The organism is Streptomyces sp. NPDC051041 (assembly GCF_044456065.1).
GTDB classification, from domain to species: domain Bacteria; phylum Actinomycetota; class Actinomycetes; order Streptomycetales; family Streptomycetaceae; genus Streptomyces; species Streptomyces glaucus.
Map to the genome: position 1 here is coordinate 122698 of NZ_JBITFM010000010.1, position 89599 is coordinate 212296.

82 protein-coding genes, 3 tRNA genes and 3 pseudogenes are annotated in these 89599 nt (G+C 74.3%); 53 read left to right on the plus strand and 35 right to left on the minus strand.

The genetic code is table 11. From position 1 onward, the window contains the following. Positions 1 to 609: 609 nt before the first annotated feature. The 11 genes from ACIBAI_RS18010 to ACIBAI_RS18060 all read left to right on the plus strand — a co-directional run bounded on the left by ACIBAI_RS18010 (position 610) and on the right by ACIBAI_RS18060 (position 9582). Complete coding sequence (locus ACIBAI_RS18010; RefSeq protein WP_399035302.1) at positions 610 to 2583, plus strand: ATP-binding protein; 1974 nt, start codon at positions 610 to 612, stop codon at positions 2581 to 2583. A gap of 7 nt (positions 2584 to 2590) precedes the next feature. Next, the gene (locus ACIBAI_RS18015; protein WP_399035304.1) at positions 2591 to 3025 is read left to right on the plus strand and encodes a roadblock/LC7 domain-containing protein; all 435 of its coding nucleotides are present in this window, start codon (positions 2591 to 2593) and stop codon (positions 3023 to 3025) included. A 2-nt stretch (positions 3026 to 3027) separates the two neighbouring features. Further along, a complete protein-coding gene (locus ACIBAI_RS18020; RefSeq protein WP_399035454.1) occupies positions 3028 to 3399 on the plus strand; it encodes a DUF742 domain-containing protein in 372 nt (123 codons plus the stop codon). Continuing rightward, entirely contained in the window at positions 3377 to 3994 is a 618-nt protein-coding gene (locus ACIBAI_RS18025; protein WP_399035306.1) for a GTP-binding protein, read from the plus strand. The genes ACIBAI_RS18020 and ACIBAI_RS18025 overlap by 23 nt, the downstream gene beginning before the upstream one ends. A gap of 66 nt (positions 3995 to 4060) precedes the next feature. Further along, entirely contained in the window at positions 4061 to 4645 is a 585-nt protein-coding gene (locus ACIBAI_RS18030; protein WP_399035308.1) for a GAF domain-containing protein, read from the plus strand. Positions 4646 to 4828: 183 nt separating this feature from the next. Then, entirely contained in the window at positions 4829 to 5857 is a 1029-nt protein-coding gene (tdh, locus tag ACIBAI_RS18035) for an L-threonine 3-dehydrogenase (RefSeq protein ID WP_399035310.1), read from the plus strand. A 25-nt stretch (positions 5858 to 5882) separates the two neighbouring features. Next, positions 5883 to 7076: a glycine C-acetyltransferase gene (locus tag ACIBAI_RS18040; protein WP_399035312.1), complete on the plus strand. Its 1194-nt coding sequence runs from the start codon at positions 5883 to 5885 to the stop codon at positions 7074 to 7076. A gap of 49 nt (positions 7077 to 7125) precedes the next feature. Beyond that, positions 7126 to 8028 carry a LysR family transcriptional regulator gene (locus ACIBAI_RS18045; protein WP_399035314.1) on the plus strand — a complete coding sequence of 301 codons (903 nt, stop codon included), beginning with the start codon at positions 7126 to 7128 and terminating at the stop codon, positions 8026 to 8028. Between the two features lie 46 nt (positions 8029 to 8074). Further along, complete coding sequence (locus tag ACIBAI_RS18050) at positions 8075 to 8662, plus strand: helix-turn-helix domain-containing protein (protein ID WP_399035316.1); 588 nt, start codon at positions 8075 to 8077, stop codon at positions 8660 to 8662. Then, positions 8659 to 9192: a GNAT family N-acetyltransferase gene (locus ACIBAI_RS18055; RefSeq protein ID WP_399035319.1), complete on the plus strand. Its 534-nt coding sequence runs from the start codon at positions 8659 to 8661 to the stop codon at positions 9190 to 9192. Before ACIBAI_RS18050 ends, ACIBAI_RS18055 begins: the two co-directional genes overlap by 4 nt. Before the next feature lie 30 nt (positions 9193 to 9222). Beyond that, entirely contained in the window at positions 9223 to 9582 is a 360-nt protein-coding gene (locus ACIBAI_RS18060) for an MmcQ/YjbR family DNA-binding protein (protein WP_344609384.1), read from the plus strand. 86 nt (positions 9583 to 9668) lie between these two features. On the opposite strand, the gene ACIBAI_RS18065 is transcribed toward ACIBAI_RS18060, so the two are convergent. Both ACIBAI_RS18065 and ACIBAI_RS18070 read right to left on the minus strand, forming a co-directional pair. Continuing rightward, positions 9669 to 10586, minus strand: coding sequence for a transketolase family protein (locus tag ACIBAI_RS18065; RefSeq protein WP_399035321.1), 918 nt, complete (start codon positions 10584 to 10586; stop codon positions 9669 to 9671). Positions 10587 to 10621: 35 nt separating this feature from the next. Then, positions 10622 to 11332, minus strand: coding sequence for a transketolase (locus ACIBAI_RS18070; protein ID WP_399035322.1), 711 nt, complete (start codon positions 11330 to 11332; stop codon positions 10622 to 10624). Between the two features lie 159 nt (positions 11333 to 11491). On the opposite strand from ACIBAI_RS18070, the gene ACIBAI_RS18075 reads away from it, so the two are divergent. Beyond that, positions 11492 to 11565 (plus strand) — tRNA-Pro (locus ACIBAI_RS18075). 115 nt (positions 11566 to 11680) lie between these two features. On the opposite strand, the gene ACIBAI_RS18080 is transcribed toward ACIBAI_RS18075, so the two are convergent. From ACIBAI_RS18080 to ACIBAI_RS18100, 5 genes are all read right to left on the minus strand, one after another. Next, positions 11681 to 12208 carry an NUDIX hydrolase family protein gene (locus ACIBAI_RS18080; RefSeq protein WP_344609414.1) on the minus strand — a complete coding sequence of 176 codons (528 nt, stop codon included), beginning with the start codon at positions 12206 to 12208 and terminating at the stop codon, positions 11681 to 11683. 294 nt (positions 12209 to 12502) lie between these two features. Then, entirely contained in the window at positions 12503 to 13315 is an 813-nt protein-coding gene (locus ACIBAI_RS18085) for an SAM-dependent methyltransferase (protein ID WP_399035324.1), read from the minus strand. Between the two features lie 139 nt (positions 13316 to 13454). Further along, positions 13455 to 13799 (minus strand): DUF3140 domain-containing protein, encoded by a 345-nt coding sequence (locus tag ACIBAI_RS18090; RefSeq protein ID WP_399035326.1) that lies wholly within the window; start codon positions 13797 to 13799, stop codon positions 13455 to 13457. Positions 13800 to 13899: 100 nt separating this feature from the next. Continuing rightward, positions 13900 to 14379 carry a Dps family protein gene (locus ACIBAI_RS18095; protein WP_399035327.1) on the minus strand — a complete coding sequence of 160 codons (480 nt, stop codon included), beginning with the start codon at positions 14377 to 14379 and terminating at the stop codon, positions 13900 to 13902. Next, complete coding sequence (locus ACIBAI_RS18100; protein WP_399035329.1) at positions 14376 to 14633, minus strand: WhiB family transcriptional regulator; 258 nt, start codon at positions 14631 to 14633, stop codon at positions 14376 to 14378. Before ACIBAI_RS18100 ends, ACIBAI_RS18095 begins: the two co-directional genes overlap by 4 nt. 405 nt (positions 14634 to 15038) lie before the next feature. On the opposite strand from ACIBAI_RS18100, the gene ACIBAI_RS18105 reads away from it, so the two are divergent. The 4 genes from ACIBAI_RS18105 to ACIBAI_RS18120 all read left to right on the plus strand — a co-directional run bounded on the left by ACIBAI_RS18105 (position 15039) and on the right by ACIBAI_RS18120 (position 19615). Continuing rightward, positions 15039 to 16226 (plus strand): thiolase family protein, encoded by a 1188-nt coding sequence (locus tag ACIBAI_RS18105; protein WP_399035331.1) that lies wholly within the window; start codon positions 15039 to 15041, stop codon positions 16224 to 16226. A 192-nt stretch (positions 16227 to 16418) separates the two neighbouring features. After that, the gene (locus ACIBAI_RS18110; RefSeq protein WP_399035333.1) at positions 16419 to 17930 is read left to right on the plus strand and encodes a long-chain fatty acid--CoA ligase; all 1512 of its coding nucleotides are present in this window, start codon (positions 16419 to 16421) and stop codon (positions 17928 to 17930) included. A 60-nt stretch (positions 17931 to 17990) separates the two neighbouring features. Then, entirely contained in the window at positions 17991 to 18764 is a 774-nt protein-coding gene (locus tag ACIBAI_RS18115; RefSeq protein ID WP_399035335.1) for a sulfite exporter TauE/SafE family protein, read from the plus strand. A 104-nt stretch (positions 18765 to 18868) separates the two neighbouring features. Then, positions 18869 to 19615 carry a cobalt-precorrin-6A reductase gene (locus tag ACIBAI_RS18120; RefSeq protein ID WP_399035337.1) on the plus strand — a complete coding sequence of 249 codons (747 nt, stop codon included), beginning with the start codon at positions 18869 to 18871 and terminating at the stop codon, positions 19613 to 19615. A gap of 135 nt (positions 19616 to 19750) precedes the next feature. Here ACIBAI_RS18120 and cobF read toward each other — a convergent pair whose 3' ends face one another. Both cobF and ACIBAI_RS18130 read right to left on the minus strand, forming a co-directional pair. Further along, positions 19751 to 20521 carry a precorrin-6A synthase (deacetylating) gene (cobF, locus tag ACIBAI_RS18125; protein ID WP_399035338.1) on the minus strand — a complete coding sequence of 257 codons (771 nt, stop codon included), beginning with the start codon at positions 20519 to 20521 and terminating at the stop codon, positions 19751 to 19753. A gap of 121 nt (positions 20522 to 20642) precedes the next feature. Next, a complete protein-coding gene (locus tag ACIBAI_RS18130; RefSeq protein WP_399035340.1) occupies positions 20643 to 21167 on the minus strand; it encodes a DUF309 domain-containing protein in 525 nt (174 codons plus the stop codon). A gap of 102 nt (positions 21168 to 21269) precedes the next feature. On the opposite strand from ACIBAI_RS18130, the gene ACIBAI_RS18135 reads away from it, so the two are divergent. Both ACIBAI_RS18135 and ACIBAI_RS18140 read left to right on the plus strand, forming a co-directional pair. Beyond that, a tRNA-Pro gene (locus tag ACIBAI_RS18135) sits at positions 21270 to 21343 on the plus strand. Positions 21344 to 21726: 383 nt separating this feature from the next. After that, positions 21727 to 22392, plus strand: coding sequence for a lytic polysaccharide monooxygenase (locus tag ACIBAI_RS18140; RefSeq protein WP_399035342.1), 666 nt, complete (start codon positions 21727 to 21729; stop codon positions 22390 to 22392). A gap of 58 nt (positions 22393 to 22450) precedes the next feature. On the opposite strand, the gene ACIBAI_RS18145 is transcribed toward ACIBAI_RS18140, so the two are convergent. The 6 genes and pseudogenes from ACIBAI_RS18145 to iolC form a co-directional block, all read right to left on the minus strand. Beyond that, positions 22451 to 22918, minus strand: coding sequence for a MarR family winged helix-turn-helix transcriptional regulator (locus tag ACIBAI_RS18145; protein ID WP_399035343.1), 468 nt, complete (start codon positions 22916 to 22918; stop codon positions 22451 to 22453). Positions 22919 to 23081: 163 nt separating this feature from the next. Further along, positions 23082 to 23246, minus strand: a pseudogene (locus ACIBAI_RS18150) (UTRA domain-containing protein); the annotation flags it as partial. A gap of 66 nt (positions 23247 to 23312) precedes the next feature. Continuing rightward, complete coding sequence (gene iolD / locus ACIBAI_RS18155; RefSeq protein WP_399035345.1) at positions 23313 to 25184, minus strand: 3D-(3,5/4)-trihydroxycyclohexane-1,2-dione acylhydrolase (decyclizing); 1872 nt, start codon at positions 25182 to 25184, stop codon at positions 23313 to 23315. Then, positions 25181 to 26074, minus strand: coding sequence for a 5-deoxy-glucuronate isomerase (gene iolB / locus ACIBAI_RS18160; RefSeq protein ID WP_399035347.1), 894 nt, complete (start codon positions 26072 to 26074; stop codon positions 25181 to 25183). Before iolB ends, iolD begins: the two co-directional genes overlap by 4 nt. 140 nt (positions 26075 to 26214) lie before the next feature. Beyond that, positions 26215 to 27093: a deoxyribose-phosphate aldolase gene (locus ACIBAI_RS18165; RefSeq protein WP_399035348.1), complete on the minus strand. Its 879-nt coding sequence runs from the start codon at positions 27091 to 27093 to the stop codon at positions 26215 to 26217. A gap of 181 nt (positions 27094 to 27274) precedes the next feature. Beyond that, positions 27275 to 28231 (minus strand): 5-dehydro-2-deoxygluconokinase, encoded by a 957-nt coding sequence (gene iolC / locus ACIBAI_RS18170; RefSeq protein WP_399035350.1) that lies wholly within the window; start codon positions 28229 to 28231, stop codon positions 27275 to 27277. A gap of 308 nt (positions 28232 to 28539) precedes the next feature. On the opposite strand from iolC, the gene ACIBAI_RS18175 reads away from it, so the two are divergent. Genes ACIBAI_RS18175 through ACIBAI_RS18195 form a run of 5 tightly spaced genes read left to right on the plus strand, consistent with a single transcriptional unit; the run spans position 28540 to position 33489 of the window. After that, the gene (locus ACIBAI_RS18175; protein WP_399035352.1) at positions 28540 to 29553 is read left to right on the plus strand and encodes a sugar ABC transporter substrate-binding protein; all 1014 of its coding nucleotides are present in this window, start codon (positions 28540 to 28542) and stop codon (positions 29551 to 29553) included. After that, positions 29550 to 30629 (plus strand): ABC transporter permease, encoded by a 1080-nt coding sequence (locus ACIBAI_RS18180; protein WP_399035354.1) that lies wholly within the window; start codon positions 29550 to 29552, stop codon positions 30627 to 30629. Before ACIBAI_RS18175 ends, ACIBAI_RS18180 begins: the two co-directional genes overlap by 4 nt. Before the next feature lie 5 nt (positions 30630 to 30634). After that, positions 30635 to 31537, plus strand: coding sequence for an ATP-binding cassette domain-containing protein (locus tag ACIBAI_RS18185; RefSeq protein ID WP_399035357.1), 903 nt, complete (start codon positions 30635 to 30637; stop codon positions 31535 to 31537). Between the two features lies 1 nt (position 31538). Further along, a complete protein-coding gene (locus ACIBAI_RS18190) occupies positions 31539 to 32441 on the plus strand; it encodes a sugar phosphate isomerase/epimerase family protein (protein ID WP_399035359.1) in 903 nt (300 codons plus the stop codon). 19 nt (positions 32442 to 32460) lie between these two features. After that, positions 32461 to 33489, plus strand: coding sequence for a Gfo/Idh/MocA family protein (locus ACIBAI_RS18195; protein ID WP_399035362.1), 1029 nt, complete (start codon positions 32461 to 32463; stop codon positions 33487 to 33489). 106 nt (positions 33490 to 33595) lie between these two features. On the opposite strand, the gene ACIBAI_RS18200 is transcribed toward ACIBAI_RS18195, so the two are convergent. Further along, positions 33596 to 34759 (minus strand): Gfo/Idh/MocA family protein, encoded by a 1164-nt coding sequence (locus ACIBAI_RS18200; protein ID WP_399035364.1) that lies wholly within the window; start codon positions 34757 to 34759, stop codon positions 33596 to 33598. A 298-nt stretch (positions 34760 to 35057) separates the two neighbouring features. On the opposite strand from ACIBAI_RS18200, the gene ACIBAI_RS18205 reads away from it, so the two are divergent. The 9 genes from ACIBAI_RS18205 (at position 35058) to ACIBAI_RS18245 (ending at position 42802) form a co-directional block, all read left to right on the plus strand. Then, positions 35058 to 35708, plus strand: a complete 651-nt coding sequence (locus ACIBAI_RS18205) for a GntR family transcriptional regulator (RefSeq protein ID WP_399035366.1) — start codon at positions 35058 to 35060, stop codon at positions 35706 to 35708. Between the two features lie 169 nt (positions 35709 to 35877). Further along, positions 35878 to 36627: a PIG-L deacetylase family protein gene (locus tag ACIBAI_RS18210; RefSeq protein WP_399035369.1), complete on the plus strand. Its 750-nt coding sequence runs from the start codon at positions 35878 to 35880 to the stop codon at positions 36625 to 36627. Beyond that, positions 36624 to 37334: a 4-carboxy-4-hydroxy-2-oxoadipate aldolase/oxaloacetate decarboxylase gene (locus tag ACIBAI_RS18215; protein ID WP_399035371.1), complete on the plus strand. Its 711-nt coding sequence runs from the start codon at positions 36624 to 36626 to the stop codon at positions 37332 to 37334. The genes ACIBAI_RS18210 and ACIBAI_RS18215 overlap by 4 nt, the downstream gene beginning before the upstream one ends. Then, the gene (locus tag ACIBAI_RS18220) at positions 37331 to 38419 is read left to right on the plus strand and encodes a 4-oxalomesaconate tautomerase (protein ID WP_399035373.1); all 1089 of its coding nucleotides are present in this window, start codon (positions 37331 to 37333) and stop codon (positions 38417 to 38419) included. The genes ACIBAI_RS18215 and ACIBAI_RS18220 overlap by 4 nt, the downstream gene beginning before the upstream one ends. Positions 38420 to 38432: 13 nt before the next feature. Beyond that, positions 38433 to 39383 carry a catechol 2,3-dioxygenase gene (locus ACIBAI_RS18225; RefSeq protein WP_399035375.1) on the plus strand — a complete coding sequence of 317 codons (951 nt, stop codon included), beginning with the start codon at positions 38433 to 38435 and terminating at the stop codon, positions 39381 to 39383. A gap of 232 nt (positions 39384 to 39615) precedes the next feature. Next, positions 39616 to 40941 (plus strand): MFS transporter, encoded by a 1326-nt coding sequence (locus tag ACIBAI_RS18230; protein WP_399035376.1) that lies wholly within the window; start codon positions 39616 to 39618, stop codon positions 40939 to 40941. A 356-nt stretch (positions 40942 to 41297) separates the two neighbouring features. Next, positions 41298 to 41371 (plus strand) — tRNA-Pro (locus ACIBAI_RS18235). Between the two features lie 324 nt (positions 41372 to 41695). Next, positions 41696 to 41818, plus strand: a complete 123-nt coding sequence (locus tag ACIBAI_RS18240; RefSeq protein ID WP_399035377.1) for a putative leader peptide — start codon at positions 41696 to 41698, stop codon at positions 41816 to 41818. A gap of 120 nt (positions 41819 to 41938) precedes the next feature. Then, positions 41939 to 42802: a glutathione S-transferase C-terminal domain-containing protein gene (locus tag ACIBAI_RS18245; RefSeq protein ID WP_399035379.1), complete on the plus strand. Its 864-nt coding sequence runs from the start codon at positions 41939 to 41941 to the stop codon at positions 42800 to 42802. A gap of 357 nt (positions 42803 to 43159) precedes the next feature. Here the strand turns inward: ACIBAI_RS18245 and ACIBAI_RS18250 are convergent, their stop codons facing one another. After that, the gene (locus tag ACIBAI_RS18250; RefSeq protein ID WP_399035380.1) at positions 43160 to 44245 is read right to left on the minus strand and encodes a M12 family metallopeptidase; all 1086 of its coding nucleotides are present in this window, start codon (positions 44243 to 44245) and stop codon (positions 43160 to 43162) included. Positions 44246 to 44323: 78 nt separating this feature from the next. Between ACIBAI_RS18250 and ACIBAI_RS18255 the strand changes: the two genes are divergently transcribed. Further along, on the plus strand, positions 44324 to 46147 hold the full coding sequence (locus ACIBAI_RS18255) for a LuxR C-terminal-related transcriptional regulator (protein WP_399035383.1): 1824 nt from the start codon (positions 44324 to 44326) through the stop codon (positions 46145 to 46147). Positions 46148 to 46188: 41 nt separating this feature from the next. On the opposite strand, the gene ACIBAI_RS18260 is transcribed toward ACIBAI_RS18255, so the two are convergent. Beyond that, complete coding sequence (locus ACIBAI_RS18260) at positions 46189 to 48795, minus strand: CHAT domain-containing protein (RefSeq protein ID WP_399035385.1); 2607 nt, start codon at positions 48793 to 48795, stop codon at positions 46189 to 46191. A gap of 153 nt (positions 48796 to 48948) precedes the next feature. Between ACIBAI_RS18260 and ACIBAI_RS18265 the strand changes: the two genes are divergently transcribed. From ACIBAI_RS18265 to ACIBAI_RS18275, 3 genes are read left to right on the plus strand one after another with little or no spacing between them, the layout of a single operon-like run. After that, the gene (locus ACIBAI_RS18265; RefSeq protein ID WP_399035387.1) at positions 48949 to 50379 is read left to right on the plus strand and encodes a S8/S53 family peptidase; all 1431 of its coding nucleotides are present in this window, start codon (positions 48949 to 48951) and stop codon (positions 50377 to 50379) included. Between the two features lie 59 nt (positions 50380 to 50438). Next, on the plus strand, positions 50439 to 51014 hold the full coding sequence (locus ACIBAI_RS18270) for an RNA polymerase sigma factor (RefSeq protein WP_399035388.1): 576 nt from the start codon (positions 50439 to 50441) through the stop codon (positions 51012 to 51014). Further along, positions 51011 to 51535, plus strand: coding sequence for a hypothetical protein (locus ACIBAI_RS18275; protein ID WP_399035390.1), 525 nt, complete (start codon positions 51011 to 51013; stop codon positions 51533 to 51535). The genes ACIBAI_RS18270 and ACIBAI_RS18275 overlap by 4 nt, the downstream gene beginning before the upstream one ends. 213 nt (positions 51536 to 51748) lie before the next feature. On the opposite strand, the gene ACIBAI_RS18280 is transcribed toward ACIBAI_RS18275, so the two are convergent. The 7 genes from ACIBAI_RS18280 to ACIBAI_RS18310 all read right to left on the minus strand — a co-directional run bounded on the left by ACIBAI_RS18280 (position 51749) and on the right by ACIBAI_RS18310 (position 59744). Further along, a complete protein-coding gene (locus ACIBAI_RS18280; protein ID WP_399035392.1) occupies positions 51749 to 52558 on the minus strand; it encodes an N-formylglutamate amidohydrolase in 810 nt (269 codons plus the stop codon). A 70-nt stretch (positions 52559 to 52628) separates the two neighbouring features. Then, a complete protein-coding gene (locus ACIBAI_RS18285) occupies positions 52629 to 53219 on the minus strand; it encodes a hypothetical protein (RefSeq protein ID WP_399035394.1) in 591 nt (196 codons plus the stop codon). A gap of 113 nt (positions 53220 to 53332) precedes the next feature. Next, positions 53333 to 53563 carry a DUF397 domain-containing protein gene (locus ACIBAI_RS18290; RefSeq protein WP_344606917.1) on the minus strand — a complete coding sequence of 77 codons (231 nt, stop codon included), beginning with the start codon at positions 53561 to 53563 and terminating at the stop codon, positions 53333 to 53335. Continuing rightward, entirely contained in the window at positions 53560 to 54423 is an 864-nt protein-coding gene (locus ACIBAI_RS18295; RefSeq protein WP_344606915.1) for a helix-turn-helix transcriptional regulator, read from the minus strand. Before ACIBAI_RS18295 ends, ACIBAI_RS18290 begins: the two co-directional genes overlap by 4 nt. Before the next feature lie 245 nt (positions 54424 to 54668). Further along, on the minus strand, positions 54669 to 56888 hold the full coding sequence (locus tag ACIBAI_RS18300; RefSeq protein ID WP_399035395.1) for an NADP-dependent isocitrate dehydrogenase: 2220 nt from the start codon (positions 56886 to 56888) through the stop codon (positions 54669 to 54671). A gap of 274 nt (positions 56889 to 57162) precedes the next feature. Further along, positions 57163 to 58248, minus strand: a complete 1086-nt coding sequence (locus tag ACIBAI_RS18305) for a mechanosensitive ion channel family protein (RefSeq protein ID WP_399035397.1) — start codon at positions 58246 to 58248, stop codon at positions 57163 to 57165. A 596-nt stretch (positions 58249 to 58844) separates the two neighbouring features. Further along, positions 58845 to 59744: a YbhN family protein gene (locus ACIBAI_RS18310; protein ID WP_399035457.1), complete on the minus strand. Its 900-nt coding sequence runs from the start codon at positions 59742 to 59744 to the stop codon at positions 58845 to 58847. A 252-nt stretch (positions 59745 to 59996) separates the two neighbouring features. Here ACIBAI_RS18310 and ACIBAI_RS18315 point away from each other — a divergent pair, with 252 nt between their 5' ends. Next, on the plus strand, positions 59997 to 61889 hold the full coding sequence (locus ACIBAI_RS18315) for an ABC transporter ATP-binding protein (protein ID WP_399035399.1): 1893 nt from the start codon (positions 59997 to 59999) through the stop codon (positions 61887 to 61889). 91 nt (positions 61890 to 61980) lie between these two features. Next, positions 61981 to 62730: an SOS response-associated peptidase gene (locus ACIBAI_RS18320; protein ID WP_399035401.1), complete on the plus strand. Its 750-nt coding sequence runs from the start codon at positions 61981 to 61983 to the stop codon at positions 62728 to 62730. 255 nt (positions 62731 to 62985) lie between these two features. On the opposite strand, the gene ACIBAI_RS18325 is transcribed toward ACIBAI_RS18320, so the two are convergent. Then, positions 62986 to 63555 carry a DUF6328 family protein gene (locus ACIBAI_RS18325; RefSeq protein WP_399035403.1) on the minus strand — a complete coding sequence of 190 codons (570 nt, stop codon included), beginning with the start codon at positions 63553 to 63555 and terminating at the stop codon, positions 62986 to 62988. 289 nt (positions 63556 to 63844) lie between these two features. Between ACIBAI_RS18325 and ACIBAI_RS18330 the strand changes: the two genes are divergently transcribed. Further along, complete coding sequence (locus tag ACIBAI_RS18330) at positions 63845 to 64363, plus strand: DUF4396 domain-containing protein (RefSeq protein ID WP_399035405.1); 519 nt, start codon at positions 63845 to 63847, stop codon at positions 64361 to 64363. 298 nt (positions 64364 to 64661) lie between these two features. Here the strand turns inward: ACIBAI_RS18330 and ACIBAI_RS18335 are convergent, their stop codons facing one another. Next, on the minus strand, positions 64662 to 64994 hold the full coding sequence (locus ACIBAI_RS18335; RefSeq protein ID WP_399035406.1) for a plasmid stabilization protein: 333 nt from the start codon (positions 64992 to 64994) through the stop codon (positions 64662 to 64664). Between the two features lie 295 nt (positions 64995 to 65289). Between ACIBAI_RS18335 and ACIBAI_RS18340 the strand changes: the two genes are divergently transcribed. From ACIBAI_RS18340 to ACIBAI_RS18355, 4 genes are all read left to right on the plus strand, one after another. Further along, positions 65290 to 65517 (plus strand): DUF2945 domain-containing protein, encoded by a 228-nt coding sequence (locus tag ACIBAI_RS18340; protein WP_399035407.1) that lies wholly within the window; start codon positions 65290 to 65292, stop codon positions 65515 to 65517. Between the two features lie 6 nt (positions 65518 to 65523). Then, the gene (locus tag ACIBAI_RS18345) at positions 65524 to 65856 is read left to right on the plus strand and encodes a DUF3140 domain-containing protein (RefSeq protein ID WP_399035409.1); all 333 of its coding nucleotides are present in this window, start codon (positions 65524 to 65526) and stop codon (positions 65854 to 65856) included. 398 nt (positions 65857 to 66254) lie between these two features. Beyond that, a complete protein-coding gene (locus tag ACIBAI_RS18350) occupies positions 66255 to 68813 on the plus strand; it encodes a molybdopterin-dependent oxidoreductase (protein WP_399035411.1) in 2559 nt (852 codons plus the stop codon). A gap of 5 nt (positions 68814 to 68818) precedes the next feature. Then, entirely contained in the window at positions 68819 to 69286 is a 468-nt protein-coding gene (locus ACIBAI_RS18355) for a hypothetical protein (RefSeq protein ID WP_399035412.1), read from the plus strand. A 243-nt stretch (positions 69287 to 69529) separates the two neighbouring features. Here ACIBAI_RS18355 and ACIBAI_RS18360 read toward each other — a convergent pair whose 3' ends face one another. From ACIBAI_RS18360 to ACIBAI_RS18375, 4 genes and pseudogenes are all read right to left on the minus strand, one after another. After that, entirely contained in the window at positions 69530 to 70075 is a 546-nt protein-coding gene (locus ACIBAI_RS18360) for a DUF488 family protein (RefSeq protein WP_399035413.1), read from the minus strand. Between the two features lie 508 nt (positions 70076 to 70583). Then, a complete protein-coding gene (locus ACIBAI_RS18365) occupies positions 70584 to 72647 on the minus strand; it encodes a SpoIIE family protein phosphatase (protein ID WP_399035414.1) in 2064 nt (687 codons plus the stop codon). Positions 72648 to 73283: 636 nt separating this feature from the next. Further along, a complete protein-coding gene (locus ACIBAI_RS18370) occupies positions 73284 to 73514 on the minus strand; it encodes an acyl-CoA carboxylase subunit epsilon (RefSeq protein WP_399035416.1) in 231 nt (76 codons plus the stop codon). Positions 73515 to 73522: 8 nt separating this feature from the next. Next, a pseudogene (locus ACIBAI_RS18375) lies at positions 73523 to 74293 on the minus strand (acyl-CoA carboxylase subunit beta); the annotation flags it as partial. Here ACIBAI_RS18375 and ACIBAI_RS18380 point away from each other — a divergent pair. Then, a complete protein-coding gene (locus ACIBAI_RS18380) occupies positions 74289 to 74747 on the plus strand; it encodes a cation:proton antiporter (protein WP_399035417.1) in 459 nt (152 codons plus the stop codon). The pseudogene ACIBAI_RS18375 and the gene ACIBAI_RS18380 overlap by 5 nt on opposite strands. A 13-nt stretch (positions 74748 to 74760) precedes the next feature. Next, on the plus strand, positions 74761 to 75312 hold the full coding sequence (locus tag ACIBAI_RS18385; RefSeq protein WP_399035419.1) for a flavin reductase family protein: 552 nt from the start codon (positions 74761 to 74763) through the stop codon (positions 75310 to 75312). A 19-nt stretch (positions 75313 to 75331) separates the two neighbouring features. Here ACIBAI_RS18385 and ACIBAI_RS18390 read toward each other — a convergent pair whose 3' ends face one another. Then, complete coding sequence (locus ACIBAI_RS18390; RefSeq protein ID WP_399035421.1) at positions 75332 to 75754, minus strand: winged helix-turn-helix transcriptional regulator; 423 nt, start codon at positions 75752 to 75754, stop codon at positions 75332 to 75334. Positions 75755 to 75918: 164 nt separating this feature from the next. Between ACIBAI_RS18390 and ACIBAI_RS18395 the strand changes: the two genes are divergently transcribed. The 5 genes from ACIBAI_RS18395 to ACIBAI_RS18415 all read left to right on the plus strand — a co-directional run bounded on the left by ACIBAI_RS18395 (position 75919) and on the right by ACIBAI_RS18415 (position 83060). Further along, positions 75919 to 77409: an MFS transporter gene (locus tag ACIBAI_RS18395; protein ID WP_399035425.1), complete on the plus strand. Its 1491-nt coding sequence runs from the start codon at positions 75919 to 75921 to the stop codon at positions 77407 to 77409. A 16-nt stretch (positions 77410 to 77425) separates the two neighbouring features. Next, the gene (locus ACIBAI_RS18400) at positions 77426 to 77821 is read left to right on the plus strand and encodes a pyridoxamine 5'-phosphate oxidase family protein (protein ID WP_399035427.1); all 396 of its coding nucleotides are present in this window, start codon (positions 77426 to 77428) and stop codon (positions 77819 to 77821) included. A 190-nt stretch (positions 77822 to 78011) separates the two neighbouring features. After that, positions 78012 to 79484 carry an FAD-dependent monooxygenase gene (locus ACIBAI_RS18405; protein ID WP_399035428.1) on the plus strand — a complete coding sequence of 491 codons (1473 nt, stop codon included), beginning with the start codon at positions 78012 to 78014 and terminating at the stop codon, positions 79482 to 79484. A gap of 206 nt (positions 79485 to 79690) precedes the next feature. Continuing rightward, positions 79691 to 81418: an NAD(P)/FAD-dependent oxidoreductase gene (locus ACIBAI_RS18410; RefSeq protein ID WP_399035429.1), complete on the plus strand. Its 1728-nt coding sequence runs from the start codon at positions 79691 to 79693 to the stop codon at positions 81416 to 81418. 121 nt (positions 81419 to 81539) lie between these two features. Beyond that, positions 81540 to 83060: an FAD-binding oxidoreductase gene (locus ACIBAI_RS18415; protein WP_399035431.1), complete on the plus strand. Its 1521-nt coding sequence runs from the start codon at positions 81540 to 81542 to the stop codon at positions 83058 to 83060. Between the two features lie 136 nt (positions 83061 to 83196). Here ACIBAI_RS18415 and ACIBAI_RS18420 read toward each other — a convergent pair whose 3' ends face one another. Further along, positions 83197 to 83805, minus strand: coding sequence for a TIGR03086 family metal-binding protein (locus ACIBAI_RS18420; RefSeq protein ID WP_399035433.1), 609 nt, complete (start codon positions 83803 to 83805; stop codon positions 83197 to 83199). Positions 83806 to 83869: 64 nt separating this feature from the next. Here ACIBAI_RS18420 and ACIBAI_RS18425 point away from each other — a divergent pair, with 64 nt between their 5' ends. Both ACIBAI_RS18425 and ACIBAI_RS18430 read left to right on the plus strand, forming a co-directional pair. Then, entirely contained in the window at positions 83870 to 84835 is a 966-nt protein-coding gene (locus ACIBAI_RS18425; protein WP_399035435.1) for a helix-turn-helix transcriptional regulator, read from the plus strand. A 102-nt stretch (positions 84836 to 84937) separates the two neighbouring features. Beyond that, positions 84938 to 85783 (plus strand): NAD(P)H-binding protein, encoded by an 846-nt coding sequence (locus ACIBAI_RS18430; RefSeq protein ID WP_399035438.1) that lies wholly within the window; start codon positions 84938 to 84940, stop codon positions 85781 to 85783. Positions 85784 to 86603: 820 nt separating this feature from the next. On the opposite strand, the gene ACIBAI_RS18435 is transcribed toward ACIBAI_RS18430, so the two are convergent. Further along, positions 86604 to 87509, minus strand: a complete 906-nt coding sequence (locus ACIBAI_RS18435) for an oxidoreductase (protein WP_399035440.1) — start codon at positions 87507 to 87509, stop codon at positions 86604 to 86606. A 131-nt stretch (positions 87510 to 87640) separates the two neighbouring features. Here ACIBAI_RS18435 and ACIBAI_RS18440 point away from each other — a divergent pair, with 131 nt between their 5' ends. Continuing rightward, positions 87641 to 88540 (plus strand): helix-turn-helix transcriptional regulator, encoded by a 900-nt coding sequence (locus ACIBAI_RS18440; RefSeq protein ID WP_399035443.1) that lies wholly within the window; start codon positions 87641 to 87643, stop codon positions 88538 to 88540. 913 nt (positions 88541 to 89453) lie between these two features. Here ACIBAI_RS18440 and ACIBAI_RS18445 read toward each other — a convergent pair. Then, a pseudogene (locus ACIBAI_RS18445) lies at positions 89454 to 89599 on the minus strand (MBL fold metallo-hydrolase); the annotation flags it as partial.

Consider the following 89599-nt stretch of genomic DNA (forward strand, 5'->3'; position numbering starts at 1 on the left):
GGCCCCCGGGGGGGGGGGGGGGGGGGGGGGGGGGGGGGGCGGGGGGCGGCGGGGGGGGGGGGGGGGGGCGGGGGGCGCCCCCCCCAACCCCCCCCCCCCCCCCCCCGTCTACCGGGTCTGACCAGGGCAGATCGTTTTTGATCGGCTCCTGGACGGATATCTGAACGGCTTATCGGTCGGTCGTACGAATCCTCATACCAGAGCGGGACGCTCGCCGGGCGAGTTTGTCAACTGCCCCCCGCACATGATGCGCTGGTGACTACGGTGAGTGTCGGTCGGGCGACGCAGGGCCGAACACGCGTCCGCTCGACGGCACCGCGACGACCCGTGCCCGGCACGCCGAGCGCCGGGCCGGGGAACCGCCGTCGCGGATCGCAGCGGACCACAGGGGATCAGGGATCGGGGTCTGACCAGGTGCAGGTACAAGGCGGACGAGCGAGCGGACACGACGGGGCTCCCCGCTGCCCGGACCCGACGGCCGGGAGCCCGGGGGCGCCCGCGCCCGCCGGGCAGGCCGACGCGGACCCGCCCCGTTCCGGGCACGGCCGTGCGCCCCGGGCGACCCCGGTCGGGCCCGGCGCGTCCGGCCGGACCGGGCCGAGGACATCGGTGTCCCACCTGCGCGCTCCGGCCGTACGCGCGGACCGCCGTGCGGGCGGCCGGTACGGCGGGCCGCCCGCACGCACCGCCCCCGCGCCGCCCGAGACGCGCACCAGGGCCCGCCCGCTGCGCCTGGCCGTGCTGCCGCCCGTCGCGGTCGCCCTCAGCGGCTGCGCGGCCGTCCTGTTCACGGTCCGCTCCACCGGGGTCCGCCCGGGGCCGGCCCTGTGGGCGGTACTCGCCGGCGCGGTCGCGGTGACCCTCGCGAGCATCCTGGTCGCCGCCGTGGCCGCGCACCGCGCCGCGCGGTCCGTGCACGAACGCGTCGGCGCCCTGCGCCGCTCCACCGCCCGCCGCGAGGACGAACTGCGCGCCCTGGTCGAGTCGTTGCGCCGCGGCGACGGTCCGCCGCAGCGCCGGCCGCGCCCCGGCCCGGCGGGGAACGCCGACGAGGCCGGGGACACCGACGAGGCCGGGGACACCGACGAGGCCGGGGACACCGACGAGGCCGACGCCTTCGAACTGCTCGCCGCCGACCTGGCCCGCGCGCACGACGGCGCCGTCGCCGCCGTCGTCCAGGCCGCCCGGCTGTCCAGCCGGGCGGACAGCGAACAGAAGCTGGAGGTCTTCGTCAACCTCGCCCGGCGCCTGCAGTCGCTGGTGCACCGCGAGATCTCCCTCCTCGACGAGCTGGAGTACGAGATCGAGGACCCCGACCTGCTCAAGGGCCTCTTCCGCATCGACCACCTCGCCACCCGCACCCGCCGCCACGCCGAGAACCTCGCCGTGCTCGGCGGCGCCGTCTCCCGCCGCCAGTGGAGCAACCCGGTCCCCGTGACCGAGGTGCTGCGCTCGGCCATCGCCGAGGTCGAGCAGTACGCGCGGGTCAGACTGGTGCCGCCGGTCGAGGGCACCCTGCGCGGCCACGCCGTCGCCGACGTCATCCACCTGCTGGCCGAACTCGTGGAGAACGCCACGGTGTTCTCCGCCCCGCACACCCGGGTGCTGCTGCGCGCGAACCTCGTCGCCTCCGGACTCGCCGTCGAGGTCGAGGACCGCGGCCTGGGCATGCCGCCCGACGAGCAGAACCGGATGAACGCCCTGCTCGCCGACCCCGACCGGGTCGACGTCGGCCGCCTGCTGGCGGACGGCCGCATCGGGCTGTTCGTCGTCTCCCAGCTGGCCCGGCGGCACGGCATCGCCGTGCGGCTGCAGACCACCGTCCACGGCGGGGTGCAGGCGGTCCTGGTGGTGCCGCAGGCGCTGCTGGGCACGGACCCGGCGCAGCCGCGGGACACCGCCGGCGCCGGCCCGGCGCCCGCACCGCGGCCCCGGCCGCCGCAGCCCGCGGCCGGCCCGGACACACGGACGACGCCCACCGCCCCCGCCGTACCGGCCCGGCCGCCGCAGGAGCGCGCCGCGGCGCCGTACGACGGCGCGCCGCCCCCGCTGCCGGTGCGCGGCGCCCGCGAGGAACGGCCCGGCCCGGCCGAGGCCGCACCCGGCGTCCGGCCCGAGGACCGGCGGACCCTCGCCGCGCACGAGGGCGCGCCCCTCACCCCGCGCCACGCCGCCGCACGCGCCGTCGTGGACAAGCCCGGCCTGCCCCGCCGCCGGGCCCGGGAACACCTCGCCCCCCAGCTGCGCGCGGGCCCGCCGCCCCGCCCGGAACCGGCCGATCCCGTCGGCCACGACCCCGGCCTGATGGCGGCCTTCCGGCGCGGCATCGGCCTCGCCGAAGCCCGGCAGCACCCGGAGCCGGGCCACCGGGAGCCGACGCACCCCGAACCGGCCCCCGCGGACACCCCGCCCCCGGGCACGCCCCGGTCCCTGTCCGGCGAGGCGCCCCGCACCCGGGGCGGCGCGCCCGCGACCGCCCCGACCACACCCCCCGGTACGACGGGAGCGCACCGGCCGGATGACCGCCTCCGTCCCCGGCCCCGTCCCGAGCGCTCCCGCAGACCCCCGTATCCCAAGGAGTAGACCCACCATGGCGAGCGAAGCGCAGACCGCCCAGGTATCCGACCTCGACTGGCTGATGAGCGGCCTCGTGCAGCGCGTACCGCACACCACCGCCGCGGTGCTGCTGTCCTGCGACGGGCTGGTGAAGTCCGTGCACGGCCTCGACCCGGACAGCGCCGACCACATGGCCGCCCTGGCCTCCGGCCTGTACTCCCTCGGCCGCAGCGCCGGCGTCCGCTTCGGCGACGCCGGGGAGGTGCGGCAGGTCGTCGTCGAACTCGACTCGACCCTGCTGTTCGTGACCACCGCCGGCTCCGGCACCTGCCTCGCGGTGCTCGCCGGCCGCGAGGCGGACGCGGCCGTCCTCGGCTACGAGATGGCCATGCTGGTCAAGAGCGTCCGCCCGTACCTGGTGACCGCTCCCCGGCAGCACACCGCCGCACCCCCGGCGACGAGGCCTTGAGCGTGGCGGCGGCCGGCGACGGACCCTGGCTCGACGAAGCGGCCGGACGGCTGGTGCGCCCCTTCACGGCCAGCGACGGCCGCACCCGGCCGACCGTCGCACTGGACCTGATGTCGCAGGTGATGGCCACCGGAGCCACCCCTCTCGGCTACCTCGGCCCCGAACACGCGCAGGCACTCGACCGGTGCCGCGCGCCCGTCGCGGTCGCCGAGGTGGCCGCCCACCTCGAACTGCCGGTGGCGGTCACCAAGGTGCTGCTGTCGGACCTCGTCGACCGCGGGGCGCTCACCGCCAAGCCCCCCGCGGTCCACCACCACCCCACGGACCGGGCCCTTCTGGAGGCAGTGCTCGATGGACTACGACGCCAGCTCTGACCACGGCGACGGCGCCGACCCCTTCCCCACCGCCCTGAAGATCCTGGTGGCGGGCGGGTTCGGTGTGGGCAAGACCACCTTCGTCGGCGCGGTCAGCGAGATCGCGCCGCTGAGCACGGAGGAACTGCTCACCACGGTCGGCGCCGCGACCGACGACCTCGACGGCGTCGAGAACAAGCGGGAGACGACCGTGGCCATGGACTTCGGCCGCATCGCCCTCGACGCGCGGCACGTGCTGTACCTGTTCGGCACGCCCGGCCAGGAACGGTTCTGGTTCCTGTGGGACGAGCTGTGCGAGGGCGCGCTCGGCGCGGTCGTCCTCGCCGACACCCGCCGCCTGGCGGACTCCTTCGCCGCCGTCGACTTCTTCGAGCAGCGCGGACTCGCCTTCGTCGTCGCCGTCAACGAGTTCGACGGCGCCCACCGCTACGACCCGCAGGAGGTGCGCGCCGCCCTCGACCTGCCCCCGCAGGTCCCCGTCGTGCGCTGCGACGCCCGGCTCTCCAGCTCCGGCGTGCAGACCCTGCTGACCCTCGTCCGCCATCTCATCGCCCGCACGCCGGCCCCCGCGACGGGCCACGGCGTCCCCCGGTGACCCGCACACCGCCACGGAGCCGCACATGCGTCATGTCCGCCACGCCCCCGGCGACGGAATCCGCCCATGAGCTACGACCCGCCGCGCCCGGCCGGTCGCCTGCTGCTCACGCCCGCGGACGAGGAGGCCCCCGCCCGCGTCCGGCGACTGCGCCGGCTCGGCCTGGGCCGGCGCCCGGAGCCCGCCCTCGACGCCTTCGCGGGCCGCCTCGCCGAGCGGACCGAGGCGCCGTACGCCGTGGTCAACCTCCCCGACGAAACCGGGCAGTTCTTCGCGGGCCTGCACACGCCGGGCGGCGCGGGCCGCACCGCGAGCGCCCGGGACGCCCGGCACGCCAAGCCCGCGCCGGGCCGCCGGCTGCCGCGGGAGTACGGTTTCTGCCCCCATGTGATGGCCCGCCGCAAGGCGCTGGTCCTGGAGGACGTCCGCGACTACCCGCGGTTCGCGGGCAACCCGGTCGTCGACGAGTTCGGCGTCCGGTCCTATCTGGGCGCGCCCCTGATCGACGGCACGGGGACCGTGCTGGGCACGGTGTGCGTCGCCGACGCGGAGCCGCGGCCGTGGGGCCGGGCCGGCCTGGAGACCATCAAGGCGACGGCGTCGGACCTGGCGGTGCGGCTGGAGCAGCTGGCCGACGGGTTCCCGCTCTGACGGCACCCGCGGCCGTGCGCGGGCGCGGCGTGAAGGAAAGCTGCGGCGCCGGTTAAGAAAACCTCGATGGACCCGGGGCGGCGGCGTACGGCAGATTGCTGTCCGATTCCACCGCTCTCCCCGGTCGCGGGCCGCTTCGGTCCGCCCTGCCGCCGGGGTCTCACCCCGTCAGGAGCCGTAGCGTTGAAGGCGCTGGTCAAACAGAAGGCGGAGCCCGGGCTCCGGCTGACGGACGTCCCCGAGCCCGCCGTCGGACCCGGCGACGTACTGATCAAGGTGCTGCGGACCGGCATCTGCGGCACCGACCTGCACATCCGGGCCTGGGACGGCTGGGCGCGGCAGACGATCCGCACCCCGCTGGTGGTCGGGCACGAGTTCGTCGGGGAGGTCGTCGAGACCGGGCGGGACGTCACCGACGTCAAGGCGGGCGACCGGGTCAGCGGCGAGGGCCACCTGGTGTGCGGCAAGTGCCGCAACTGCCTGGCCGGACGCCGGCACCTGTGCCGGGCCACGGTCGGTCTCGGCGTGGGCCGGGACGGCGCCTTCGCCGAGTACGTCGCCCTGCCCGCCGCCAACGTGTGGGTGCACCGGGTGCCCGTCGACCTCGACATCGCCGCGATCTTCGACCCGTTCGGCAACGCCGTGCACACCGCCCTGTCCTTCCCGCTCGTCGGCGAGGACGTACTGATCACCGGCGCCGGGCCGATCGGGCTGATGGCCGCCGCCGTCGCCCGGCACGCCGGCGCGCGGAACGTGGTGATCACCGATGTGAGCGAGGAACGGCTGGAACTGGCCCGCAAGATCGGTGTGAGCCTGGCGCTGAACGTGTCGCGGGCGGCCATCGCCGACGGGCAGCGGGAACTCGGCCTGCGCGAGGGCTTCGACATCGGCCTGGAGATGTCCGGCCGCCCCGAGGCGCTGCGCGACATGATCGCCAACATGACCCACGGCGGGCGCATCGCGATGCTCGGCCTGCCGACGGAGGAGTTCCCCGTCGACTGGGCCCGGATCGTCACCTCGATGATCACCCTCAAGGGCATCTACGGCCGGGAGATGTTCGAGACCTGGTACGCGATGTCGGTGCTGCTGGAGGGCGGTCTCGACCTCGCCCCCGTGATCACCGGCCGGTACGGCTACCGCGACTTCGAGGCGGCCTTCGAGGACGCGGCGAGCGGACGCGGCGGCAAGGTCGTCCTCGACTGGACCGCGTGACCCCCTACAGCTCAGGAGCTTTGGAATGTTCGACTCCGTGCGCGACGACCTGCGCGCCACCCTCGACGAGATCCGCGCCGCCGGCCTGCACAAGCCCGAACGCGTGATCGACAGCCCGCAGTCCGCGACCGTCCGCGTCACCGCCGGCGGCCGCCCGGGCGAGGTGCTCAACTTCTGCGCCAACAACTACCTCGGCCTCGCCGACCACCCCGAGGTCCTCGCCGCCGCCCACCGGGCGCTGGACCGCTGGGGCTACGGCATGGCGTCCGTGCGCTTCATCTGCGGCACCCAGGAGGTGCACAAGGAGCTGGAGGCCCGGCTGTCGGCCTTCCTGGGCCAGGAGGACACCATCCTGTACTCCTCCTGCTTCGACGCCAACGGCGGCGTCTTCGAGACCCTGCTGGGCCCGGAGGACGCGGTGATCTCCGACGCGCTCAACCACGCCTCGATCATCGACGGCATCCGGCTGTCCAAGGCCCGCCGCCTCCGCTACGCCAACCGCGACCTGGCCGACCTGGAACGGCAGTTGAAGGACGCCTCCGGCGCGCGCCGCCGGCTGATCGTCACCGACGGCGTCTTCTCCATGGACGGCTACGTGGCGCCGCTGCGGGAGATCTGCGACCTCGCCGACCGCTACGACGCCATGGTCATGGTCGACGACTCGCACGCCGTCGGCTTCGTCGGACCCGGCGGCCGCGGCACGCCCGAACTGCACGGCGTGATGGACCGCGTCGACATCCTCACCGGCACCCTGGGCAAGGCCCTCGGCGGCGCCTCCGGCGGCTACGTCGCCGCCCGCGCCGAGATCGTCGCCCTGCTGCGCCAGCGCTCGCGGCCGTACCTGTTCTCCAACACCCTCGCCCCGGTGATCGCCGCCGCGTCCCTGAAGGTCCTCGACCTGCTGGAGTCGGCGGACGACCTGCGCGTCCGGCTCGCCGGGAACACCGCGCTGTTCCGCCGCCGGATGACCGAGGAGGGCTTCGACATCCTCCCCGGCGACCACCCCATCGCGCCGGTGATGATAGGCGACGCGGCGCGGGCCGGACGGATGGCGGAACTGCTCCTGGAACGCGGCGTGTACGTGATCGGCTTCTCCTACCCGGTCGTGCCGCAGGGCCAGGCCCGCATCCGCGTCCAGCTGTCGGCCGCGCACTCCACCGAGGACGTGAACCGCGCGGTGGACGCGTTCGTGGCGGCGCGGAAGGAGCTGGGCGACTGACACCGGCCGGGTGGCCGAAAAACGCCCGCGACCTGAGAGAATCGTCCGCATGATCGAAGCGCGGCGGCTGCACATCCTCCGTGCGGTGGCCGACCACCGCACGGTGACGGCGGCTGCCGCCGCGCTGTACCTGACCCCCTCGGCGGTGTCCCAGCAGCTCACGGCGCTGGAGCAGGAGACCGGCCACCGTCTGGTCGAGCGCGGCGCCAAAGGGGTGCGGCTGACCCCGGCCGGCGAGATCCTGCTCGGCCACACCCATGCCGTCCTCGCCCAGCTGGAGCGGGCCGAGGCGGAGCTCGCCGCCTACCGCTCGGGGCAGGCCGGCACGGTCACCGTGGCCTCCTTCGCGACCGGCATCGCGCTGGTCGTCGCGCCCGCGGTGGCCCGCCTCGCCGCGACCTCGCCCGGCATCCGCCTCCGCGTGCAGGACGCCGAGGGCGACGCCAGCCTGCCGATGGTGCTGGACCGGCAGGTCGACGTGGCGGTCGCCGTCGAGTACCGCGGGGCGCCGCCCGCCGACGATCCCCGGCTGACCCACGTCCCGCTGTACGCCGAGCCCTTCGACGCGGTCGTGCCCGTCACCCACCGCCTCGCCGACGCCGGCGAGGTGCCGCTCGCCGAGCTGGCCAAGGACCCGTGGATCGGCCCGTACCCCGGCAACCCCTGCCACGACGTGGTGGTGCTGGCCTGCGAGGCCGCGGGCTTCCAGCCCCGGCTGGAGCACTCCTCGGACGACTTCCGCGCGGTCGTGGCGCTGGCCTCGGCCGACGTGGGCGTGGCCCTCGTCCCGCGCTCCGCGCTGCGCGGCATGGACCTGACCGGCGTCGTGGTCCGCCCGGTCGACGGCGTGGCGCCCACCCGCCGGGTCTTCGCCGCCGTGCGCCGGGGGGCCGAGGGGCATCCGCTGATCCGCCCGGTGCTGGACGCGCTGGGCGAGGCGGCACCGGCGTGAGCGTTCCGTAACCCGGGCGTCTCATGTCCGGGATAGGTTCCCGGACATGAGAAACGCCTCGAAGGCTTCGGAGGCCCCGGACTCCGTCGACGCCCGGCTCGGCGCCCGGTTGGCCGAGCTGCGGGCCGAACGCGGCTGGTCGCTGGAGGAGTTGGCGCAGCGCAGCGGAGTGAGCCGGTCCACCCTGTCGCGGGCCGAGCGCGCGGAGACCAGCCCCACCGCCGCGCTGCTCAACCGCCTGTGCGCCGTCCACGGACGGACCATGTCCCAGCTGCTCGGCGAGGTCGAGGCACGGCCGGCCCCGCTGGTGCGGGCGGCCGAGCAACCGGTGTGGGAGGACCGGGACTCCGGCTTCGTGCGGCGCTCCGTGTCCCCGCCGCACGCCGGGTTGCGCGGCGAACTCGTCGAGGGACGGCTCGCCGCGGGCGCCGACATCGCCTACGACCGGCCGCCGGTGCCCGGCCTGGAGCAGCACATCTGGGTCCTGGAAGGCGCCCTGCGCGTGACGGCGCAGGACGTCGTGCACCGGCTCGGCGCCGGAGACTGCCTGCGGCTGCGGGTGTGGGGGCCGGTCCGGTTCCGGTGTCCCGGCCCCGCGGGGGCGCGGTACGTGCTGGCGGTGGTGCTGCCGTGACCGTGACCCGCCTGGACGAGGCCCGGTTCCTGGACTCCCTCGACGGCCTGGCCGGCCTGCTCACCGACACCGTGGACGGCGGCGCCTCGGTCGGCTTCCTGGCGCCGCTGGACGGCGCCGAGGCCGTCGCCTGGTGGAGGGGGCGGGCCGCAGCGGTCGCCGCCGGGCGGCTCGCCGTGTGGGTGGCGCGCGGGGGGGACCGGGTGACCGGCACCGTCGGCCTCGCCTTCGCCGACAAGCCCAACAGCCGCCACCGGGCCGAAATCGTGAAGCTGATGGTGCACCGGGAGGCCCGCGGCCGGGGCCTCGGCCGCGCGCTCCTGGCCACCGCGGAGGAGGCCGCCGCCGCGGCCGGTGTCACGCTGCTCCACCTGGACACCGAGACCGGCAGCCCGGCCGAGCACCTCTACCGCACCGCCGGGTGGACCCGGGCCGGGGTGATCCCCGACTACGCGGCGGACCCCCGGGGAGTGCTGCGGCCCACGACGCTCTACTACAAGCACGTGGGAACCGGCGCCCCCGGCGGGTGACTGTCGGTGGCGGCGGCTACGGTGCCTGCCATGCCGGATGCCGAAGACGTACGCCGTATCGCCCTGTCCCTGCCGGACACCACGGAGAAGATCGCCTGGAGCATGCCCACGTTCCGGGTCGCGGGGAAGATGTTCGCCACGCTGCCCGAGGACGAGACCTCCATGGCCGTGCGCTGCCCCAAGGAGGAGCGCGACGAACTGGTGCTGGCCGAGCCGGAGAAGTTCTGGATCGCCGGCCACGAGGCCCAGTTCGCCTGGATCAGGGTCCGTCTCGCCGCGCTCGACGGCGAGGACGAACTGCGCGACATCCTCGCCGACTCCTGGCGCCAGGCGGCCCCGTCCCGGCTGCTGGAGGCCCATCCCCGGCTGGGGGTGCCGGCCGCGGGCTGAGAAGCCCCGGGCGCCGTCCGTGCCCCGCGGCACGGTCCGGGGACAAGGGGGGGCCGGAAGCCGGGGGCGAACTCCGGCCGCCGGCCTCACCGGCGGCCCGCCGCCCCGCCCCCGACGAACCCCGCGATCCGCTCCCGCAGCGACCGGGCGTCCAGGCCGTGGGCGGCGACGTGCTCCTCGACGCGGCCGTACCGGCGCAGCTCGCGGCGGCCCACGCCCAGGCCCAGCACGCGGTGGGGCACGTCGGACAGGGCGTCGTTCGCGGCGGCCGTCGATGTGCCGGCCAGGTACGGCTCGACCAGGACGACGTCCGTCCCGGCGGCCCCGGTGGCCCGGCGCAGCGCGGCGGCGTCGAAGGGCCGGACGGTCGTCGCGTACAGCACGGTGACGTCGAGGCCCTCCGTGGCGGCGAGCACCGCGTCCAGCACCGGCCCGACGGCGACCACCACGCCGGAGCGCCCCTCGCGCACGGCGAGGAACCGCTGCCCGTCGACGGGCAGCCCCCGGCCGTTCGACTGCACGGACAGCCGCACGTACACCTTGTCGTCCCCGGCGGCCACCGCGTGCCGCAGCAGCGCCTCGGCCTCGTCCGGATGTCCCGGCACGTGCACGGTCCAGCCGTCCAGGGTGTCGAGCAGCGCCACGTCACCGGGCGCCATGTGCGTGTATCCGCCGGCCGGCCAGTCGAAGGACGCGGCGGCGCTCACCAGCACCGCGCCCACGTCCTGGTGCCCGAGGTCCAGCTTCACCTGCTCGAACGGCCGCTCGACCAGGAAGCTGGCGAAGGTGTGCACGACGGGCCTGAACCCGGTCAGCGCCAGCCCGGCAGCGGCCCCGACGAGGAGCTGCTCGCGGATGCCGACGTCGATGACCCGGTCGGGGTGGCGGCGGTGGGCCCCGGCGAAGGCGTCCCCGCCGATCACGGCGAGGACCACCGCCACGCGCGGATCCTCGTCGAGCAGCCGGGAGACGACAGGGGCGAAACGGTCACGCATGGTGTCCATCGGGGTACCTTCCTGGCGAGCGGGATGTGAAGGGGTCAGGCGGACTTCGGCTCCACCCGGGCCACGACCACGTGCGGCCGGCCCGGATGCGGCGCGGTGAAGGCCGCGTACAGCGCCTCGTGGTCGCGGCCGTCGGCGGTCACCGCCGACCAGCCCGCCGCCTCGAAGCGGGCCGCGATGCCGCCGGGCAGGGCGTGGCCGGCGGAGGCGTTGTCGACGACGACGGTGTGCAGCCGGTCGAGCCCGGCGGGCCCGGCGAAGGCGATGGCCTCGTGGTTGCTGCCCTCGTCCAGCTCGGCGTCCCCGATCAGCACCCACACCTGCGGCTCGTGCCGCCCCTGGGCGCGCAGCCCCAGCGCCGTCCCGACGGCGATCGGCAGGCCGTGCCCCAGCGAGCCGCTGCCGATCTCCACTCCCGGCACCAGTGTGCGGTCGGGGTGGTGGCCGAGCGGGGAGTCGTAGGAGCCGAAGCCGGGGAGCCAGTCGACGGGCAGGTACCCCTTGGCGGCCAGGACGGCGTAGTACGCCATCGGCCCGTGCCCCTTGGACAGCAGGAACCGGTCCCGCCCGGGATCGTCCGGCCGCTCGGGGCCGCCCCGCAGCACCCGGTCGTAGAGCACCCACAGCACGTCCAGCGTGGACGTCGCGGCCGGGCCGTGTTTCTCGTCGCCGGTCATCAGGCTCATCAGGCCGGGCAGATCGGCGTAGCCGTACGTACGTGCGTCGGGTTTCTCGGTGATCGTCATACGGACGATCGTGCAACCTCGATCAAACTTGAGGTCAAGGGGTGTGTCGCGGTGGCGCCCCGCGCCGGTGCGGCGGAAACGGGCGCGCGACCACCGCGTTGAGTGCGGTATTGTTTCCTTCAGCGTCGGGCCAGGGGAAAACCCAGGTCAGACGGGTAACGGGACGTGGCGCAGCTTGGTAGCGCACTTGACTGGGGGTCAAGGGGTCGCAGGTTCAAATCCTGTCGTCCCGACTGTCGAAGTCGCGGATCGGAGGCCGTCCCCCCGAGCGGGGGGACGGCCTCCGTCGTGTTCGTACGCGGGACCCGGCCGACCCGTCCGCCGCCCGCGGCGGCGGACCGGCGCGGGTCAGATCACGCAGCCCACATGGGCCAGTGCCTGCTTGAGCAGCACCCCGTGGCCGCCCGGCATCTCGCTCTGCACCGCCGGCGACAGGGCCTCCTGCGGGCTGAACCAGACCAGGTCGAGCGCGTCCTGCCGGGGCCGGCAGTCGCCGGTGACCGGGACGACGTAGGCGAGGGACACGGCGTGCTGGCGGGGGTCGTGGTACGGCGTGACGCCCTGCGTCGGGAAGTACTCCGCGACCGTGAAGGGCTGCAGCGAGGCCGGGACGCGGGGCAGCGCCACGGGGCCGAGGTCCTTCTCCAGGTGGCGCAGCAGGGCGTCGCGGACGCGTTCGTGGTGCAGTACCCGGCCGGAGACCAGGGTCCGGCTGACCGTTCCGTCGGGTCCGATGCGCAGCAGCAGGCCGACGCTGGTGACTTCGCCGCTGTCGTCCACGCGCACGGGCACCGCCTCGACGTACAGGATCGGCATGCGGGCGCGCACCAGTTCCAGCTCGTCGGTGGTCAGCCAGCCCGGCGTGGTTTCGGTCATGTCAGACATTGCTTGATCATACTTTCAGGCCGTTCCGCTGCGGGGGAGCTGCTCGGCGCCGACTGTGACCTGCCCCACGTCGGTCGGCCGCCGTCGGTGACTGCCCGGGGCGCCGCCGGTCAGGCGGCGGGTCCGGCGGGTGCCGTCGGGCCCCGCCCGCACCGCGGCCGCCCGCCGCCGCGCCGTTCCCGCTCGTCGTCGGGGTGCCCGCCGGGCCGGCGCGGGCGGTCGTGCGTCCTGCGCACGGGGCTCGGCCGGCCCGCGCACCCGGGGCGGGGCGTCGGGGCCCCGGTGTCAGGGCTTCACGGCGACCGCGCCGAACTGGGGTACGGGAGCGGCGGCGGGGTCCTCGGCACGCCACCGCGAGCACGACACCAGGCCCGGTTCGAGCAGCTCCAGGCCGTCGAGGAAGGCGGCGACGTCGGCGCGGCCGCGGGCGGTGATCGGCGGGGTGGCGTTCTCGTTCCAGAACCGCATGGCGGGTATCTGGCCCTCGCCGCCGAGGTCGGGGTCGAAGGTCGGGTGGGTGAGGACCAGATGGCTGCCGGAGGGGACCGCCGCCATGACCCGGTGGGCGATGTCCCGCGCCTTGTCGGTGTCGAGGACGAAGTTGAGGATGCCCAGCATCATCACCGCGACGGGCCGGCCGAGGTCGAGGGTCCGCGCGGCGCGTTCGAGGAAGGCGTCCGGGTCGTGCACGTCCGCGTCGATGTAGTCGGTGGCCCCCTCGGGGGTGCCGGTCAGCAGGACGCGGGCGTGCGCGAGCACGACGGGGTCGTTGTCGACGTACACGATCCGCGACTCGGGCGCGATGCGCTGGGCTATCTCGTGGGTGTTCTCCGCGGTCGGCAGTCCGGTGCCGATGTCGAGGAACTGCCGTATGCCGCGCTCCTCGGCGAGGAACCGCACCGCGCGGCCGAGGAACTCGCGGTCGGCGCGGGCGACGTCCCGGATGACCGGGAACATCCCGGCGACCTGCTCGCCGACCCGCTGGTCGACCTCGTAGTTGTCCTTGCCGCCGATCCAGTAGTTCCACACGCGCGCGTTGTGCGCCACACCGGTGTTCAGCCTCGCGGCCCCGCTCGTCGGGGTGTGGCTCTCGCTCACGTGCCTGCTCCTTCTGGTGCGCCTGCGGTCGTCACCGCCCATTGTGCCGTCCGGTGATCACGCTGTCCCGGAAACGGACGCGGGCGCCGCCCCGTCGGGTGGGGCGGCGCCGGAGCGGGGGAGTGCCGGGCGGGGGCCGCTACGCCTTGAGCGGGTCGTGGCCGAGCGTCATCAACCGGTGCCGGCGGCGGGTGTCCTCGGGGGTGCCCTCCGCCGCGGGCTCGCCCTCCGGGTCCGTCTGGGCGGTGACCGTGTCCACGACCTTCCGCATCACGCGGATGTCGTCCTCGGTGAGGTCGGTCCGCCGCTTCTGCAGGATCGACAGGACGTGCTGCCCGGTGGGCGTGCCCGCGTTCTCCGGCAGCGGTTCCGTCTCCTCGTCGGCGTCGCGCATCCGCAGCCAGGCCGCGAGCTCCGCCGAGGTCATGTTCACCACGCGGTGGAAGTCCTCCCACAGCGCGTCGAGTTCGAGGGCGTCGGTCATCGGGTGCCCCTTCCGTGCGGGTCGTCGGACGATCCCTCGCGCACGTGCGGCGGCGCGCACGTGCGGTCGTCGGTGCGTACCTGTGCTGCCCGGGTGCCGGTCAGTCGCGCGGCCAGTTCTCCGCGTCGAACATCCAGCGCTGCTTCTCCAGCTCGCCGGTGATGGCGATCAGCAGGTCCTGTGTGACCGGGTCCGGCTTCTCGGTCGCCTCGATGCGCTCGCGCAGCCGCCGGATCGCCTCCTCCAGCGCCTCGACCATCATCTGGACGACGTCCGCGTCGCGCACCCAGCCCTCCTTCGGGCCGGGCAGCTGGAAGCGGGCGGCGATGGTCTCCGGGCGGCCGTCCGGCGCGACGCCGAGCGCCGCGGCGCGCTCCGCCACCGTGTCGGCGAACCCGCGTGCGGTCGAGACCACCTCGTCGAGCTGGAGGTGGATGGAGCGGAACCTCGGCCCCACGATGTTCCAGTGCGCCTGCTTGCCGATCAGTGACAGGCCGAGCATGTCCACCAGGGTGTCCTGGAGCGCGTCGCCGGCGATCCGGCGGGCGTCGTCGGGCAGCGTGCTCTTCACAACCGTCATAGCGCACTTCTCCTTGTCGCGTCGTACATGGGGGCACGGAGCAGTGCGTCGCGCTCCTCCTCGCAGGTCCCGCCCCACACTCCGGAGGTCTGCCCGCTGCTCAGCGCGAACGTCAGACACTCGGTGATCACCGGGCAGCGGGAGCAGATCCGCTTGGCGGCCTCGGTGTCCCGCAGCGCCGGTCCCGCCGCGCCCACGGGGAAGAACAACTCGGGGTCCTCGCCCGCGCAGGCGGCGCTCCGCAACCACTCCATGGAGGCGCGGGTGCCCAGGGCGAACCTGCGCAAACGCGGCGCGCGGCGGCCCGGGAAGGGTGTCCGGGGCCGCGGAACAGGGGGCCGCCGGGGTGTTCCGGGGCGGTGGCGGCCGGCTGGAGCGGGACCCGGGCCGGCCCGTCGCGGCGGCCGGCGCGCGCCCCCGGCCCGCACGGCGCGGGCCCGGCGTGCCGGTCCCGGCCGGCGGTCCCGGCCCGGGCGTCGGCCACGGCTCCCCGGCCGCGCCGGTGGGGGTCCGGGGGCCTTCCCAGGCAGCCGCCGACGGGTCTATAGTCCAAAACTAGCAGTGCTAATTAATCTTGGTCGTGCCCGCCGCCGAGATCAGCCGCCGGCGTCGGCTGTACCGGCGCCGGCCGCCGAGCGACGTCGGTCAGGAGTCCCCTCGTGCGTCCCGTCCACTTCGCGGCCGCCCGCCGCACCCCCATCGGCAAACTGCGCGGCGCCCTGTCCACCGTGCGGCCCGACGACCTCGCCGCCGCCGTCGTCCGGGGCCTGGTCGCCGCCGTGCCCGCCCTCGACCCGGCCCGGATCGACGACGTCTACTGGGGCGCCGCCAACCAGGCCGGCGAGGACAACCGCAACGTCGCCCGCATGGCCGCCCTGCTCGCGGGCCTGCCCGAGACCGTGCCCGGCGCCACGGTGAACCGGCTGTGCGCCTCGGGCCTGGAGGCGGTCACCACCGCCGCCCGCACCATCGCCGCGGGCGAGGCCGACATCGTCGTCGCCGGCGGCTCCGAGTCGATGAGCCGCGCCCCCTTCGTCCTGCCCCGCCCCGACGAGGCCCTGCCGCACCGCGTCGAGACCCACGACACCCGGCTCGGCTGGCGCCTGGTCAACCCGGCGATGAAGGACCTGCACGGCCTGCTGTCGATGGGCGAGACGGCGGAGGAGGTCGCCGAGCGGTACGGCATCCCGCGCGAGCGCCAGGACGAGTTCGCGCTGCGCAGCCACCGCCTGGCGGCCGACGCCCGCAAGAACGGCCACTTCGACGACGAACTCCTGCCGGTCGAACGCCCGGACGGCGTGGTCGTCGACCGCGACGAGTGCGTCCGCGAGGACACCTCGTACGAGAAGCTGGCGAGGCTGAAGCCGGTCTTCCGCGCGGGCGGCACGGTCACCGCGGGCAACGCCTCACCGATGAACGACGGCGCCGCCGGGCTGCTCCTGGTCAGCGAGGAAGCCCTGGACGACCTCGGGCTGGAGTCGCTCGGCCGCTACGTCGCCGGGGCCTCGGCCGGCGTCCACCCGGACGTCATGGGCATCGGCCCGGTCCCCGCCACCCGCAAGGCGCTGGCGCGCGCCGGGTGGGACGTCGGCGACCTCCAGGAAGCCGAGTTCAACGAGGCGTTCGCGGCCCAGGCCCTCGCCTGCGTGGACCGGCTCAGCATCGACCCGGACCTGGTCAACCCGAGCGGCGGCGCCATCGCCCTCGGCCATCCGCTCGGCTGCTCCGGCGCCCGCATCCTCACCACCCTGCTCCACCGCATGCGCCGCACGGGGGCGGCGCGGGGCCTGGCGACGATGTGCGTCGGCGTGGGGCAGGGAAGCGCGGTACTGGTCGAACGGCCCTAGAACCGCGCGGAACGGCACCCGTACGGCGGTGACAGCGACGGGCCGGCCCGCCCCGGCCGGTCCGCGCTCGCGGACGAGGCCGTACCGGCCGGGGCGGGCGTCCGGGCGGCGGATCCCCGGCGCAGCCACCGCCCCGCCGCGCAACCACAGACCCCCACCGCACAGCCGCAGCAAGGAAACGGAGCACCACCCATGGCAACCCTCTCCGTCGCCGTCATCCTCGCCGAGAACGCCCGGCGCCGGCCCGACCGGACGGCCCTCGTCGAAGGCGACCTGCGCCTGACCTTCGCCGAGGTGTGGCGGCGCGCCCTCGCCCAGGCCGGGGCACTGGCCGAACTGGGCGTCCGGCCCGGGGACCGGGTCGCGCTGATGGCGCCCAACACCGCCGAGTTCCCGCAGGCGTACTACGCGATCGCCGCGGCGGGCGGCGTCGTCGTGCCCGTGCACCTGCTGCTGTCGCCGCCGGAGGTCGAGCACGTCCTGACGGACAGCGGGGCGACGCTGCTGCTGTGCCACCCGGGGCAGGCGGAGACCGGCACGGCCGCCGCACGGGCCGCCGGGGTGCGCGTCGTCACGCTGGGCGCCGAGTTCGAGCGGCTCGCCGCGGCCGCCGAACCGCTCCCGTCGTACGTCACCCGCGACGCCGACGACCCGGCCGTCGTCTTCTACACCAGCGGCACCACCGGCGTCCCCAAGGGCGCCGTGCTCAGCCACTTCAACCTGGTGATGAACGCGACGGTCAACGCCTTCGACGCCAACGACATCCGCCCCGACGACATCGCCCTCGGCGCGCTGCCGCTGTTCCACGCCTTCGGGCAGACGGTGTCGCTGAACTCCACCTGGCGCGCCGGCGCGACGCTGGTGCTGCTGCCGCGCTTCGACGCGGCGCGGGCGATCGAGCTGATGGTGCGGGAGAAGGTCGACACCTTCCACGGCGTGCCCACCATGTACGTCGCCCTCGTAGCCGCCGCGGCCGACGCGGAGGAGCTGCCCGACCTGCGGGTGTGCGTCTCCGGCGGCGCCTCCCTGCCCGTCGCCGTGCTGGAGCGGTTCGAGGAGGTGTTCGGGACGAGGATCTACGAGGGGTACGGGCTGTCGGAGACCTCCCCGACGGCGACCGTGAACCAGCCGGTGTTCGGCACCAGGCCCGGCACCATCGGCCACCCCCTGTGGGGCGTCGACGTGGAGATCGCCCGCGCCGGGACCGAGGACCGCGTCGAGCTCCTCCCGCCGGGCGAGCTGGGCGAGGTCGTCGTCCGCGGCCACAACGTCTTCTCCGGCTACCTCGGCCGCCCCGAGGCCACCGCCGAGGCGCTCGTCGACGGCTGGTTCCGCACCGGGGACCTCGGCACCAAGGACGACGAGGGCTTCCTGCGGATCGTCGACCGCAAGAAGGACGTCATCATCCGCGGCGGCTACAACGTCTATCCGCGCGAGGTCGAGGAGGTCCTGATGCGCCACCCCGGCGTCGCCCAGGCCGCCGTCATCGGCCTGCCCGACGACCTGCACGGCGAGGAGGTGTGCGCGGTGGTCGTGCCCGCCCCGGGCGCCGCCGTGGACGCCGCCGGGATCACCGAGTGGTCCCGGCGGCACCTGGGACGCCACAAGTACCCGCGGCGCGTGGAGTTCACCGACGCCCTGCCGCTGGGGCCGAGCATGAAGGTGCTCAAGCGGGAGCTGCGCGCCCGGTACGCCTCCCGCTAGGACCACCCGGCGGGACGGCCCGCGCGCCGCCGGCCGGGTGGGCATAGCATCGGTCCCCGCATGAACACGATGACGCTGTGGCACATCACCGGCTGGGAGTTCGCCGCGCTCGCCTTCGCGGCCCTGCTCGTCGGCTTCTCCAAGACCGCCGTGAGCGGGGCCAACACGGTCAGCCTCGCCGTCTTCGCGGCGGTCCTGCCCGCCCGGGCCTCCACCGGCGTGCTGCTGCCCATCCTGATCGCCGGGGACGTCCTGGCCGTCCTCGCCTACCGGCGGCACGCCCACTGGCCCACGCTGTGGCGGCTGTTCCCGGCGGTCGCGGCCGGGGTCGTGGCCGGCACCGTGTTCCTGATGTGGGCGGACGACGCGATCGTGCGCACCTCGATCGGCGCGATCCTGCTGCTGATGGCCGCGGTGACGCTGTGGCGCCGCCGGACGGCCGGGGCGGCGGACGAACCGGACGCGGTCACCACCCGCGCGGGCCGCGTCAAGGCCCGCGCCTACGGCGTCCTCGGCGGCTTCACCACCATGGTCGCCAACGCGGGCGGCCCGGTGATGTCGATGTACCTCCTCTCCGCGGGCTTCCGCAAACTCGGCTTCCTCGGCACGTCGGCCTTCTTCTTCCTGGTCGTCAACGTCTCCAAGCTGCCCTTCAGCGCCGGTCTCGGCCTGATCGACGGCCGTTCGCTGCTGCTGGACGCGGCGCTCGTGGCCTTCGTCGTGCCCGGGGCGCTGCTCGGCGCCTGGGCGGTGAACCGGATCGACCAGCGGCTGTTCGAGCGGCTGGTGATCGCGGCGACGGTCCTGGGCGGTCTGCAACTGCTGCTGCGCTGACGTCCCGGCGGCGCGGAAGGGCCGGCGCGACAGCCGACGACGTGGTCCGGCGGGCCGCTCACCCCCCTGCCGCCCCGGACCCGGTCACCCCGTACGCTCACCCCATGCCCCCGCACGTCCTGATCCTCGGCGGCACCACCGAGGCCCGCCGGCTGGCCGCCGAGCTGGCGGCGCGGCCCGGGGTGCGGGTCACCACCTCGCTCGCGGGGCGGGTGAGCCGGCCGGGGGCGCTCGACGGGGACGTCCGGACCGGCGGCTTCGGCGGGGCGGACGGTCTGGCCGCGTGGCTGCGGGAGCGGCACGTGGACGCCCTGGTCGACGCCACGCACCCCTTCGCCGAGTCGATCACGGCGAACGCGGCGCGGGCCGCGGCGGCGGCCGGCGTGCCCGCGGTGGTCCTGCGCCGCCCGGGCTGGCGGCCCGGCCCCGGGGACCGCTGGCACCCCGTCGCGTCCCTGGCCGCCGCCGCGGAGCTGCTGCCGCGGCTGGGCCGCCGGGTGCTGCTGACCACGGGCCGCCTGGGGCTGGCCGCCTTCGCGCACCTGACGGGACTCCACTTCGTCGCGCGGTCCGTGGAACCCCCCGGGCCGCCGATGCCGCCGGACACGCACGTGCTGCTGGCGCGCGGCCCGTTCACCGTGGCCGGCGAGACGGAGCTGCTGCGCGCACACCGCATCGACGTGCTGGTCACCAAGGACAGCGGGGGACGGGCCACGGCGGCCAAGCTGACGGCCGCCCGCGACCTCGGTCTGCCGGTGGTGGTGGTGCGCCGCCCGCCGCTGCCGGCGGGCGTCACCGCGGTGCCCGACGTGGCGGGCGTCCTGGAGCGGCTCGGCCTCACCCCGCCGTGACCGGGGCGCGGACGCGGCCGACGGCGCGCGGCACCCCGTCCCGGTCCTCGGCCCCCTCCACCCCCGCGGCACCGGGTACGGCTTCCCGGGCCCGGTGCCGCGGGGCTCGCGGAAGCGGGCGGGGGTCCGGCCGGGTCAGTCCCGCGGACGCCGGCGCAGCAGGTACGTGTCCATGATCCAGCCCTTGCGCTCCCGGGCCTCGGCGCGCAGCCGCTCGATGCGGGGCGCGGCCTCGGCGATCGGGCCGGAGACGAGGATCTCGTCGGGGGTGCCTATGTAGGCGCCCCAATAGATGTCGATGTCCTCGTCGGCGTACCGCCGGAAGGCCTGGTGGGCGTCGAGCATCACCACCACGTCGTCCACCCCCTCGGGCAGGCCCTCCGCGAGCCGCCGGCCCGTGGTGATCTGGACCGGCCGGGCCACCCGGTTCAGGCCCGTGCGGTGCCGGGCGACGAGCGCGGAGACACTGCTGATGCCGGGCACGACGTCGTACTCGAACGCCACCGTGCCGCGGGCCAGGACCTCCTCCAGGATCCCGAGCGTGCTGTCGTACAGCGCCGGGTCGCCCCACACCAGGAACGCGCCGCTGCCGTCCTCGTCCAGCTCCTCGGCGATCAGCCGCTCGTAGACGTCGGCGCGGGCGCTGCGCCAGTCCCCGACGGCCGGCGAGTACGCCGCGCCGCCCGCGCCGCGGTCCCGCTCCGGGTCGCGCGCCTCGACCACGCGGTACGTCCCCTCCGGCAGATGCGCGTCGAGCATGTCCCGGCGCAGCCGCACGAGGTCCGCCTTCACCTCGCCCTTGTCCAGGACGAAGAACACGTCCGTGCTCCGCAGCGCCTTGACCGCCTGCAGGGTCAGCTGGTCGGGGTCGCCCGCGCCGATACCGATGACATGAATCTTTCGCACCCCCCGAGTCTGCCGCACGCCGCCGGCGGCCGGCGCACCGCGCCCGGCCGAGCGGCGCCGGACGCCCCGCCGCAGGTGCCGCGCCCGCCGCCCGCGCCGGGACCCCGTCAGGACGGCCCCGTCACGGCGCTTTCCGCAACCGCGGCGCCCGCGCCCCCGCGTCCACGGCCCCGCCGCCCCGCTCGACCTCCTCCGCGAGCTCCCGCGCCCAGGCGACGACGCCCGCGAGATCCACCCCGTACGGCCGCGGCCGGCCCGAGGCCGACGCCCAGTCCTCGGCGGCACCGGCCCCGCGCCGCAGCAGCCGGGCGCCGCCCGTGGCGTTCCCCCGGGCGGCGTGCGTGAGCCCCACGGCGAGCTGGGCGAGGCCCCGCCACAGTTCGCGCTCCTCCTCGGGGCCCGACTTCCACGCGTCCTCGAACACCTCGTGCGCGTGGAACGGCCTGCCCCGGTCCAGCAGCCGCTGCGCCTCGGCGACCGTCTCCCCGGGGGCGCGCACGACGCCCTCGGGCTGCCGGGGCACGCCGTCCGCGCCGTACGGCAGGGGCCGCCCGAGCCCGTCCCGCGGCCGGGCGTTGCGCGCCCGCCCCTCGCCGTCGCGGTCCCGCGCGCCCACCGGCCGTCCTGAGGATGTGCTGCTGCCCATACCCCGATTGTCCCGCCTTCCCCGGCCCCTTTCTGCGCGGCCCGGGGTGTGCGGTAAAGTGCTGTCCGCGCGATCACGCGGTTTCACCGCGCGGAGGCGCATCGGGACGTGGCGCAGCTTGGTAGCGCACTTGACTGGGGGTCAAGGGGTCGCAGGTTCAAATCCTGTCGTCCCGACTCGTCGCAGGACGGTCGGAGGCCGTACCGGAGCATTCCGGTACGGCCTCCGACCGTTGCGGCGGCCCGGCCGCTCGCGGAGCACCGGCCCGGACGCGCGGCGCCTTCCCCCGTCCCGGCGTCCCCGGCCGTGCCGCTCCGCCGCCGTCCGGAAGGCACCGGGCGGATCGGCCCGGCCGCGCCTCCCCACCCTCGCGTCCCACGCCTCGCCGCAGGAAATGCGCCACCTCGATACGGAAGTGGCGCAATCGAATGTTGCCGTCCTGTTTCCCGGCGCGCAGCCTGGGCCGTGCGGGAGCGCTCCCACGTTCGCCCCCCACCACCCGCAGGGCGCTCCCGCACGCGTCCGGAGAGCGAATCCCCCACGTCCGGGAGAAGAGACCATGATCTGTCATGATCACATCAGAAACATCAGGCTGCGGCTCACCCTCGTCCTGGTCGCAGCGGCGCTCCTCGCACTGATCCCCGGGAGCGGCACCGCCGGCGCCCACGGTTCGGTCGTCGACCCGGCCTCCCGCAACTACGGCTGCTGGCTCCGCTGGGGCAGCGACTTCCAGAACCCGGCCATGGCCCAGCAGGACCCCATGTGCTGGCAGGCCTGGCAGGACAACACCAACGCCATGTGGAACTGGAACGGCCTGTACCGCAACGGTTCGGCCGGCAACTTCCAGGCCGTCGTCCCCGACGGGCAGCTGTGCAGCGGCGGCCGTACCGAGGGCGGGCGCTACAACTCGCTGGACGCGGTGGGCCCCTGGAAGACCACGGACGTCGGCAGCAACTTCACCGTGCAGCTGTACGACCAGGCCAGCCACGGCGCGGACTACTTCCTGGTCTACGTCTCGCGCCAGGGCTACGACCCCACCACCCAGCCGCTGAAGTGGAGCGACCTGCAACTGGTCGCCCGCACCGGCAAGTACGCCCCGAGCCAGAACTACTCGATCCCCGTGAGCACCTCGGGCTTCAGCGGCCGCCACGTCGTCTACACGATCTGGCAGGCGTCGCACATGGACCAGACCTACTTCATGTGCAGTGACGTGAACTTCCGCTGAGCTGCCCCACGGTCCGTCAGGTCCCCGCCGGAGCAGGCCGCCGGCGGGGGCACGGCGTTCAGACCTCCCCGTCCCGGCCCTCCGGGGGCGCCTCCACCAGGGGCGGTTTTCCGCGGGGCGCGGCCAGCGCGTGCCGCAGCGCGGCGGCGTTGTCCCGGCCGATGCGGTCGGCGAGGACGCCCTCGATGACGGTGAGGGCCGCCTGCGCGCGCCGGTGGACGCGGGCGCCCTCCGCGGTGGTGCGGATCAGGCGGTTGCGCGCCGAGGCGGGGTCCGGGACCTGCTCCAGCAGACCGAGGGTGAGCAGGCCGTGAACGGCCTGGTGGGCGGTCTGCCGGGTGACGCCGAGGCGGCGCGAGAGCTCGGCGACCGTCGTGCCCTCCGCGTCCAGGCGGGCGAAGATCTGGCCCTGGGCGATGGTCAGCGGCTGCTCGCCCGCCGCACGCATGCTCGCCGTGAGCGAGTCGTCGAACCAGCGCTTGGCGTCGGCCAGCAGCAGGGGCATGTTCGGTGCGGGTCGGGTCATGACTCCTCGGGTTGCTCGGGCCCTGAGCATACGAGCCGGGGCGCGCAAGGGACCGTCACGGCGACAGCGCCGGGCTCCCCGCCGACCCGGTCCGGGCTCCCCGCCGACCCGGTCCGGACTCCCCGCCGACCCGGGCCGGGCGCCCGCCGCCCCGCCGCGGGTCTCAGGGCCTGACCAGCAACTGGAAGTCGAAGGCGTACCGGGACGCGCGGTGGAGGTGCGTCCCGTGCTCCACCGGCCGGCCGGTGTCGTCGTACGCCGTGCGCCGCACGGTGAGCAGCGCGGCGCCCTCCCGCTCACCGAGGCGGGCGGCCTCCTCGGCGGTGGCCGGCGGGCACCGGGGCCGGCCGGGGCCGTCCGGCACGGGCTGCAGGGCCTTTCGGCGAGGGGGAGTTCACAGGTGGCGGCGGCGGCCGGCGGCCTGGCGGTCGTACTCCCGGCGCGCCCGCACGGCGGCCTCGCGGGAGGCGGTCCCGGCCACGGGCACGTCCCACCAGGCCTCGGCGGGGGGAGCGGTGGGGGACGGGTCGGTCTCGACGTACACGCAGGTCGGCCGGCCGGCGGCGCGGGCCGTCGCCAGCGCCTCGCGCAGCTCGCCCACCGTCCTGGCGCGCAGCACGTCCATGCCGAGGCTCGCGGCGTTCGCGGCGAGGTCCACGGGCAGCGGGGCGCCGGTGAAGGTGCCGTCGGCGGCCCGGTGGCGGTAGGCGGTGCCGAACCGCTCGGCGCCGACCGACTCGGACAGGCCGCCGATGGAGGCGTACCCGTGGTTCTGGACCAGGACCACCTTGACGGGCAGGCCCTCCTGCACGGCGGTCACGATCTCCGTCGGCATCATCAGATAGGTGCCGTCGCCGACCAGCGCCCACACCGGCGTGCCGGGCGCGGCCTGCTGGACGCCGATCGCGGCCGGGATCTCGTAGCCCATGCAGGAGTAGCCGTACTCCAGGTGGTACTGGCGCGGGGAGCGGGCCCGCCACAGCTTGTGCAGGTCGCCGGGGAGCGAACCGGCCGCGTTGATCACCACGTCGTCGTCGCCCACCACCGCGTCCAGCGCGCCGATCACCTGCGTCTGCGTCGGTACGGCGCCGTCGTCGTCGGCCCGGCAGGCGGCCTCGACGACCCGCTCCCAGCGCTCCTTGCCGGTGCGGTACTCCGCCTCGTACGCCGGGTCCACCCGGTGGCCCGGGAGGGCTTCGGCGAGCTGTTCGAGACCGGTGCGCGCGTCGCAGACCAGGGTCCGCGCGGCCAGCTTGTGGGCGTCGAACGCGGTGATGTTGAGGTTGAGGAAGCGGACGTCCGGGTTCTGGAAGAGGGTGCCGGAGGCCGTGGTGAAGTCCGTGTACCGGGTGCCGACGCCGATCACCAGGTCGGCGGTGCGGGCGAGACCGTCGGCGACCGCCGTGCCGGTGTGGCCGATGCCGCCGAGGTCGGCGGGGTGGTCGTGGCGCAGCGAGCCCTTGCCGGCCTGGGTGGAGGCGACCGGGATCCCGGTGGCGTCCGCGAACGCCCGCAGCGCCGCCTCGGCCTCGCTGTGGTGGACGCCGCCGCCCGCGACGACCAGCGGGCGGCGGGCGGCGCGGACCAGGCGGACCGCCTCCGCCAGCTCGGCCGGGTCCGGTGCCGGACGCCGTACGTGCCAGACGCGCTCGGCGAAGAACTCCTCCGGCCAGTCGAAGGCCTCCGCCTGCACGTCCTGCGGGAGGGCCAGCGTCACCGCGCCGGTCCCGGCCGGGTCGGCCAGCACCCGCACCGCGTTCAGCGCGGAGGGGATCAGCGCCTCGGGGCGGGTGATCCGGTCGAAGTAGCGCGAGACCGGGCGCAGCGTGTCGTTGACGGACACGTCCGCCTCCACCGGGTGCTCCAGCTGCTGGAGCAGCGGGTCGGCGGCGTGCGAGGCGAAGTAGTCGCCGGGCAGCAGCAGCACCGGCAGGCGGTTGACCGTCGCGAGGGCCGCCCCGGTCACCAGGTTGGTGGCGCCCGGGCCGATCGACGTCGTCACCGCCTGCGCGGACAGCCGGTTCAGCTGGCGGGCGTAGCCGACGGCCGCGTGCACCATGGACTGCTCGTTGCGGCCCTGGTGGAACGGCATGACGTCCGCGTGCTCGACGAGCGCCTGGCCGATCCCGGCGACGTTGCCGTGGCCGAAGACGCCCCAGATGCCGGCGATCAGCCGGCGGCGTACGCCGTCCCGCTCGGTGTGCTGGGCGGCCAGGAACCGAACCAGGGCCTGGGCGGTGGTCAGTCGGCGGGTGGCGGTGCTCATACGGAGGTCTCCGGGGCGGTGTAGAGGGGGAGGCGGGGGTCGACGGGCTGGTCCGGCCAGGTGTCGCGGATCCAGGCGTGGCCGGGGTGGTCGCGGATCAGCCAGGCGCGTTCGGCCCCGGGGCCGGCCATGACGTTGAGGTAGTACATGTGGTGGCCGGGCACGGCCATGGAGGGCCCGTGCCAGCCGTCCGGGATCAGGACGACGTCGCCGTCGCGCACCTCGGCCAGCACGTCCGTCTCCCGGCCCGGGCCGGACGGGGAGACCCGCTGGTAGCCGAGGCCCGGGGTGCCGTCGTGGGCGGCGAACTCGAAGTAGTAGATCTCCTCCAGCGCCGACTCCTCGCCCGGCCGGTGCTCGTCGTGCTTGTGCGGCGGGAACGACGACCAGTTGCCGCCCGGGGTGAGCACCTCGACGGCGATCAGCCTGTCGCACGCGAACACCCCGGCCGCGCCGAAGTTGTTGACCTGGCGGGAGCAGTTCCCGGCGCCGCGCAGCTCGACGGGGACGGACGCGGCCGGCCCGTAGCGGGCGGGCAGCCGGCGGGCGCAGCGCGCGCCGGTGAGCGCGAACCGCCCGCCGCCGGCCGACGTCACGGTCGTACGGGCGTCGCGCGGCACGTACGCGAAGTCGCTCACGGCGCTGAAGACGTCCGCGCGGCCGTGCAGCGCGAAGGTCTCCCGGCCCGCGTCGTCGGCGCTCGTCACCGTGCAGCCGCCGCGCAGCGGGAGGACGATCCACTCGCTGTCACCGGTGTCGAAGGTGTGGGTGCCGCCGGGCGGGAGCTGCAGGACGCGCAGGCTGGAGCAGCCCCAGCCGGCCCGCTCGGGCGTGATGTCGACGACGTAGGGTCCGCCGGGGGCCTGGCCCGCGGGAAGGTGGAACGTCATGGTGTGCCTCTCCGACTCGCAGCAGGGCTGATGGGCGTGGCAACGGGCCCGCGGGTCGCGACCGGCTCCGGCGGCGGGCGGCGGGCGGCGGGCGGCTCCGGCTCCGCGGCGGGCTGCGAGGGCCACGACGGCTTCGGCGGTCACAGCAGGCCGACCGCCGTGTCCACCGCCTGCTCCACGCTGCCCTCCGCCGGATAGAGCAGCGAACGGCCCACCACCAGCCCCTGCACGGTGGGCAGGCGCAGCGCCTTGCGCCAGCGCTCGTACGTGCCCTCCTGGTCGGCGCCGACCTCGCCGCCGAGCAGCACGGCCGGCAGCGTGGAGGTCCGCAGGACCTCGGCCATGTCGTCCGGGTCGTCGGTGACGGGCAGTTTCAGCCAGGTGTAGGCGGAGGTGCCGCCCAGACCCGAGGCGATGGCGATGGAGCGGGTGACGGCCTCGGCGGACAGGTCGTTGCGGACCCCGCCCCCGACCCGGCGGCAGAGGAACGGCTCGACGAACACGGGCAGCCGGCGCGCGGCCATCTCGTCGATGACGCGGGCGGCGGACTCCAGCGTGGCGAGCGACCCCGGGTCGTCGTAGTCGATGCGCAGCAGCAGCTTGCCGGCGTCGAAGCGGAGCCGGTCGAGGTCCTGGGCGCGGTGGCCGGTGAAGCGGTCGTCCATCTCGAAGGCGGCGCCCGCCAGTCCGCCCCGGTTCATGGAGCCCAGGACGACCTTGCCGTCCAGCGCCCCGAGCAGCAGCAGGTCCTCCAGGATGTCCGCGGTGGCGAGCACCCCGTCCACGCCGGGCCGGGACAGCGCGGTGCAGACACGTTCCAGCAGGTCCGCCCGGTCGGCCATGGCGAGTCGGTGGCCGCCGACGCCGAGGGCGCCGCGCGCCGGGTGGTCGGCGGCCACGATCATCAGCCGGCCGCTGTCGCCGATCAGCGGGCGGCGCGTCCGGCGGGCGGCGGCCTCGGCGATCGCCTCGGGACGCCGGGCCCTGACCGCGGTGAGGTCGGGGATGCTGAGGTTCAAGACGGGCTCCGTTCGGGGTGGCTGCGGTCGGCAGCCGCGGGAGGAGGGCGCCGGGCCGGGGTGCGGGTCGCCGGCGGGAGGGAGGCGCCGGCCGGGTCCGGCGGCGGTCGCCGGGCCGGGGCGTGGTGGCGGGGCCGCCGGCCCGGGCACCGGGCGTCCGCCACGGGCTCCGGTCCGGACGTCAGCCGCGCGCGAGCAGGGCCTCGATCTCGGATCCGGCCGGCATCGCGGCGGAGCAGGCGAGGCGGGCGGCGACCAGGGCACCGGCCGCGTTGGCGTACCGCATGGTCCTCGTCAGGTCCCAGCCGGCCAGCAGGCCGTGGCAGAGGGAGCCGCCGAACGCGTCGCCCGCGCCGAGGCCGTTGACGACCTCGACCGGCACCGGCGGCACCTCGGCCGTCGTCCCGTCGCGGTGCACGGCGAGCACGCCCTTCGGGCCCTGCTTGACGACGGCCAGCTCCACGCCCGCCGCCAGCAGGGCCTCGGCGCAGGCGCGGGGCTCGCGGACGCCGGTGGCGATCTCGCACTCGTCGAGGTTGCCGACCGCGACGGTGGCGTGGCGCAGGGCCTCGCGGTAGTGCGGGCGGGCCCGGCCGGGGTCCGCCCAGAACACGGGGCGCCAGTCGAGGTCGAAGACGGTGGTGCCCGCCCCGTCCCGGGCCGCGAGCGCGGCGAGGGTGGCCGAGCGGCTGGGCTCCTCGCTCAGCCCCGTGCCGGTGATCCAGAAGATCCGGGCCGCGCGGATCGCGGCCAGGTCCAGCTCGTCGGTACGGATCTCCAGGTCGGGGGCCTTGGGGCGGCGGTAGAAGTACAGCGGGAAGTCGTCCGGCGGGAAGATCTCGCAGAACGTGACCGGCGTCGGGTACGCCGCGACCGGCGTGACCCAGCGGTCGTCCACCCCGAACTCCTTCAGCGCCTCGTGCAGATAGGCGCCGAAGGGATCGTCGCCGGTGCGCGTGATCACCGCGGTGGAGCGGCCGAGGCGGGCGGCCGCGACCGCCACGTTGGCGGCCGAGCCGCCGAGGAACTTGCCGAACGTCTCCACCCGGGACAGGGGTACGCCCGTTTGCAGGGGGTAGAGGTCGACTCCGATGCGACCCATGGTCACGAGGTCGAAATACCGGGCTGACTCGGCCATGCGATGCTCCTCGCGCTGCTGGGGGTGCGGATCCCGGAGCCCCCTGCGACCGTGGGGGGCGCGGGCCCGGGGGCCCGCCGCCTCCCAGGTGTAGGACGCGGAGGGCGACGCTGTCAATAGTTTGTACTTACATTCGGACCTGCTTGTGAAATGATGTCTTGACAAAGTATTGACAGCGGGCGCGGCAAGGGCTTGGATCCCGTCCCAGCGCAACAGCCGTTCCGGCGGCACCCGACCCGGAGCCACCGGGTCCCGAGGATCCCCGCGATCCCCGCCCTTCCCTGGTCGCACAGTGAGGTGCAGGAAAGATGGACCGCTCTTCCCACTCGCGCAGATTCGCCCCCGCCGCGGCCCTCGCCGCGGCCGCGGCCCTGACCCTCGCGGGCTGTTCCAGCAGCTCCGGCGGGAAGAAGGCCGAGGAGGGAGAGCCGGGTGCCTCCGCGGGCAAGGCCGGCACCCCCCGCATGACGGTCGCCCTGGTCACCCACCAGGCGCCCGGCGACACCTTCTGGGACATCGTCCGCAAGGGCGCCGAGGCCGCCGCCGCCAAGGACAACGTCGAACTCGTCTACTCCGCCGACCCGAGCGCGGGCAACCAGGCCAACCTGGTGCAGAACGCGATCGACCAGAAGGTCGACGGCATCGCGGTGACCCTCGCCAAGCCGGACGCGCTCAAGGGCGTCATCGGCAGGGCCGAGCAGGCCGGCATACCCGTCGTCGGCCTCAACTCCGGCCTGGACGACTGGAAGGACCTCGGCCTGCTGGAGTTCTTCGGGCAGGACGAGAGCGTGGCGGGCGAGGCGTTCGGCAGGAAGCTGAACGAGGTCGGCGCGGAGAAGGCCGTCTGCGTGATCCACGAACAGGGCAACGTGGGCCTGACCCAGCGCTGCGACGGAGTGAGGAAGACCTTCGAGGGGTCGATCGAGAACCTCTACGTCAACGGCACCGACATGCCGTCCGTGCAGTCGACCGTCACCGCCAAGCTGAAGCAGGACGGCTCCATCGACCACGTCGTCACGCTCGGCGCCCCCTTCGCGCTGACCGCGGCGCAGTCGGTGGACGACGCCGGCAGCGAGGCGAGGATCGCCACCTTCGACCTCAACGAGGACCTGACGAGGGCGATCCAGGACGGCTCCGTCGAGTTCGCCGTCGACCAGCAGCCCTACCTGCAGGGCTACCTGGCCGTCGACTCCCTGTGGCTCTACGAGAACAACGGCAACTACAGCGGCGGCGGCGAGCAGCCGGTGCTGACCGGCCCGGCCTTCGTCGACGAGTCCAACGTCGAGCAGGTCGCCGAGTTCGCCGCGAAGGGCACCCGGTGACGGGCACGACCCGGCCGGCCGCGCCGACGGCGGGCGCACCGCCCGCCCCCGGCCCCGGGGAGACCGACGGGCGGACCAGGCCGCGCCCCCCGGCGCTCCGGATGCTCGCCCGCCCGGAGGTGGGCGTCTTCCTCGGGGCCGTCGCCGTGCTCGTGTTCTTCCTCGTCACCGCGGAGCCGGTGCGCGACGGCAGCTCGATGGCGAACATCCTGTACCAGTCGTCCACCATCGGGATCATGGCGCTGCCGGTGGCGCTGCTGATGATCGGCGGCGAGTTCGACCTGTCGTCCGGCGTCGCCGTGATCACCTCGGCGCTGACCGCGAGCATGCTCAGCTACCAGCTCACCCTGAACGTGTGGACGGGCGTGCTCGTCGCCCTGGCGCTGTCGCTGGCGGTCGGCGCGTTCAACGGCTGGCTGCTGGTGAGGACCGGCCTGCCCAGCTTCCTGGTCACCCTGGGCACCTTCCTGATCCTGCAGGGCGTGAACCTGGCGGTGACCAAGCTGGTCACCGACAACGTCGCCACCGACGACATCAGCGACATGGACGGCTTCTCCCAGGCCAAGGCGGTCTTCGCCTCGTCCTTCGAGGCCGGCGGCGTCCAGGTGAAGATCACCGTGGTGTGGTGGCTGGTCTTCGCCGCCCTGGCCACCTGGGTGCTGCTGCGCACCAAGTACGGCAACTGGGTCTTCGCCGTCGGCGGCGACCAGGACTCCGCGCGGGCCGTCGGCGTGCCGGTGACCTTCACCAAGATCTCGCTGTTCATGCTGGTCGGGTTCGGCGCCTGGTTCGTCGGCATGCACAACCTGTTCTCCTTCAACACCGTGCAGTCCGGCGAGGGCGTGGGCCAGGAACTGATCTACATCGCCGCCGCGGTGATCGGCGGCTGCCTGCTCACCGGCGGCCACGGCTCCGCCGTCGGACCGGTCTTCGGCGCGTTCATGTTCGGCATGGTGCAGCAGGGCATCGTCTACGCCGGCTGGAACCCCGACTGGTTCAAGGCCTTCCTCGGCGTCATGCTGCTCGGCGCCGTCCTGATCAATCTGTGGGTCCGGCGCACGGCGACCCGGAGGTGAACGCCATGACCAGCACCACCCGCGGGGCCGCCCTCCCCGGCCCCGCCCCCGGCGGGGACCGGCCCCTGGCCGAACTCCGCAAGGCGGGCAAGTCCTACGGCAACATCCGCGCCCTGCACGGCGTCGACCTCGCCGTCCACCCCGGCAGGGTCACCTGTGTGCTCGGCGACAACGGCGCCGGCAAGTCCACCCTCATCAAGATCATCTCCGGGCTGCACCAGCACACCGAGGGCGAGTTCCTCGTCGACGGCGAGCCCGTGCGCTTCACCACCCCGCGCGAGGCCCTGGACCGCGGCATCGCCGCCGTCTACCAGGACCTGGCCACCGTCCCGCTCATGCCGGTGTGGCGCAACTTCTTCCTCGGCTCGGAGCTGACCCGCGGCCCCTGGCCCCTGCGCCGCCTGGACATCGCCCGCATGAAGAGGACCGCGGACGAGGAACTGCGCGCCATGGGCGTCGTCCTGGACGACCTGGAACAGCCCGTCGGCACCCTGTCCGGCGGCCAGCGCCAGTGCGTGGCGATCGCCCGCGCGGTCCACTTCGGCGCCCGCGTCCTCATCCTGGACGAGCCCACCGCCGCCCTCGGCGTGAAGCAGTCCGGCGTGGTGCTGAAGTACATCGCCGCCGCCCGCGACCGCGGCCTCGGCGTCGTCTTCATCACCCACAACCCCCACCACGCCTACCTGGTCGGCGACCACTTCAGCGTGCTGCGCCTGGGCACCCTGGAGCTGTCCGCCGACCGCGGCGAGGTCGGCCTCGAGGAGCTGACCGACCACATGGCCGGCGGCGCCGAACTCACCGCCCTCGAGCACGAGCTGGCGCAGGTGCGCGGCGTCGGCGCGGCGGAGCCCTCCGAGGAGAGGGACCGCCAGGCCCCCGTAACGGCATCTCCGGAAGGGAACTCCTGACATGGCCCCCGCGCTCGACCGCATCCGGATCGGCTCCGCCCCCGACTCCTGGGGCGTGTGGTTCCCCGACGACCCCCGGCAGGTTCCCTGGGAACGCTTCCTCGACGAGGTCGCCGAGGCCGGCTACACGTGGATCGAACTCGGCCCGTACGGCTACCTCCCGACCGATCCGGCCCGGCTCACCGACGAGGTGACCAGGCGGAACCTGAAGGTCTCCGCGGGCACCGTCTTCACCGGCCTGCACCGCGGCCCGGCCGTGTGGGACGCCACCTGGGAACACGTCGGCCGGGTCGCCGCCCTCACCCGGGCCGTGGGCGCCGGGCACCTCGTCGTCATCCCCTCCTTCTGGCGCGACGACAGGACCGCCGAGATCCTGGAGCCGCCGGAGCTCACCGGCGAGCAGTGGGCGCACCTGACCAAGGGCATGGAACGGCTCGGCCACGAGGTGAAGGAGACGTACGGCCTGGACATCGTGGTCCACCCGCACGCCGACACCCACATCGACACCGAGGAGCACGTCGAGCGCTTCCTCGACTCCACCGACTCCGACCTGGTCAACCTCTGCCTGGACACCGGGCACTACGCCTACTGCGGCGGCGACAGCGTCAAGCTGATCGAGACCTACGGCGAACGCATCGGCTACCTGCACCTCAAGCAGGTCGACCCGGAGATCCTCGCCGAGGTCCGGGCGGGCCAGGTGCCGTTCGGGCCGGCCGTGCGGCGCGGCGTGATGTGCGAACCGCCGTCCGGCGTGCCGGAGCTGGAGCCGGTCCTGCGGGCCGCGCAGAACCTGGGCGTGGAGCTGTTCGCGATCGTCGAGCAGGACATGTACCCCTGCGAGCCGGACAGGCCGCTGCCCATCGCGGTCCGCACCCGCGACTTCCTGCGCTCCTGCGGCGCCTGACGACCCGGAAAGGACGACCATGGCCGAGCGTGCCCCGCACGCGCCCCTCGGTGTCGCGGTCATCGGCGCCGGCCGCATGGGCGCCGACCACGTACGCCGTATCGACCGGGTGATCAGCGGCGCGCGGGTGACCGCGGTCGTGGACGTCGACGCGGAGCGCGCCAAGGCCGTCGCGGCCCGCGTCGACGGCTGCACGGCGTACACCGACCCGGTCGCCGCGATGGCGGCGGCCGACGTCGACGCCGCGCTCGTCGCCTCCCCGGGCCCGGCCCACGAGGCCGCGCTGCTCGCCGCCTTCGAGCGCGACCTGCCCGTGCTGTGCGAGAAGCCGCTCACCCCCGACGCGGCCTCCGCGCTGCGCGTCCTCGAAGCCGAACAGGCACTCGGCCACCGCCGCGTCCAGGTCGGCTTCATGCGCCGCTACGACCCCGAGTACGCCAGGCTCGAGGCCCTGCTGCGGACCGGACAGCTGGGCCGTCCGCTGATGCTGCACAACCGGCACCGCAACGTGGCCAGCCCGCCCTTCTTCACCAGCGCCATGCTCATCAGCGACTCCGTGGCGCACGAGGCGGACGCCACCCGCTGGCTGCTCGGCCAGGAGATCACGGCGGTCACGGTGCTGCGCCCGGCCCCGTCCGCGAACGCGCCGGACGCCCTCCAGGACCCGCAGTTCGTGGTCTTCGAGACCGACGGCGGCGCGCTCAGCGACGTGGAGATCTTCGTCAACTGCGGCTTCGGCTACCAGGTGCAGGCCGAGGCGGTCTGCGAGCGCGGCACCGCCCGCATCGGCGACGGCCACGCCCTGGTCACGAACACGGCCGGCCACTGGGGCGGCACCATCGCCCAGGACTGGACCGAGCGCTTCGAGGAGGCGTACGACCGCGAGGTGCAGGCCTGGGTCGACGCCGCGCGCCGCGGCGGGACCACCGGCCCCAGCGCCTGGGACGGCTACGCGGCCGCCGCGGTCTGCGAGGCGGGCGTGACGGCGCTGCGGGAGGGCGGCCGGGTGGCGGTCGAGCTGGTGGAGAAGCCGGCCCTGTACCGCTGAACGGACCGGCCCGCCCAGCGGCACCGGACCGGCCGGGGCGTGCCCGGCGCCCCGTGACGCCGCGCGCGACGGCCCCCCGGCGCGGACCGATCCCGGCCGGCCGGCGTCACGCGTCCGCGTCCACCGCGACCCAGGCGCCGTCGCGCGCGGACCGGCTCATCGCGTCCAGGACGGCGGCGCTGTGCACGGCGTCCGGCAGCGTCGCGCCGTACGGGGCGCCCTCGGCGACGGAGCGCAGGAAGCGGTAGGCCTCGATGACCTTCAGGTCGTCGTAGCCCATGGCGTTGGCGGCGCCCGGCTGGAAGGCGGCGAACTCGCCGTGGCCCGGGCCGACGTACACCGTGCTGACCGGCTGGTCCTGGTAGGCCGTGCCGCGGCTGACCGCCAGCTCGTTCATGCGGCGGAAGTCCCAGAACACCGCGCCCGTGGTGCCGTGCACCTCGAAGCCGTAGTTGTTCTGCTCGCCGACCGAGACCCGGCAGGCCTCCAGGACGCCGCGCGCGCCGGAGGCGAAGCGCAGCAGGCAGGAGACGTAGTCCTCGTTCTCGACCGGGCCCGGCTCGCCGCCGGTGGCGCGGCCGTGCCCGGCCGTGGCGCCGGCCGGGCGGGCCCGCTCCGGCAGGAAGATCGCCGTGTCGGCGGTCAGGGACGCGATGTCGCCGAGCAGGAACCGGGCCAGGTCGGCGCCGTGCGAGGCCAGGTCGCCGAGCACCCCGCTGCCGCCGCGCTCCCGCTCGTACCGCCAGGTCAGGGCGGACTCGGGGTGGGCGGCGTAGTCGCTGAACAGACGGATGCGGACGTGGGTGACGGCGCCGATCTCGCCGGCGGCGATCAGGTCGCGGGCGGCCTCGACGGCGGGCGCGTTGCGGTAGTTGAAGCCGACCGCGCCCTGGACGCCGGCCCCGGCGACCGCGTCGGCCACCGCGCGGGCGTCCTCGGCGGTCAGGCCGACCGGCTTCTCGATCCAGATGTGCTTGCCGGCCTCGGCCATCGCCACGCCGATCTCGCGGTGCAGGAAGTTCGGGGCGGTGATGCTGACCGCCCGCACCCGCGGGTCGGCGGCCACCTCGCGCCAGTCCCGGGTCGTCGTGGCGAACCCGAACCGCGCGGCGGCCTCCTCGGCCCGGCCCGGCACCTCCTCGGCGACCGTGACGAGTTCCGGGCGCAGGGGCAGCCGCGGATAGTGGTGCGTCACGCGCGCGTACGCCTGGGTGTGCACCCGGCCCATCCAGCCGAAACCGACGACGGCGACGCCGAGCGTGTCCACCATGGGTGCCCTTCTTCCGGCCCGTTCCCGTACCTGTCCGGCTCACCCTGGGCGCCGGTGATCGAGGGTGTCAAGGCTGCGACGGCCGCCCTGGTGACGCGGCGTCCCGGGAGCGCGCCGCCTTGTGGACACGGCGCTCCGGGAGCGCGCCGTTCCCGGGACGCCGGCCGTCCCGGCGCGTACGGCCGGGACGGCGGGTCCCCTGCGGCCCATTCATGCAGCCAATACGGCAAACAAAATTGTTGACAATCTTGTCTGGCTAGATTTAGGTTCGACAGGCACTCATTCAGGGAGGGCAACGATGCCGACACAAGCCCGTCCGAGCACCGGGGAGCAGGCCAGGCAGCACGCGCTCGCGCAGCTGCGGCAGGCGATCCTGCGCGGCGAGATGGCGCCGGCACAACGGCTGGTGGAGAACGAGCTCGCCGAGCAGTTCGGTGTGACCCGGGCCAGCATCCGGGCGGCGCTGATCGATCTGGAGGCCCAGGGCCTGGTCGAGCGGATCCGCAACCGCGGTTCGCGGGTGCGGGTGGTGACCGTGGAGGAAGCGGTCGCCATCACGGAGTGCCGCATGGTCCTCGAAGGGCTGTGCGCGGCGAAGGCGGCCGTCGCGGCCAGCGACGAGCAGCTGGCCGAACTCACCGAGCTGGGCACGGCGATGGCCAAGGCCGTGGCCGACGGCGAGCCGCTGACCTACTCCGAGCTCAACCACGACCTGCACACCCGGATCCGGGAGTTCTCCGGCCAGCGGACGGCCCTGGAACTGCTGGAGCGGCTCAACGCCCAACTGGTGCGCCACCGCTTCCAGCTGGCGCTCCGGCCGGGACGCCCCCAGCAGTCCCTGAACGAGCACCTGGCCATGATCGAGGCGATCGAGGCCAGGGACCCGCAGGCGGCCGAGGCGGCCGTCCGCGCCCACCTCACCAGCGTGATCGAGGCGCTGCGCGACTGAGCCGCGCGAGGCGGGCGCACACCTGTCCACCACGGCGAGCGAGCCGACGGGGCGCGTCCCCGCCGGGAGCACGAGCGTGCGGGCCCCGCGGGGCCGGGCGCGCCCCGCGTTCCCGGCGCGGTGCGCGGCGCCCCGGAGGCGCACCGCCCCCGAAGGAGAGATTCGAGCAATGACGCACGGCAACGCGCCCGCCACCCCACGGTCCACACTCGTCGTCACCGCGCACGCGGGGGACTTCGTGTGGCGCGCGGGCGGCGCCATCGCCCTGGCCGCGTCCCGCGGGGAGAAGGTCACCATCGCGTGCCTGACCTTCGGCGAGCGCGGCGAGTCCGCCAAGGCCTGGCGCGAGGGGAGGAAGCTGGAGGAGATCAAGGCGCTCCGCCGGGAGGAGGCGGAGCGGGCCGCCGCCACGCTCGGCGCCGAGGTCCGCTTCTTCGACGCCGGCGACTACCCGCTGACCCCCACCCCCGAACTGACCGACCAGCTCGTCGCGGTCTACCGGGACACCCAGCCGGACGTCGTGCTCACCCACCCCGCCGAGGACCCGTACAACGGCGACCACCCGGCCGCCAACCGCATGGCGCTTCAGGCCCGCGTCCTCGCCCAGGCCATCGGCTACCCCGGTCCCGGCGAGATCATCGGCGCCCCGCCGGTGTTCTACTTCGAGCCGCACCAGCCCGAGATGAGCGGCTTCCGGCCCGAGGTCCTCCTCGACATCACCGAGGTGTGGGAGACCAAGCGCAAGGCGATGGAGTGCCTCGGCGCCCAGCAGCACCTGTGGGACTACTACACCGACCTGGCCGTGCGCCGCGGCGTCCAGCTCAAGCGGAACGCCGGCCCCAACCTGGGCCTGCCGCACAGGACCATGGCCGAGGCCTACATGCGTCCCTACCCGCAGGTCGCGAAGGAGCTGGCGTGAGCGGCGTGATCGTCACCAACCCCCCGAAGGCGGACCTGAAGGACGTCGACGCGCTCGCCGGACACGGCGTGGCCACCGTGCACGAGGCGATGGGCCGCACCGGCCTGCTCGGCCCCGGCATCCGCCCGATCCAGCAGGGCGTCCGGGTCGCCGGCACCGCGGTCACGGTGCTCAGCCGGCCCGGCGACAACCTGATGATCCACGCCGCCGTCGAGCAGTGCGGCGAGGGCGACGTCCTGGTCGTCACCACCACCTCGCCCTCCACCGACGGCATGTTCGGCGAGCTGTTCGCCACCGCCCTCAAGCGGCGGGGCGTGCGCGGACTGGTCATCAACGCCGGCGTCCGGGACACCGCCGAACTGCGCGGGATGGGCTTCCCGGCCTGGTCCGCGGCGGTGTCCGCGCAGGGCACGGTGAAGGCGACCGGCGGCTCGGTCAACGTGCGGGTCGCGATCGACGGCCAGGTGATCCACCCCGGCGACGTGATCCTGGCCGACGACGACGGCGTGGTCGTCGTCCCCCGCGAGCGCGCCCGGGAGGCCGTCGAGGCGTCCGAGGCCCGCGAGCGCAAGGAGGCCGCCTCCCGCGCCGCCTTCCTCGACGGCCAGCTCGGCCTGGACCGCTACGGGCTGCGCGAGAAGCTCGCCCGGCTCGGCGTGGTGTACCGGGCGTACGATGCCGGTGCGGGCGTGGGGGAGGGCTCGTGAGCGGGCCCGAGGGGGTGCGCTGCATGCTCCTGCGCGGCGGCACCTCCAAGGGCGCCTATTTCCTGGCCGAGGACCTGCCCGCCGACCCCGCCGCCCGCGACGAGCTGCTGCTGCGGATCATGGGCAGTCCCGACCCGCGCCAGATCGACGGCCTGGGCGGGGCGCACCCCCTGACCAGCAAGGTGGCCGTGGTCTCCGCCTCGGCCGACCCCGGGGCGGACGTCGACTACCTGTTCCTGCAGGTGGTCGTCGACCGACCCGAGGTGACGGACCGTCAGAACTGCGGGAACATCCTGGCCGGGGTCGGCCCGTTCGCCGTGGAGCGCGGTCTCGTCCCCGCCGGCGGCGACGAGACCGCGGTGCGGATCCGGATGCTCAACACCGGGGAGCCGGCCGTCGCCCGCTTCCCCACCCCCGGCGGGCGCGTGGCGTACACCGGCGACGCCGAGATCTCGGGGGTGCCGGGCGCCGCCGCGCCGGTCGTCATCGAGTTCCCGCAGGGCGGCGGCCCGCTGCTGCCCACCGGCAACGTCCGCGACACCGTCGCCGGCGCCGAGGTGACCTGCGTGGACAACGGGATGCCGACCGTGCTCGTCCCCGCCTGCGCGCTGAGGGTCACCGGCTACGAGTCCCCCCGGGACCTGGAGGAGGACGCCGCCCTCACCGACCGCCTGAGGGAGATCCGGCTGGCGGCCGGACGCCTGATGGGCCTCGGCGACGTCGAGAGCGCCACCGTCCCCAAGCTCACCCTGCTCGCGCCGCCCCGGCACGGCGGCGCGGTCACCACCCGCACCTTCATCCCGGTGCGCTGCCACACCTCCATCGGCGTCCTGGGCGCCGCGAGCGTGGCGGCGGGACTGCGCCTGCCGGGCGGGGTGGGGGAGGGCGTCGCGGAGCTTCCGGAGCGAGGCGACCGGATCCGCATCGAGCACCCCACCGGGTTCCTGGACATCGACACCGACGTCGACACCGGCGGCTTTGCCCCGGTGGTCCGCCGCACCGCCGTGGTCCGCACCGCACGCAAGATCTTCGACGGCACCGTCTTTCCCCGGTCCGCCGACACCACCCCCGCACAAGGCCGTTAAGGAGGACCCGAGGATGACTCCGCCCCTTGGGGACATCGCCCACCTCGGGCACGTCGAACTGCTCACCCCCGACCTGGACCGCAGCCTGGAGTTCTTCACCGACTACCTCGGCCTGACGGTCAACGGCGAGCGGGGCGACTCCGTCTACCTGCGCACCTGGGACGACTACGAGCACCACAGCCTGGTCCTCACCGTGCACGAGACCTCCGGCGTCCGCCGCACCGCCCTGCGCGCCTCCAGCGAGGAGGCCCTCCAGCGGCGCGTCGGGGAACTGGAGGCCGCCGGCCACGCGGGCCGCTGGGCGGAGGACGAGCCGGGCATCGGCAAGCTGTACGTCACGGCCGACCCGGACGGCCACGAGCACGCCCTGTACTGGGAGACCGAGTGGTACCGGGCGCCGGACGACCTCAGGCCCGGCCTGAAGAACCAGCCCCAGGCCAAACCCGGCCGCGGGGTCGGCGTACGGCGTCTCGACCACGTCAACTTCCTCGCCGCCGACGTCGCCGCCAACGCCGACTTCCAGCAGCACGTCCTCGGCGCCCGGCCCACCGAGCAGATCCGCATGGACGACGGCAGGATCTCCGCGAAGTGGCTGTCGTTCAACAACAAGTCCTACGACGTCGTCTACACCGAGGACTGGACCGGCTCGCGCGGGCGGCTGCACCACGTCGCGTTCGCCACCGACACCCGCGAGGACATCCTGCGCGCCGCCGACCTCGCCCTGGACACCGGCGTGTTCATCGAGACCGGTCCGCACAAGCACGCCATCCAGCAGACGTTCTTCCTCTACGTCTACGAGCCGGGCGGCAACCGCGTCGAACTGTGCAACCCGCTCACCCGCCTGGTGCTGGCGCCGGACTGGCCGCTGATCACCTGGACCGAGGCCGAGCGGGCCAGGGGCCAGGCCTGGGGGCTGAAGACCATCGAGTCCTTCCACACCCACGGCACGCCGCCGACCGCCTGACCGGCAACCACACCGGGGGTGGGCCGCGCATGTCCTGCGCGGCCCACCCCTTCGTCGTACGACCAGGCCAGCCCGGTGAAGTTGATTGTCGATGAGATTGTTGACAAAAGCGTTGACACTAGCTGGGCGGGTCCTTACCGTCTAGCGCACCACCGGGTCAGCCGCCGGAGCCGCGCACGACCCGCCTCACCGCCCCTTCGGGCAACGCCTCCTGGACGAGAGGAAAACAACGATGTCCTCCTCCCCCGCCCTGCCCGCCCGCGGCAGGGGACTGGCCGCGCTGGTCGTCGTGCTGTGCTGGCTGGCCGTGCTCTTCGACGGCCTCGACATGTTCATCTACGGCTCGGTGCTGCCGCACATGCTGGAGCAGAAGGCCCTCGGGATCACCTCGGCCCAGGCGGGCGACCTGGGCAGCTACGCCACCTTCGGCATGCTGGTCGGCGCGCTGGCCGCGGGGACGGTCGCGGACCGGATCGGCCGCAGGAAGCTGATGGTCGCCTGCGTCACGCTGTTCTCGCTGGCCTCCGGCCTGTGCGCGGTCTCCGGCGGCGTCGCCGTCTTCGGCCTCGGCCGGACCCTCGCCGGCATCGGCCTCGGCGGCCTGCTGCCCACCGCGATCAGCATGGTCTCCGACTACGCCCCGCGCGGCCGGGGCGCCCTCACCATCGGCATGCTGATGACCGCCCACCACGCCGGCGGCATCCTCTCCGCCTACGTGGCCCTGTGGGTCGTCGAGCCGCTCGGCTGGCGGGCCGCCTTCTGGATCTGCGCGGTCCCGCTGCTGTTCGTGCCGGTGCTGCTGAAGTTCCTGCCGGAGTCGCTGGGCTTCCTCCTCGCCAAGGGCCGCACCGAGGAGGCCCGCGCCCTCGCGAGCCGCTACGACGTCGAACTGCCCGCCCCCCGGAGCGACAGGCCGGCCGCCGCCGACCGCTGGACCAGCCTGCTCAGCCTCTTCCGCGGCGGCGAGTGGACCCGGACCCTGCTGTACTGGCCGGCCTCCTTCGGCGGACTGCTCCTCGTCTACGGCGTCGCCACCTGGCTGCCCACCCTGATGCGCAGCGAGGGCTACGAGCTGGGCTCCGCGCTGACCTTCGTCGTCCTGTTCAACCTCGGCGGCATCGTGGGCATGCTGGTCGCCGGCCGCGCCGCCGACCGCTTCGGCGCCCCGCGCATCTCCGCGATCTGGTTCGCGCTGACCGCCGGCGGTGTCTTCCTGCTCAGCGTCCGCATGCCGCTGGCGCTGACCTTCACGGTCGTCTTCCTCACCGGCGTGTTCCTCAACAGCGCCCAGACCATGATCTACGCGACGGTCTCCATCCGCTCCACCCCCGACAGCCGCGCCACCGCCGTCGGCTGGACCTCCGGCATGGGCCGCTTCGGCGCCGTCTTCGGCCCGTGGCTCGGCGGCCGGCTGCTCGCCGCGGACAAGGGGGACTGGGGCTTCACCGCCTTCGCGCTGGCCGGTGTGGCGTCCATGGTCCTCATCGGCGCCGCCTCCCTGCGCTCCGCGCCGAAGGAGCGCGACAGCGCCGGACGATCCCTGGTCGGCGCCCACTGAGCACTCGGCCCGCCCCGGAACACCGAGCCGGCCAGCCGCGGGACAGGCGGTTCCGAGGCGCCGGCCGCCTCGCCGAGCCGCGGGGCGTCCCGGCCGTCGAGGCCGGCTCGGCGGTGCGCGGCGGCCTCCCGCGCGCCCGCCCGCCGCGTACACCGGCCCACGGCAGGCCTGGAAGACCCCCGAGCCGTCGTCCGGCGCCTCGCGCACGGCCCGCTCGGCCACCGTGCGGCCCGCGAACCGGTCCGGCCGCGAGGCCGGCGCCTCCCCGGGCCCCTGGCCGGCGACCGCCCGGGCCGGTCCCGCACATGCGGTAGGGTTGACCTGCGTGATCACGCGGTTCGCCGCGCGACACGCATCGGGACGTGGCGCAGCTTGGTAGCGCACTTGACTGGGGGTCAAGGGGTCGCAGGTTCAAATCCTGTCGTCCCGACTTGTGGAAGCCACAGGTCAGGGCCGGTTCCGGAGACATCCGGAACCGGCCCTTGATCATTCTCGGGGGCCGGGTGGGACCGGCGGCCCGACCGGTGCCGGCGGGCCGTGCGGTCCGGCCCGCCGGAAGCCGGCGTGGGCGAGGGATGAGCCGGGGCGGCGCCGGGGATCCACAGAGGGGGCCAGGAGGTGAGGGACGAGGGCGACGGCCCCCCTGCCGCATCCGTCCTCCCCGGCCGCTCTCCCGCCCGTGGACACCCACTTGACGCCACGCGGGACCGGATCGACACTCCAAAGGGAATCCTAGTGAACGGGTAGGGAAAGCATGGGGCGCCTTGAGCCGGTCACCAGCCGAGCGAGCCGTACGGCTCGGCGCTCGCCGCTGCTGACCTCCCGTCGCCACATCGACCTGCTGCGCGTCTGCAGCGCGATCAGCCCCGCGGGCTGAGTCCGGCCCCGTTCCCGAGCCGACGTCCGCACCCGAGGGTGCCCTTCCGCCGGCGTGCCCGCCCCGGCCCGACGTCGCTTCCGCAGCGCGTGCGTCCACGCGCCCTCACCCGGGAGAACCATGTCCGTCACACCGCTCGCCCCCGTTCCCCCGCACCACGCCGCCCCCGCGTTCCGGGGGCGGATCGGCCGCGATCCGCGCAGCGGGCACTACGCCGTGCCGCGCCGCTACCGGCTCCACCTCACGCCCGCCTGCCCGGACGGGCTGCGCATCGCCGTGGTCCACGGCCTGCTCGGCCTCGGCGGGATCTGTCCGGTCACCGTCCTGGACCCCGTCCCCGACTGTCCCGACGGCGGCCACGCGGCGCTGCGCCCGCTGTACGAGGCGAGCGCGCACCGGTACGCCGGCCCGGCCGCCACGCCTGTCCTCAGCGACGACTGGTCCGGCCGGATCGTCAGCACCCACGCCCCCGACATCATGCGGGACCTCGCCCGGCGCTTCTCCACCGGCGGCCCCGCGCTGTACCCCTGCGGCGCCGAGGCGGAGACCGAGGCCGTGGAGCGACTGTGCGCCGAGGGGATCGACGCGGCGGCGCAGCGCGCCGGGCGGGCCGACGCCGACGCCGCGGAGCGGGCGGCGGCGCTGGAGGAACTGCTCGGCACGCTGCGGGCGCTGGACGAGCGGCTGACCGGCCACCGCTACGTCCTCGGCGACGAACTCACCGCCGCCGACGTCGAGTTGTGGGTCGCCCTGGTGCAGCTCGACACCGTGCACCGCGCCCACCTCGACGCCACCGCGGTGCACCGCGTCGCCGGCCACCCCGCCCTGTGGACCCACGCCCGCCGCCTGACCGGCCATCCCGCCTTCGCCGCGCACCTCGACCTCGACGCCATCGCGCGCCGCCACCGCGCCCGCTGCCGGGGCCTGGAAGCCGCGGGCGCGGCCGTCCAGATCCTCGACTGGACCGCGTACACCGGCCGTTAGGTGTATCGACCACGAGCGTTGTTGACACTGGTGGGTCTTGATCATGGCGAAGACCTCCGCTGTGGTGGAGCTGTCTAGGACTGCACCGCAGGGAGGTCTTCGTGTCCCACCGTAACGTCCGGCCGACCGTGCACGGCAAACTGCGTCCGGCCGGTGCGCCGTCGAGGGCGGCCGGCCGCTGCGGCGGGCCGCGGAACGCGTCCCGGCCGGCCGCACCGCCGCCGCCCGCTACCGGCGGCCGGACGAGGCGGACGTGGCGTGGCCGAGAACGTCACCCTCCCCCGAAGGTGACGTTCTCGGCCGTTCCCCCGGCGCCGGACTGTGGTCCATGCGCCCGTGCGGTGCGGCCTTGCGCTGTCACCAGCACATGACCGCCGTCTCGCCCGACCCCCATGAGGAGTACAGGCGCACACGGACGAAGTAGCGGCGGCCCTTGACGAACCGGGCCCTGATCGTGGCGTTGTCCGGTGTCCCCCCGTCGTCCCGCCCGGCGAGGTAGCGGGGCTCCCCGTCCCGCTCCTCGAAGACCACGACGACGGCGTCGCCGTCGCCGAAGGTGCCCACGGTGTACTCGCGGGTCTCCGGCGGCTCGATCGTGAAGTCGGCCTGCTCGCCCGGTCCGAGGCGCAGCGGCGCCGAGCGGAACGGCACCAGCGCGGGCGGGTGCGGCGAGCCGGTCGGCGGATACCAGCGGAGGACGAACTCCTTGTCGGCGGCGGACAGGGTGCCGGGCGGGCGAAGGCCCGCGCGGTACTGCTCCGGCTCCAGGATCAGCCCCGACGGGAACGGATACTCCATGATCGACTGCGGGTCCCAGACGGAGCCGTTGACCTCGTCCGGGGCGAGCTTGCGCAGGATGTTGAAGAACGTCCGGTCCCGGCTCCAGTGGTTCGGGGGGCCGGCCAGTTCGGCGTACACGGCCTCGTCGTCCCAGTGGATGCCGGCGAGCGGGCTCTGGTGCTCGTGGAGCATCCCCAGCGCGTGCCCGATCTCGTGCAGGGCCGTACCCCGCTCCCCGGGCGCGGTCAGGTCCCACCCGAAGTTCATGGTGCGGTCGTGCGAACCGACCCGGAGCGCGTCCTTGCCCACGGTCGACCAGGAGCCGTCGCCGGACTGGAACCCGATGCGCAGTTCGGCCTCCGAGCGGTCCTCCACCTCGACGAACGACAGACCGATCCCGAGGTCCTGCCACTCCGCGAAGCACTCGCGCACCACGTCCCGCTGTTCCTCGGCGCCGGCCCACGGCACCCAGCGGTTCTGCCCGGTGCCCGGTACGGCGATGACGGAGCCGTCGGTGCCGGCGTCGAAGAAGTAGTAGTGCAGCACGGTGCCGTTGACCCACATCCGCTGCCCGCTCACGAGCGCGCCGAGCCGCTCGGCGGCCAGCCCCGGCGCATGAGCGGGGGCCGACGCCTGCGCGAGCGAGCAGTAGCGTGCGGTCATGGGTCCAAGACTGCCGTCCGGCCCCCGCCGGGGACCTGAGTCGGGGGCTACTCAAATCGCCCTGTATCAGGGGTGAGTATGCGCGCTCCTGTTGTCGTGACGACTTTCGAACGGGACGCGAAGACACTGGAGCTGCCCTGGCCCTTCACCGGGCGGGAGGACGAACGGGAACTGGTCCGCCGGTCCTCGGCCGCCGGACGCCCCGGCCTGGTGGTGACGGGCCCGGCGGGCTGCGGCAAGACCCGCCTCGTCACCGAGGCCGTCCGCGGCGCCGACTGCGTCCGCGCGGCCGGCACCGCCGGGCTGGGGCAGGTCCCCTTCGCCGCGTTCGCGCACCTGCTGCCCGAACGGGTCACCCTGCACCGCGCCGTCCGCCTGCTGTCGGGTGCGCGGCTGCTGCTGGTCGACGACGCCCACCTGCTCGACGACGCCTCGGCCGCCCTGGTCCACCAGCTCGCCGTGCACGGACGCACCCGCCTGCTGGTCGTCGTCACCGACGGCGCCCCCGTACCGGACGCGATCTCCCGGCTGTGGACCGGGGACCTGCTGCCGCGCCTCGCCCTGGAGCCGCTGCCCCCGCAGGAGACGGCCCAGCTGCTCACCGGCCTGGAACCGCTCACCGCCCACCGGTTGCACCGCCTGTGCCGCGGGGACCTGCGGCTGCTGCGCGAACTGGCCGGCGCGGTGCGCGAGCGCGGCCTGCTCACCCCGGTGCCGGACGCGGACGGGCAGGCGTGGCGGGGCCCGCTGCCGCTGACCCCGGCCGTCCGCGACCGCGCCGCCCCCGTCCTCGACCGCGCCCGCCCCGAGGAGCGCGAGATCCTCGACCGCCTCGCCTTCGCCGACCCCCTCCCGCTGCGCCCGGACACCCTCGACCTCGCCGCCCTCGAACGGCTCGAGGCCGACGGCCTGGTCCGCGTCGACGACCTGCCCCGAGAGCCCGGCTCCGCTCGGCCGGGGGGCGCTCCCACCGCCGTCCGCCTCGCCCACCCCCTGTACGGCCCGGCGCTGCGGGCCGCGGCCGGCCGGCTGCGCGCGCGGCGGCTGGCCCGCACGCCGGACCGGTGCGGCCCCGCCCTGGAGGCGGAGGCGGCGGCCCTGGCACGGCGGATCGACCTGGCCGACGTACGGGAGCTGCCGACGCCCGTGGGGGAGTGGCTGGTGGCGGAAGGGGCGCCGGTGCCGGCCGGATACGCGGCCGTGCGCGCCCGGTTCGCACGCCTGCGCGGTGAGCTGCGGGAGGCCGCGGCATGGGCCCGGGAAGGCCTGCGAAGCCGCGCCGACGACGCCCCCTGCCGGGCCGAGCTCGCCCTCGCCGCCGCCCAGTCGGGCGATCCGGCGGCCGCGGGGGAGACCGGGGTGTGGCAGGCCGCCGCGCGCGGCGACATCGGCGGAGCCCTGGAGCGGGTCACCGATCCCTACGACGCCGTCCGCCTCGGCGCCCCCGAGCGGGCCGCCGGCCGGCTCACCGGCGTCTTCGCCGCCCACGCCGACGCCCTCGCCCGCGGTGACGGGCCGGCCCTGGACCGGGTGGCCGAAGAGCTGGAGTCACGCGGTCTGCTGCTGTTCGCCGCCGAGGCGCGCGCCCAGGCCGCCCGCGTCCACCGCGACCCGCGCGCCGCCCGCACCTCCCGCACCCGCGCCGTCGCGCTCGCCCGGCGCTGCCAGGGCGCCCGCACCCCGGCGCTGGCCGGTCCGGCCCTCGGCGAACTCACCGCCCGGCAGCGGCAGATCGTCACCCTCGCCGCCGCCGGCCTGAGCAACCGGCAGATCGCGGAGAAGCTCACCCTCTCCGTCCGTACCGTCGGCAACCACCTGTACAGCGCCTACACCCGCCTCGGCGCAGGCGACCGCGGCGCCCTGCCGTGGCTGGTGGAACCGCCGGCCGCGCAGCCGGCGTAGGCAGGGAGGCACGGGGAGCGGGCCGTCCCGGCGCACCGGGCTCACGCCGCGCCGAACGCCGAGAACGCCCACCCCGTGGCCTGGTGCACCGCGTCCCCCGGCAGCGCGGCCCGCGCGTCGCGCAACGCCTCCGCCAGGGACAGCCCGGCGCCGATCCCCTTGTGCAGCGCGAGCATCAGCGGCACCACCGCGGCGTCGTTGACGGGCGCGCTGCACGCCACCACCCCGGCCGTGCCGAGCGGCAGCAGCGCGGTGACCAGGCCGAGCAGTTCGTCGGCGCCGACCGACGCGAAGCGGGCGGTGTCGCAGCAGGACAGGATGATCCGGTACGGGCTGCGGGCGAGACGTTCGAAGTCGTGCACGATGAGGGGGCCGTCGGCCATCCGCAGCGAGGAGAACAGCGGGCTGTCCGCGCGGAAGACGCCGTGCGCGGCGATGTGCGCCAGCGGGGCCCCGTCCAGCTCCTGCAGCACGCGCGGCACCCGCGCCTCCGCGCCCTCCAGCACGGTCGGCGTGCCGTACCGGTCGGCCAGTTCGGGCACCTCCGCGCCGCCGGTCGCCAGGCCCGGGCCGCGCACCAGCACCGGCCGGACGTCGGGCGGCGGCGCGGTCTCCCGGGCGCGCAGCCAGCTGCTCGCCGACGGCGACACGCTCACCACCCGCTCCCGCAGCGACGGCAGCAGCGCCCACGGCACCCGGTGCAGCCGCCCCGGCGGGACCACCACGACCGGGCCGGACCCCAGGTGCGCGGCGGCCGGGCCGAGCAGCAGCTCCTCCAGGCGCCGGCCCGCCGCCTCCACCACCGGGAGCCGGGCCTGCGCACCGGGATGGGCCAGCCGCCGCAGCCCGGCCTGCACGTACTCGGCCTCCCGCTCCGCCTCCGCCAGCAGCCCGGCCGTGAACCGCCGCACCCGCCCCTGCCCGCACAGCAGCACCTGCACCCGCCCGTCCAGCACGACGAGCTCCACCAGCCGCACCTCGTCGCCCAGCCGCTCCAGCAGCCGCGCCGGGTCGAACCGGTCCCCGCCGCCGGGCGCCTCACCCCGCATGTGCAGGGTCCGGGAGCGGATCTCCCGCTCCAGCCGCCGCTGTTCACGCTCCAGCACCGGGACGGGCCGGCCCTCCCTGCGGGCCTCCTCCGCGCGCGCGGCGATCTCCCGGAACGCCGTCATGCCGCTCAGCAGCGCCGGGTCGGCCGGGGGGCGGGCGGGCGGCGCGGTCAGCACCGTGGCCCGCCAGCGCTCGCTCCACACCAGCAGCCGCCGCGGCCCCCCGGAGACGAGGCTGGCGCGCTGCGCCAGCGCGGCCAGCTCCGCGCCCTGCGCGGTGGCGCGGGCCCGCAGCTCCGAGGCGCCCAGCGTCGTGCGGTGGTCGTCGAGCACGTCCAGACCGCGCCGGCAGGCCTCCAGCACGCCCCGGGCCGACCCCGCGGCCTGCGCCCGCAGCGCCTGCGCCGCCCAGCCCGTCATCCGCGCCAGCGGCGGCCCGCTGTGCCGGCTGCGGGCGGCGACGGCCAGGTGCCGCTCGGCGTCCGCCGTCCAGCCCAGGTCCAGCGCGATCCGGCCCGCGAGCAGCGACGCCTCCGGCGCGGCCGGCGCCCCGAAGGAGGCCAGCTTCCCGGCCACCGCGGCGGCGTCCGCGACCAGCCGCCCCGAGCTGCGCCCCGCGGCGTGCCGCGCCTCGGTCAGCACCAGCCGGGCGTGCGTCTCCCACCAGGTGCGCCGCTGCCCCGCGAACAGCCGTACGGCGACGGCCGCGCGCGCGACGGCGGTCTGCGGGTCGTCCGCGAGCCGGGCGGCCCGCGCGGCGGCCAGCAGCAGCTCCGCCTTGCGGGTGGACTGCCCGCCGATGCGGTCCAGCGCGGCGATCGCCGCGTCCGCCTCGGCCAGCGCCTCCGGGGCGAGTCCCGCGGCCATCAGCACCTCGCAGCGCCGGATGCTCAGCATGAACGTCGGCGTGCCGAGCTTGGCGTAGCGCTCCTCGGCCTCGTCGAGCAGCCGCAGCGCCGCCGGGATGTCGCCGGACCGGAACGCGGCCAGCCCCCGGCTCTCCACGGCGTCGGCCTTGTCGTGCTCCTGGCCGGTGGTGTCCCACAGCGCCTCCGCCGCGGTGAAGTCGGCGTCCGCCCGCTCCACCGCGCCCAGCGCCAGGTGCACGGTCGCCCGCAGTGTCAGCGCCCGCGCCGTCCAGATCACGTCGCCCGCCTGCCGCAGCACGGGGATCGCCCGCCGCACGTCCTCCAGCGCCTGGCGATGGTGGCCGAGCACCCACCAGACGTAGGCCCGCCGGTACAGCACCCGCGCGCGCGTGTGGCCCGTTCCGCGCGCGACGCCCCGCTCGAAGGCCGCGAGGCCCTGCCGGGTGCGCCCGGTGTGCACCAGCGCCACCCCGAGCGTGGCGAGGACGTCCGCCTCCCGGTCGGCCGACTCGGCGCGGGCCGCGAGGGCGCGGGCGCGCCGCAGATGGGTCAGGGCGAGCCGGGTGTCGCCGAAGTCCCGCTGCCAGATGCCGATCACCTGGTGGGCGACGGAGGCGTGCAGCGGCGGGGGATCGGTGTCGAGCACCCCTTCCGCCCTCACCCGCGCCTCGTTGGGGGCGGCGAACACCATCGGCAGCAGTTCGAGAACCGAATCGCTTCCCGCTGTCACCCTCCGGATGGTAGTCCCCGGGAACCACGCCCCACAGGTTCGTGTCTGTATCAATCAGCGATCCGCCGGCTCTGATTGACGACATCGATCGACGACATCGATCAGCGATCCCCCGCTTCGATCGACGACCGCCGCCTCAGTGGGAGGACCCGCATGGCACCACAGCGATTCCGCGAGCAGTTCGACCAGATCCAGCGCTCCATGCCCGACGTGCCCCTGGCGGCGGGGCCGGACGACTCCGCCGAGTTCCTCTACGAGCGGGGCGTCGTCCTGGTCCGCGACGGCGAGGACGCCCGGATCGTCGAGGACACCGTGCGGGCGCACTTCACCCAGGCCCCCGACCTGACCGCGGACCACGTGCGCCGGGCGGGCCCGGAGACCAACCGCAGCGGCATCACCCGCATCCGCGTCGCCGACCCGGGCGAGGGCGGCGGGCAGGGCGACCGGGCCGTCGCCCAGGCGCTGCGGGCGGTGCGGGAGCGGGAGGACCGCGCCGGGCGCCGGCTGGTCAGCCGCAACCACGTGGTGCACATCGCGGTCAACGCCTGCCCCGGCGACGAGCCCGTGCCCGCCCCGCGCACCGCGCAGCCGAACCCGGCGGCGGCCGGGACGGCGTACGACCCGGCCACCGCCGTCGGGGTCCTCGTCGTCGACACCGGCCTCGTGCACGACTACCGCTCCTACCCGCCGCTCGCCCACGCCCGGGGCGACGCCCAGGTCGAGGAGTGCGACGGCGACGGCGTCCTGCGGCAGTACTGCGGGCACGGCACGTTCATCGCCGGGCTCCTCGCGGCCGTCGCGCCCAACACGGACCTCACGGTCCTGGGCAGCCTCAACGACGCCGGCGCCGTCCTGGAGTCCGAGTTCGGCGAGAAGCTGTTCGAGGCCGTCGACCGCAACGGCTGGCCCGACATCCTCAGCCTCTCCGCCGGCACCTCCAACGGCCGCACCGACGGACTGCTCGGCGTGGACGCCTTCATGCGGGAGCTGCGCGCCCGGCGCACCCTGCTCGTCGCGGCCGCCGGCAACAACGCCGGCGCCACCCCGTTCTGGCCCGCCGCCTACGCCGACCTGCCCGGCTACGAGGACGCCGTGCTGTCCGTCGGCGCGCTGCGCAGCGACGGCGAGTCCGGCGCCTGCTTCAGCAACCACGGCCCCTGGGTGAAGGTATACGCCCCCGGCGAGCGCCTCACCAGCGCCCTCACCGGCTTCGACAAGCCCGTGCCGTACGTGTACCAGCACTCCACCTACGACGCCTGCCGCTACGGCTTCGGCTACGGCTGCACCTGCCAGTACCCCGGCCACACCGGCGTGCTGAGCGACGAGAGCGCCGGCGCCAAGCCGGACCAGGTGATGTTCGAGGGGCTCGCCCAGTGGAGCGGCACCTCGTTCGCCACCCCGGTGGTGGCCGGCCTGATCGCCGATCACATGACGGCGCACAAGGAGACCGACCCGCGCGCCGCCCGGCGGCAACTGCTCGCGGGGAACACCGCCCGCGCGGAGATGCGCGGGGCGACGGTGCCGGCTCTCGTGCCGCCCACGTGGCGCCCGGTGCCGGTCGTGCAGCCGGCTCCCGCCGCGTGAGGGGCGGAACCGCTCCCGCCACGGCGTACGATGACGTGTCGTACACGAGGGGTGGGGCCGTGGACCGTACAGATGTCGGGGCGCTCGTCCGATCCGCCGCCGACGGCGACGCGGCGGCCTGGAAGGCGCTGGTGGAAGGGCTGGGCCCGTTGGTGTGGTCGGTGGTGCGCGCGCACCGGCTCTCCGACGCGGACGGGCACGAGGTCTACCAGACCGTGTGGTTCCGCTTCGCCCAGCACCTGGGCCGCATCCGGGAGCCGGACAAGACGGCCTCGTGGGTGGCGAGCACCGCGCGCAACGAGTGCCTGAAGGTGCTCAGGACGGCGCGGCGGCTGACGCTCACGGACGATCCGTACCTGCTGGACCGGGTCAGCGAGGACCGTACGCCGGAGCAGTCGGTCCTCGACTCGGAGGAGGCGGCCGCGCAGAGCGAGCGGGTGCGGCACCTGTGGCAGGAGTTCGAGGAACTGGGAGAGCGGTGCCGGCAGCTGCTGCGGGTGCTGATGGCCTCGCCGCCGCCCAGTTATCAGGAGGTGTCCGCCGCACTGGGCATCGCCGTGGGCAGCATCGGACCGATGCGCCAGCGGTGTCTGCGCCGGCTGCGGGCTCGGCTGGAAGCACGGGGGACGGTATGAACGGCATGCACGGCAATCGTTTCGAAGACGGCCGTTCCGACGGTGACGCGCTCGACGGCGCGGGCACCGGCGGCGAGTTCGGCGGCGGCCTCCTGGAGGAGGTGCTGGAGGAGGAGCTGCGGCGGGCGGCCGCCATCCTGGACCCGGTGCCGCCCGAGCTGCGGCAGATCGCCGTCGACGCCTACGCGCTGCACGACCTGGACGCGCGCCTCGCCGAGCTGACCTTCGACTCGCTGGTCGACGGCATCCCGGTCAGGGGCGCGGAGGACCCGCCGCGGATGCTGACCTTCAGCGCGGGTGAGGTGACCGTCGACGTCGAGGTGACGGAGCAGGGCCTGATCGGGCAGGTGCTGCCGCCGCAGCCGGCCCGCATCGAGGTGCTGAGCGGGCCGCAGGCGGCCCGGCCGCTCACCGCCGACGACATGGGCCGGTTCACCGCCGACACGCCGCCCACCGGACCGTTCGCCCTGAAGCTGCACGCCGGCGGGGACGTGGTGGTCACGGAGTGGCTGCGGGCCTGAACCGGGCGCCGGGCCGGGTCGGCCGGCGACGGGCGGACCGGCCCGCGACACGGGGCGCGGCACGTGACGTGCGGCGCCTCCGGCGCGGCCGGACCGCGGCCGCCGATGACCGGTCTCCCGGCGTGACACGGGGCCCGGGCCGCACCGGCCCCCGGCCGCGCGCCGGAAGCGCTCCGGCCGGTGCCCGGTCCGCCCGGGTCCGGGCACCGGCGGTCAGCGGGAGACGGCGTCGACGAGGGCCGCCAAGGCGGTGGCGAGGCGGGGCAGCCCGGGCCCGGCGGGGCCGCCCGGCTCGGTCATGTACGTGTCCCGGCGGATCTCCACCATCAGCGCGCCCACCTCGGGCCGCTTCCGGTAGAACTCCAACGGCACGTAGGTGCCGCTGAACGGGCTGTCGAGCCCGGTCTCCCCGCACTCCGCGAACGCCTCGCGCGCCTTTGCCAGCAGCTCGGGAGGGGTGTGGAAGGCGTCGGTGCCCAGGCAGACCGGCGGGCGCGGCCCCTCGCCGTGCAGCTCGTACGGCAGCGCGGCGGCGGGGTAGGAGTGGACGTCGATGATCACGGCTCGTCCGGTGGCGGCGAGCCGGTCGGCGACCGCCTCCGTCATGGCGCGTGCGTAGGGACGGAAGTACCGCTCCACGAGGGGCTCGGGATCGGTGTCCGCGGGCCGCAGGGGCGCACGGTGGGTGGTGCGCGTGTACACGGCGCCCATCCCGACGGCGAGCATCTCCTCCCGCTCGTCCGGGAACCGCTCCGGGTCGACGACCAGCCGAGACAGCCGGTTGACGAACCGCCAGGGGGCGACGGACGCCAGCCGGGCCGCCTCCTCGGCGATCCGCGCGGTGTGCGCGTCGGTGATGTGGTCCAGCTCCCGCTCCAGCGCGTCGTCGTCCAGCACGATGCCGGCGCGCACGGCGGGCGGTATCTCCCGCGCGGAGTGCGGCACGTGCAGGATCACGGGGGAGTCGCCGGCGCCGGGCAGCAGCTCGAAGGAGGGCGGGGCGTCGGTCGTCGGTCCGGTCATCGGGCTGCTCCAGGACTGTTGGCGGTGGCGGGCGACAGGATCAAGATCTCATACCGGGGGACGGGCGCTGCTACGGCCGGACGAGGGAGGTCTGACGCGTGGTCCTGCGGGCCTGCGGGGCGGGCAGGTGCCGGACCTCCACGTCGAGCAGCGAGTGCCGGCAGGTGTACGTCGGTGCCGTGTCCACGAGCAGGAGGTAGCTGATCGTCGTGCCGCACCCGATCCGTCCCGGTCCGACATTCAGCACCGAACCGTGCACCCGGGCCGGCGGAAGCTGGGCCGAGCTGGGGCTGGACTCGGTGCGGAGCACCTCCAGGTAGGGCACGGCCAGGTCCACCCGTAAGGGCTCCCCGCCGTCGAACGCGGTGCTGGCGATGTCCCGTCGGCCGGGGTTGGTGAGTACCACCTCGACGAGATGCGGGTCGGTCAGCAGCGTCCCGTTCCGGCGAACCTCCAGGTTTCCGCCGATGTGCCGGTGCACCAGCGGCCTGTGGCTCACGGTGTAGGTGAGACGCCGTCTGGGGTGCGCGGCCCGGAACACGGCCCAGACCCCACCGCACCCGACGACGAGGGCCACGGCGACGCCGGCTGCCGTCCAGAAGGTGTCCTCCGTGTAGAAGGCGCCGGACGCGACGGGCAGGAGAGAGGGTACGTTGTGCACGGGCAGCCCGACGCGCCGAGGGGCCGGTCGCGCGTCGTACTCCATTCGTACGTGCGGCAACTGATCCGGATGGCACACCGCTCCGGCCCGCCAGCGGTTCCCTGACGAACTGCTCAGGGACGGGGGAGCGGAGCCTCGCCCGCCCCTTCGAGGAACGCCCGCCACCGGCGCGGTGTGAACGCGAGGATCGGCCCACCGGTGTTCTTGGAGTCCCGGACGGCGACGACGCCGTCGGCGACGGCTACCTCGACGCAGGCTCCGTTGCCCGAACTGCGGCTGCTCCTGCGCCAGTCGGCGTCGTCCGGGTCTATCCGCGGCGGGTGCCGCTCGTCGTGCGTGTTCATGACGCCTGGATCTCCCTTGCTATCCGCTCCAGCGTGGCGGGTGTCTCCTGCGGATCGGGAGCCGCGGCCCGCACGAGATCGAAGGTCTGGACGAAGGTGCGCACGTCGCGCTCCTTCTCCAGGTACACGTTTCCGGCGATGGAGTTGACGTAGACGACCGTCGGGATGCCGGGTTCGAACTCCAGCAGTGAGAAGGTCCCGGCCAGGGCCGCGTGGGCGCCCTTGGCGGTCGGCATGATCTGGATCGTCACGTTCGGCAGGGACGCGGCACCGGCCAGGTGCTCCAACTGGGCCGCCATGACCTCCGTGCCGCCGACGGGGCGGCGCAGGGCGCTCTCCTCCACCACCACCCACAGCTCCAGCGGCTCGGGTTCACGGGTCAGCAGCGCCTGCCGTTCCTTGCGGAAACGCACCAACTGCTCCACCTCGTACGGCTTGTTGGGCCGTACGGCGGCGATCACCGCGCGGGCGTAGTCCTCGGTCTGCAGCAGACCGTGCACGAAGGTCGGTTCGTACGAGCGCAGGGCGCGGGCGTCCGCCTCCAGTCCCGCATAGGTGGCCATGCCCGAGGGCAGCACTTCCGCGTAGTGCGCCCACCAGCCCTGCTGCTGGGCGTCCTTGTGGATCTGCAGGACGGTCTCGGTCAGTGCCCGGTCCGTGACGCCGTACCACTGGAGCAGGTCGCGGACGTCCCGTGCCTTGATCGGCGCCTGCCCGGTCTCCACCCTGCTGATCTTGGACATCGAGCACTCCAGGTACGCCGCGGCGTCCTCGATCCTCTTGCCCGCGTGTTCACGCAGGCGCCGCAGCTCGGCTCCGAGCTGACGCCGCCGCAGTGTGGGACCACCGGCCGCAGCCATCGCCTCCCCCTCGCATCCCGTGTGGTGATGTGTTGCCCACCGCAAGTGTGTTCACCGTCAAGTTCCTTCCTGTTGAGCATAGTTGGCTGGAGATACATGGCTCACGCAATTGCGTGAAAAAGATTCTCCGGCCGCCCAGCGTGCCGTCGCCCGGACGCACGACCGCCCCGGCGGGACGGGTCCCGCCGGGGCGGCGTGTCGGATCGGTTCGGGTTCTCCCGCGCCTCAGGGGCGCGGGCACCGGATCAGCCCAGCGACGCGAGCGCCTCGTTCCAGGTGGCGGACGGGCGCATGACCGCCGCGGCCTTGGCCGGGTCGGGCTGGTAGTAGCCGCCGATGTCGGCCGGCTTGCCCTGGACGGCGATCAGCTCGTCGACGATCTTCTGCTCGTTGGCGGCGAGCGTCTCGGCGAGCGGGGCGAAGGCCTTCGCCAGGTCCGCGTCGTCGGTCTGCTTCGCCAGCTCCTGCGCCCAGTACAGGGACAGGTAGAAGTGGCTGCCGCGGTTGTCGATGCCGCCGACGCGCCGGGTCGGGGACTTGTCCTCGTTGAGGAAGGTCGCCGTGGCGCGGTCGAGGGTGTCGGCCAGGACCTGGGCGCGGGCGTTGCCCGTGACCTTCGCGTACTGCTCGAAGGCCGGCACCAGGGCGAAGAACTCACCGAGCGAGTCCCAGCGCAGGTAGTTCTCCTTGACCAGCTGCTGCACGTGCTTGGGCGCGGAGCCGCCGGCCCCGGTCTCGAACAGGCCGCCGCCCGCCATCAGCGGGACGACCGACAGCATCTTGGCGCTGGTGCCCAGCTCCAGGATCGGGAACAGGTCGGTCAGGTAGTCGCGCAGCACGTTGCCGGTGACGGAGATGGTGTTCTCACCGCGGCGGATGCGCTCCACCGACAGCTTGGTCGCCTCGACGGGGGGCAGGATGCGGATGTCCAGGCCCTCGGTGTCGTGCTCCGGCAGGTACTGCTCGACCTTGGCGATCAGGTTGGCGTCGTGGGCGCGGGTGGCGTCCAGCCAGAACACCGCCGGGTCGCCGGTGGCGCGGGCGCGGGTGACGGCCAGCTTCACCCAGTCGCGGATCGGGGCGTCCTTGGTCTGGCAGGCGCGGAAGATGTCGCCGGCGGAGACGGTCTGCTCGATGACGACGGTGCCGTTGCCGTCGACCAGGCGGACCGTGCCGGTGGCCGGGATCTCGAAGGTCTTGTCGTGGCTGCCGTACTCCTCGGCCTTCTGCGCCATCAGGCCGACGTTCGGGACGGAGCCCATGGTCGCCGGGTCGTAGGCGCCGTTGGCGCGGCAGTCGTCGATCACGGCCTGGTAGACGCCGGCGTAGGAGGAGTCCGGCAGCACGGCGAGGGTGTCGTGCTCCTGGCCGTCCGGGCCCCACATGTGGCCGGAGGTGCGGATCATGGCCGGCATGGAGGCGTCGACGATGACGTCGGAGGGCACGTGCAGGTTGGTGATGCCCTTGTCGGAGTCGACCATGGCCAGGTCCGGGCCCTCGGCGAGCTCGGCGTCGAAGGAGGCCCTGATCTCGGCGCCCTCCGGCAGGGACTCCAGGCCCTTGAAGATGCCGCCCAGACCGTCGTTCGGGGTCAGGCCGGCCGCGGCGAGCGTCTCGCCGTACTTCGCGAACGTCTTCGGGAAGAAGGCGCGCACCACGTGACCGAAGATGATCGGGTCGGAGACCTTCATCATCGTGGCCTTCAGGTGCACGGAGAACAGGGCGCCCTCCTGCTTGGCGCGGGCGACCTGCTCCGCGAGGAACTCGCGCAGCGCGGCGACGCGCATCACGGAGGCGTCGACGACCTCGCCCCGCTGGACGGGGACCGACTCGCGCAGCACGGTGGTGGTGCCGTCGTCGCCGACCAGCTCGATGCGCAGCGTGCCGTCCTCGGCGATGACCACGGACTTCTCGGTGGAGCGGAAGTCGTTCTGGCCCATGGTCGCCACGTTGGTCTTCGACTCGGCGGTCCAGGCGCCCATGCGGTGCGGGTGGGTCTTGGCGTAGTTCTTCACCGAGGCGGGGGCGCGGCGGTCGGAGTTGCCCTCGCGCAGCACCGGGTTGACGGCGGAGCCCTTGACCTTGTCGTAGCGGGCGCGGATCTCCCGCTCCTCGTCGGTCTTGGGGTCGTCCGGGTAGTCCGGCAGCGCGTAGCCCTGGCCCTGCAGCTCGGCGATCGCGGCCTTCAGCTGCGGGATGGACGCCGAGATGTTCGGCAGCTTGATGATGTTGGCCGCGGGCGTCTTGGCCAGCTCGCCCAGCTCCGCGAGCGCGTCCGGGATGCGCTGCTCCTCGGTCAGGTACTCCGGGAAGACGGCGATGATGCGCCCGGCCAGCGAGATGTCGCGGGTCTCCACAGCGACCCCCGCCTGCGAGGCGTACGCCTGGACCACCGGCAGGAAGGAATACGTCGCCAGGGCCGGGGCCTCGTCAGTGTGCGTATAGATGATGGTCGAGTCAGTCACCGGGTGCTCCGCTCCACGTCTGCAACATTGCTCGACATCAAGATATCTCGTGATCGCCCCCGGCTCGACAGGGGTCCGGGGACTCGGCCCGTGGTCCGTGGGGAGTTCCGCCGCCCGGTGGCCTGATCCGGCCGTCCCGGCGGGAGGACGCTCCCGACGCCACGGGGCGGCCGGGCCCGTTCCCCGGGCCGGGCGGCCGCCCGTGCGGCCGTCCCCGCGGCCGCACGGCCAGGGGGAGGCCGCACCGGGGCGGCCCGGTGACGCCGCGGCGCCCTCAGTCGAGCCGGGCGGAGGCCGTGCCGTCCGATTCGCGCTGCTGCGGTATCACCACCGTGCCCTGCTGCAGCGCCACCGTCCGGGTGGGCGCCGGGATGCGGATGCCCTCCTCCCGGTAGCGCTTGTGCAGCCGCTTGATGAACTCGTGCTTGATCCGGTACTGGTCGCTGAACTCGCCGACGCCCAGGATGACCGTGAAACCGATCCGGGAGTCGCCGAAGGTGTGGAAGCGCACCGCCGGCTCGTGGTCCGGGACCGCGCCGGTGATCTCCGTCATCACCTCGGCGACGACCTCCGTCGTCACCCGCTCGACGTGCTCCAGGTCGCTGTCGTAGGCGACGCCCGCCTGCACCAGGATGGTCAGCTGCTGCTCGGGACGCATGAAATTGGTCATGTTCGTCTTCGCCAGCTGGCCGTTGGGGATCACGACGAGGTTGTTGGACAGCTCGCGGACCGTGGTCTGCCGCCAGTTGATGTCCTCGACGTAGCCCTCCTCGCCGCTGCTGAGCCGGATGTAGTCGCCGGGCTGCACCGTCCTGGAGGCGAGGATGTGGATGCCCGCGAAGAGGTTGGCGAGCGTGTCCTGCAGGGCCAGGGCGACGGCCAGGCCGCCGACGCCCAGGGCGGTGAGCAGCGGGGCGATGGAGATGCCCAGCGTCTGCAGCACCACCAGGAAGCCGATCGCCAGGACCAGGATCCGGGTGATGTTGACGAAGATCGTGGCCGATCCGGCGACCCCGGACCGGGACTGCGTCACCGTCCGCACCAGCCCCGCGACCACCCGGGCCGCCGTCACCGTCGCGACGAACATGACCAGCACGGTCAGCGCCTGGTTGGTGTGGTGCTGGACCGTGCGCGTCAGCGGCAGCACCGCCGCGGCGCCCGCCGTGCCGCCCGCGACCGCCGCCCAGGGCACCACCGTGCGCAGGGCGCCCACGATGACGTCGTCCCCGCTCCAGCGGGTGCGGCCGGCGTGCTTGCCCAGCCAGCGCAGCAGCATGCGCAGCAGGAAGGCCGCCAGCAGGCCGACGGCCAGCCAGATTCCGGCGATGACCAGATCGTGCACGGTGAGTCCGCGGGTCACCGGTCACCTCCGGGGACAAGCGCTGCGGCGAACCCACTCGCCGACGGCCGGATGTGAGGTCTCATCACGTCGTCACCTGCTCGTTTCCGGGATGTTCCAGCAGGCCGGCCGCCCGTCGCCGCGCGGCCGGCGCGATGGCCCATCCTGCCGTATCGGGAACAGCGGCCCGCACCGTGCGCGGCTGTCGCACGACGCTCCCGGCCGGTTCGGCCCGGTCCTGGCCGGAGCCGTCCGCGGCGGTGGCCGGATGCCGTACGGGCGGCGGGCGACGGACCGCCGCACGGCGGCCGGGACCAGCGGGGCGACGGACGCGTGGTCCACCGCGCCGGCCGCCGCCGGCGGCGGCCGCGGCAGGCAGGACGGCACCGTGACGAGCGCCGCCCGCACCACCGCGATCCAGCCGACCGATCCGCTCCATCGCCCCAGGTTCCACGGTCCGGGCGTGAGCCCGGCACCGGCGTGCGGACGCAGCGGGAGCGGCGCGGCGTACGCGGGCGTGCCGCCGGTGACGCCGCCGCCGGTGACCGCGCCGCGCGCCGTCGCCGGCCCCGTGCGGGCCGCGGGACCCTCGGGGGATCCGGCGGTCCGGGGCGGGCTCAGATCACCTTCAGCCGCACCAGCGCGCCCAGCGTCAGCGCCCCCGGCAGCAGGGGGAGCCAGAACGTGATGATGCGGTAGGCGAGGACCACCGCCGTGGCCACGGCCGCCGGGCCGCCGACCGCCACCAGGGCCACGATCAGGGCCGTCTCGACCGAGCCGATGCCGCCCGGCGTGGGTACCAGCGCGACGGCGACCGTCGCCGCCAGATAGGCCAGCGCCATGTGCGCGGCGGGCACCGGCAGTCCCAGCGCCCGCCCCACCAGCACCAGCCCGGCGGCCTGCAACGCCGGGAAGGCCAGCGAGCCGCCCCACAGCGCGAGCGCCCGCGCCGGGCGGGCGTGCACCGAGCGGGCCTCCCCGAGGGCCGTCCGCAGGAACGACAGCACGGCCGTCCGCAGCCGCGGCACCAGCGCGAGCGCGCCGGCCGCCGCCACCAGCGCCGCGGCGGCGGCCGCCGGCAGCGGGCCGAGCGCCCCCTCGGGCAGCGGACCCCCCAGCCGCAGCGCGTCGGGGAAGGCGATCAGCAGCGCGCCCAGCAGCGCCAGCCGGCCGATGGACTCTGCCAGCAGGTACAGCGCGAGGGCGGCCGAGGAGCGGGCGAGCGGCAGCCCGCACACCGTCATGAACCGCAGGTTGACCGCGCTCGCGCCCAGGCCCGTCGGCAGCAGGTGGTTGGCCGCGCCCGCCGCGAACTGCGTGGCGAGCAGCCGCAGCCGGGGCAGCCGCTCGACGACCGCGCCCTGCCGGGTCACGGCGGCGGCGACCCAGGTCAGGCAGGTCGTGCCGACCGCGGCCAGCAGCCAGGGCCACCGCGCGGACCCGAGGTGGACGAGGCCCTCGGCGAGCACGGACCGGTGCCGCACCGCCACCACGGCGACGAGCGGGAGCGGGAGCAGGCACAGGACCTGACGGACCGGGACGCGGCGGGGAAGCCGGGAGAACCGGGGGAGCCGGGGCACCCGGGAGGACCGGAGGGATCGCTCCTGGGGAAGGTCGGGGAGGTGTGCCGCTGTCACACCCGAGGAGAGTGGCCGTGCCGCGCCAACCGCGGGTTGCGGCGGCGGGGCGGGCGGCTTACGGGCGGTCGTCGGGTCCGTCGGGATCCCGGTGTTGACCTCAACAATACTTGAGCTTCTAGGTTCGCTGCCATGAGCATGGAGACCACAGCCTGGAACCAGCTGCACAGCGTCGTGAACGCCCAGCGGGAGAAGCGCCCCCTGACCCGCGCGACCCTGCGCCGCATCGGCGCCTTCGCCCGCCCGCACCGCCGCCGCATCGCCCTGTTCGTGGCACTCGGCGTGCTCACCGCGCTGCTCGCCGTCGCCACCCCGGTCCTGGCCGGGCGCGTCGTGGACGCGATCGTGTCCGGCGGCGACGAGGGCACCGTCGTACGCCTGGCCCTGCTCATCGCGGCCCTCGCGGTGGTGGAGGCGGCGCTCGGCATCCTCGGCCGCAGACTCTCCGCGACGCTCGGGGAGGGACTCATCCTCGACCTGCGGACGGCCGTGTTCGACCACGTGCAGCGCATGCCGGTCGCGTTCTTCACCCGCACGCGTACGGGGGCGCTCGTCTCCCGCCTCAACAACGACGTCATCGGCGCCCAGCGGGCCTTCAGCACCACGCTGTCCGGGGTGGTCGGCAACCTGGTCACGCTGCTGCTCACCCTCGCCGTCATGCTCACCCTGTCCTGGCAGATCACCCTGCTCGCGCTGGTGCTGCTCCCGGTGTTCGTCGTGCCCGCCCGGCGCGTGGGCAGCCGCATGGCCCGGATGCAGCGCGAGGCGGCCGCCCTGAACGCGGCGATGGGCACCCGGATGACCGAGCGGTTCTCGGCGCCCGGGGCCACGCTGGTCAAGCTGTTCGGACGGCCGGAGGAGGAGTCGGCCGAGTTCGCGGCGCGGGCCCGCCGGGTGGCGGACATCGGCGTCCGCACGGCCACCGCCCAGGCGGCGTTCATCACCGCGCTCACCCTGGTCTCCGCCCTGGCGCTGGCCCTCGTCTACGGCCTCGGCGGCTTCTTCGCCCTGCGCGGCACCCTCGAACCGGGCGCGGTGGTCTCCCTCGCGCTGCTCCTGACCCGCCTGTACGCGCCGCTCACGGCGCTCGCCGGGGCGCGGGTGGAGGTGATGAGCGCGCTGGTGAGCTTCGAGCGCGTCTTCGAGGTGCTGGACCTGAAACCCCTCATCGAGGAGAAGCCGGACGCGCGCCCGGTCCCCGACGGCCCGGTGTCGGTGGAGTTCGACGACGTCCGCTTCGGCTATCCCGCCGCCGACAAGGTCTCCCTGGCCTCCCTGGAGGAGGTGGCCTCCCTGGACACCCGGGGCGGGACCGAGGTCCTGCGCGGCATCTCCTTCCGCGCGGAACCGGGGCGGACGGTGGCGCTCGTCGGGTCGTCCGGCGCCGGCAAGTCGACCATCGCGCAACTGCTGCCGCGCCTGTACGACGTCGACGGGGGCGCGGTGCGCATCGGCGGCGTCGACGTCCGCGACCTGACGGCCCGGTCCCTGCGCGACACCATCGGCATGGTCACCCAGGACGGCCACCTCTTCCACGACACGGTCCGCGCCAACCTGCTCCTGGCCCGCCCCGCCGCGACCGAGGAGGAGCTGTGGGACGCCCTGCGCCGCGCCCGCCTCGACGACCTCGTGCGGTCCCTGCCGGACGGCCTCGACACGGTGGTCGGGGAGCGCGGCTACCGGCTCTCCGGCGGCGAGCGCCAGCGCATGACCATCGCCCGGCTGCTGCTGGCCCGCCAGCGGGTCGTCGTCCTCGACGAGGCCACCGCCCACCTGGACAACACCTCCGAGGCCGCGGTCCAGGAGGCGCTGGCCGAGGCCCTGGAGGGCCGGACGGCCATCGTGATCGCCCACCGCCTGTCCACCGTCCGCACGGCGGACCTGATCCTGGTGGTCGAGGCGGGCCGGATCGTCGAACGCGGCAGGCACGAGGACCTGCTGGCGGCGGGCGGCCGGTACGCCCAGCTGTACCGGACGCAGTTCGGACGCCGGCCCGGGCCCGCGCCCGTGGGGGAGGCGGCGTAGGCGGGGACCGGCCGGAGCCGCCGCGGGCCGCTTCCGCCGCCGCGCCCGGGCGGTCCGGGCGCGGCGGCGGGCGCCGTGGCACAGTGGCCGTATGTGCGGTCGTTACGTCTCCACCCGCGGTCCCGAGGACCTGGCCCGCCTCTTCGGCGTCACCGACTGGAGCCCCGAGGAGGCGCTGGCGCCGAACTGGAACGTCGCCCCCACCCATGACGTGTGGGCCGTGCTCGAGCGGCCCCCGCGCGACGGCGACGAGGCCGGTCCGGCCCGGCGGGTGCTGCGCCCGCTGCGCTGGGGACTGGTGCCCTCGTGGGCGAAGGACGCCGGTATCGGCGCCCGAATGATCAACGCCCGGGTGGAGACGGTGCACGAGAAGCCCGCCTACCGCCGCGCCTTCGCCAAGCGCCGCTGCCTGCTGCCGGCCGACGGCTTCTACGAGTGGCAGCAGACCGAGGACGAGAGGACGGGCAAGCCCCGCAAGCAGCCGTACTACATCCACCCGGCCGACGGGCAGGTGATGGCGCTCGCCGGACTGTACGAGTCCTGGCGCGACCCCGAGGTCGAGCACGACGACGACCCGGCCGCCTGGCTGACGACCTGCACCATCATCACCACCGAGGCCACCGACGCCGCCGGCCGCGTCCACCCCCGCATGCCGCTCGCCCTCGCCCCGGACCGTTACGACGACTGGCTCGACCCCGGCCACCAGGACCCCGGCCGGCTCCGCGCCCTGCTCACCCGGCCCGCCGACGGCCGCCTCACCGCCCGCCCGGTCTCCACCGCCGTCAACAACGTCCGCAACAACGGGCCCCGGCTGCTGGACGAGGCGACCGGGCAGGCGTGACGGCACGGGCCGGGACGCCCTCCCCGCCCCGCGCGGGTCCGGCGGCGCCAGGTCCGTCCGCCGGTGCGGACGGTCCGGCGCCGCCCGGTGACAGTGGCAGCACCGCTTCGCACCGCACCCGCCGGCCCTCGCCGAGGCCGCACGCGGGCGGCTGCGGCCGTGCCCGCCGGGGACGGGGCGGCCCCGAGGCCCGGGCGGGAGGATGCCCCGCCGCGGCGTCCGGTCACGGCTCCTCGCCCCGCGGTCCCGGACGCGCTATGCGTCGTCGGTGCGGGAGCGCCGGGCGGCGCGGCGCCGCAGGAGCAGCGGCAGCGCGTACCAGCACAGGCCGAACCACAGCATGACCGCGCCGACGAGCACTTCGGCGAGGACGCCGGGAACCACGAAGCGCAGGATCAGCAGGAGGGTGCAGCCGATGGTCAGCGCGAGGAGGACCATGCCGCACATCATCAGGCGGCAGGCGGTCTCCACCAGTTCGTCCTTCATGCGCTGACCGGACAGGAAGCGGTGGAGGGAGACGGGCGCTATCAGCGATCCCGTGGCCGCCGCGCCGAGCACCACGGTGGTGACGTAGATGGCGCGGTCCAGCGTCTCCAACTCGCGGAACAGCGGGGTGAAGGCCACGCTGAGCAGGAATCCGAAGAGGATCTGCACGCCGGTCTGGGTGACCCGTGTCTCCTGCAGGATCTCGTTCCAGCGGCGGTTGACCCGCTCGCGCGGTGTCTCCGGCGCCTCGTCACCCGGCTCCGACCGGTGGCTGTCGTGGCGTGCGCAGCAGGCGGTGTCCTCTCTCGCCGACTGCGCCGGCTGCTCCGTCATGGTCATAACATCCTCCAAATCCCAGAGGGAACCGTTTGCCCTGCTCGGGCCCTTCCATGCGGGGCATGGGCACGCCAGGACCGTTCCGCGCGCGGCGGGGCCGCCCCGCCGGGTGCGGACCCGTCCCGGCGTGCCCGGCGGCCTCCCGCGCCCGCGTCCTCACCCTCCCCGCCGTGACCGGCCGGTCCTGAAGCGGCGCTTCCACCCCCTTGGGGAAATACCCCCGGGGGGTATATGGTTCAGGGAGGGTGAAGACCCGGCAGCGGGTCGCACCGGACGGGAAGGAACGACGACCATGCAGCACAGCACGCGTCACACCGGCACCCCGCACCACCACGCGGTCTCCCACGACCACGCCGGGCACCACGGCGCCCCGCCCGGAGCGTCCTGGTCCACGGCGGCGAAGGCGACCCTGCACTGCCTGACCGGCTGCGCCGTCGGCGAGATCCTCGGCATGGCCATCGGCACCGCCCTGATGTGGGGCAACGTGCCCACCATGGCCCTGGCGATCGTGCTCGCCTTCGTGTTCGGCTACTCGTTCACCCTGTTCGCGGTCCGCCGCGCCGGCCTGGACCTCAAGACCGCGATCAGGGTCGCGCTCGCCGCCGACACCGTCTCCATCGCCGTGATGGAACTCGTCGACAACACCGTCATCGCCCTCGTTCCCGGCGCGATGGACGCCCACCTGTCCGACGGGCTGTTCTGGTCGGCCCTGCTGGGCGGCTTCGCCGTCGCCTTCCTGGTCACCACACCGGTCAACAAGTGGATGATCGGCCGCGGCAAGGGCCACGCCGTGGTCCACGCCCACCACTGACACCCGGCCCGCGGCCGGGACCCCGCGTCGGCGGCGGACCGCGTCCGCGCCGCCCGCGGCCGCTCCCGGACCTGCGGGACGCGACCGGGCGGTGCATCATCGGCTCGGTGGCGGCGACGGCCGACGCCCGCCGCACCATCCACCACACCGGGTGACGCAGGGAGCGACATGACCAGCGCGACGCCGACGGGGCCGGCCCGCGCCGGGACATGCCCCGGCGCGGGCCGGCTGGAGGGACTCGGAGAGCTGCGATGACGGCCCGGTCCGCCCGGACTCCCCGAGGCAGAGCCCCGGCCGGTCAGCGGCCGAGAGCCCTGGCGAGCTGGTCCTTGTTCATCGTGGACCGGCCCTCGACGCCCTTCTTCCTCGCCTCCCGGTAGAGCTGCTCCCGGGTGGGGCCCGAATCCCCGCTCCGGGACCTTCCGGACCTCTCCCCGCCGCGCTGCGACGGCGACTTGCCCCTCGTCGAGCCGCTGCTCGACGATTTCGCCTCGCCGGACCGGGCGCGCTGCTTGTTCACCGTCCTGGCGGCCAGCTCCTCGGCCCGCCCCTCGGACGCGCCACGCTTCTCGGCGCTGTCCTTGATGTGCTCGTACTGGCGCTCCCGCTTGGAGTCGGACCCTGCAGGCATGATCGGTCTCCTTCCGGTTCCGGCGCGCTGATTCCGTGCGGAAAGCCCGCCGGCTCGATGGGTGCGGGGAGAGTTTCCTCCGGCGGGCCGGTGAAACGGCCGCCGCCTCGCGGGGCCGCCGGCCCCGCGACGTCCTGGCCGCCCTCCGGGCGCCCTGCCCCGGCCGCGGACCGCCGGGCGGCGCCCCCGGCTCCGGCCTCGGCCGCGCCGGTCCGGAGCTGCGAGGCGGACGGAAAGCCCCCACCCTGGAAGACGGGGAGCGAACCGTCCGCGACGAGAGGTGGAGGAGACCGAGATGGCGAAGAGCCGGGGCGAGGGCAGGAAGATGAAGAAGGGCGACAAGGTCGCCTGGAGCAGTCACGGCGGTCAGGCCGAGGGCGAGGTGGAGAAGGAGATCACCGAGCGGACAGAGGCCGGGGGGCGGACGGTGGACGCCTCGCCCGAGGACCCGCAGTACCAGGTCCGCAGCGAGAAGTCCGGCAAGTCCGCGGTGCACAAGCCGTCCGCGCTGAAGAAGAAGTGATGCCGCGTGGACGACGACGAGCGCAAGGAGACCTGGGACGCGTTCCGTGAGCTGGTGAACATGAGGCCGGCCGACCTGGAGCAGTGGCTGGCTTCGGAACAGTCGCAGAGCGCCGGGCAGCACAAGGACGGGGACGAGTCCACCGGACACGCCTCCGGCCGGCGGATCGCGGACATCCTGCGCGCGAAGAAGGGCGACCTGACGGACGACGACTACCAGCACATGCGCAAGGTCGTCGGCTACATCCGGAGGCATCTCGCCCAGCGGCCCCAGGGCGACGTACGGGACACCCGGTGGAGGTACTCGCTCATGAACTGGGGCCACGACCCGCTGGCCTGAGACACGTCGGAGGCAGGGGGCGTGCCGGTTCCGCCCCGTCTTCCCCGGCCCGGACCCCTGAGGCCGGCCGGGCCGTCCGCCGCGCGGGCCGCACGCCTGACCGAGGGGGACACGGAACGGACGCGGGACGACGGACCGGACGGTTCCCCGCGGTGCCGGCCGGCGCGGCCGGGACGCCGCAGCGGTCGGCGATGCCGCACACGGCCGGGGAGGACGCTGTGCGCGGCCCGGAGGGACTTCCGCGGTGGGGTGTGCTCCGGCGGCCGGTGGCGGCGGTGGCCCGCGGAAGGCGACGGTCTGCGTCGGGCAGGTGGTCTCTCCCCCGTGACGGGTAGCAGTCGTGGACGGGCGGGTACCTGTGTCGCCCACGGATTCCCGTCGGCAGAAAGAGGCCGCCTGTGAGTGACCGGATCGCGGACGTCTGGGGCGCGCGCACCCCCCATGCGAGGGACACGCCCTGGCCGGTGCGCGTCGACGCCCACCTGGACGCCTCGGTGACCGAGGCGGACGTGGACCGGTGGGTGCAGTCGGCGTGCGTGCTGTGCAGCAACGGGTGCGGCTGCGACATCGCGGTCAAGGACGGCCGCATGGTGGGGATCCGGGGCCGCGCGGTGGACACCGTCAACCACGGCCGGCTGGGGCCCAAGGGTCTGTACGGGTCGTGGCAGTGGAGCCGCACCGACCGGCTGACCCGCCCCCTGGTGCGCGACGGGAGCGGGAACCTGGTCGAGTGCGACTGGGACACGGCGATGGGCCGCGTCGTGGAGCGCTCGCGGCAGCTGCTGGCCACCGACGCCGGAGCCCTCAGCCACGCCTTCTACACCTCCGGGCAGCTGTTCCTGGAGGAGTACTACACCCTGGGCGTGATCGGGAAGGCGGGGCTGGGCACGCCGCACATGGACGGCAACACCCGCCTGTGCACCGCGACCGCGGCGGCCGCGCTGAAGGAGAGCTTCGGCTCGGACGGGCAGCCGGGCAGCTACGGCGACATCGAGGCCACCGACGCCGTGTTCCTGTTCGGGCACAACATGGCCGAGACGCAGACCGTGCTGTGGATGCGCGTCCTGGACCGCATCCACGGCCCGAAACCGCCGCGGATCGTCGCCGTCGACCCCCGCACGACCAAGGTCGCCGAGGCGGCCCGGGCCACCGGCGGGGTGCACCTGGCGCCGCTGCCGGGCACCAACCTGGCGCTGATGAACGCACTGATCCGCGAGGTCGTCCGCAACGGCTGGGTGGACGAGGACTACGTCGCGGCGCACACCCTGGGCTTCGACGAGCTGAAGGCCGTCGTCGAGCCTTACACCCCCGAGCACGCGGCCGCGATCTGCCGGGTCCCGGCCGACGACATCCGTCGCGCCGCGGAGATCTTCGGCACCTGCGAGCGGGTGCTGTCCACGGTGCTGCAGGGGTTCTTCCAGTCCCACCAGGCCACCGCCGCCTCCTGCGCGGTGAACAACCTGCACCTGCTGCGGGGGATGCTGGGGCGTCCCGGGTGCGGGATCCTGCAGATGAACGGCCAGCCCACCGCCCAGAACACCCGCGAGTGCGGCGCCGACGGCGACCTGCCGGGCTTCCGCAACTGGGACAACCCCGACCACGTCCGGCAGTTGGCCGACCTGTGGAACGTCGATCCGATGACCATCCCGCACTGGGCGCCGCCGACGCACGCGATGCAGATCTGGCGCTACTGCGAGCAGGGCTCGATCGGCCTGCTGTGGATCTCCGGCACCAACCCGGCGGTCTCGCTGCCCGAACTGCCCCGCATCCGCGGGATCCTGGGGCAGGACTCCCTCTTCACGATCGTGCAGGACGGCTTCCTCACCGAGACCGCCCGCCTGGCCGACGTCGTCCTGCCGGCCGCCCTGTGGGGTGAGAAGCAGGGCACCTTCACCAACGCCGACCGCACCGTGCACCTGTCGGAGAAGGCCGTCGAGCCGCCCGGCGAGGCCCGCAGCGACCTGGACATCTGGCTCGATTACGCCCGCCGCATGGACTTCCGCGACAAGGACGGCGCCCCGCTGATCAAGTGGTCGACCCCGGAAGGGGCCTTCGAGGCGTGGCGGGAGTGCACCCGCGGCCGCCCGGTGGACTACACCGGCCTGGGCTACGACAAGCTGCGCGGCGGCAGCGGCATCCCCTGGCCGGTGAACGGCAAGGCGCCCGAAGGCACCGACCGCCTGTACGCGGACGGGCACTTCCCCACCCACCCGGACGTCTGCGAGACCTACGGCCACGACCTGCTCACCGGAGGCGCGCTCGGCGAGCAGGCGTACCGCGCCCAGCGCCCCGACGGCCGCGCGTTCCTCAAGGCCGCCCCCTACGTCCCGCCGCCGGAGAGCCCCGGGGAGGAGTACCCGTTCGTCCTCACCACCGGCCGCACCGTCTACCACTTCCACACCCGCACCAAGACCGGGCGCTCCCGCCGGCTCCGCGATGCGGCCCCCGGCGTGTGGGTGGAGCTGTCCGCGGGTGACGCGGCACGGCTCGGCGTGGGGGAGGGCGACCTGGTGCGGCTGGAATCGCCCCGGGGAGCGGTGCAGGCCCCGGTGCGCATCGGCCGCGGCCGCGACGGGGTGGTGTTCGTCCCCTTCCACTACGGCTACTGGGACCAGCCCGGCACCGACGGGGCGGCACCGGGGGACAGCCCGCGCGCGGCGAACGAACTGACGATCACCGAATGGGACCCGGTCTCCAAGCAGCCGCTGTACAAGACCGGGGCGGTCCGGATCGTGAAGACCGCCGACGCCACCGGTCCCTCGCCCGCCCCCACCACCACGGCGTCCGCACCGGCCGACCCGGCCGGCGTCCCGGCCACCGCCGGCGGCCCCGGCGCCGAGGTGAGCGAACGCCCGAACGCCGCCGCGCCGCCGCGACCCTCCCGGGCACCGGAGGAGACGGCGGGCCGGCCCGGCTCCGGAGGGACCACGACGTCCACCACCGGCACGGAGGACTGACCCCCATGCACCTCGCCACCTACATCGGCCTCCAGCACACCGCGTCCCGGACACTGGCCGACGCCTTCCGCCAGGTGGCCGGCGGTCACGCCGACGAGCCGGACGTGCACGCCGTCTGCCACACCCTCGCCGGCATGAGCGACACGCACGTCGACCGGCTCGCGCCCGTCGCCGACCGCTACGGCGAGCAGCGCGAGGACGAGCCCGAGCGGCTGCACGCCGAGGGACTGTCCCGCACCCGCTCCGGCGGCGTCGGCCTTCTGCGCGATCTGCAGGACCTCTACACCCTGGCCTCCTTCGTCGAGATCACCTGGACCGTCCTGGGCCAGGCGGCCCGGGGAACACGCGACCGCGAACTGCTGGACGTCGTGGAGGCGTGCGCGGCCGACACCCGACGCCAGCTGCTGTGGCTGAACACCCGCATCAAGCAGGCGGCCCCCCAGGCGCTGATCGCCTCCGCGGCTGCCTCGTGAACCGTCCGGGCGGACCGCCGGCGGACCACGGAGCGCTCCGCCGGCCGGGGCGGCGGGGACGCCCCGCGGAAGGCGCCGGCGCGGCGGGACCGGCGGTCCCGGGGCCGGTCCCGGGGGATGCCGCCCGGGACGCCCCGGGACCGGACCGGCCCGGTCCGGCAGGCGCTGGACGCGCCTCGTCCCCGCGCCGGGCGTCTCGCGCTGTCGAGTGCGCACCGGCCCGGGCGCGGCCGTCCGCACCGGTCAGGGCTCCGCGCGAAGGCGGTCGTCGTAGACGAGGAGGCCGTCGTCCCGCAGCCGGACTCCCGGAGTCGGGGTGTGGGCGGTCAGGCGTCCGTCGTGCATCAGGTGGCGGACGGGCACCGCACGGGCGACCACCGCGAAATCGGCGATGAGGCGCCGATGACACCGCCACCACACCGCTTCACTGCACATCACGGCCGTGCGGGCCCCCGCCGCCTGCTGCAGCAGACGGTCCATCGCGGCGAGGAACCGCGGCGTCCGGGTGTGGGCCGCATAGCCGCGGAAGGAGGCATTGCGCCACACGGTGTCGGGCGACTGCGGCGGCGGCCTGCGGAAGCCCCCCAGGTCCCGCTCCCACCGGTAGGCGATCCCGCCGGCGGGCAGCCACTGCGCCAGGCGCTCCCGGGACAGATCGGGGTCGCGCCGGCTGCCGGGAGCGGTCCGTACGTCCACCACGGCGGCGACGGCGGCCCGGGCCAGCAGCTCGCGGATCGCGGCGTGCCCGGCCGTGCTGTGCCCGAACGTGATCAGTTCCGGTGGGCGCATCCCCTCACCAACCCTCCCCTCACCGGTCCTCCCCTCCCGCACCGGCACACCCGGGACGGGAGGGCCTGGCGGCTCCCGCGGGCCGGACCCCGGGAGCGGGGCCGGGCGGTGACCGGCGCCGCGCACCGGCCCGGACGCCCCGCGCGGGGGCCGCCCGGCCGCGCCCCCTGTCCCGGCACGGGCCGCGCCTTCACCGGACTGCCACGCGCCGGGTCCCGACGGCGGGGGCGGCGGCGTCGGGGACGACCCGGGAGCCGTCCCCCAGCCCCCAGCCCCTGCTCGTGTCCCGGCGGCCCGTGCGCCACGTCGCCACGACGCCGGAACTCCTGCCGTGCTTCCGGCACCGGGACGCGGGAGTGATCCATCGATGCCTCCTGCTGGGTCGCCGCGACGCGGCCGGGGAGTCCGCGCAGCCCTCGGCGCCCTGCCGTCGTGGCCGGGTTGCGCGGGTCCGCGGGCCCAAACCCCCGGGCAGGGGCTGTGCGGGCTCCGGGGCGCGGGCGGCCCCTCACGCGCCGGGGCTGATGAGGAGCAGGGCGATGTCGTCGCCGGGGGTGGGGGCGTGGCGGACGAGGACGTCGGCCATGGCGTCGAGGTCGGTGGGGTCGGTGCGCTCCAGGAGTCCGGCGAGGGCGGCGGTCGCGTCGTCGAGGTCGACCCCGGGGGCTTCGACGAGCCCGTCGGTGTAGAGGGCGAGGACGCAGCCGGACGGCAGGGGGACGTCCAGGGCCGGGTAGCGGGTGTCCGGCTCGATGCCGAGCAGGAGACCGGGCGGAACGGGGAGGAGCTCGGTGCGTCCGTCGGCGTGGCGCACAAGGGGCGGCGGGTGGCCGGCGGTGGCCAGGCACGCGCGGTGGGCGGCGAGGTCGAGGTGGACGTAGAGGCAGCTGGTGAACAGGCCGGGGTCGAGATCGATGAGCAGGCGGTTGGCGCCGGCCAGGACGTCGTCGGGGGAGGCGCCCACGGTGGCGTGGGCGTGGACGGCGGTGCGGACCTGCCCCATGAGGGCCGCGGCGTCCACGTTGTGTCCCTGCACGTCGCCGATGGTGGCGCCGACCGTGTGCTCGTCGAGGCGGACGAGGTCGTAGAAGTCGCCGCCGATGCCCAGGCCCCGGGCCGCCGGCAGGTAGCGGGCGGCGACTCTCAGGCCGGGGACGCGGGGCAGGGTGTGCGGCAGCAGGGCGGACTGCAGGCGGTGGGCGAGGTGGTTCGTGGCGTCGTAGAGGCGGGCGCGGTCCAGGGCCTGGCCGACCAGACCGGCCAGTGAGGTGAGTACGGCGCGCTCGCCGGACGGGAAGACGCGGGGGCGTCGGTAGGCGAGGAGGAGGGAGCCGATGGGGCGGCCGGACGCGATCAGCGGCAGGAAGGCCCATGCCGCCATCCCGTCCTCGTGCACGGCGGGCGGATAGGCGCTCCGGAGCTCCTCGAAGGTCGCGAAGAACTCCGGGACACCGGTGGTCAGAACCTTGATGCCGGGGACGTCCGAGTGCAGGGAGACGGAGTCGAAGCGGTCCGCGATCTCGGAGCGGTAGCCACGGTGGCCGAGAATCCTCAGACGGCCGTCCTCGGCGGTCATCAGCACCATGGCCTGCGCCCCCAGGGCGGGCAGCAGCTGGTCGGCGGTCTGCTCGACCACGTCCTGCACGCCGACGGCCTCGGTGAGGGTGGCGGCCAGGTGCATCAGGTGGTACAGCACGGCGGCGCGGCTGGGAGCCGAGGCCGGCACGGGCCGCGGCGGGGGAGCGTCCCCGGACGGGCCGCTGCGGGTGATGCGGACGCTGATGCCGGAAGGGTCCGGGTACAGCTCGAAGGTCAGCCACACGTCCGGCGGGCGCAGGACGGTGAACGCCTGTGGCCGGCGGCTGACCAGCGCGGCCCGGTAGCGGTCCTCGACCTGGGGGGCGTCCATCCACGGCAGCGCCTCCCAGGGCAGGGCGCCCACCAGGTCGGCCGGATCGCCGCCGACGAGGTCGGCGGCGGCCGGGGTGATGAAGGTGATGCGGCCGTACATGTCCAGCGCGCAGGACCCTCCCGGCAGCCGGTCGAGAAAGGCCGAGACGGCCGACGCCTCGGCGGGGGAGGGGACGCGCCCGGCCGGTGGCGGCGGGATCCGCAGCGGGCCGGCGGGCAGCACCGGGTCACCGCGGTCCGCGGCCTGCCGCAGGAGGTCGCCCAGGCGGCGGCAGCCGGCCCGGACGGCGCCGCGCTCGTCCGGACCCAGCCGCGGCGGGTGGTCCCCGGGCCAGAGCAGCACCAGCCCGCCCTGGACCGCGGCGGCGGAGGCGACCGGGGCGGCCGCCAGGGCGAAGTCGTACGGCAGTACGAGTGCCGGCCGCGGGTACCGGCGCGCCATCTCCTCCTGGTCGGCGACCCAGACCAGGCGCCGTTCGCGTACGGCGTCCGCCACCGGCATCGGATCGGTCAGCGCGATCCGCCTCCACGGGCTCGTGACCTCGTGCAGAGCCCCCGCCACCATCACCAGCCACAGGGCGTCCCCGTCCGGCGGCAGCACGTACAGCAGCCCCCCGTACGCGCCGCTCTCCCGGATCACGGAGGCCATCGCGGCGTCCATCAGCGGCCCGCCCGGATCCGTGGCAGCCGGGGGGCCGGCCCGGCTCCGTCCCGTCCGGCCGCGCCGGGCGGCCGCCGGGAATCCCGCGCCCGCCGGAGGCGGGCTCCGGCCGTTTCGCCGCCGGTGCCGAGGCGCGCCCCGAACCGCGGCCGGCTCGCCCCGGCCCGTCGGCGGGCCGGGGCCGCCGGGCGCACCGGCTTCCGGTTCCCGGCCGCCGCGGCGCAGCGGCGTCCGCCGGTCCGCCCCGCGGCGGGGAGCCCGTCGCGCCGCTGGGTGACGGCCGTGTCCCGCCGTGCACCGCCGGCGGTCCGCCGACGGCGCCGTGCCCAGCAGGCCGTCCGCTGGTGTGCTGGGCGGCGGTGGCGGCTGCCGCGCCCGGCCGACTCCGGCAGGGCTGCACCACACCAGCCGCACCGAAAATCACCCATAAGCGGACATTACGCCGAAGTCGCCGTGATGGCATATCGCCTCCGCGACGGCCGCGCACGCCAGGCCCGTGGCCCGCAGCTCCACAGGGCACACCACTCAGCGGAGGCAGGACGCACCCCGTCGGGTGCGTCACCGGGGCGGGGCCGCCGGTCGCGGCACGTCATCGCGCGACGACGGACGACGGAGAGGAGCGCTGCGGCCGGTGTCTCAGCCGTGCCAGTCCCTTGGGCAGGTGTAGGCACGGACACGTTCCGGGCGGGACCAGTGGGCCGTGGTGCGGCGTTGCGGGGCCGGCCCGTCCGCGGCCGTCAGGCGCAGGGTCAGGACCGCGGTGAACGCGGCGAGCTCCTCGGTGCTCGGCTCGCCCCTCAGGACGCGGAAGGAGGTGGCGGCGAGCAGGTCGGAGGAGGTCGGAGCCGGGGGCGGAGTCGTTGTCACGAGGTCTCCTACTGGGGCGGGTTGCCGTGCTTGCGGGCGGGCAGGGCGGCGGACTTGGCGGCGAGCATCGCCACGGCGCGGCTGAGGATCTGCCGGGTCTCGCGGGGGTCGATCACATCGTCGACCAGGCCGCGCTCCGCCGCGTAGTAGGGGTGGACGAGTTCCTTCCGGTACGCGTCGATCTTCTGGCGGCGCATCGCCTCGGGGTCCTCCGCCGCCGCGATCTCCCGGCGGAAGACGACGTTGGCGGCGCCCTCGGCGCCCATCACCGCGATCTCGTTGGTGGGCCAGGCGAGGGCGATGTCGGCGCCGATGGAGCGGGAGTCCATGACGATGTAGGCGCCGCCGTAGGCCTTGCGCAGGACGACCGAGACGCGGGGCACGGTGGCGTTGCAGTAGGCGTAGAGGAGTTTCGCGCCGCGCCGGATGATGCCCTCGTGCTCCTGGTCGACGCCGGGCAGGAAGCCGGGCACGTCCACCAGGGTGATCAGCGGAATGTTGAACGCGTCGCAGAACTGCACGAACCGCGCGCCCTTCTCGCTCGCCCTGATGTCGAGCACGCCGGCCATGGAGGCGGGCTGGTTGGCGACGATGCCGACGACGTGCCCGTCGAGGCGGGCCAGCTCGCAGACGATGTTGGGGGCGAAGGCGGCGTGGACCTCCAGGCAGTCGCCGTCGTCGACGATCTCCTCGATCACCTTGCGGATGTCGTAGGAGCGGTTGCCGTCCTCGGGGACCAGGTCGAGCAGGGCGTCGCCGGGGCGGTCCGCCGGGGTGTTCGCCTCGTCGTGGCTGACCTCGTGGATCGGCATCCACCAGATCTTCGGCGCGTTCCTGTTCGGCTTCGTCATGCCGCGCGAACCCCGGCGGGTGCTCGCGGCACATCTGCGCCGGCCGCTGGACGACGTCAGCGTCGTGCTGCTGCCGGTGTTCTTCATCGTCACCGGCCTCGGCGTCGACCTCGGCGCCCTGACCGCGACCGACTACCTGGCCCTGGCCCTGGTCGTCGCCGTGGCCTGCGCGGGCAAGCTGCTGGGCGCGATCGTCCCGGCCCGGCTGTCCGGCCTGTCCTGGCGCGAGGCCAAGGAGCGGATGTTCACCATGCTGGTGATCATGGCCCTCGTGACGACGGCGATGGCGGCCCCACTGCTGTCCCGGCGCGAGCACTTCACGGCCGGCGAGACCCGGAAGGTCCGTACGACCGTCGCGGACGCGACCGCGCCGCACACCTGACGAGGGAGCTCACGTGATACCCATCCAGCCGTTGTCCCAGCACGGCCGGCAGCTGCCGCAACCGCCGGTCGACGGCCGTGCGCTGCGCGCGGTGTGCGGCAATTTCGCCACCGGCGTCACCGTCATCACCACCGGCGGCCCGGAGGACGGCGCCGCCACCACGGTGAATTCCTTCACCTCCGTCTCGCTGGAGCCGCCGCTGGTGCTGTTCTGCCTGCACCGGCAGTCCCGGCTGCGTCCGGTCCTGCAGAAGTCCCGGGGCTTTGTGGTGAATTTCCTGACGCGCCATCAGCAAGGTCTGGCCTGGAAGTTCGCGGGCCGCGAGTCCGCGCGGCTGGCGGATGTCCCGCACCACCGCTCCGCGCGCGGACTGCCGGTCCTCACCGAGGCGCTGGCCTTCCTGGGGTGCCGGCTCGCCGAGGAGTACGACGGCGGCGACCACGCCATTCTGGTCGGCGAGGTCACCGCCCTGGGCGCCTCGACCGAGGAGGCCGACCCGCTGGTCTTCTACAAGGGCGCCATGCGCGTACTCGACAGCGATGTCCCGGCGCCCGCCCGAGGTTAGCGACCGGGCCGGCCGCGGGTCACCGCGGTGCGGACGCCCGCTCGTCGGCCTGGTCGAACTCCCGCCGGGCCCGCTCGACCTTGTGGAGGTTCCCCGCGGACCAGTCGGCGAGGTGGGCGAAGATCGGCGCCAGGCTGCGGCCGAGGTCGCTGATCTCGTACTCGACCCGGGGCGGCACCTCGGGATGGTACGTGCGCACGATCAGGCCGTCGCGCTCCATCTGGCGCAGCCGCTGGGTGAGCACCTTCGGCGTGATGGTGCGGATGTTGCGCTGGAGCTCGACGAAACGCTGCCGGCCGAACTCGTTCAGCGTCCACAGGATCGGCGTCGTCCAGCGGCTGAAGACGATGTCGACCACCGGGGAGACCGGGCACGCCAGTTCCGAGTCGACCTGTCCGCCATGTGTGACGGCGCCGCCCATGACGCCGGTGCTGCTGCCCATGCGAACCCTCCCAGGAAGTCACTTTCCCCTAGGTACCTACTTTATCGAGGATGCTAGCTTCCCGGAAGACGGGGAGCGGCCCAGCTCCCCGCCTCGCGCCATCTCCTCGCCCGCCGGATTTCCCGTCCCTGCGGAACCCGTCCGTCACATCCCTTAGGAGCGACATGTCGACCCAAGAGTCGCTGCGTCTTCCCCACCACGCCCATGAACCGGTCCCGCCGCGCCGCCCGGGACTCATCCTGGCGTTCCTGTGCCTGGCCGGCTTCATGACCTTCCTCGATGTGTCGATCGTCAACGTGGCCCTGCCGACCATCGAGGACGAACTGCACATCTCCCAGACGTCGTTGCAGTACATCGTCACCACCTACGGCATGCTGCTCGGCGGCTTCCTGCTGCTGACCGGCCGGCTGGCCGACGCCTTCGGCCGGCGCCGGATGCTCCAGACCGGCCTGGTCCTCTTCGCCCTCGCCTCCCTGCTCGCCGGGTTCGGGCAGAGCGCGGCCATGCTGATCGTGGCCCGCGGCGTCCAGGGGCTCGGCGCCGCGTTCATCGCGACCGCCGCGCTGTCCCTGCTCGCCAACAACTTCGAGGAGGGCGCCGAGCGCAACAAGGCGCTGGGCGCCTGGGGCGCGCTCAGCGGTATCGCCGCCGTCGCCGGGGTCACCCTGGGCGGTCTGCTCACCGACGGTCCGGGCTGGCGCTGGATCTTCTTCATCAACGTGCCGATCGGCCTGGTCTGCGCGCTGATCGCCCCGAAGATCGTCGCCGAGAGCCGCGCCGCGGAGCGCAGCAGCTCCTTCGACATCGCCGGTGCCGTGACGCTGACCGCCGGTCTCGTGCTGCTGATCTTCAGCCTCGGCCAGACCGTCGACGACTCCGACGTCCCGATGGGCCGTGTCTACGGCGGCTTCGCCCTCTCCGCGGTCCTGCTCATCGCGTTCCTGCTGATCGAGCGCCGCGCCCAGGCGCCGCTGATCCCGCTCGGCGTCTTCAGGCGCAAGTCGCTGCGCGCCTCCAACGTCGTCGCCCTCCTGCTGCTCGGCACCTGCGTCACGCTGTTCTTCTTCGCCAGCCTGTTCATGCAGCAGGTCCTCGACTGGTCGGCTCTGAAGACCGGTCTGGCCTACGTCCCGCTCGCCGTGATCGTCGCGGTCGGCGCGGGTGTCGCCTCCCAGCTGGTGACCAAGGTCGCTGCCAAGCCGGTGCTGATGGTCGGTCTGACCCTGACCAGCGTGGGCATGTTCCTGCTGTGGCGCGCCCCGTCCGACGCCTCCTACCTCGTGGACCTGCTGCCCGCCTTCCTGATCTCCGGTCTCGGCCTCGGTCTGTCGTTCGTCCCGGTGCAGGTCGCCGCGTTCACCGGCACCGAGGAGGACGAGTCCGGTCTGTCCGCGGGCCTGATCAACACCGCGCAGGAGGTCGGCGGCGCGCTGGGCCTCGCCGTGGCCGCCACCTACGCCTTCCGCCAGGTCGAGCAGTTGACCGAGTGGGCGGACGGGGTGCCCGCGCGGGTGACCCAGGCGCGCACCGAGGTCTTCCACGACGCGTTCCTCGCCGGCGCCTGCTTCGCCGCGGCCGGCCTGCTGCTCACGCTGATCCTGCTGCCCCTCACCAAGGCGTCGGACCAGCCGGCCACCGCTTCCTCCCACGCCTGAGACCGGAAGACCCGCCATGCCGATGTCACCGCGCATGTCCCCCGCGGCCGAGGACTTCCTCGCCGAGAACCAGCTGTGCACCTTCACCACGCTCCGCCCCGACGGCTCGCCCCATGTGACGCCCGTGCGCTTCACCTGGGACGGCGAGAGCGGACTGGCGCGGGTCATGACCGCGGTGACCCGGCGCAAGGCCAGGAACGTGCTGGCCACGCCCGGCGGCCGGGTCTCCCTCTGCCAGACGGCGGGGCCCCGCTGGATCACCCTGGAGGGCACCGCCACCGTCCACGACGACCCGTCACGGGTCCAGGAAGGCGTACGGCGGTACGCCAAGCGGTACTGGACGCCGCCGCCGGAGCCACCGGGCCTCGTCGTGATCGAGATCCGGGTCGACAAGGTGATGGGCCTGCTCTGAGCCCGGTCCGCTGATCCCGGTCCGAAACCAGCCGAGGGTGCCGGAAGTCCTTCCGGCACCCTCGCTCATTTCCACCGCCTGACGCTGCTGCAGAACCTCTGACGAAACTTATCAGAGACCTGTACTTGCGGCCGTTCAGCTTCCCCCGGTTCCCCGGAATACTGGGGGAAAATCCACTGGGAGAGGAAACATGGACCGTATTCATGTCGACGTGATTGTCGTCGGAGCCGGCCCTTCCGGGCTCATGCTCGCCGGTGAACTCCGCCTGTCCGGGTTGTCGGTGGTCGTGCTCGACCGGCTGGACGAGCCCATGCAGCAGTCCCGGGCGCTCGGTTTTTCCGCCCGGACGATCGAGGAGTTCGGCCAGCGCGGACTTCTCGATGAATTCGGTGAACTCGAGACGATACCCTTCGGGCATTTCGGCGGACTGCCCATCGACTACCGCATCGTCGAGGGCGGCAATTTCGGCGTCCGGGGTGTCCCGCAGTCGCGGACCGAGGCCATTCTCCACGCGTGGGCGACCGGCCTGGGCGCCGGGATCCGCCGCGGGCACGAGGTCGTCGGCATGACCCAGGACGACACGGGCGTCGCGGTGGAGGTCTCCTCCGCCGCCGGCGTCGAGACGCTGCACGCCTCCTACCTGGTCGGCTGTGACGGCGCCCGCTCCACCGTGCGCCGTCTGGCCGGCATCGACTTCCCCGGCACCAGCGCCACCATCGAGATGCTGATGGCCGACGTCGCCACCAACGAGCCGCGCATCCGTCCGACCGGTGAGGTCGGCGAGTCCGGCATGGTCGTGGTGCTCCCCCTCGGGCCGCGGGCCACCCGCGTCGTCGTCTTCGAACGCGGCGCCGGCGTCCGCCCGGCCCAGGAGCCGCCCACGTTCCCCGAGGTCGCTGCCGCCTTCCAGCGGGTCACCGGCGAGGACATCTCCGGCTGCAAGCCGCTGTGGACCAGCTACTTCACCGACGCCAGCCGCCAGGCCGCCGAGTACCGCAAGGGCCGGGTCTTCCTCGCGGGCGACGCCGCCCACATCCACCTGCCCATCGGCGCCCAGGGCATCAGCGCCGGCGTCGGCGACGTGGTCAACCTCGGCTGGAAGCTGGCCGCCGAGCTCAAGGGGTACGCGCCCGAGGGGCTGCTGGACACCTACCACACCGAGCGCCACCCGGTCGGCGCCCGCATCGTCGCCAACACCCTGGTGCAGCGCTCCCTGTACCTCGGCGGCCCCGAGATGCAGCCGCTGCGCGAGCTCTTCGGCGAACTGGTCGGCATCGAGGAGGTCCGCCGTCACCTGGTCGGCCTGGTCACCGGCCTGGACATCACCTACGACATGGGCGAGGGCGGCCACCCGCTGCTCGGCCGCCGACTGCCCGACCAGGAACTGCTGGTCGGCGACGAGAAGACCAGCACGTACGAGCTGCTCACCCCCGGCCGGCCGCTCCTGCTGAACCTGCGCGGCGGCGACGCCCTCACCGAGGCCGCCGCCGGCTGGGCCGACCGCGTCGACGTCGTCGCCGCCTCCCGGCCCGACCCCGCCGCCCCGGCCGCCGACCTGCTGGTGCGTCCCGACGGCTACATCGCCTGGATCGGCACCGACGGCTCCGCCGCCGGTCTCGCCCCTGCCCTGCAGCGCTGGTTCGGCGCCCCCACAGGCGGCTAGCACTCCGCGGACCGCGCCGGCACGAGGCTCCGCCGCGGGGCCGCGACGGGCTGCCGATCGTCCGCGGGTCCGCCGTGGCCGGCCGCGCGGTTCCCCGTGTCCCTCCGGGGCGCTGCCGGCTTCGCCGGCGCCGCACAGTGCCTGTTCGCCCACCCGACCGGCGCCTACGACACGCGTCGGCGGACCGTCAGAAGAGGAGTTCCGAGTTGACCGGCAAGGCCGAGACACAGATGCCCACCAAGGCCGACACACAGAAGAAGGCGCCGGGGGCCGGCGAGTGGACCGAGTGCGACGTCGTCATCCTGGGAGCCGGGATCGGCGGCTCGATCACCGGCGCGATCCTGGCCCGGCAGGGTGCGAAGGTGGTGCTCGTCGACGCCGGCCAGCACCCGCGGTTCGCGGTCGGTGAGTCCCAGAACCCGCAGCTCGTGGAGTGGCTGCACATCCTCGCCGTGCGCTACGACGTCCCCGAGATCAAGCACCTGCTCGACATCAAGGCCGTCACCAAGCACATCGGCGCCCACCACGGCAGGAAGCAGAGCTTCGGTTTCGTCCGGCACGTCCCGAACCGGGAGCCGGACCCGCGCGAGGCGACGATGTTCGTCATCCCGAAGATGCTGACCGAGGCGTCGCACATGTTCCGCCAGGACACCGACACCTACTACTTCAACGTCGCCGCCAAGTACGGCTGCACCCTGCGTCAGAACTGGCGCGCCACCGACCTGGACTTCGACGACGCCGGCGTCACCGTCACCGGGCAGAACGGCGAGGTCTTCCGCGCCAAGTACCTCATCGACGCCAGCGGTTTCCGCTCGCCGCTCGCCCAGAAGTTCGACCTGCGTGAGAAGCCCTCGCGGATCAAGCACCACGCGCGCTCGATGTTCACGCACTACGTCGGCATCAAGCCGTACGACGACGTGTGCAACTACCCCGAGGCGCTGCGGCCCCCGGCCGAGTCCCCGTTCCACGGCGGCACCCTGCACCATCTGATCGAGCGCGGCTGGTTCTGGATCATCCCGTTCGACAACTACAAGGACTCCCGCAATCCGGTCTGCAGCGTCGGCCTCACCTTCGACGAGCGGCTGTACCCGCAGCCCGAGGACATGACCCCGGACGAGGAGTTCAACCACTACCTCGACATGTACCCGGCCGTGAAGCGCCAGTTCGAGGGCGCGCGGCGGGTGCGTGAGTGGGTGTCGACACCGGACCGGATCCAGTACTCGTCCAAGCAGACGGTCGGCGACCGCTGGTGCCTGATGTCGCACGCGGCCGGCTTCGTCGACCCGCTGTACTCGCGCGGCCTGTCCAACACCTTCGAGGTCGTGGACGCGCTGTGCTACCGCCTCCTGGAGGCACTGCGCGACGACGACTTCTCCGCCGAGCGCTTCGAGTACGTCGAGCGCCTGGAGCAGGGGCTGCTCAAGTACAACGACATGATCGTCAACAGCTCCTACATCGCGTTCTCCCACTTCCGGCTCTGGAACGCGGTGTTCCGGGTCTGGGCCTGTTTCACCACACCCGCCACCATGCGGCAGATCCAGGCCCGCCAGGAGTTCACCCTGGACGGCGACGACCGGCACTTCCGGGAGATGGAGAAGTCCCCTTACCCGGGCCTGTGGTGGCCGGACAGCCACGCCTTCAAACACCTGCTCGACGTCACCCATGAGACCTGCGAGCGCTACGAGGCCGGCGAGATCGACGGCGACAAGGCGGCCGACATCGTCTTCCAGGCCATCGACGACTGCGAGTCGGTCAACACGCCCTTCGGCTGGAAGGACGGCGAGGACCACCGCTTCTACCGGGCCACCACCCCCACGATGATCAAATTCATGTGGTGGGCGAGCACCAACGGCCCCAAGGAGATGCGCGACCTGGGCCGCTCGATGCTCAAGGGCGTCGTCAAGTCCGCCGTGCGCGGCCGCAAGGTCTCCTGACCGCCGCCGAAACCCTCCGACCGGCCCGCGCGGGGCGTGGCGCCGCCCCTTGTGCGCCGACCCCGTGCGGGCCCACGCACCGCCTTCTTCCCGCCCACCCGCTTCGACTCCGGGACACCGTGTGATCAGTCGTAGAACCCTGCTCGGCGCCGGCTCCGCCGCCGCCGGCCTCGCCCTCGTACCCGCGGCCCAGGTCGCCGCCGAAGGCTCGGGGGCGCCGTGGAGCCGGCTCGCGGCCAGGCTCTCGGGCAAGCTCGTGCTGCCCACCGACCCGTACTACACCGTCGCCCGCCAGGTGGAGCTGGGCCAGTTCGACACCGTCAGCCCGCAGGCGGTCGCCTACTGCACGAGCGCGGCGGACGTCTCGGTCTGCGTGCGTTTCGCCCAGGACCACGGCGTCCGCACGGCGGTCCGCAGCGGCGGCCACAACTACGGCGGCTGGTCCACCACCCCGGGCATGATCATCGACGTGTCCCGGCTCAACGCCGTGACGGTGAGGAGCGCCTCGTCGGTGGAGATCGGTCCGGGCGCCCAGAACGTCGACATCCTCAACGCGCTGGCCCCGCACCACCTGGTGGTCAGCGAGGGCGGCTGCCCGACCGTGTGCGCCGGCGGCTTCCTCCAGGGCGGCGGCTTCGGCTTCCTGACCCGCCCGACGGGCATGGCCTGCGACGCGGTGACCTCCGCCCAGGTGGTGCTCGCCGACGGCCGGGTGGTGACCACGTCGGCACGGCAGTACCCGGACCTGTTCTGGGCGATCCGCGGCGGCGGCGGCGGCAACTTCGGCGTCGTCACGAAGTTCACGGTCACCCCGCACACCGGTGACCAGATGGCCATCAGCAACCTGATCTTCCCCTATGACCGGATGGCCGACGTCCTCGACGGCGTGGCCCGCTGGCTGGTGGACGCCCCGCACACGATCGGCGGGGGCGCCTACGTGGTGCAGCCCGACGCCGCGCCCGGCTCGGTGCCGCAGGCCAACGTCTTCCTCGCCTCCCGCGGCACCCCCACCGAACTCGCCGGTGAGACGGCCCGGCTGCTCGCCCTGACCGGCGCCGCCCTGCAGCGTCAGGACGGCGTCATGACGTACCGGCAGCTCATAATGATGATCTTCGGCTGCGCCACCCTCACCGAGGCCCAGTGCCGGCGCTCCGAAAAGACCCCCGAGGGCGTGCTGTCCCGCCCGGCCTACGGCCTGGAACGCACCCGCATGGGCAGCGAGCCCTGCTCGGCGAGCGGCTGGGCGGACGTGATGACCGCCTTCGACGCCGACCGCAGGGCGGGGCAGGCGCGTTACCTGGACCTCCACTTCTTCGGGGGCGCCGCCAACGACCTCGCGCGCACCGCGACCGCGTACGTGCACCGCGACTCGCTGTTCTCGGTCAACTACCGGGTCCTGATCAACGACCCGGCCCAGGTGACCGACGAGGCCAAGGCGGTGGCGAACGCCTGGGCCGACAACGGCTTCGCGACGATCGACCCGTTGTCGAACGGCGAGACCTACCAGAACTGGATGGACCCGTCGCTGAAGGACTGGAAGGCGTCGTACTACGCGGAGAACTACGCGCGGCTGTCGCGCGTCAAGGCCAGGTACGACCCGTACCGGTTCTTCCGCTTCCCGCAGTCCATCGGCGCCGCCTGACGTTCGTCGTCCGACGGTGCCGCACCGGCCCTGCCCGGTCCCGGGCGCCCGCCTGCGGGGACCGGGCGGGCGCAGCCGCACGAGGCCGCCGGACGACGGGGTCCGGCGGCCTCGCGGGGCGGCTGCGGGTACGGGCTCAGGGCTTACGGCCGTACCAGCCGACCAGACGGTCGATGGCGGGGGCGTCCTCCGGGACATCCACGACGGGACCGAACGGCACCTGCCCGCCGCGCGGTTCGCGGGGCACGGCACGGTGCATGGCGGCCAGCGGCCCGGCCAGGACGGCGTCGTCCCACTCGGGGCTCTGGCCGGTCGCCTTGGCCAGGTCCCAGGTGTGCAGCACGAACTCATTGGTGTAGATGACCGCGGCGGCGGCGCCGGGGACGGGCCCCCAGGGCAGGCCGATCTCCCGGCTCAGGACCGCCGGGTCCGACCAGACGGACTTCAGCTCCTTCGTCCCGGCGGCCCAGGCCTCGGCCCAGGCGCCGTCGGCGACGTCCTCGGCGAAGTGCGGGACGCTGAAGAACTGCCCGCCGGCACCGATCACGGCGACCCGGCGGAGCACGGAGACAAGATGATGGGGCAGTTGGCGCACCGAGTAGTCCGGACACGGCGTGGTGCTGTCGTAGTGTTCGGGCCGCACCGCGGCCAGCACGTCGCCGGCCAGGTCGACGGCCTTCAGCAGTCCGTCGCGGGGATCGGCGGGGGCCTGCGCGGCTGCCGGCGAGTTCACGGGATTCGTCATGCCGTCGAGTCTTCCGGCCAAACAGGCCATCCTCCGGCCACTTTCCACGAAAGGCTGATCACTGATGCGAGCTGACCGGCTGGTGGCGGCCCTGCTCTTCCTCCAGGCGCGCGGCCGGGTGACCGCCGCGGAACTCGCCGCGGAGCTGGAGGTCTCCGAACGCACCGCACGACGCGACCTGGAGGCCCTGGTCGCCTCCGGCGTCCCCGTCTACGCCCAGCGCGGCCGGGGCGGCGGATGGCGGCTGGTCGGCGGGGCACGCACCGACCTGACCGGACTCACCTCGCGGGAGGTGCAGGCGCTGTTCATGGCCGCGGGCGCATCGGGGGCCTCACCCGAACTTCGGTCCGCGCTGCGGAAGTTGCTGCGCGCGGTGCCGGAACCGTTGCGGCCGCACGCCGAGGCGGCGTCCCGGGCGCGGATCGTCGACGAGCTGGACTGGTCGCGCACCGCCGTGACGGCGGGCGGCCCGCACCACACGGCCCTGGAACGCGCGGTACTGGACGGCGTACGGGTCCGGCTCGGCTACGCCCGACCCGGCGACGTCCCGCACGAACGCACCGTGGACCCGCTCGGGCTGGTCCTCAAGGCGGGCCACTGGTACATGGTGGCCGGTACCTCGGACGGGCTGCGCTCCTTCCGGCTGGGCCGTGTGACCTCGGCGGAACCGACGGACGAACCGGTACGGCGTCCCGCCGGCTTCGACCTGGCGTCCGCTTGGCGCTCGCTCGCCACCCGGCTGGAGGACCGACTGGTCGCCGCGACGGTGACGGCCCACGCGGATCAGGACGCCCTGCCCGTGCTCCAGCGGCTGTTCGACGGGCGGCTGAGCATCGGCCGGCTGCTGGCGGACGGCAGGCGGGAGATCGAGGCGGCGGGGCCGTCGGTGGAGGTGCTGGCCGCGCAGCTGGCGGGCCTGGGCAGCCGGGTCGAGGTGGTGGGCCCGCTCCGGGCGCGTGAACACCTGGCCCGCCTCGGCCGCGAGCTCATGGCGCGCTACGGGACGCTCCACGAGACGGCGACGACATAGTCGCTTTCCTCTAGGTACCTACTATGCGGAGGATGCTAACGTCGCAGACACAGCCCGGCCCCTCCCCAACTCCGCTTTTTCTCCGCCCACTTGGGAGTCCTCATGATCGTTGTCACCGGAGCCTCCGGAAACGTCGGCCGTCCGCTCGTCGAGGCGCTCGCCGCGGCGGGCGAGAAGGTCACCGCCGTGTCCCGCAATCCCCTCTCCTACGACCTCCCGGAAGGAGCGCGGCACGTCCGCGCCGACCTCGCCGACCCCGCCACCCTGGGCCCCGCCCTGGACGGCGCCGATGCCCTGTTCATCCTGCTGGCCGGCGAACTGCTCGGCGGCGGCGCACCCGCCACCGAGGTCCTGGCCGCGGCCAGGGAGGCCGGCGTGCGGCGCGTGGTGCTGCTCTCCTCGCAGATCAACGGCACCCGCCCGGACGCGCTCTCGCACGGCCGGCTGCGGGAGTTCGAGGAGGCCGTGCGCTCCTCGGGCCTGGACTGGACGATCCTGCGCCCGGGCGGCTTCGCCTCCAACGCCTACGCCTGGAGCGAGACCGTCCGCACGCAGCGCGCGGTGATCGCTCCGTTCGCCGACGTGGCCCTGCCGGTCGTGGACCCGGCGGACATCTCGGAGGTCGCCGCCGTGGTCCTGCGCGACGAGGGCCACTCCGGGCAGACGTACGAGCTGACCGGCCCGGCCGCCGTCACCCCGCGCGAGCAGGCGGCGGCGCTCTCCGAGGCGCTCGGCGAGCAGGTGGGCTTCGTGGAGCTGACCCGTGAGCAGGCGCGCGAGCACATGGCGCAGTTCATGCCCGAGCCGGTGGTCGAGGGCACGCTCGACATCCTCGGCGAGCCGCTCCCCGCCGAGCAGCGGGTCAGCCCCGACGTCGAGCGGATCCTCGGCCGTCCGGCCGGCTCCTTCGCCGGGTGGGCCGCGCGCAACGTCCACGCCTTCAAGTGACGCCGACGCCCTGAGCGATTCCGGTCTCCGTCAGCGATACCGGCGTCCTCACCCGACGCAGGCGCCTCGTACGGTGCCGGCGCCCCCGAGCGACGCCGATGTCCTCGGACGACGTCGATGCCCCCGCCCAGCCCCGGCGCTTCGAGCAGCTCCGAACCGCCCCAGGGGCCCCGAGCACCGCCCCGGACCCGGAATCCCCCGTACGGGTCCGGGGCGGGCCATCCGCACGAGCGACGCGCGGCGACGTCCGTGGAAGCCGCGGCCACCGACCGGAGCATCCCCGCCCCATACATGGACCACGGCATACGAGCGGCCTCCCTGCGCGTACTTCTGGACCTGGGGGAGGAGCGGGAACACCAGCCCGGCCGGCAGCCCGGCACGGAGTGCGAACCCGCTTCTCGCCTCAGCATCGCTGCACGGGGACTCCAACACCCGCCTGGTCTGCTGCTGCAGCAGCCCGCCCCCCGGCGAGTTTCACCCCACCGGGCCTGGGCCCGGGCCACCAGCTCGGCGACCAGCCCGTCGTCCGCGGTACTCGTTGCACCCGCAGCAGCCTCCCCGGGCTCGATTCCACTCGTCACGCAAGTCGTCACCTTCTTTCTCCAGCTCGGGAGGCACACCGCTCGCCGTACGGACCCGCACCTGGCGGCGAGGCCCGCGAAGACCGCAGCCGTGACCGCTTCCGCCACCGGAACACCTGCGCCGGTCCGGCCGACGGCTGCACCACCCGCGTCGAGGTGCTCCTGCCGAAGCGGTCGAGCCGCTGTTTCGAAAGCTCCGTCGGGAGCCGTGGGCGACCGGTTCATCGCCAGTTCCGGAGTCACAGGTAGGTGACCCCGGTCAGTTCCTCGGCCGCCGCCCAAAGTCGCCTGCCGACGACCGGATCGGCTGCCTCCCGGCCGAGCCGGGCCTCGGCGACCCGGCCCCGGGTCTCCCAGAGCCCGGACGGTCCGAAGAACTGACCGCCCTGTACACCGGGCGCGGTCGCGGCGTGCAACTGAGGCAGCGCGCCCTGCTCCACCGGCTGGGTGACCAGCAGACCGAGCCGCGCCATCAACCGCCCGAGCCGGCCGCGGTGCTCCCACGCACGCGGTGTCAGGTTGGTGCGGGTAAGACCGGGATGGGCCAGCACACTGACGACCGGCGATCCGGCGGCGCGCAGGCGGCGGTCCAGCTCGATGCCGAAGACCGTGGTGGCGAGCTTGGACCGGCCGTAGGCGGAAGAGGCCCGGTAGCCGCGTTCGGACATCAGGTCGTCGAAGTCGAGGTGCGCGTTCTTGTGGGTGATCGAGCTGAGACCGACCACGCGGGCCTGCCGCGCCGCGGCCAGGTTGTCCAGCAGCAGGCCGGTGAGCGCGAAGTGGCCCAGCATGTTGGTGGCGAGGTGCAGCTCGAAGCCGTCGGCGGAGGTGCGGCGCGGGCCGAGCAGGACCAGGCCGGCATTGTTGACCAGCAGGTGGATCACCGGGTGGTCGGCGGCCAGCTCCGCGGCGAACGCGCGTACCGAATCGAGGGAGGCCAGGTCCAGCTCGCGCACCTCGGTGTCGCCGCCGATCCGATGGGCGGCCTCCCGTCCGGCGGCGGTGTCGCGGACGGCGAGCACGACACGGGCGCCGCGGCGGGCCAGCTCGGTGGCGGTGACCAGGCCGAGACCCGAGTTCGCGCCGGTCACGACGGCGGTCCGGCCGTGCTGGTCGGGGATGCGGTCGGCGGTCCATCCGGTCATCTGCTGCTCCTGGAGGTGTCGGTGGAGTGGACCGTCGACGCTAGGGGCAACGCGAGCCGGTCCGGTGGCTCCCGCCTGCCTGGGTCCGCGGGACCTACCCTGGGCGCCCGGCCGGGCGGCACACTTGCGGCATGACCCATCCGTACGCCCGTGAACTCGGAGACTTCCTGCGTGCCCGGCGCAGCCGGCTGCGCCCCCGCGACGTCGGTCTGGAGCCGGGTGGCCGGCGCAAGGTCACCGGGCTGCGGCGCGAGGAACTGGCCCTGCTGGCCGGGCTGAGCACCGACTACTACCAGCGGATGGAGCAGGGCCGGGAGGTACGGCCGTCCGACGACGTCCTGGACGCGCTCGCCGGAGCGCTCGGCCTCAACGACGAGGAACGCCGGCACCTGTTCACCCTGGCCCGCGCCGCCCGCCGGCCTGTGCCGGCCCGTGTGGACCGCGCTCCCGAGAAGGTTCCGGACAGTACGCGTCGGCTGCTGCGGGTGATGGACACCCCGGCGGTCGTGCTCGGCCGCCACCTGGACCTGCTCGCCTGGAACCCGATGGCGGAGGCGCTGCTCGGCAGCCCGGACGCCCACCCGCCCCACCGGCTCAACATGCTCCTGCTGCTGTTCGACGACACGCTGACCGGTGAGCGGAGCTGCCCGGACTGGGAGCGGCAGGCTCTGGACTACATCGGCATGATGCGCGCCGCCGTCGCCACCGACCCCACCCATCCGCGCGCCACCGCGGTCGTCGGCGAACTGAGCATCCGCAGCGCGGAGTTCCGGCGGCTGTGGGCCCGGCACGACGTACGGGCGTCGGTCAGCGGGACCAAGACCTTCCGGGTCCCCGGAGTCGGCGACATCGTCCTGGACTGGGACACTTATCAACTGCCCGGCGAACCCGGCCCCTTCATGCTGGCCTACACCGCCGAACCGGGCAGCGTCGACGCGGACCGGCTGCAGCTCCTGGCGTCGTTGCACGCGGCCCGCTCGGCGCTCGCCGACGAGCACCTCCCCCAGGAGGACTCCGTCCGGATACGGTGAGGGCCACGCGATCGCGGTTCCGGACGAGGCGTGCCTGAGCGTTACCGGTGCCCCGGGCTCGGCCCCCCGCCCAGGGCCTCCCGGACGATGCGGCAGACGGTGAGGTCCACTCCCGGCGGCAGCGGCCCGGCCGTGCCCTCCCGGTGCGCCGACACCCCCGGACCCGGCCGGCGGAAAGACCGAGGAACGCGGGAAGCCGGGACGGCCCGGGCACCGGCACCGGGCTCGTCCGCAGGAGCCGGCCGCCCGATTACGCGTACGCACCACCGCCCTCAGGACCACGTCACGAAGACGGCCCCAGCCGCGGACAACCCCGAACCGTCGGTCGGCTCACCGCCGAGGGAGGCGACGACGCGGACCCGGTCCGCGTGCGCCCCTCCCCGCCCGCCTCCGCCACATCCGCTGCTCGCCCGGTCAGTCACCCGGATACGGCCTGCGTCCGCTCACCCGGGGAAGCGCCGGCCCGTTCCCCGTGCCGCCGAAGCCGGACGGCCCGCCCCCGCTCCCAGCGCGTCGGAAGCGGACGGGCAACCCTGCCGGGTGTCGAGACGTCCCAGAGGACGAGCGTGATCGGGTCCCTCCCCGACGCGCCGGAGCGGAACAGCGACACCCGACGGTCGGGAACCGAGCGCTTCGGAGGAACACCGAATATGCAGGCGAATGCGGAATGGGTCGACGCACGCGAGAGGCTGCCCCGGCCCGGAAGCAGGCGCAGCCCTCCGACGAGCCCGTGAAGCCGCCGGCCGTCGGTAACCCGCCGCACTTCGAGACGACAGGCGGCGCCACTCGTACCGCGGCCGGCGAGTCCGCTCGCCGGAAGGAGCAACCGCCGAATGGCACGGTCCCGGGACGAGAGCTCTTCGATGCACCTCCGGGAGTGCCGCCGTCGCTCGAATCGTGGTTCCGGATCACTTTCCGTGCCGGGGGTGAGGGTCAGCACGGAGGAGCCCGGCGTGTGCCCGGCGGCGGTCTCCAGGCGCAGGTTCGCATCGATCCGGTGGCTGTCCTCCCACAGCAGGGTCAGGCCGGCCCGGTGCACTGGGGCGACGCTGTCCTCGA

Coding starts and splice junctions, on each gene's coding strand:
- ACIBAI_RS18080 (WP_344609414.1), bottom strand. CDS start 12,208: ATGACCGAAACCACGCCGGGCTGGCTGACCACCGACGAGCTGGAACTG.
- ACIBAI_RS18325 (WP_399035403.1), bottom strand. CDS start 63,555: ATGACCATGACGGAGCAGCCGGCGCAGTCGGCGAGAGAGGACACCGCC.
- ACIBAI_RS18090 (WP_399035326.1), bottom strand. CDS start 13,799: ATGACCGACGCCCTCGAACTCGACGCGCTGTGGGAGGACTTCCACCGC.
- ACIBAI_RS18050 (WP_399035316.1), top strand. CDS start 8,075: ATGAGAAACGCCTCGAAGGCTTCGGAGGCCCCGGACTCCGTCGACGCC.
- ACIBAI_RS18110 (WP_399035333.1), top strand. CDS start 16,419: ATGGCAACCCTCTCCGTCGCCGTCATCCTCGCCGAGAACGCCCGGCGC.
- ACIBAI_RS18390 (WP_399035421.1), bottom strand. CDS start 75,754: ATGGGCAGCAGCACCGGCGTCATGGGCGGCGCCGTCACACATGGCGGA.
- ACIBAI_RS18095 (WP_399035327.1), bottom strand. CDS start 14,379: ATGACGGTTGTGAAGAGCACGCTGCCCGACGACGCCCGCCGGATCGCC.
- ACIBAI_RS18205 (WP_399035366.1), top strand. CDS start 35,058: ATGCCGACACAAGCCCGTCCGAGCACCGGGGAGCAGGCCAGGCAGCAC.
- ACIBAI_RS18045 (WP_399035314.1), top strand. CDS start 7,126: ATGATCGAAGCGCGGCGGCTGCACATCCTCCGTGCGGTGGCCGACCAC.
- ACIBAI_RS18420 (WP_399035433.1), bottom strand. CDS start 83,805: ATGACGAATCCCGTGAACTCGCCGGCAGCCGCGCAGGCCCCCGCCGAT.
- ACIBAI_RS18340 (WP_399035407.1), top strand. CDS start 65,290: ATGGCGAAGAGCCGGGGCGAGGGCAGGAAGATGAAGAAGGGCGACAAG.
- ACIBAI_RS18425 (WP_399035435.1), top strand. CDS start 83,870: ATGCGAGCTGACCGGCTGGTGGCGGCCCTGCTCTTCCTCCAGGCGCGC.
- ACIBAI_RS18230 (WP_399035376.1), top strand. CDS start 39,616: ATGTCCTCCTCCCCCGCCCTGCCCGCCCGCGGCAGGGGACTGGCCGCG.
- ACIBAI_RS18320 (WP_399035401.1), top strand. CDS start 61,981: ATGTGCGGTCGTTACGTCTCCACCCGCGGTCCCGAGGACCTGGCCCGC.
- ACIBAI_RS18395 (WP_399035425.1), top strand. CDS start 75,919: ATGTCGACCCAAGAGTCGCTGCGTCTTCCCCACCACGCCCATGAACCG.
- ACIBAI_RS18330 (WP_399035405.1), top strand. CDS start 63,845: ATGCAGCACAGCACGCGTCACACCGGCACCCCGCACCACCACGCGGTC.
- ACIBAI_RS18295 (WP_344606915.1), bottom strand. CDS start 54,423: ATGGCTGCGGCCGGTGGTCCCACACTGCGGCGGCGTCAGCTCGGAGCC.
- ACIBAI_RS18200 (WP_399035364.1), bottom strand. CDS start 34,759: ATGGTGGACACGCTCGGCGTCGCCGTCGTCGGTTTCGGCTGGATGGGC.
- ACIBAI_RS18290 (WP_344606917.1), bottom strand. CDS start 53,563: ATGAACACGCACGACGAGCGGCACCCGCCGCGGATAGACCCGGACGAC.
- ACIBAI_RS18145 (WP_399035343.1), bottom strand. CDS start 22,918: ATGACCCGACCCGCACCGAACATGCCCCTGCTGCTGGCCGACGCCAAG.
- ACIBAI_RS18175 (WP_399035352.1), top strand. CDS start 28,540: ATGGACCGCTCTTCCCACTCGCGCAGATTCGCCCCCGCCGCGGCCCTC.
- ACIBAI_RS18185 (WP_399035357.1), top strand. CDS start 30,635: ATGACCAGCACCACCCGCGGGGCCGCCCTCCCCGGCCCCGCCCCCGGC.
- ACIBAI_RS18240 (WP_399035377.1), top strand. CDS start 41,696: ATGGGGCGCCTTGAGCCGGTCACCAGCCGAGCGAGCCGTACGGCTCGG.
- ACIBAI_RS18275 (WP_399035390.1), top strand. CDS start 51,011: ATGAACGGCATGCACGGCAATCGTTTCGAAGACGGCCGTTCCGACGGT.
- ACIBAI_RS18030 (WP_399035308.1), top strand. CDS start 4,061: ATGAGCTACGACCCGCCGCGCCCGGCCGGTCGCCTGCTGCTCACGCCC.
- ACIBAI_RS18225 (WP_399035375.1), top strand. CDS start 38,433: ATGACTCCGCCCCTTGGGGACATCGCCCACCTCGGGCACGTCGAACTG.
- ACIBAI_RS18120 (WP_399035337.1), top strand. CDS start 18,869: ATGCCCCCGCACGTCCTGATCCTCGGCGGCACCACCGAGGCCCGCCGG.
- iolD (WP_399035345.1), bottom strand. CDS start 25,184: ATGAGCACCGCCACCCGCCGACTGACCACCGCCCAGGCCCTGGTTCGG.
- ACIBAI_RS18060 (WP_344609384.1), top strand. CDS start 9,223: ATGCCGGATGCCGAAGACGTACGCCGTATCGCCCTGTCCCTGCCGGAC.
- ACIBAI_RS18405 (WP_399035428.1), top strand. CDS start 78,012: ATGGACCGTATTCATGTCGACGTGATTGTCGTCGGAGCCGGCCCTTCC.
- ACIBAI_RS18070 (WP_399035322.1), bottom strand. CDS start 11,332: ATGACGATCACCGAGAAACCCGACGCACGTACGTACGGCTACGCCGAT.
- ACIBAI_RS18440 (WP_399035443.1), top strand. CDS start 87,641: ATGACCCATCCGTACGCCCGTGAACTCGGAGACTTCCTGCGTGCCCGG.
- ACIBAI_RS18100 (WP_399035329.1), bottom strand. CDS start 14,633: ATGGAGTGGTTGCGGAGCGCCGCCTGCGCGGGCGAGGACCCCGAGTTG.
- ACIBAI_RS18115 (WP_399035335.1), top strand. CDS start 17,991: ATGAACACGATGACGCTGTGGCACATCACCGGCTGGGAGTTCGCCGCG.
- ACIBAI_RS18040 (WP_399035312.1), top strand. CDS start 5,883: ATGTTCGACTCCGTGCGCGACGACCTGCGCGCCACCCTCGACGAGATC.
- ACIBAI_RS18355 (WP_399035412.1), top strand. CDS start 68,819: ATGCACCTCGCCACCTACATCGGCCTCCAGCACACCGCGTCCCGGACA.
- ACIBAI_RS18365 (WP_399035414.1), bottom strand. CDS start 72,647: ATGGACGCCGCGATGGCCTCCGTGATCCGGGAGAGCGGCGCGTACGGG.
- ACIBAI_RS18130 (WP_399035340.1), bottom strand. CDS start 21,167: ATGGGCAGCAGCACATCCTCAGGACGGCCGGTGGGCGCGCGGGACCGC.
- ACIBAI_RS18280 (WP_399035392.1), bottom strand. CDS start 52,558: ATGACCGGACCGACGACCGACGCCCCGCCCTCCTTCGAGCTGCTGCCC.
- iolB (WP_399035347.1), bottom strand. CDS start 26,074: ATGACGTTCCACCTTCCCGCGGGCCAGGCCCCCGGCGGACCCTACGTC.
- ACIBAI_RS18250 (WP_399035380.1), bottom strand. CDS start 44,245: ATGACCGCACGCTACTGCTCGCTCGCGCAGGCGTCGGCCCCCGCTCAT.
- ACIBAI_RS18315 (WP_399035399.1), top strand. CDS start 59,997: ATGAGCATGGAGACCACAGCCTGGAACCAGCTGCACAGCGTCGTGAAC.
- ACIBAI_RS18360 (WP_399035413.1), bottom strand. CDS start 70,075: ATGCGCCCACCGGAACTGATCACGTTCGGGCACAGCACGGCCGGGCAC.
- ACIBAI_RS18025 (WP_399035306.1), top strand. CDS start 3,377: ATGGACTACGACGCCAGCTCTGACCACGGCGACGGCGCCGACCCCTTC.
- ACIBAI_RS18335 (WP_399035406.1), bottom strand. CDS start 64,994: ATGCCTGCAGGGTCCGACTCCAAGCGGGAGCGCCAGTACGAGCACATC.
- ACIBAI_RS18430 (WP_399035438.1), top strand. CDS start 84,938: ATGATCGTTGTCACCGGAGCCTCCGGAAACGTCGGCCGTCCGCTCGTC.
- ACIBAI_RS18435 (WP_399035440.1), bottom strand. CDS start 87,509: ATGACCGGATGGACCGCCGACCGCATCCCCGACCAGCACGGCCGGACC.
- ACIBAI_RS18190 (WP_399035359.1), top strand. CDS start 31,539: ATGGCCCCCGCGCTCGACCGCATCCGGATCGGCTCCGCCCCCGACTCC.
- ACIBAI_RS18015 (WP_399035304.1), top strand. CDS start 2,591: ATGGCGAGCGAAGCGCAGACCGCCCAGGTATCCGACCTCGACTGGCTG.
- ACIBAI_RS18400 (WP_399035427.1), top strand. CDS start 77,426: ATGCCGATGTCACCGCGCATGTCCCCCGCGGCCGAGGACTTCCTCGCC.
- ACIBAI_RS18245 (WP_399035379.1), top strand. CDS start 41,939: ATGTCCGTCACACCGCTCGCCCCCGTTCCCCCGCACCACGCCGCCCCC.
- iolC (WP_399035350.1), bottom strand. CDS start 28,231: ATGGCCGAGTCAGCCCGGTATTTCGACCTCGTGACCATGGGTCGCATC.
- ACIBAI_RS18255 (WP_399035383.1), top strand. CDS start 44,324: ATGCGCGCTCCTGTTGTCGTGACGACTTTCGAACGGGACGCGAAGACA.
- ACIBAI_RS18195 (WP_399035362.1), top strand. CDS start 32,461: ATGGCCGAGCGTGCCCCGCACGCGCCCCTCGGTGTCGCGGTCATCGGC.
- ACIBAI_RS18265 (WP_399035387.1), top strand. CDS start 48,949: ATGGCACCACAGCGATTCCGCGAGCAGTTCGACCAGATCCAGCGCTCC.
- ACIBAI_RS18065 (WP_399035321.1), bottom strand. CDS start 10,586: ATGGACACCATGCGTGACCGTTTCGCCCCTGTCGTCTCCCGGCTGCTC.
- ACIBAI_RS18210 (WP_399035369.1), top strand. CDS start 35,878: ATGACGCACGGCAACGCGCCCGCCACCCCACGGTCCACACTCGTCGTC.
- ACIBAI_RS18140 (WP_399035342.1), top strand. CDS start 21,727: ATGATCTGTCATGATCACATCAGAAACATCAGGCTGCGGCTCACCCTC.